88 protein-coding genes and 1 riboswitch are annotated in these 102423 nt (G+C 73.2%); of the genes, 50 read left to right on the top strand and 38 right to left on the bottom strand.

Annotated elements, in window-relative coordinates:
* Positions 1 to 112: 112 nt before the first annotated feature.
* Positions 113 to 676 (bottom strand): methylated-DNA--[protein]-cysteine S-methyltransferase, encoded by a 564-nt coding sequence (locus AB0F11_RS12120; RefSeq protein ID WP_362171187.1) that lies wholly within the window; start codon positions 674 to 676, stop codon positions 113 to 115.
* Positions 677 to 743: 67 nt separating this feature from the next.
* Positions 744 to 1661 (bottom strand): glycerophosphodiester phosphodiesterase family protein, encoded by a 918-nt coding sequence (locus AB0F11_RS12115; RefSeq protein ID WP_362171185.1) that lies wholly within the window; start codon positions 1659 to 1661, stop codon positions 744 to 746.
* Between the two features lie 246 nt (positions 1662 to 1907).
* On the opposite strand from AB0F11_RS12115, the gene uvrB reads away from it, so the two are divergent.
* The 4 genes from uvrB (at position 1908) to AB0F11_RS12095 (ending at position 8000) form a co-directional block, all read left to right on the top strand.
* Complete coding sequence (uvrB, locus tag AB0F11_RS12110) at positions 1908 to 4073, top strand: excinuclease ABC subunit UvrB (protein WP_362171182.1); 2166 nt, start codon at positions 1908 to 1910, stop codon at positions 4071 to 4073.
* Between the two features lie 77 nt (positions 4074 to 4150).
* Positions 4151 to 4729: a TerD family protein gene (locus AB0F11_RS12105; RefSeq protein ID WP_362171179.1), complete on the top strand. Its 579-nt coding sequence runs from the start codon at positions 4151 to 4153 to the stop codon at positions 4727 to 4729.
* Between the two features lie 127 nt (positions 4730 to 4856).
* Positions 4857 to 6797, top strand: a complete 1941-nt coding sequence (locus AB0F11_RS12100) for a TerD family protein (protein ID WP_362171176.1) — start codon at positions 4857 to 4859, stop codon at positions 6795 to 6797.
* 219 nt (positions 6798 to 7016) lie between these two features.
* On the top strand, positions 7017 to 8000 hold the full coding sequence (locus AB0F11_RS12095; protein WP_362171173.1) for a TerC family protein: 984 nt from the start codon (positions 7017 to 7019) through the stop codon (positions 7998 to 8000).
* 22 nt (positions 8001 to 8022) lie between these two features.
* On the opposite strand, the gene AB0F11_RS12090 is transcribed toward AB0F11_RS12095, so the two are convergent.
* The 3 genes from AB0F11_RS12090 to AB0F11_RS12080 form a co-directional block, all read right to left on the bottom strand.
* Entirely contained in the window at positions 8023 to 9342 is a 1320-nt protein-coding gene (locus AB0F11_RS12090) for an MFS transporter (protein ID WP_362171218.1), read from the bottom strand.
* 206 nt (positions 9343 to 9548) lie between these two features.
* Complete coding sequence (locus AB0F11_RS12085) at positions 9549 to 10205, bottom strand: MBL fold metallo-hydrolase (RefSeq protein ID WP_362171170.1); 657 nt, start codon at positions 10203 to 10205, stop codon at positions 9549 to 9551.
* A 9-nt stretch (positions 10206 to 10214) separates the two neighbouring features.
* Positions 10215 to 10910: a maleylpyruvate isomerase family mycothiol-dependent enzyme gene (locus AB0F11_RS12080; protein WP_362171167.1), complete on the bottom strand. Its 696-nt coding sequence runs from the start codon at positions 10908 to 10910 to the stop codon at positions 10215 to 10217.
* A gap of 185 nt (positions 10911 to 11095) precedes the next feature.
* Here AB0F11_RS12080 and uvrA point away from each other — a divergent pair, with 185 nt between their 5' ends.
* A complete protein-coding gene (gene uvrA, locus AB0F11_RS12075) occupies positions 11096 to 14056 on the top strand; it encodes an excinuclease ABC subunit UvrA (protein WP_362171164.1) in 2961 nt (986 codons plus the stop codon).
* A 384-nt stretch (positions 14057 to 14440) separates the two neighbouring features.
* On the opposite strand, the gene AB0F11_RS12070 is transcribed toward uvrA, so the two are convergent.
* Positions 14441 to 15100 (bottom strand): SDR family oxidoreductase, encoded by a 660-nt coding sequence (locus tag AB0F11_RS12070; protein ID WP_362171161.1) that lies wholly within the window; start codon positions 15098 to 15100, stop codon positions 14441 to 14443.
* Between the two features lie 85 nt (positions 15101 to 15185).
* Here AB0F11_RS12070 and AB0F11_RS12065 point away from each other — a divergent pair, with 85 nt between their 5' ends.
* Complete coding sequence (locus AB0F11_RS12065) at positions 15186 to 15791, top strand: TetR/AcrR family transcriptional regulator (protein WP_362171158.1); 606 nt, start codon at positions 15186 to 15188, stop codon at positions 15789 to 15791.
* Here AB0F11_RS12065 and AB0F11_RS12060 read toward each other — a convergent pair.
* Complete coding sequence (locus tag AB0F11_RS12060; RefSeq protein ID WP_362171155.1) at positions 15730 to 16677, bottom strand: carbohydrate kinase; 948 nt, start codon at positions 16675 to 16677, stop codon at positions 15730 to 15732. The two genes, AB0F11_RS12065 and AB0F11_RS12060, sit on opposite strands and share 62 nt — an antisense overlap.
* A gap of 118 nt (positions 16678 to 16795) precedes the next feature.
* On the opposite strand from AB0F11_RS12060, the gene AB0F11_RS12055 reads away from it, so the two are divergent.
* A complete protein-coding gene (locus AB0F11_RS12055) occupies positions 16796 to 17227 on the top strand; it encodes a Rieske (2Fe-2S) protein (protein ID WP_362171152.1) in 432 nt (143 codons plus the stop codon).
* Between the two features lie 258 nt (positions 17228 to 17485).
* Here the strand turns inward: AB0F11_RS12055 and AB0F11_RS12050 are convergent, their stop codons facing one another.
* Complete coding sequence (locus tag AB0F11_RS12050; RefSeq protein ID WP_362171149.1) at positions 17486 to 18427, bottom strand: hypothetical protein; 942 nt, start codon at positions 18425 to 18427, stop codon at positions 17486 to 17488.
* Positions 18428 to 18666: 239 nt separating this feature from the next.
* Here AB0F11_RS12050 and AB0F11_RS12045 point away from each other — a divergent pair, with 239 nt between their 5' ends.
* From AB0F11_RS12045 to pgi, 13 genes are all read left to right on the top strand, one after another.
* Positions 18667 to 19326 carry a papain-like cysteine protease family protein gene (locus AB0F11_RS12045; RefSeq protein ID WP_362171146.1) on the top strand — a complete coding sequence of 220 codons (660 nt, stop codon included), beginning with the start codon at positions 18667 to 18669 and terminating at the stop codon, positions 19324 to 19326.
* A 13-nt stretch (positions 19327 to 19339) separates the two neighbouring features.
* Positions 19340 to 20125, top strand: a complete 786-nt coding sequence (locus AB0F11_RS12040; RefSeq protein ID WP_362171143.1) for a hypothetical protein — start codon at positions 19340 to 19342, stop codon at positions 20123 to 20125.
* A gap of 1057 nt (positions 20126 to 21182) precedes the next feature.
* Positions 21183 to 23216: an excinuclease ABC subunit UvrC gene (gene uvrC / locus AB0F11_RS12035; RefSeq protein WP_362171141.1), complete on the top strand. Its 2034-nt coding sequence runs from the start codon at positions 21183 to 21185 to the stop codon at positions 23214 to 23216.
* Positions 23213 to 24160: an RNase adapter RapZ gene (rapZ, locus tag AB0F11_RS12030; RefSeq protein WP_362171138.1), complete on the top strand. Its 948-nt coding sequence runs from the start codon at positions 23213 to 23215 to the stop codon at positions 24158 to 24160. Before uvrC ends, rapZ begins: the two co-directional genes overlap by 4 nt.
* Positions 24157 to 25227 carry a uridine diphosphate-N-acetylglucosamine-binding protein YvcK gene (gene yvcK, locus AB0F11_RS12025; protein ID WP_362171135.1) on the top strand — a complete coding sequence of 357 codons (1071 nt, stop codon included), beginning with the start codon at positions 24157 to 24159 and terminating at the stop codon, positions 25225 to 25227. The genes rapZ and yvcK overlap by 4 nt, the downstream gene beginning before the upstream one ends.
* Positions 25218 to 26207, top strand: a complete 990-nt coding sequence (whiA, locus tag AB0F11_RS12020; protein ID WP_361902175.1) for a DNA-binding protein WhiA — start codon at positions 25218 to 25220, stop codon at positions 26205 to 26207. The genes yvcK and whiA overlap by 10 nt, the downstream gene beginning before the upstream one ends.
* A 213-nt stretch (positions 26208 to 26420) precedes the next feature.
* On the top strand, positions 26421 to 29381 hold the full coding sequence (locus AB0F11_RS12015; RefSeq protein ID WP_362171132.1) for a M14 family zinc carboxypeptidase: 2961 nt from the start codon (positions 26421 to 26423) through the stop codon (positions 29379 to 29381).
* Positions 29382 to 29581: 200 nt separating this feature from the next.
* Positions 29582 to 30586: a type I glyceraldehyde-3-phosphate dehydrogenase gene (gene gap / locus AB0F11_RS12010; RefSeq protein WP_362171129.1), complete on the top strand. Its 1005-nt coding sequence runs from the start codon at positions 29582 to 29584 to the stop codon at positions 30584 to 30586.
* Positions 30587 to 30710: 124 nt separating this feature from the next.
* Positions 30711 to 31922, top strand: a complete 1212-nt coding sequence (locus tag AB0F11_RS12005; RefSeq protein WP_362171127.1) for a phosphoglycerate kinase — start codon at positions 30711 to 30713, stop codon at positions 31920 to 31922.
* A 6-nt stretch (positions 31923 to 31928) separates the two neighbouring features.
* Positions 31929 to 32705 carry a triose-phosphate isomerase gene (tpiA, locus tag AB0F11_RS12000; protein WP_362171124.1) on the top strand — a complete coding sequence of 259 codons (777 nt, stop codon included), beginning with the start codon at positions 31929 to 31931 and terminating at the stop codon, positions 32703 to 32705.
* A 143-nt stretch (positions 32706 to 32848) separates the two neighbouring features.
* A complete protein-coding gene (secG, locus tag AB0F11_RS11995; protein ID WP_361902189.1) occupies positions 32849 to 33085 on the top strand; it encodes a preprotein translocase subunit SecG in 237 nt (78 codons plus the stop codon).
* Between the two features lie 193 nt (positions 33086 to 33278).
* A complete protein-coding gene (locus tag AB0F11_RS11990; protein WP_007263454.1) occupies positions 33279 to 33614 on the top strand; it encodes an RNA polymerase-binding protein RbpA in 336 nt (111 codons plus the stop codon).
* 164 nt (positions 33615 to 33778) lie between these two features.
* The gene (pgi, locus tag AB0F11_RS11985; RefSeq protein ID WP_362171215.1) at positions 33779 to 35434 is read left to right on the top strand and encodes a glucose-6-phosphate isomerase; all 1656 of its coding nucleotides are present in this window, start codon (positions 33779 to 33781) and stop codon (positions 35432 to 35434) included.
* Between the two features lie 399 nt (positions 35435 to 35833).
* On the opposite strand, the gene pgl is transcribed toward pgi, so the two are convergent.
* The 5 genes from pgl to tkt form a co-directional block, all read right to left on the bottom strand.
* Positions 35834 to 36616 (bottom strand): 6-phosphogluconolactonase, encoded by a 783-nt coding sequence (gene pgl / locus AB0F11_RS11980; protein WP_362171121.1) that lies wholly within the window; start codon positions 36614 to 36616, stop codon positions 35834 to 35836.
* A gap of 135 nt (positions 36617 to 36751) precedes the next feature.
* Entirely contained in the window at positions 36752 to 37807 is a 1056-nt protein-coding gene (gene opcA / locus AB0F11_RS11975) for a glucose-6-phosphate dehydrogenase assembly protein OpcA (protein WP_362171118.1), read from the bottom strand.
* Positions 37804 to 39330: a glucose-6-phosphate dehydrogenase gene (gene zwf / locus AB0F11_RS11970; protein ID WP_361902198.1), complete on the bottom strand. Its 1527-nt coding sequence runs from the start codon at positions 39328 to 39330 to the stop codon at positions 37804 to 37806. Before zwf ends, opcA begins: the two co-directional genes overlap by 4 nt.
* A gap of 7 nt (positions 39331 to 39337) precedes the next feature.
* Positions 39338 to 40456 carry a transaldolase gene (tal, locus tag AB0F11_RS11965; protein WP_362171115.1) on the bottom strand — a complete coding sequence of 373 codons (1119 nt, stop codon included), beginning with the start codon at positions 40454 to 40456 and terminating at the stop codon, positions 39338 to 39340.
* Positions 40457 to 40491: 35 nt separating this feature from the next.
* Entirely contained in the window at positions 40492 to 42594 is a 2103-nt protein-coding gene (gene tkt / locus AB0F11_RS11960) for a transketolase (RefSeq protein ID WP_362171112.1), read from the bottom strand.
* A 249-nt stretch (positions 42595 to 42843) separates the two neighbouring features.
* Here tkt and AB0F11_RS11955 point away from each other — a divergent pair, with 249 nt between their 5' ends.
* The 3 genes from AB0F11_RS11955 (at position 42844) to AB0F11_RS11945 (ending at position 45415) form a co-directional block, all read left to right on the top strand.
* Complete coding sequence (locus AB0F11_RS11955; RefSeq protein ID WP_361902392.1) at positions 42844 to 43791, top strand: heme o synthase; 948 nt, start codon at positions 42844 to 42846, stop codon at positions 43789 to 43791.
* A 24-nt stretch (positions 43792 to 43815) separates the two neighbouring features.
* Positions 43816 to 44163 carry a hypothetical protein gene (locus tag AB0F11_RS11950; protein ID WP_362171109.1) on the top strand — a complete coding sequence of 116 codons (348 nt, stop codon included), beginning with the start codon at positions 43816 to 43818 and terminating at the stop codon, positions 44161 to 44163.
* 130 nt (positions 44164 to 44293) lie between these two features.
* Positions 44294 to 45415 carry an amidohydrolase family protein gene (locus AB0F11_RS11945; protein WP_362171106.1) on the top strand — a complete coding sequence of 374 codons (1122 nt, stop codon included), beginning with the start codon at positions 44294 to 44296 and terminating at the stop codon, positions 45413 to 45415.
* A gap of 58 nt (positions 45416 to 45473) precedes the next feature.
* Here the strand turns inward: AB0F11_RS11945 and AB0F11_RS11940 are convergent, their stop codons facing one another.
* The 4 genes from AB0F11_RS11940 to AB0F11_RS11925 all read right to left on the bottom strand — a co-directional run bounded on the left by AB0F11_RS11940 (position 45474) and on the right by AB0F11_RS11925 (position 49410).
* On the bottom strand, positions 45474 to 46463 hold the full coding sequence (locus tag AB0F11_RS11940; protein WP_362171103.1) for a COX15/CtaA family protein: 990 nt from the start codon (positions 46461 to 46463) through the stop codon (positions 45474 to 45476).
* Between the two features lie 4 nt (positions 46464 to 46467).
* The gene (locus tag AB0F11_RS11935; protein ID WP_362171100.1) at positions 46468 to 47619 is read right to left on the bottom strand and encodes a hypothetical protein; all 1152 of its coding nucleotides are present in this window, start codon (positions 47617 to 47619) and stop codon (positions 46468 to 46470) included.
* 85 nt (positions 47620 to 47704) lie between these two features.
* Positions 47705 to 48487 carry an ABC transporter permease gene (locus AB0F11_RS11930; protein ID WP_362171098.1) on the bottom strand — a complete coding sequence of 261 codons (783 nt, stop codon included), beginning with the start codon at positions 48485 to 48487 and terminating at the stop codon, positions 47705 to 47707.
* Entirely contained in the window at positions 48484 to 49410 is a 927-nt protein-coding gene (locus AB0F11_RS11925) for an ABC transporter ATP-binding protein (protein WP_362171095.1), read from the bottom strand. Before AB0F11_RS11925 ends, AB0F11_RS11930 begins: the two co-directional genes overlap by 4 nt.
* A 233-nt stretch (positions 49411 to 49643) precedes the next feature.
* Here AB0F11_RS11925 and AB0F11_RS11920 point away from each other — a divergent pair, with 233 nt between their 5' ends.
* The 11 genes from AB0F11_RS11920 (at position 49644) to AB0F11_RS11870 (ending at position 58802) form a co-directional block, all read left to right on the top strand.
* The gene (locus AB0F11_RS11920; protein WP_362171092.1) at positions 49644 to 50405 is read left to right on the top strand and encodes an ArsR family transcriptional regulator; all 762 of its coding nucleotides are present in this window, start codon (positions 49644 to 49646) and stop codon (positions 50403 to 50405) included.
* A complete protein-coding gene (sufB, locus tag AB0F11_RS11915; RefSeq protein WP_361902227.1) occupies positions 50402 to 51817 on the top strand; it encodes a Fe-S cluster assembly protein SufB in 1416 nt (471 codons plus the stop codon). The genes AB0F11_RS11920 and sufB overlap by 4 nt, the downstream gene beginning before the upstream one ends.
* Positions 51818 to 51883: 66 nt before the next feature.
* Positions 51884 to 53062 carry a Fe-S cluster assembly protein SufD gene (sufD, locus tag AB0F11_RS11910; RefSeq protein ID WP_362171089.1) on the top strand — a complete coding sequence of 393 codons (1179 nt, stop codon included), beginning with the start codon at positions 51884 to 51886 and terminating at the stop codon, positions 53060 to 53062.
* On the top strand, positions 53062 to 53379 hold the full coding sequence (locus AB0F11_RS11905) for a bifunctional 3-phenylpropionate/cinnamic acid dioxygenase ferredoxin subunit (RefSeq protein ID WP_361902233.1): 318 nt from the start codon (positions 53062 to 53064) through the stop codon (positions 53377 to 53379). The genes sufD and AB0F11_RS11905 overlap by 1 nt, the downstream gene beginning before the upstream one ends.
* 7 nt (positions 53380 to 53386) lie before the next feature.
* Positions 53387 to 54160, top strand: coding sequence for a Fe-S cluster assembly ATPase SufC (gene sufC / locus AB0F11_RS11900; RefSeq protein ID WP_362171086.1), 774 nt, complete (start codon positions 53387 to 53389; stop codon positions 54158 to 54160).
* Positions 54157 to 55413 carry a cysteine desulfurase gene (locus AB0F11_RS11895; RefSeq protein ID WP_362171083.1) on the top strand — a complete coding sequence of 419 codons (1257 nt, stop codon included), beginning with the start codon at positions 54157 to 54159 and terminating at the stop codon, positions 55411 to 55413. The genes sufC and AB0F11_RS11895 overlap by 4 nt, the downstream gene beginning before the upstream one ends.
* Before the next feature lie 10 nt (positions 55414 to 55423).
* Positions 55424 to 55888 (top strand): Fe-S cluster assembly sulfur transfer protein SufU, encoded by a 465-nt coding sequence (gene sufU / locus AB0F11_RS11890; protein WP_361902242.1) that lies wholly within the window; start codon positions 55424 to 55426, stop codon positions 55886 to 55888.
* Positions 55885 to 56229 (top strand): metal-sulfur cluster assembly factor, encoded by a 345-nt coding sequence (locus tag AB0F11_RS11885; RefSeq protein ID WP_007263433.1) that lies wholly within the window; start codon positions 55885 to 55887, stop codon positions 56227 to 56229. Before sufU ends, AB0F11_RS11885 begins: the two co-directional genes overlap by 4 nt.
* Positions 56230 to 56426: 197 nt before the next feature.
* Positions 56427 to 57791, top strand: coding sequence for a hypothetical protein (locus AB0F11_RS11880; protein ID WP_362171080.1), 1365 nt, complete (start codon positions 56427 to 56429; stop codon positions 57789 to 57791).
* A 91-nt stretch (positions 57792 to 57882) separates the two neighbouring features.
* The gene (locus AB0F11_RS11875) at positions 57883 to 58203 is read left to right on the top strand and encodes a multidrug efflux SMR transporter (protein ID WP_361902248.1); all 321 of its coding nucleotides are present in this window, start codon (positions 57883 to 57885) and stop codon (positions 58201 to 58203) included.
* Positions 58203 to 58802 carry a TetR family transcriptional regulator gene (locus tag AB0F11_RS11870; protein WP_362171077.1) on the top strand — a complete coding sequence of 200 codons (600 nt, stop codon included), beginning with the start codon at positions 58203 to 58205 and terminating at the stop codon, positions 58800 to 58802. Before AB0F11_RS11875 ends, AB0F11_RS11870 begins: the two co-directional genes overlap by 1 nt.
* On the opposite strand, the gene AB0F11_RS11865 is transcribed toward AB0F11_RS11870, so the two are convergent.
* Together AB0F11_RS11865 and AB0F11_RS11860 are read right to left on the bottom strand one after the other, a co-directional pair.
* The gene (locus AB0F11_RS11865; RefSeq protein WP_362171074.1) at positions 58799 to 59647 is read right to left on the bottom strand and encodes a hypothetical protein; all 849 of its coding nucleotides are present in this window, start codon (positions 59645 to 59647) and stop codon (positions 58799 to 58801) included. The two genes, AB0F11_RS11870 and AB0F11_RS11865, sit on opposite strands and share 4 nt — an antisense overlap.
* Before the next feature lie 145 nt (positions 59648 to 59792).
* Complete coding sequence (locus tag AB0F11_RS11860) at positions 59793 to 60671, bottom strand: winged helix-turn-helix transcriptional regulator (protein WP_362171071.1); 879 nt, start codon at positions 60669 to 60671, stop codon at positions 59793 to 59795.
* A 106-nt stretch (positions 60672 to 60777) separates the two neighbouring features.
* Here AB0F11_RS11860 and AB0F11_RS11855 point away from each other — a divergent pair, with 106 nt between their 5' ends.
* Positions 60778 to 62007, top strand: a complete 1230-nt coding sequence (locus AB0F11_RS11855) for an MFS transporter (protein WP_362171212.1) — start codon at positions 60778 to 60780, stop codon at positions 62005 to 62007.
* A gap of 9 nt (positions 62008 to 62016) precedes the next feature.
* Entirely contained in the window at positions 62017 to 62997 is a 981-nt protein-coding gene (gene dapD / locus AB0F11_RS11850) for a 2,3,4,5-tetrahydropyridine-2,6-dicarboxylate N-succinyltransferase (RefSeq protein ID WP_361902260.1), read from the top strand.
* Positions 62998 to 63063: 66 nt separating this feature from the next.
* Here the strand turns inward: dapD and AB0F11_RS11845 are convergent, their stop codons facing one another.
* From AB0F11_RS11845 to AB0F11_RS11830, 4 genes are all read right to left on the bottom strand, one after another.
* Positions 63064 to 63348: a hypothetical protein gene (locus AB0F11_RS11845; protein ID WP_362171068.1), complete on the bottom strand. Its 285-nt coding sequence runs from the start codon at positions 63346 to 63348 to the stop codon at positions 63064 to 63066.
* A gap of 387 nt (positions 63349 to 63735) precedes the next feature.
* Entirely contained in the window at positions 63736 to 63990 is a 255-nt protein-coding gene (locus AB0F11_RS11840; protein ID WP_362171066.1) for a hypothetical protein, read from the bottom strand.
* 200 nt (positions 63991 to 64190) lie between these two features.
* Positions 64191 to 64628 carry a GNAT family N-acetyltransferase gene (locus AB0F11_RS11835; RefSeq protein WP_362171063.1) on the bottom strand — a complete coding sequence of 146 codons (438 nt, stop codon included), beginning with the start codon at positions 64626 to 64628 and terminating at the stop codon, positions 64191 to 64193.
* Between the two features lie 91 nt (positions 64629 to 64719).
* Positions 64720 to 66561: an endonuclease/exonuclease/phosphatase family protein gene (locus AB0F11_RS11830; RefSeq protein WP_362171060.1), complete on the bottom strand. Its 1842-nt coding sequence runs from the start codon at positions 66559 to 66561 to the stop codon at positions 64720 to 64722.
* A 332-nt stretch (positions 66562 to 66893) separates the two neighbouring features.
* Between AB0F11_RS11830 and AB0F11_RS11825 the strand changes: the two genes are divergently transcribed.
* Both AB0F11_RS11825 and AB0F11_RS11820 read left to right on the top strand, forming a co-directional pair.
* Entirely contained in the window at positions 66894 to 68435 is a 1542-nt protein-coding gene (locus AB0F11_RS11825; protein ID WP_362171057.1) for a hypothetical protein, read from the top strand.
* A gap of 251 nt (positions 68436 to 68686) precedes the next feature.
* Entirely contained in the window at positions 68687 to 70126 is a 1440-nt protein-coding gene (locus tag AB0F11_RS11820) for an alkaline phosphatase PhoX (RefSeq protein ID WP_362171055.1), read from the top strand.
* Between the two features lie 97 nt (positions 70127 to 70223).
* Here the strand turns inward: AB0F11_RS11820 and AB0F11_RS11815 are convergent, their stop codons facing one another.
* The 4 genes from AB0F11_RS11815 to AB0F11_RS11800 all read right to left on the bottom strand — a co-directional run bounded on the left by AB0F11_RS11815 (position 70224) and on the right by AB0F11_RS11800 (position 73618).
* Complete coding sequence (locus AB0F11_RS11815) at positions 70224 to 70412, bottom strand: hypothetical protein (protein ID WP_362171052.1); 189 nt, start codon at positions 70410 to 70412, stop codon at positions 70224 to 70226.
* 125 nt (positions 70413 to 70537) lie between these two features.
* A complete protein-coding gene (locus AB0F11_RS11810) occupies positions 70538 to 71758 on the bottom strand; it encodes a TerD family protein (RefSeq protein WP_362171049.1) in 1221 nt (406 codons plus the stop codon).
* A 40-nt stretch (positions 71759 to 71798) separates the two neighbouring features.
* On the bottom strand, positions 71799 to 72020 hold the full coding sequence (locus tag AB0F11_RS11805; protein ID WP_362171046.1) for a hypothetical protein: 222 nt from the start codon (positions 72018 to 72020) through the stop codon (positions 71799 to 71801).
* Positions 72021 to 72067: 47 nt separating this feature from the next.
* Complete coding sequence (locus AB0F11_RS11800; RefSeq protein WP_362171043.1) at positions 72068 to 73618, bottom strand: aldehyde dehydrogenase (NADP(+)); 1551 nt, start codon at positions 73616 to 73618, stop codon at positions 72068 to 72070.
* Positions 73619 to 73864: 246 nt separating this feature from the next.
* Here AB0F11_RS11800 and AB0F11_RS11795 point away from each other — a divergent pair, with 246 nt between their 5' ends.
* The 7 genes from AB0F11_RS11795 (at position 73865) to AB0F11_RS11765 (ending at position 80678) form a co-directional block, all read left to right on the top strand.
* Positions 73865 to 74656 (top strand): IclR family transcriptional regulator, encoded by a 792-nt coding sequence (locus AB0F11_RS11795; RefSeq protein WP_362171040.1) that lies wholly within the window; start codon positions 73865 to 73867, stop codon positions 74654 to 74656.
* Between the two features lie 94 nt (positions 74657 to 74750).
* Positions 74751 to 75773, top strand: a complete 1023-nt coding sequence (locus AB0F11_RS11790) for a hypothetical protein (RefSeq protein ID WP_362171037.1) — start codon at positions 74751 to 74753, stop codon at positions 75771 to 75773.
* Positions 75774 to 75828: 55 nt separating this feature from the next.
* Entirely contained in the window at positions 75829 to 77154 is a 1326-nt protein-coding gene (locus AB0F11_RS11785; RefSeq protein WP_362171209.1) for a histidine kinase, read from the top strand.
* Positions 77151 to 77813 (top strand): response regulator transcription factor, encoded by a 663-nt coding sequence (locus AB0F11_RS11780; RefSeq protein WP_362171034.1) that lies wholly within the window; start codon positions 77151 to 77153, stop codon positions 77811 to 77813. The genes AB0F11_RS11785 and AB0F11_RS11780 overlap by 4 nt, the downstream gene beginning before the upstream one ends.
* 62 nt (positions 77814 to 77875) lie before the next feature.
* Complete coding sequence (locus AB0F11_RS11775; RefSeq protein ID WP_362171031.1) at positions 77876 to 79324, top strand: penicillin-binding protein 2; 1449 nt, start codon at positions 77876 to 77878, stop codon at positions 79322 to 79324.
* 64 nt (positions 79325 to 79388) lie between these two features.
* Positions 79389 to 79880, top strand: a complete 492-nt coding sequence (locus AB0F11_RS11770) for a GNAT family N-acetyltransferase (protein WP_362171028.1) — start codon at positions 79389 to 79391, stop codon at positions 79878 to 79880.
* A gap of 90 nt (positions 79881 to 79970) precedes the next feature.
* Complete coding sequence (locus AB0F11_RS11765; RefSeq protein ID WP_362171025.1) at positions 79971 to 80678, top strand: DsbA family oxidoreductase; 708 nt, start codon at positions 79971 to 79973, stop codon at positions 80676 to 80678.
* 122 nt (positions 80679 to 80800) lie between these two features.
* Here AB0F11_RS11765 and AB0F11_RS11760 read toward each other — a convergent pair whose 3' ends face one another.
* The gene (locus tag AB0F11_RS11760) at positions 80801 to 81889 is read right to left on the bottom strand and encodes an aminotransferase class V-fold PLP-dependent enzyme (protein WP_362171022.1); all 1089 of its coding nucleotides are present in this window, start codon (positions 81887 to 81889) and stop codon (positions 80801 to 80803) included.
* A gap of 66 nt (positions 81890 to 81955) precedes the next feature.
* Here AB0F11_RS11760 and AB0F11_RS11755 point away from each other — a divergent pair, with 66 nt between their 5' ends.
* Positions 81956 to 83044 carry an amidohydrolase family protein gene (locus AB0F11_RS11755; protein WP_361902308.1) on the top strand — a complete coding sequence of 363 codons (1089 nt, stop codon included), beginning with the start codon at positions 81956 to 81958 and terminating at the stop codon, positions 83042 to 83044.
* A 344-nt stretch (positions 83045 to 83388) separates the two neighbouring features.
* Positions 83389 to 84321: an SCO1860 family LAETG-anchored protein gene (locus tag AB0F11_RS11750; RefSeq protein WP_362171018.1), complete on the top strand. Its 933-nt coding sequence runs from the start codon at positions 83389 to 83391 to the stop codon at positions 84319 to 84321.
* Positions 84322 to 84347: 26 nt separating this feature from the next.
* Here AB0F11_RS11750 and AB0F11_RS11745 read toward each other — a convergent pair whose 3' ends face one another.
* From AB0F11_RS11745 to cobC, 3 genes are all read right to left on the bottom strand, one after another.
* Complete coding sequence (locus AB0F11_RS11745) at positions 84348 to 85580, bottom strand: CapA family protein (protein ID WP_362171015.1); 1233 nt, start codon at positions 85578 to 85580, stop codon at positions 84348 to 84350.
* 461 nt (positions 85581 to 86041) lie between these two features.
* Entirely contained in the window at positions 86042 to 87679 is a 1638-nt protein-coding gene (locus AB0F11_RS11740) for a protein kinase (protein ID WP_362171206.1), read from the bottom strand.
* Positions 87680 to 87808: 129 nt separating this feature from the next.
* Entirely contained in the window at positions 87809 to 89275 is a 1467-nt protein-coding gene (cobC, locus tag AB0F11_RS11735; RefSeq protein WP_362171012.1) for an Rv2231c family pyridoxal phosphate-dependent protein CobC, read from the bottom strand.
* Positions 89276 to 89361: 86 nt separating this feature from the next.
* Between cobC and AB0F11_RS11730 the strand changes: the two genes are divergently transcribed.
* The gene (locus AB0F11_RS11730; RefSeq protein ID WP_362171009.1) at positions 89362 to 90111 is read left to right on the top strand and encodes a ZIP family metal transporter; all 750 of its coding nucleotides are present in this window, start codon (positions 89362 to 89364) and stop codon (positions 90109 to 90111) included.
* A gap of 77 nt (positions 90112 to 90188) precedes the next feature.
* On the opposite strand, the gene AB0F11_RS11725 is transcribed toward AB0F11_RS11730, so the two are convergent.
* From AB0F11_RS11725 to AB0F11_RS11695, 7 genes are all read right to left on the bottom strand, one after another.
* The gene (locus tag AB0F11_RS11725) at positions 90189 to 91637 is read right to left on the bottom strand and encodes a cobyrinate a,c-diamide synthase (protein WP_362171006.1); all 1449 of its coding nucleotides are present in this window, start codon (positions 91635 to 91637) and stop codon (positions 90189 to 90191) included.
* Entirely contained in the window at positions 91631 to 92230 is a 600-nt protein-coding gene (gene cobO / locus AB0F11_RS11720; protein WP_362171003.1) for a cob(I)yrinic acid a,c-diamide adenosyltransferase, read from the bottom strand. Before cobO ends, AB0F11_RS11725 begins: the two co-directional genes overlap by 7 nt.
* Positions 92230 to 94392 carry a putative cobaltochelatase gene (locus AB0F11_RS11715; RefSeq protein WP_362171000.1) on the bottom strand — a complete coding sequence of 721 codons (2163 nt, stop codon included), beginning with the start codon at positions 94390 to 94392 and terminating at the stop codon, positions 92230 to 92232. The genes cobO and AB0F11_RS11715 overlap by 1 nt, the downstream gene beginning before the upstream one ends.
* Before the next feature lie 430 nt (positions 94393 to 94822).
* Complete coding sequence (locus AB0F11_RS11710) at positions 94823 to 96352, bottom strand: cobyric acid synthase (RefSeq protein WP_362170997.1); 1530 nt, start codon at positions 96350 to 96352, stop codon at positions 94823 to 94825.
* Positions 96353 to 96369: 17 nt separating this feature from the next.
* On the bottom strand, positions 96370 to 97338 hold the full coding sequence (locus tag AB0F11_RS11705) for a cobalamin biosynthesis protein (RefSeq protein WP_362170994.1): 969 nt from the start codon (positions 97336 to 97338) through the stop codon (positions 96370 to 96372).
* 58 nt (positions 97339 to 97396) lie between these two features.
* A riboswitch (cobalamin riboswitch) is annotated at positions 97397 to 97481 on the bottom strand.
* Between the two features lie 220 nt (positions 97482 to 97701).
* Positions 97702 to 97923, bottom strand: coding sequence for a hypothetical protein (locus AB0F11_RS11700; protein ID WP_362170991.1), 222 nt, complete (start codon positions 97921 to 97923; stop codon positions 97702 to 97704).
* A 28-nt stretch (positions 97924 to 97951) separates the two neighbouring features.
* Positions 97952 to 99250 (bottom strand): inorganic phosphate transporter, encoded by a 1299-nt coding sequence (locus AB0F11_RS11695; protein ID WP_362170988.1) that lies wholly within the window; start codon positions 99248 to 99250, stop codon positions 97952 to 97954.
* Positions 99251 to 99638: 388 nt separating this feature from the next.
* Here AB0F11_RS11695 and AB0F11_RS11690 point away from each other — a divergent pair, with 388 nt between their 5' ends.
* Together AB0F11_RS11690 and AB0F11_RS11685 are read left to right on the top strand one after the other, a co-directional pair.
* Positions 99639 to 100772: a hypothetical protein gene (locus tag AB0F11_RS11690; protein ID WP_362170985.1), complete on the top strand. Its 1134-nt coding sequence runs from the start codon at positions 99639 to 99641 to the stop codon at positions 100770 to 100772.
* Between the two features lie 217 nt (positions 100773 to 100989).
* Positions 100990 to 102354, top strand: coding sequence for a hypothetical protein (locus tag AB0F11_RS11685; RefSeq protein WP_362171203.1), 1365 nt, complete (start codon positions 100990 to 100992; stop codon positions 102352 to 102354).
* Positions 102355 to 102423 lie beyond the last annotated feature (69 nt).

The raw sequence follows: 102423 nt of genomic DNA, 5'->3' as shown, positions 1-102423 counted from the left end.
GCCCGGAACGGGGTCCGGGCGCTCCGCGCCCCGCGGCGGAGCCGCACATCCGGCACAGCGGGAAGGGGCGGGGAGGGGACGGGCTCCGCGCAGCGGCGGGACCCGGCACGGGTCAGAACAGGGGGCGGGGCAGGACGCCCTCCAAGGCCAGGAGGGTGCGCTTCGTCTCGACGCCGCCGCCGAAGCCGCCGATGCCCCCGTCGTTCTCCACCACCCGGTGGCACGGCACGACGAGCGGAAGCGGATTCGAGCCCATCGCATGGCCGACGGCCTGGGCGGCCCCCGGCTGCCCGACGCGGGCGGCCAGCTCCCCGTACCCGACGACGGTCCCGTACGGCACGGAGCGGTCGAGCTCCTGCAGGACCCTGCGGTTGAAGCCGGAGCTGAACCGCCAGTCCAGTGGCAGCTCGAAGCGCCGCAGCGTGCCCGCGAAGTAGGCGCCGAGCTGGCGCACGGGCTCGGCGAGCAGCACTTCCCCGCCCGGCGGCGGCCGCCACGCATCGGCGCCGAGCCGCTCGACCAGCCGGCGGGCCATCTCCTCGGCCCGGTCCGGGTCGGCGTGGAACCCGACCCGGACCAGCCCTTCCCCGGTCGCGGCCAGCAGCAGCGGGCCGATGTCGCTGGGGACGACGCTCCACTCCAGGCGCGGCCCGGCCGGCAGATCGGTGGTGTCCATCCCCCCACCGTACGGGCCGCCACCGACAGCCCGGCCGGCTCAGCCCGCCCCGCTCACCCCGACCGGCTCACCACGGCCGGTCCGTGAGCGCCCCGATCCCGAGCACCGCCCGCTGCACCACGTCGGGGGCGTTGGTGATGATGCCGTCCACGCCCATCCCCTGGACCTTCCGGGCGGTCACCGCGTCGTCGACGATCCAGGTGTCCACCTCCATCGCCCTGCCGTGGGCCCCCTGCAGCCCGTGCACGGCCGTCACCCAGTCCGCGGAGATCGTGGTGTGCCAGGGGTTGATGCGGTCGGTGAACCGGGCGTACTCCGGCAGGTCCGCCACCGCCGGGGTGCCCAGGAAGGCCGTCACCAGGTCCGGCCGCAGACCGTGCACGATCCGGACGGAGTCGGTGCTGAAGCTCTGCACGACCAGACGGCGCCGGACGTGGTCCGCGTCGAGCCAGCCCGCCCCGTCCAGCACCTGCAGGGTCTGCTCCTCGATCCCCGGGTAGAGCTCCGGCTTCTTGATCTCCAGCAGCAGCCGCTGCCGGTTGCGCTGCACCCGGTCGAGGTAGTCGCGCAGCGTCGGCACCCGCGCGCCCGCGTAGGAATCGTCGAACCAGCTGCCCGCGTCCAGCGTGGCGATCTCCGCCGCGGTGAAGTCCTTCACCCTCCACGGCTTGCGGTCCGGGAAGCGCTCCTCGACGTCCGTGGTGCGGGCCAGGGTGTCGTCGTGGATCACGACCAGCTCGCCGTCCCTGGTGCGCTGGACGTCGTTCTCGACCCAGTCGAAGCCGAGCCGCCTCGCCAGGTCGATCGAGGCCAGCGTGTTCTCCGGGGCGTACGCCGAGGCTCCCCGGTGGGCGTACACGACGGGGCCCGGCAGCCCCGGCAGGGCGGGGGCGCCGGGGTCGGCAGCGGCCGGGGCCGTCCCGCCGAACGCGGTGAGGGTGACCAGGAAGGCGGCGGCGGCCGCTGCGGCGGGTCGGACGTACATGTGCGTTCTCCTCGGGTCGTGACCCTGGTCCTGCGTCAAGCGGGCGCAGAACGGCAGACGTTGCCGCGATGCACTTCACTGCGGTGTCCGTTACCGCGATCATGGGCTCGAAGATCACCGGGCCGCCACCGAACTACGACAAACGGACCAGAAAGGGGGAAATCCGCGGGTCCCGCCGGACCAGCCCGGACAGCGCCCCGCCCCGCGCGGGACGTGAGTGTCGGTGCGGGGTCGTACGGTGGAGTCATGCGGCCTGTATCCAAGATCGAACGCACGGTGGCGCCCTTCGAGGTCGTCAGCCCCTACCGGCCCAGCGGCGACCAGCCCACGGCCATCACCGAGCTGGAGAAGCGCATCCGTGCAGGTGAGAAGGATGTCGTCCTGCTCGGCGCGACCGGCACCGGCAAGTCGGCGACCACCGCATGGATGATCGAGAAGCTCCAGCGCCCCACCCTGGTGATGGCGCCGAACAAGACGCTCGCCGCCCAGCTGGCGAACGAGTTCCGCGAGCTCCTGCCGAACAACGCGGTCGAGTACTTCGTCTCGTACTACGACTACTATCAGCCCGAGGCGTACGTCCCGCAGTCCGACACGTACATCGAGAAGGACTCCTCGATCAACGAGGAGGTCGAGCGGCTGCGCCACTCCGCGACGAACTCGCTGCTCACCCGGCGCGACGTCGTCGTGGTCGCCTCGGTGTCCTGCATCTACGGCCTCGGCACGCCGCAGGAGTACGTCGACCGCATGGTCCCGCTCAAGGTCGGCGAGGAGATCGACCGGGACCAGCTGCTGCGCCGCTTCGTCGACATCCAGTACACCCGCAACGACGTGGCCTTCACCCGCGGCACCTTCCGGGTGCGCGGCGACACCATCGAGATCTTCCCGGTCTACGAGGAACTGGCCGTCCGCATCGAGATGTTCGGCGACGAGATCGAGGCCCTGTCCACCCTGCACCCGCTGACCGGCGAGGTGATCAGCGAGGACCGCGAGCTGTACGTCTTCCCCGCCAGCCACTACGTCGCCGGCCCCGAGCGCATGGAGAGCGCGATCCGCGGCATCGAGGCCGAGCTCGCCGAGCGCCTCGCCGAGCTGGAGAAGCAGGGCAAGCTGCTGGAGGCCCAGCGGCTGCGCATGCGCACCACCTACGACCTGGAGATGATGCGGCAGATCGGCTCCTGCTCGGGTATCGAGAACTACTCGCTCCACATGGACGGCCGCGAGCGCGGCTCGGCGCCCAACACCCTCATCGACTACTTCCCGGAGGACTTCCTCCTGGTCATCGACGAGTCGCACGTCACCGTCCCGCAGATCGGCGCCATGTACGAGGGCGACGCCTCGCGCAAGCGGACCCTGGTCGACCACGGCTTCCGGCTGCCGTCCGCACTCGACAACCGGCCCTTGAAGTGGGAGGAGTTCCAGGAGCGGATCGGCCAGACGGTCTACCTGTCGGCGACCCCCGGCCCGTACGAGCTCTCCCGCAGCGACGGCTTCGTCGAGCAGATCATCCGCCCCACCGGCCTCGTCGACCCCGAGGTCGTCGTCAAGCCCACCGAGGGCCAGATCGACGACCTGGTGCACGAGATCCGGCAGCGGGTGGAGAAGGACGAGCGGGTCCTCGTCACCACCCTCACCAAGAAGATGGCCGAGGACCTCACCGACTACTTCCTGGAGCTCGGCATCCAGGTCCGCTACCTGCACAGCGACGTCGACACGCTGCGCCGCATCGAGCTGCTGCGCGAGCTGCGCGCCGGCGAGTACGACGTCCTGGTCGGCATCAACCTGCTCCGCGAGGGCCTCGACCTGCCCGAGGTGTCGCTGGTGGCGATCCTCGACGCCGACAAGGAGGGCTTCCTGCGCTCGGGCACCTCGCTGATCCAGACCATCGGCCGCGCCGCGCGCAACGTCTCCGGCCAGGTCCACATGTACGCGGACAAGATGACCCCGGCGATGGAGAAGGCCATCGAGGAGACCAACCGGCGCCGGGAGAAGCAGATCGCGTACAACACGGCCAACGGGATCGACCCGCAGCCGCTCCGCAAGAAGATCAACGACATCGTCGCCACGATCGCCCGGGAGGAGCTGGACACCGAACAGCTGCTCGGCACCGGCTACCGGCAGGCGAAGGACGGCAAGGGCGCCAAGGCGCCCGTGCCCGCGCTCACCGGGGCCAAGGCGGTCGCCGCACAGGCCAAGGCGGGCGGAAAGGCGGCCAAGGGGGCCAAGGGAGCCAAGGCGGCCGTGGTGGCCACGGACCGGCCGGCCGAGGAACTGGCCGCACTCATCGAGCAGATGACCGAGCGGATGCGGGGCGCCGCCGCCGAGCTCCAGTTCGAGGTCGCGGCCCGGATCCGCGACGAGGTGAGCGAGTTGAAGAAGGAGCTGCGTCAGATGAAGGAGGCGGGCCTCGCCTGACCCGGGGGCCGGTCAGTAGGGTTGGCGACAGCCGCAGGTACACGCTGCCTGGGGGTGGCTATGAAAGGGGACAGCGCGTGACGGTCAACTTGTCCAAGGGGCAGGCCATCAGTCTGCAGAAGGGCGACGGGGGGACGCTGACCTCCGTCCGCATGGGCCTCGGCTGGCAGGCGGCCAAGCGCCGCGGGCTGTTCGGCTCGCGGACCCGGGAGATCGACCTGGACGCCTCGGCGGTGCTGTTCGCCGAGAAGCAGCCCGTGGACGTGGTGTTCTTCCGGCACCTGCAGAGCGACGACGGCTCGGTGCGGCACACCGGCGACAACCTGATCGGCGGCGCCGGCCAGGGCGGTGACGACGAGTCGATCCTCGTCGACCTCCAGCGGGTGCCGGTCCACATCGACCAGATCGTCTTCACGGTGAACTCGTTCACCGGCCAGACGTTCCAGGAGGTGCAGAACGCGTTCTGCCGCCTCGTCGACGAGACCAACGGCCAGGAGCTGGCCCGCTACACCCTCGACGGCGGCGGCCAGTACACGGCCCAGATCATGGCCAAGGTCTCCCGCGCGGGCGGCGGCTGGCAGATGACGGCCCTGGGCACCCCGGCCAACGGCCGGACCTTCCAGGACCTGATGCCGTCGATCCTGCCGCACCTGTAGGAGCGGCGCGGGAGAACCGGGCACCCGCAACACCGCGTCAGAACGCGTGGGAACGCGTAGGAACGCGCAAGACCGGAACGAGCAGCACACAGCACGGCACGGCAAGGCCACGGGGGAGGGCTGCACGATGACGGCCGAACTGGTCCGGGGGCAGAACCACCCCCTGTCCCTGAGCAGGGTGGAGATCAGGGTCTCGGCGGGCACGGACGTGCTCGCCCTGGCCTGCGCCTGCGACGACGGGGGCCGGCTGACCGGCCCCGACGCGCTGGCCCACCCCGCCGCCCCGGCCCTGCCCGGGTTCACGGTGCCGGGGGCGGCGGCGGGCGAGCACCGCTTCGCCGTCGACCTGGACGCCGTCGGGCCCGCCGTGCAGCAGGTCCGGGTGGTGCTCGTACTGCCGCCCGGCGGCCCGGCGCGCTTCGGTGCCGTCCCCGCGCCGCGCCTGGCCGTGGCCGACCCGGAGGGCGCCGAGCTCGCCGGGTACACGCTGACCGGCCTGGACGCCGAGACCGCCCTCGTCTGCCTGGAGCTGTACCGGCGCCAGGGCTCCTGGAAGGTCCGCGCCGTCGGCCAGGGGTACGCCGACGGGCTGGCCGCGCTGCTCGCCGACGCGGGTCTCGGCGCCCCGGCCGCGACGGCGCTCGCCTCGGCCGTGGCGGGCACCGCCGCGCGCGAGGGGCACAGCCTTGCCGCGGTCCCGGCCGCGGCCGCACCCGGTGCGGAGCCGGGCCTCCCGGAGCCGGTCCCCGTCCCCGAGCCGGGCCCGGTGCCGGTCTCCGGCGTCCCGTACGCCGGTACGCCCGGCCCCGCGCCCGCGGACACCGCCGGCTGCCCGCCCGCCGTCGACTACGTGCACCCGCGCCGCCGCCGCAGCACCTCCGAGCCGCCCGAGCCGGCCCCGGCGGCCGCCGCCCCGACGGGTCCGGGCGAACCGCCCGTCCCCGTCGCGGGGGACGCCACCGGCTGGTCCATGGACGAGCGGCTCTACAACCAGGTCTGGGGCATGTTCGAGGACCTGGCCCGGACCGTCGCCGCCTACCGCAGCGCGTGCGACTTCGCCGACTCCCGCCTCGACCGCGAGCTCGACGAGGCCCTGTCCGACCCCGGCCACCGCCTGGCCGGATCCGGCGAGGCCGCCCGCGACACCGCCAGGGCCCGCCGCGAGGAGCTCGTCGCCCAGGCCCGGGCCGCGCTCGACCGGGACCTCGCCCAGCTGGCCGCCGAGGCCGAGGTGGTCGAGCCCGCGCTGCCGGCCGCGTACGCCCGCTGGGCGGCCCCGGTCTGGCAGGGCCACCAGGTGCCCGAGGAGGCCCCGATGGCCCTGCGCCTGGGCGACCTGCACCTGCCGGAGCGGCCCGGGCTGCGGATCCCCATGCTGGTGCGGCTCCCGCTGGAGCGCGGCCTGTGGATCGACAACGGCCGCACCGGCTCCGAGGCGGCGATGGCCACGGACACCGACCGGTTGCGCCGGGCCGCCATGGACATGGCCGTCGCCCATGCCGCGCGGATGCTCGCCGTCCACCCGGCCGGCCGGTTCTCCGTCCACGTCATCGACGCGGCCGGGGCCGGGGCCGCCGCCCTGGCGCCGCTCGTCCACGCCGGGGTGCTGGCCGCGCCGCCCGCCGTGGGGGCCGCCGGGGTCGCGGACACCCTGGCGCGGCTGACCCGCCGGGTGGACCTCGTACAGATGGCGGTGCGGGCCGGTGCCCCCGAGGACCTGCCGCCCGACGTGGACACGGCCGAGCAGCTGCTGATCGTCCACGGCTTCCCGCACGGCTTCGACGACCGCGGCGTCACGCAGCTGCGCTACCTGGCCGACGAGGGCCCGGCGGTCGGCGTCCACCTGCTGATGGTCGCCGACCGCGACGAGGCCTCCGCGTACGGTCCGCTCCTCGACCCGCTGTGGCGTTCGCTGATGCGGCTCTCCCCGGTGCCCGACGACCACCTCGCCGACCCCTGGGTCGGCCATGCCTGGACCTTCTCGCCGGACCTGCCGCCGCCGGGCGGCCTGGCGCTGGAGGAGGCGCTGGAGCGGGCCGCCCGAGCCCGCCGCAATGCCCGCCCATGACCGGCTCTTGGCCTTCCCTTTACCTTTTCCGCCTCTGACGGGTACCCTGGTGCCCGCGGAGGGGAGTATTCCTGCTTTCCTGTCACGGCGTGCCCGTCAGTACGGACCACTGCGGTCCCGGGGCGCCGGCCCCCGGCCTCCAGGCCGCGCGGGTGGAAGAGACCTCCGGCAGCGATGACGCTGACCTGTGTGCCGAGCCATCTGCCGGAGGCGTGACCAATGGATGTTTCCCTGAACCTGTGGGTGCTGACCGTTCTCGGTCTGTGCATCCTCATCGGCGCCGACTTCATCATCGGCCGCAAACCGCACGACGTGTCGATCAAGGAAGCGGGCATCTGGACCGTCGTCTGGATCGTCCTCGCCGCGCTGTTCGGGCTCGGCCTGATGTTCTTCGGCCACGGCCAGGCCTCCCAGGAGTTCTTCGCAGGCTTCATCACCGAGAAGTCGCTCAGCGTCGACAACCTCTTCGTCTTCGTCCTGATCATGGCGAAGTTCTCGGTGCCCTCCCACCTCCAGCAGCGCGTACTGCTCGTGGGCGTCCTCATCGCCCTGGTGCTGCGCGCGGTCTTCATCGCCGCCGGCGCCGCGATCATCACCACCTTCTCCTGGGTCTTCTACCTCTTCGGCGCGTTCCTGATCTACACCGCCTGGAAGCTGATCCAGGAGGCCCGCGCGGGTGAGGAGGAAGAGGAGTTCGAGGAGAACCGCCTCCTGAAGTCCGTCGAGAAGAAGTTCGGCGTCGCCGACAAGTACCACGGCACCAAGCTCTTCATCCGGACCAACGGCAAGCGCGTCCTGACCCCGCTGATGGTCGTCATGCTCGCCATCGGCACCACCGACGTGCTGTTCGCCCTGGACTCGATCCCCGCGATCTTCGGGCTCACCCAGGACCCGTACATCGTCTTCACCGCCAACGCCTTCGCCCTGATGGGCCTGCGCCAGCTGTACTTCCTCATCGGCGGCCTGCTCAAGAAGCTGGTCCACCTCAGCTACGGCCTGTCCGTCATCCTCGGCTTCATCGGCGTCAAGCTCGTCCTGCACGCCCTGCACGAGTCGGGCGTCCACGTCCCCCAGATCTCCATCCCCGTCTCCCTGGGCGTCATCTGCGGCGTCCTGGTGATCACCACGATCACCAGCCTGATGGCCTCGAAGAAGCAGGCGGCGGCCGAAGCCGCCGCCCGCCCGGAGAGCATCGGCGCATAACGCGCCCGCCGGCCCCCGAGGGCTACGCGGGGGCGGCCGCCTCGGCCGTCCCCGTCTCGGCGTCCGCACCCGCCTTGTCCGCCCTCCCCCGTACGTCCCCGGGATTGGTCTCCGGCAGCAGCGCGAAGCAGCCCAGACTCACCACCGCCACCCCGGTCAGGTACGCGGCCACCCCCCACGGCGGACCGGAGCCGTCCGCCAGCGCCGTCGCCACGATCGGGGTCAGCGCCCCGCCGAGGACCCCGCCCAGGTTGTAGCCGACGGCCGCGCCGGTGCAGCGGATCCGCGGGGCGTACAGCTCGGGCAGGTACGCGCCGATCACGGACAGCACCGTGCCGATGCACAGCAGCGCGCCCACCGCGCCCACGGCCACCAGCAGCGGATGCGCCGTGCCGAGCAGCCCCACGAAGGGGAACATCCACACCGCGCACAGCGCACAGCCCCCCAGGCACAGCGGGCGCCGGCCGAAGCGGTCGCCGAGGACTGCCGCCACCGGGGTCCACAGGGCCATGATCCCGACCCCGGTCAGCACGCAGGCCAGCATCGTGGTGCGCGCCATGCCGAGGTGCTCGGTCGCGTACGCCAGGGACCAGGTGGTGACCCCGTAGAACACGGCGTACGCGGCGGCCAGCGCCCCGCCGGTCAGCAGGAGCAGCCGCCAGTGCCCGCGCACCACCTCGGCCAGCGGGGCGTCGGCCCGCCGGCCCGTCTCGGTGAGCGCGCGGAACTGCGGTGTCTCCTCGACCGAGCGGCGCAGCCACAGCCCGCCCAGGGCCAGTACGCCCGCCGCCCAGAACGGCAGGCGCCAGCCCCAGGAGGCGAACTGGGCGTCGGTCAGCGTCACCGACAGGGTGAGGGTCATGCCGTTGGCCAGGAGGAAGCCCACCGAGGGGCCGACCTGCGGGAAGCTCGCCCACAGCCCGCGCCGGCCCTCCGGGGCGTGCTCGGCGGTCAGCAGGACCGCGCCGCCCCACTCGCCGCCGAGACCGAGGCCCTGCAGGAAGCGCAGCACGAGCAGCAGGACCGGCGCGGCCAGGCCGATGGAGGCGTACGTGGGCACGAAGCCGACGGCCACCGTGGCCAGGCCCGTGAGCAGCAGCGAGGCCAGCAGCACCGGGCGGCGGCCGTAGCGGTCGCCGATGTGCCCGAAGAGCGCGGAGCCCAGCGGCCGGGCGAGGAAGCCGACCCCGAACGTGCCGAAGGCGGCGAGGGTTCCGGCGAGCGGGGAGAAGGACGGGAAGAACAGCGGGCCGAGGACGAGCGCGGCGGCCGTGCCGTAGACGAAGAAGTCGTAGAACTCGATGGCGGTACCGGCGAGCGCGGCCGACGCCAGCCGCAGCATCGAGGGCCCGGCGGGAGAGGAGGCGGCCGCCGCGGCAGGGGAGGAAGGGGCCGCGGCGGCAGGAGGGGCAGGAGGGGAGGTCGGGGACAGGGACGGGGAGGGATCCTGTTGCATGGTGCAGCAGTTACCCCTCCCCGCGGCCCGGGGCGAGCGTTCGGTCATCTTCGACCGGAACGAGTGCACGGCGCCCCGGAGATGACCGAGACCTACCAGCCGCGCTCGCGCCACTCGGCCAGATGCGGCCGCTCGGCGCCGAGGGTGGTGTCGTTGCCGTGCCCCGGGTAGACCCAGGTCTCGTCGGGCAGCTGCGCGAACAGCTTGCTCTCCACGTCGTCGATGAGGCTGGCGAAGGCCTTCGCGTCGCCCCGGGTGTTGCCGACGCCGCCGGGGAAGAGGCAGTCCCCGGTGAACACGTGCGGGTGCCCGTGCGGGTCGTCGTAGACGAGGGCGATCGAGCCGGGGGTGTGTCCGACCAGGTGGCGGGCGGTCAGCGAGACCCGTCCGACCGTGATCACGTCCCCGTCCGCGACGGGCACGTCCGTCGCGACCGGGATGCCCTCGGCGTCCAGGGCGCCCGCGTAGGTCCGCGCGCCGGTGGCCTCGACCACGGCCTGGAGCGCGCCCCAGTGGTCGCCGTGGCGGTGGGTGGTCACGACGGACGCGATGCCGTCGTCCCCGATCAGGCCCAGCAGCGTCTCCGCCTCGGCGGCCGCGTCGATCAGCAGCTGCTCGCCGGTGGCCCGGCAGCGCAGCAGGTAGGCGTTGTTGTCCATCGGGCCCACGGCGACCTTGGAAATCATCAGGTCCGCGAGTTCATGCACGTCGGCGGGACCGCCGACCTTCACCGCTCCGCTGTACGTCATGTTCCGATCCTAGAGCGGGGGCAGCTCGGGCAGGCCGTCGCCGGCCTCGACGGCGAGGTGGGCGCCCTTGACGCCGCGGCCGGCCAGCCAGCCGAGCAGCTCGTCCTTGGGGCCGCTGAGGGTCACCGGGGTGCCTTCGGTGCCGCCCGTGCGCGCGACCGGCTCGCCGTCGGAGAGCGTGAGGGTGACCGGGGGGACGCCGGGGCGGCCGGACCAGCGGTCGGCGAGGAAGGCGATCTCCCGGTCGGTGAACTCCTCCGGCAGGTCGGAGAGCTCGTAGCCGACGTTCAGGTCGACGTGGTGCAGCTCGATCTCGACGAGGCGGCGGAACGGCACGTTCGAGGCGAGGTCGGTGACGCCGTTGCGCAGCTCGACCGTGCGGGACCAGTCCTGGTCCCGGCCGGTCTCGGCGAGGAAGCCCTCGTGGGTGGCGCGCAGGTCGGCGAGCTGGGCGTCGAGCGGGCGCGGGGCGTCGCGCTCGATGTCCGCGTCGCGGGCCTCGCCGCTCTCGTACATCGGCCGGCCGGCGAGCACGTTGACGAGGGCGTCGGCGTTGCGGGAAAGGTGGGCCAGGACGTGGCCCCGCGACCAGCCGGGAAGCAGTGACTCCTCGGCGAGGGCGGCGTTGTCCAGTTTCGCGACCGCGGTCAGCAGCCGGTCCGTGGCTTCACGTACAGATCGCAGGTCGTGCACATGATCAGTCATGGAGTCGAGCCTAGTGCGCGCGCACCCCGGCCACACGAACGGGTGAAGCAGACGGCGGAGTGCCGTAAATCGAATGCGCGTGCTATACGCTCGGAAGTCCAGCTCCACTCCATTGCAGAGGCGCCCCCCATACCCTGGGACGGGGGCCCGTGCCCCCCGCTCTCTCAAGAAAGGTGCGGACCGGCGTGACCGACCGTCTCATCGTTCGTGGCGCTCGCGAGCACAACCTCAAGAACGTCTCGCTCGACCTGCCCCGCGACTCACTCATCGTCTTCACCGGACTCTCCGGTTCGGGCAAGTCCTCCCTGGCCTTCGACACGATCTTCGCCGAGGGTCAGCGCCGCTACGTCGAGTCGCTCTCGTCGTACGCCCGCCAGTTCCTGGGGCAGATGGACAAGCCCGACGTGGACTTCATCGAGGGCCTCTCCCCGGCCGTCTCGATCGACCAGAAGTCGACCTCGCGCAACCCGCGCTCGACGGTCGGCACCATCACCGAGGTCTACGACTACCTCCGCCTGCTCTTCGCGCGCATCGGCAAGCCCCACTGCCCCGAGTGCCGCCGGCCGATCTCGCGGCAGTCGCCGCAGGCCATCGTCGACAAGGTGCTCGCGCTCCCCGAGGGCAGCCGCTTCCAGGTGCTCTCGCCGCTGGTGCGCGAGCGCAAGGGCGAGTTCGTCGACCTCTTCTCCGACCTCCAGACCAAGGGCTACAGCCGGGCCCGGGTGGACGGGCAGACCATCCAGCTCTCCGAGCCGCCGGTGCTGAAGAAGCAGGAGAAGCACACCATCGAGGTGGTCGTCGACCGCCTCACCGTCAAGGACAGCGCCAAGCGCCGCCTGACCGACTCGGTGGAGACCGCCCTCGGCCTCTCCGGCGGCATGGTCATCCTCGACTTCGTCGACCTCGCCGAGGACGACCCCGAGCGCGAGCGGATGTACTCCGAGCACCTGTACTGCCCGTACGACGACCTCTCCTTCGAGGAGCTGGAGCCGCGCTCCTTCTCCTTCAACTCGCCGTTCGGCGCCTGCCCCGAGTGCACCGGCATCGGTACGCGCATGGAGGTCGACCCGGAGCTGATCGTCCCGGACGAGGAGAAGTCCCTCGACGAGGGCGCGGTCTCGCCGTGGTCGCTCGGCCACACCAAGGACTACTTCCAGCGGCTGATCGGCGCGCTCGCCGAGGAGCTGGGCTTCCGTACGGACATCCCGTGGGCCGGGCTGCCGCAGCGGGCGAGGAAGGCCCTGCTGTACGGGCACCGGACGCAGATCGAGGTCCGCTACCGCAACCGGTACGGGCGCGAGCGGGCCTACACCACGGCCTTCGAGGGCGCCGTGCCGTTCGTCAAGCGCCGGCACGCGGAGTCCGAGAGCGACGCCAGCCGCGAGCGCTTCGAGGGCTACATGCGAGAGGTGCCCTGCCCGACCTGTGAGGGGACCAGGCTCAAGCCGATCGTGCTCGCGGTGACGGTGATGGAGCGGTCCATCGCCGAGGTCGCCGCGATGTCGATCAGCGAGTGCGCCGAGTTCCTCGGGCAGCTGCGGCTCGACGCCCGCGACAAGAAGATCGCCGAGCGGGTGCTCAAGGAGGTCAACGAGCGGCTCCGCTTCCTCGTCGACGTCGGCCTGGACTACCTCTCGCTGAACCGCGCCGCGGGCACCCTGTCCGGCGGCGAGGCCCAGCGCATCCGGCTGGCCACGCAGATCGGCTCCGGCCTGGTCGGCGTGCTGTACGTGCTGGACGAGCCCTCCATCGGCCTGCACCAGCGCGACAACCACCGCCTCATCGAGACGCTCGTGCGGCTGCGCGACATGGGCAACACCCTGATCGTCGTCGAGCACGACGAGGACACCATCAAGGTCGCGGACTGGGTCGTGGACATCGGCCCGGGCGCCGGCGAGCACGGCGGCAAGGTCGTGCACAGCGGCTCGCTGAAGGAGCTGCTGAAGAACGGCCAGTCGATGACCGGGCAGTACCTGTCCGGAAAGAAGTCCATCGCGGTGCCGGAGATGCGCCGTCCCGTCAACGGGGACCGCAAGCTCACGGTCCACGGGGCCAAGGAGAACAACCTCCGCGACATCGACGTCTCCTTCCCGCTGGGCGTGCTGACGGCCGTGACGGGGGTATCCGGCTCGGGCAAGTCGACGCTGGTCAACGACATCCTGTACACGCACCTGGCGCGCGAGCTGAACGGCGCCCGGTCCGTGCCGGGCCGGCACACCCGGGTCGACGGCGACGACCTCGTCGACAAGGTGGTCCACGTCGACCAGTCGCCGATCGGCCGGACCCCCCGGTCCAACCCGGCCACCTACACCGGCGTCTTCGACAACGTCCGCAAGCTCTTCGCGGAGACGATGGAGGCGAAGGTCCGCGGGTACCTGCCCGGCCGCTTCTCCTTCAACGTCAAGGGCGGCCGCTGCGAGAACTGCTCCGGCGACGGCACGATCAAGATCGAGATGAACTTCCTGCCGGACGTCTACGTGCCGTGCGAGGTCTGCCACGGCGACCGGTACAACCGCGAGACGCTGGAGGTCCACTACAAGGGCAAGTCCATCGCGGACGTCCTCAACATGCCGATCGAGGAGGCGCTGGAGTTCTTCGAGGCGGTGCCGACGATCTCCCGGCACCTGAGGACGCTGACCGAGGTCGGCCTGGGCTACGTCCGGCTCGGGCAGTCGGCGCCGACGCTGTCGGGCGGCGAGGCGCAGCGCGTGAAGCTGGCCTCCGAGCTGCAGAAGCGGTCGACGGGCCGGACGGTGTACGTGCTGGACGAGCCGACGACCGGTCTGCACTTCGAGGACATCTCGAAGCTGATCAAGGTCCTGTCGGGGCTGGTGGACAAGGGCAACTCGGTGATCGTCATCGAGCACAACCTCGACGTCATCAAGACCGCGGACTGGGTCATCGACATGGGCCCGGAGGGCGGCTACGGGGGCGGCCTCGTCGTCGCCGAGGGCACGCCCGAGCAGGTCGCGTCGGTGGGCGCGAGCCACACGGGCAAGTTCCTGCGGGACATCCTGGGCGCGGACCGGATCTCGGACGCGGCGGCCCTGGTCCCCGCCCCGGCCCGCAAGGCGACGGCCCGGAAGACCGCCGCCAAGAAGGCGGCCCCGCCGAAGAAGACCACGGCACGGACCCGCAAGGCCTGACGCGCCGGTCCAGCGCCCGCGGCCCCGCCGGCCCGCCCGAGTGGCGGCCCCACCCCCGCGGGAGCCGCCCCCGGGCCGACGGGCCGACGGGCGCCTTCGGCGGGGCCGGCCTCGCTGGGGCTCCGCCCCAGACCCCGCGCCTCGAACGCCGGCGAGGCTGAGAACGCCGCCCCTCGGCTTCGAAGGGGGCGCTGATGTTCCGTTCCGCACCAACGTTCGAAGCCGGGCTCGGAGAATCCAGGCCCCGCCGGCGTTTGAGGCGGGGGGTCTTCCGCCGCCACCTGAGCCGAGGGTCCGGCACATCCAGCCTCGCCGGCGTTTGAGGCGCGGGTCCGGGCGGAGCCCGGTGCCCGGCGGAGCCGGGATCTCTGGGGCGGAGCCGGGTCAGGCGGCCACGCCCACCGCGCGGCGGGCGGTGGCCGGGTCGGTCAGGGACGCCAGCAGGGCGTCCGCGACATCGGCCCGGGAGATCACCCGGCCGCCGGGGACATTCCCCCCGATGACCCGCCGGTAGCCCCCGGTCCGCGGCCGGTTCAGCAGCCGCGGCGGCCGGATCACCGTCCACTGCACCCCGCTCGCCCGAAGCTCCGCCTCCATGACCGCCAGGTCCGCGTACAGATCCCGCAGCGCCCGCCGCAGCAGCGGCAGGAACACCTTCCGGGCCACCACACCGTCACTCGGCACGTCCGGCCCCACCGGCGCCGCACTCACCGCCGCGAGCCGGCTCACCCCCGCCCGCTCCATGGCGGCCAGCACGGCCCGCAGGGCCGGCCCGGTCACCGGGCTCAGCCGCGCCTGCTTGTTGCTCGCGGCGCCCAGCGCAGAGACGACCGCATCCCGGCCGGCCAGCACCGGAACCAGCGCATCCTCGTCCGTCAGGTCGCGCACGACCTCCACCCGGAGCCGCTCGTGGTCCGCCACCCCCAGCCGGGCCGGGTCGCGGACGACCGCCGTGACCTCGTACCCCGCATCGAGCGCCTGCCGCACGACCTCGCGGCCCACCCCACCCGTGGCCCCGAACACCGTCAGCCTCATGGATCCCATCGCCGTCATCGTCGACCTCCGCGTCCATCTCCGGTCTCCGCGTGGGTGAGTACTCACTCACCCCTCTGTCCCTTAGGGTGAGTGAATGCTCACCTCGAAGTCAAGCCGGCCCACCCCCGAGCGGCTCCTCGACGCCGCCGAGAAGCTCATGCGCACCATCGGCCTGGCCAACACCACCACCAAGGCCATCGCCCGCGAGGCCGGCTGCTCGGAGGCCGCGCTCTACAAGTACTACGCCAACAAGGAGGAGTTGTTCGTCCGCGTCCTCATGGAGCGCACCCCCAACGCCGGCCCCCTCATGGCCGAGCTCACCGCCGAGCACCCCCGGCGCCCGGTGCAGGAGGGCCTCACCGCCATCGCCCGGCACGCCGCGCACTTCTACGCCGACGCCATGCCCCTGGCCGCCTCGCTCTTCGCCGAGCCCGCGCTGCTGACCCGCCACCGCGAGGGCGTCCGGCAGATCGGCACCGGCCCGCACGTCGTACGCGACGCCCTCGCCCGCCATCTGCGCCGCGAGCTCGACGCCGGCCGGCTGCGCCCCGACGCCGACCCCGAGGCCGCCGCCGCCCTGCTGCTCGGCGCCTGCTTCCAGCGGGCGTTCTTCCTGCACTTCTCCGGCGAGGACGTGGTCACTCCGGTCGAGGAGTTCGCCCCCGCCGTGGCTCGGACCCTGTGGGCCGCCATCGGCTGAGCTCGGCCGCGTACGGGGGCTCCGCGCCGGTCCGGGTGCAGGTCAGCGCCGCCGCGCGGGCGGCGAAGGCCAGCACCCCCGGCCAGTCGACCTCCCCGTCCGGCGCCCGGTCCGGGCCCGCGAGGCGGTGCAGCAGCGCCGCGTTGACGGTGTCGCCCGCCCCGATCGTGTCCGCCACGGCCACCGCCGGCGCGGGCACCGCGTACTCGGCGTACCCGGCGCCCTCCCGAGTCCGTACCGTCAGCCCCGCCGCGCCCCGGGTGAGGACCACCGCCGACGGCCCCGCCGCCAGCCAGTCGTCCACCCGGCCGCCGAGCCAGCCGGCGTCCTCCTCGGACAGCTTCAGCACCGACACCGAGGGCAGCCAGCCCAGGAAGCGGGCCCGGTACGCCGCCGCATCGGCGATCAGCGCCGGGCGGATGTTGGGGTCCAGCAGGGTCAGCAGCCCACGCGCGGACTCCCGGCGCAGCAGGGCCTCGTACGCGCTGGCGCCCGGCTCCAGCGCCAGCGAGCAGGTGCCCAGCGCCAGCGCCCGGGCGCGGGGCGGCAGCGCCTCGGGCAGGGCGAACAGCCGGTCCGCCGTGCCCTCCACGTAGAAGCCGTACGCCGCCGAGCCGTCCGGGCCCAGCGAGGCCACGGCCAGCGTGGTCGGCTCCGGGCCCCGCTGCACCAGGGACACGTCCACCCCGGCCGCCCGCAGCCCGGCCAGCAGGCTCTCGCCGAAGCCGTCCGCCGAGACGCGGGAGCAGAAGGCCACCTCGGCGCCGAGGCGGCCCAGCGCCAGCGCGGTGTTGTACGGTCCTCCGCCCGGCCGCGGCAGCAGCGCACCCGGCGGCTGCGCCACGGGCACCAGGTCGATCAGGGCTTCTCCGCCGACGACGATCACGCGGGGGAAGGTATCCCATCGGGCCCCGGTATCGTCGGGCGGGCCCGGCGCCCGCCGGGCCCGCGCACCCCGCCGTGCGCCATCACGCGTCCCGCACCGTCACGCCAGGAGAAGCCGCATGTCCGCGTCGCAGTCCGCCGCCCGCCGTACCGTGCTCAAGGGTGCCGCCGCGATCGTCGGAGCCGCCGGGGCGGGGGCGGCGCTCACCGCCTGCTCCGCCGAGACCGCCGGCGGCGTCGGCGGTCCCGCGGTGCCGGCCGAGCCGGTGGAGCTGGGGGCGGCGGCCGAGGTCCCGGTCGGCGGGGCGAAGCTGTACCGGGAGAAGAAGCTGGTCGTCAGCTGCCCGGCGGAGGGCCAGTACAAGGCGTTCAGCGCGCAGTGCACGCACGCCGGCTGCGTCCTGGACAAGATCGTCGAGGGTGAGGGCAACTGCCCCTGCCACGGCAGCCGCTTCGACGTGACGACCGGCAAGGTGCTGCGCGGGCCGGCCGCCGAGCCGCTGCCGGCGGTGCCGGTCAAGGCCGAGGGCGGCAAGCTGATCGCCGGCTGAGCCGGCTGCCCCTTGGCTCCGCCGGGCCAGGGCTCCGTCCGATCCGCCCGCGCGCCTCAATCGCCGGCGGGGCCGGGTTGGCTGGACCCCCGGCTTGGGTGGTCGCGGGCTTCGGCCTTTTGAGGCGTCCGGGGGGTTGGCTCGGTCTGCCGCTTGCGGAGCGGGTGTGGGGGCATTTCAGCCTCGCCGGCGATTGAGGCGCGGGGGGTGGGGCAGCGCCCCAGGAACCGGCTTCGCCGGATACGTAGCGGCCCGGGGCTATGCCCAGTCCCAGGCGATGCCGAGGATGCCGCGTCGGACCCCCGGTTCCACCAGGTGCACCGCCCGGTGCCGCCCGCTCGGGGTCAGGTCCGCCAGGCCGCTGCGCGGCGCCCCCGGGCCGGACCTGCTGAAGCGCCGGCAGCGCACCGGCAACGCCGCCTCGTCGAACCGGACCTGCAGGACGTACTGGCCGCCGGTGTAGCTGAACCCGCGGACGTACTCGGTGCAGCGCGCGCCGGTGCCGTCCTCGAAGCCGTAGCCGAAGACGTACGTCTCCCCGGCCCGCAACCGCGTGTCGAACAGCAGCTCCGCCACCAGCACCTCGGCCTCCCGGTGCCACCGGACGCGGCCCGTGCGGCAGTTCTCCACCGCCCGGACGCGGACCCGGGCCGGGTCGCAGCCCGGATCGCCGTGGTGGACGGCCAGGTAGCGGTCCACCCCGTCGCGGTGGGCCCGTACGACGTGCTGCGACTCGCGCCCCAGCAGTTCCCCGCCCGCCCCGATCCGGACCCGCTCGTGGTGGCCCACCGTGTGCAGGCCGCCGTCGGCGGGCAGCTCCATGCCGGCCAGCAGCCCTTCCACGGCCGCGCCGACGCTGATCAGGGCCCGGTAGGAGCGGGCCGGCGGGCGCCCCGCCCCGTCCCCGGCGGCCCCGGGCGGCGCGGCCAGCAGCCGCAGCAGGGTGCCCTGGGGCAGCTCCAGGATCTGCTCCAGGGCGCGCACCGCCCGCAGCGACTCGGGGCGGCGCGGCCGGCGGGCGCCCTGCTGCCAGTAGCTGAGGCTCGTCACGCCGATCCGGATGCCGCGGGCGGCGAGCCGGTGCTGCACGCGGTGCAGGGGCAGGCCGCTGGCGGCGAGCGCGGCGCGCAGCGCCAGGTGGAAGGGGCCGGATTGCAGCACGCCGGGGAGCTCTTGCGCGCTGTTGCCGGTTGGCGGCATGGCGGCTCCCTCCTGTGAACATTCACGCGCGGTGGGGCGGGGGAGTTCGCGGGTGGCACCCGGGGTCCGGGTGGGTCCAGGTGAAGGGACGGCGGCCGTTCACACCGAGATCCCGCCATTCACACTGCGATGTCACCGCGTATTGAAGCGTGTTGACCTGCTCGCGACAACACCCTGATGCTCCTCCACAGCGTCCGGACGCGCTCCTCCGATCCCCACATCCCCACGGGAGGAACGCGATGCGCAACCGAAACCGGCGGCTTCCGCTGGCCGCCGTCGTGATCGCCGTGCTCTTCGCTCTGCCCACCGGCACCGCAACCGCCGCGGATGCCGGTACCCCTGCCCCTGCCCCTGCCGCAGCTGCACCTGCCCCTGCCCCTGCTCCTGGCACCGCTGTCACCGCCGACAGCGCTGCTCTGGCGTACAAGCGGCTGGACATCACCATGCAGGCCCAGCAGAAGACCAACTGGTGCTGGGCCGCCAGTGGCAACACCATCGCCACCTGGTTCGGCCGCACCTACACCCAGAACCAGTTCTGCAACGCCGCCTTCAACCGGCCGCAGGGCTACGACTGCCCCAACAACCAGGCCACGCTCGGCAACGTCCAGACCGCCCTGGACTGGGCCGGCATCAACTCCGGCTCGTACGTGAACGGCTGGCTGCGGTACTCCACCGTCCAGACCGAGATCAACGCCGACCGGCCGATCGAGACGCGGATCCAGTGGTCCAACGGCGGGGGCCACATGCACGTCATCTACGGCTACGACACCTCCGGCAGCTGGGTGTACTGGGGCGACCCCTGGCCCTCCAGCGACCGCTACAACTGGGCCTCGCACGCCTGGTACGTGGACAACAGCACCTTCTCCTGGACCCACTCGCTCTACCGGATCGGGGCGTGACGCCGTGACCGCCATGACGAAGCGTTGCGCTGCCGCCGCCGGTGCGGTGTTCCTCGCGGCGACCGCCGCCGTGCTCGTGCCGGCCCCGTCGGCCGGGGCGGCGCCCGTGCCGCAGCCGGCGGCCGCGACCGCCGAGGTGAGGGCCGCCGCGGCGCGGGCGGCCGGCGCGCCCGAGACCCTGGCCACCGTCTCCCGGTTCTTCGCCCGTGAGGGCAAGGTCAGCGCGGCCGGCGCGCAGCCGCGGATCGAGGGCGAGGCCGTCCCCGTCAACCACCTCTCGCCCGACTTCGTCGCGGGCAAGCCGGGGGCGGACGTGGCGCGGCTGGAGTTCCTCGCCAGCAAGGCCGTCTCCTCCGACGGGCAGGTGGCCGCGCTGTGGACCGCCCGGACCGAGGCGGGCTGGCAGGTGGTGAACATCGCCACCGGCGACGACGAGTTCCGCTACGCCCAGCTCGGTGCGGCGAAGCTGCCGGGGGGTGTGGTGTTCCGGGAACCGCAGATCGACGCGTGGTACGTCGCCGGGGGCGGCCGGGTGCTGCCGCTGGACGAGGACGCGGTGCGGGCGGTGGGTGAGCGGGGGACCAGTCTGGGCGGGTACCGGGTGCGGGTGGTTGCCGCGTACGGGGACAAGCTGGCGGGGTCGGCGTATGCGGAGGCGGGGCGGGCCGGCGGGTACGCCGACGCGCCGCGGGTCGCGGGCGCCGCCTTCCCGGCCGGCGCCGGCGCCGCCGGTGTGGCCGCGCTGGCCCTGGCCGCCGCCTTCTCGGTGCGCCGCAGCCGCCGGCGCCGCCCGGCCTGACCCCGCGCCGGCCTCCCAGGCCCCCCTGGGAGGCCGGCCCCACCGCCTGCGCGCCACGCCTGACCCCTCGCGCAGTTCCCCGCCCCTGAGCGGTGCCGCTGTGCTCCGCCCGCCTGCGGGCCGTGGCTGGCTGCTCGCGCAGTTCCCCGCGCCCCTGGGGGGCCACCGTGCTTCGCCGTCTGCGGGCCGCGGCTGGTTACCCGCGCAGTTCCCCGCGCCCCTTGAGGGGGGCCGCTGTGCTCCGCCCGCCTGCGGGCCGTGGCTGGCTGCTCGCGCAGTTCACCCCGCGCCCCCGAGGGGCCCACCTCCAGTCCGTCGCCCGCGGGTCGTGGGTGGCTGCTCGCGCAGTTCCCCGCGCCCCTGGGGGGCCACCGTGCTTCGCCGTCTGCGGGCCGCGGCTGGCTACCCGCGCAGTTCCCCGCGCCCCTTGAGGGGGGCCGCTGTGCTCCGCCCGCCTGCGGACCGTGGCTGGCTGCTCGCGCAGTTCACCCCGCGCCCCTGGGGGGCCCACCTCCAGTCCGTCGCCCGCGGGTCGTGGGTGGCTGCTCGCGCAGTTCCCCGCGCCCCTGGGGGGCACCGTGCTTCGCTGTCTGCGGGCCGGGGCTGGTTATCCGCGCAGTTCCCCGCGGCCCTGGGGGTGCTCGCGCGCCTTGAGGGGGCGCAAGGGTGACATTGCTGCAGGCAGCGGACCGCAGTGGCGCCCCAGGGGCGCGAGGAACTGCGCGACCAGCCCACGTGGCCCGCACGCAAGGGACCGGAGGAGCACCCCCCAGGGGCGCGGGGAACTGCGCGATCGGCCACGCACGGTCTGCGGGCGGCGGACTGGAGGTGGGCCCCTCGGGGGCGCGGGGAACTGCGCGATCAGCCACCCGCGGGCCGCGGGCGCGGCGGACCGGAGGAGCCCCCCTCATGAGCGGGGGCGGTCCCCGCGGGCCGCGGGCAGGCGGAGGGCGGCGGCTCAGGCACCTCGGGGGGCTCCCCCGGGGCTCAGGGCCGCAGGCGGGTGGGCGCGGGCCGCGGGGGTTCGTTGTCGGTCGGCGACAGTAGGGTGGGCGGCATGGCCGACCCTTCCAGCTACCGCCCCCAGCCGGGGCAGATCCCCGACTCCCCGGGGGTCTACCGCTTCCGCGACGAGCACCGCCGGGTGATCTACGTCGGGAAGGCCAAGAGCCTGCGCCAGCGCCTGGCCAACTACTTCCAGGACATAGCCGGCCTGCACCCCCGGACCGCCACCATGGTGACCACCGCGGCCTCCGTCGAGTGGACGGTGGTGTCCACCGAGGTCGAGGCGCTGCAGCTGGAGTACTCCTGGATCAAGGAGTACGACCCCCGGTTCAACGTGAAGTACCGGGACGACAAGAGCTATCCGTCCCTGGCCGTGACGCTGAACGAGCAGTACCCCCGCGTCCAGGTCATGCGCGGGCCCAAGAAGAAGGGCGTGCGGTACTTCGGGCCGTACGCCCACGCCTGGGCCATCCGGGAGACCGTGGACCTGATGCTGCGCGTGTTCCCGGTGCGGACCTGCTCCGCCGGGGTGTTCAAGCGGTCCGCGCAGATCGGCCGCCCCTGCCTGCTCGGCTACATCGGCAAGTGCTCCGCACCCTGCGTCGGCCGCGTCACCCCCGAGGAGCACCGCGAACTCGCCGAGGACTTCTGCGACTTCATGGCCGGCCGGACGGGCGCGTACCTCTCCCGCCTGGAGCGGCAGATGCACGACGCCGCCGAGGAGATGGAGTACGAGAAGGCCGCCCGGCTGCGCGACGACATAGGGGCCCTGCGCCGGGCCATGGAGAAGAACGCGGTCGTGCTGGCCGACGCCACGGACGCGGACCTGATCGCCGTCGCCGAGGACGAGCTGGAAGCCGCGGTGCAGATCTTCCACGTCCGCGGCGGCCGGGTCCGCGGCCAGCGCGGCTGGGTCACCGACAAGGTGGAGGCCGTCGACACGGCCGGGCTCGTCGAGCACGCCCTCCAGCAGCTGTACGGGGAGGAGACCGGCGAGTCCGTGCCCAAGGAGGTGCTGGTCCCGGTGGTGCCGGAGGACGCGGCCGCCCTCGGCCAGTGGCTCGCCGGGCGGCGCGGCTCCCAGGTGAGCCTGCGCGTACCGCAGCGCGGGGACAAGAAGGCGCTGATGGAGACCGTCCACCGCAACGCCCAGCAGTCCCTCGCCCTGCACAAGACCAAGCGGGCCGCCGACCTCACCACCCGCTCCCGGGCCCTGGAGGAGATCGCCGAGGCCCTGGACCTCGACAGCGCGCCGCTGCGCATCGAGTGCTTCGACATCTCCCACCTCCAAGGCGAGGACGTCGTGGCCTCGATGGTCGTCTTCGAGGACGGGCTCGCCCGCAAGAGTGAGTACCGGCGCTTCCAGATCAAGTCCTTCCAGGGCCAGGACGACGTCCGCTCCATGCACGAGGTGGTCTCCCGGCGCTTCCGCCGCTATCTGCAGGAGAAGCTGAAGACGGGGGAGTGGGAGCCCCAGGCCGCCGACCGGGATGCCTCCGGTGAGGTTCCCGCCGACGTGGCCGCCGACGACGGGCGGCCCAAGCGGTTCGCGTACCCGCCGCAGCTCGTCGTGGTCGACGGCGGGCAGCCGCAGGTGGCGGCCGCGCAGCGGGCCCTGCAGGAGCTCGGCATCGACGACGTGGCCGTGTGCGGCCTGGCCAAGCGGCTGGAGGAGGTCTGGCTGCCCGGTGAGGACGACCCGGTCGTGCTGCCCCGCACCAGCGAGGGCCTCTACCTGCTCCAGCGGGTCCGGGACGAGGCCCACCGGTTCGCCATCCAGTACCAGCGCAACAAGCGCGGCAAGCGGCTCAAGGCCGGCCCGCTGGACGAGGTGCCCGGGCTCGGCGAGAGCCGCAAGCAGGCCCTGGTCAAACACTTCGGTTCGGTGAAGAAGCTGAGACAGGCGACAATCGACCAGATCTGCGAGGTCCCGGGCATAGGACGCAAGACGGCCGAGACCGTGGCCGCGGCCCTCGCCCAGGCGGCCCCCGCCGCTCCTGCCGTCAACACGGCGACAGGGGAGATCATTGAGGATGAGACCCCCGCACCCGCGGGGACGTCGTCCGAACGGGGGACCGCGCCATGACCGAGCACGAGACCGAGTACGACCGAGACGGAGCACAGGTGAGTACGGGCACGACACTGGAGCCCGGCGAGAGCGCCGAGGCCGCCATCCCCGAGCTGGTGATCATCTCCGGTATGTCCGGGGCCGGCCGCAGCACGGCGGCCAAGTGTCTGGAGGACCTCGGCTGGTTCGTCGTCGACAACCTCCCGCCCGCGCTGATCCCCACCATGGTGGAGCTCGGCGCCCGCTCGCAGGGCAACGTGGCCCGCATCGCCGTCGTCGTCGACGTCCGCGGCCGCCAGTTCTTCGACGCCCTGCGCGAGTCCCTCGCCGACTTGGAGCTGCGCGGCGTCACGCGGCGCATCGTGTTCCTGGAGTCCTCCGACGACGCGCTGGTCCGCCGCTTCGAATCGGTGCGCCGCCCGCACCCCCTCCAGGGCGACGGCCGCATCGTCGACGGCATTGCCGCCGAGCGGGACCTGCTGCGCGAGCTGCGCGGCGACGCCGACCTGGTCATCGACACCTCCAGCCTGAACGTGCACGAGCTGCGCGCCAAGATGGACGCCCAGTTCGCGGGCGACGAGGAGCCCGAGCTGCGGGCCACCGTCATGTCCTTCGGCTACAAGTACGGCCTGCCCGTCGACGCCGACCTCGTCGTCGACTGCCGCTTCATCCCGAACCCGCACTGGGTCCCGGAGCTGCGCCCCTTCACCGGCCTGAACCCGGAGGTGTCGGGGTACGTCTTCAGCCAGCCCGGTGCCAAGGAGTTCCTGGACCGCTACACGGAGCTGCTCCAGCTCATCGCCACCGGCTACCGCCGCGAGGGCAAGCGGTACGTGACCATCGCCGTCGGCTGCACCGGCGGCAAGCACCGCAGCGTCGCCATGTCCGAGAAGCTCGCCGCCCGCCTCGCCTCCGAAGGGGTCGAGACCGTCGTGGTCCACCGGGACATGGGGCGCGAGTGACCGGACGTACCCTGCGGCTGCGCCGCCTGCGCCGCCTCACCTCGGGGCGGGCCGCGGACGGCGCGGAACGCACCGGGCGGCGCCGCGGAGCCGCCCCCCAGGCGGCCGCGCCCAAGGTCGTCGCGCTCGGCGGCGGCATGGGGCTGTCGGCCTCCCTGGCGGCCCTGCGCCGGATCACCGGCGAGCTCACCGCCGTGGTCACCGTCGCCGACGACGGCGGCTCCAGCGGCCGGCTGCGCGAGGAGCTCGGCGTGCTCCCGCCCGGCGACCTGCGCAAGGCGCTGGCCGCGCTGTGCGGCGACGACGACTGGGGCCAGACCTGGGCCCGCGTCATCCAGCACCGCTTCCAGTCGGCGGGCGCCCTGCACGAGCACGCGGTGGGCAACCTGCTGATCGTGGCCCTGTGGGAGCAGCTCGGCGACCCGGTCCAGGCCCTGGACCTGGTCGGCAGGCTCCTCGGCGCGCAGGGCCGGGTGCTGCCGATGTCGGCGGTGCCGCTGGAGCTGCAGGCGCTGGTGCGCGGCCACGACCCGGCGCGCCCGGCGGAGGTGGACACCGTCCGGGGGCAGGCCACCGTGGCCACCACCCCCGGCGAGGTGCTGTCCGTGCACGTCGTGCCGGGCGATCCGCCGGCGGTGCCGGAGGCGGTCGCCGCGGTCCTGGACGCCGACTGGGTGGTGCTCGGTCCCGGGTCCTGGTTCTCCTCGGTGATCCCACACCTGCTGGTGCCGGAACTGCTCGACGCGCTGATGGAGACCAAGGCCCGGCGGGTCCTGTCGTTGAACCTGGCCCCGCAGCCCGGTGAAACAGAGGGCTTCTCTCCGCAGCGTCATTTGGAGGTTTTGGCCCGACACGCCCCTAAACTCGCCCTGGACGTGGTGCTGGCCGACCAGGCCGCCGTGCCCGACCGCGAGTCCCTCGCCGATGCCGCCCAGCGCTTCGGCGCCGCGGTCGAGCTGGCGCCGGTGGCCAGGGAAGACGGCTCCCCCAAGCACGACCCGGAGCTGCTCGCCGCCGCGTACGACCGTATTTTTCGGATGCATGGAAGGATCGGCCCATGGCGATGACGCCAGCGGTGAAGGATGAGATCTCCCGGCTCCCCGTCACCCGGACCTGCTGCAGGAAGGCGGAGGTCTCGGCGATCCTTCGGTTCGCGGGCGGTCTGCACCTGGTGAGCGGCCGGATCGTCATCGAGGCGGAGCTGGACACCGGGATCGCGGCGCGGCGCCTGCGCAAGGACATCCTGGAGATTTTCGGACACTCCTCGGACCTGGTGGTCATGGCGCCCGGCGGGCTGCGCCGCGGCAGCCGCTACGTCGTCCGGGTCGTGGCCGGAGGCGACCAGCTGGCGCGCCAGACGGGCCTCGTGGACGGCCGCGGCCGCCCCATCCGGGGTCTTCCCCCGCAGGTGGTCTCCGGGGCCACCTGTGACGCCGAGGCGGCCTGGCGCGGCGCCTTCCTGGCCCACGGCTCGCTCACCGAGCCGGGCCGGTCCTCCTCCCTGGAGGTCACCTGCCCCGGCCCGGAGGCCGCCCTGGCCCTGGTGGGCGCCGCCCGTCGGCTCTCCATCGCCGCCAAGGCGCGCGAGGTGCGCGGCGTGGACCGTGTCGTGGTCCGCGACGGCGATGCGATCGGCGCCCTGCTGACCCGGCTCGGCGCCCACGAGTCGGTGCTGGCGTGGGAGGAGCGGCGGATGCGGCGCGAGGTGCGCGCCACCGCCAACCGCCTGGCCAACTTCGACGACGCGAACCTGCGCCGCTCGGCCCGGGCAGCCGTGGCCGCGGGGGCCCGGGTCCAGCGCGCCCTGGAGATCCTGGGCGAGGAGGTGCCCGAGCACCTGGCCGCCGCGGGCCGGCTGCGCATGGAGCACAAGCAGGCCTCCCTGGAGGAGCTGGGCGCCCTGGCCGACCCGCCGCTGACCAAGGACGCGGTCGCCGGCCGGATCCGGCGCCTGCTGGCGATGGCCGACAAGCGGGCCCAGGACCTCGGGATCCCGGGCACGGAGTCGAACCTCAGCGAGGAGATGGCTGACAACATGGCCGGATGACGGCCGGGTGAGGGCCGGCACCGGCCGGCCGGCGCCACCGTACGCCGCACAGGGGGGCCCGCACGGCGCAGCACCGCACTGCGTGCGGGCCCCCTTCCCGTTGCCGGCGCCGTCGGCGACCGGTTCCCGGTACCGCCCCATTGACATGGGCACGCGGCGATCGTGAGCCTGTCGTGCGAACGCTTTCGTGGCAGTCGACGCCCAGGGGGGCACATGAGGCACCGCGCGAGACTGATCCTCGCCGCCACTGCACTGCTCATCGGAACCACTGCCGCCGCCCTTCCGGCGACGGCCCAGGCCCGCCCCGCGGAAGGCGCCGCATCCGGCGCCGACACCGACGAGGTACGGGTCTACGACGCGGAGATCACCAGGGAACAGGTCCCGCTCGTCCTCGCCGCCGGCCAGGACGCCCACGAACTGACCGAGCGCGCCCCGCAGAACGGCACCGCCAAGGTCGAGCTGATCCTCACCGGCGCCCAGGCGGACGGGCTCGCCGCCCGCGGCGTGAAACTCGCCGAGCGGCAGGTCCGCCAGGGGGCCCGGGCCCAGGCGCCCGGTGACGGGGTGTTCCGCCCGTACAGCGGCAAGGGGGGCCTGCAGGAGGAGATCCTCAAGACCGCCCAGGACCACCCGGGGCTGGCCAAGGTCGTCTCCATCGGCAAGACGGTCCAGGGCAAGGACATCCTCGCGCTGAAGGTCACCAAGAACGCCCGCACCACCCGCGACGGCGGGAAGCCGGCCGTGCTGTACATGTCCAACCAGCACGCCCGTGAGTGGATCACCCCGGAGATGACCCGGCGGCTGATGCACCACACCCTGGACAACTACGGCAAGGACCCGCGGATCACCGGCCTGGTGGACTCCACCGAGCTGTGGTTCCTGCTCTCCGCCAACCCCGACGGCTACGACTACACGCACGCCGCGGACGGCAACCGGCTGTGGCGCAAGAACCTGCGCGACAACAACGGCGACGGCAAGATCACCTCCGGCGACGGCGTCGACCTCAACCGCAACTTCGCCTACAAGTGGGGCTACGACGACGAGGGTTCCTCGCCGAACCAGTCGAGCGAGACCTACCGCGGCCCCGCGGCCTCCTCCGAGCCCGAGACCGTCGCCCTCGACCGCTTCGAGAAGCGCATCGGCTTCCGGTACGCCGTCAACTACCACTCCGCGGCGGAGCTGCTGCTCTACGGCGTGGGCTGGCAGGTGGCCACCCCCACCCCGGACGACGTCGCCTACAAGGCGCTCGCCGGCACCCCGGAGAACCCGGCCGTCCCCGGCTACCACCCGCAGGTCTCCTCCGAGCTGTACACCACGAACGGCGAGGCGGACGGCCACGCGTCCAACGTCAACGGCATCATGATGTTCACGCCGGAGATGACGACCTGCCAGACGGCCTCCGCCAGCGACCCGAACGACCGGTGGAAGCCCGAGGACTGCCGCTCCGGCTTCAACTTCCCGGACGACGAGAAGCTGATCCAGGCCGAGTTCGCCAAGAACGTGCCCTTCGCGCTCGCCGTCGGCGAGAGCGCCGCGCACCCGGACCGGCCGGCCTCCCCGGTGGGCCTGAAGGCCGCCGACTTCACCGTCGACCCCTTCACCACCTCGTACGCGGCCAAGGGCGAGGACCAGACGGTCTCCGTCACGGCCCGCAAGGCGCTGAAGGACAAGCAGCTCAAGTTCCGCATCAACGGCGGCCGCACCCACGACGACGGCCTGAAGCCCTGGAAGGGCGGCTCCGTCTACGGCGGCGACGACAACAACTGGTTCGACGAGTACCGCGCGAAGGTGGACGGCGCCCGCCCCGGCGACCGCGTCGAGGTCTGGTTCACCGGCCGCGACGGCGCCGGCAAGGAGGTCTCCAGCGAGCACTTCACGTACACGGTCGCCCAGCGGCCCCGCGCCGACGTCCTCGTGATCGCCGAGGAGGGCGCACAGGCCAAGCACGCGCAGGAGTACGTCGACGCCCTGCGCGCCAACGGCAAGTCCGCCGCCGTCTGGGACGTCGCCGTCCAGGGCGCCCCGCACCACCTCGGCGTGCTCTCCCACTTCCGTACCGCCGTCCACTCCACCGGAGCCGTCACCCCCGGCGGCCCGACCCAGCTCGCCCTGCGCGACTTCCTCAACGAGGGCGGCAAGCTGATCGAGGCCGGTGAGCTCGCCGGAGGCAACGCCCAGGTCGGGCCCGCCGTGACCGACGACTTCAGCCAGTACTGGCTCGGCGCCTACGCCCGCACCACCGCCCGCGGCGCCACCGGCTTCACCGGCACCGGCGCCCTGGCGGGGTCCGGCGGCGCCCTGCGCGGTGCGGAGGGCAACCCGCTCGACGCCCCCGGGTCCTTCGCACTGACCTCCGAGGCCCTTCCCCCGGCGCAGTTCCCCCAGTTCAAGAGCGCGCAGGGCGGTTCGTACGCCGGGGTCGTCAACCCGTACGCCCCCTACGCCGGCGCCGGCATGGCCGCGGCCCTGCACGCGGACGACGACTACAAGCGCCTGACCCGCACCCTCGACCTGAGCAAGGTCACCGCGGCCGACCGGCCCCAGCTGAAGATGGCCCTCAACTGGAACACCGAGCAGGGCTACGACCACGCCGTCCTGGAGGCCCGCACCGCCGGCGCCGACGACTGGACCACCCTCCCCGAGGCGGGCGGCCTGAGCAGCACGGCCGTCCCGGCGGAGTGCGAGGCAGGGTTCTTCGTCAACGGCCACCCGTTCCTGCGCCACTACCTGACGGTCGGCAGCGGCAGCTGCTCCGCGCAGGGCACCAGCGGCACGTGGAACAGCTTCACCGGCTCCTCCGAGGGCTGGAAGCAGGTCTCCTTCGACCTGAGCGCGTACGCGGGCCGCACCGTCGAGGTCTCCCTGGCGTACGTCACGGACGGCGGCGCGGGCGGCCGCGGCGTCTTCGCGGACGAGGCGCGCCTGTCGGTCGGCGGAGCGGACCAGGCAGTCGAGGGTTTCGAGACCTCGCTGGGGGCCTGGACCGCGCAGCCCGCGCCGGCCGGGAGCCCCGAGACCCCGGGCGACTGGGCCCGCTCCGGAGAGCTGTTCAAGTCCTACGCGTCGGTCACCACGCGTAACACGGTCCTGCTCGGCTTCGGCCTGGAACACCTGGCGACCGCGAAGGACCGCACCCTACTCGTCGGTAAGGCGCTGCGCGCGCTGAACCGCTGATCAGAGGCCCCGCAGCCGCTCACCCGGAGTGACGGGGACCCGAGTCCCGCACCGGCCCCGCCGGTGCGGGACCCGGGGTGTGTCCGGTCCGGACGATGTCACTCACGAGCTCACGGAGAGGTAGGGTCGTAAGCGGTCGGGGACATCCCATTTACAGCTCGCCGGCGCACAGACCGGCGCACCAACGAGGAGATCGGTTCGTGACGATCCGCGTAGGAATCAACGGTTTTGGCCGTATTGGCCGCAACTACTTCCGAGCTCTCCTGGAGCAGGGGGCGGACATCGAGGTCGTCGGTGTCAACGACCTGACGGACAACGCCACCCTGGTGCACCTGCTGAAGTACGACAGCATCCTCGGCCGCCTCAAGCAGGAGGTCACGCACACCGAGGACACCATCACGGTCGGCGGCAACACCTTCAAGACCTTCGCCGAGCGCGACCCCGCCAACCTCCCCTGGGGTGAGCTGGGCGCCGACATCGTCATCGAGTCGACCGGCATCTTCACGAAGAAGGCCGACGCCGCCAAGCACATCGCGGCCGGCGCGAAGAAGGTCCTCATCTCGGCCCCGGCCAAGGACGAGGACATCACCATCGTGATGGGCGTCAACCAGGACAAGTACGACGCGGCCAACCACCACGTCATCTCCAACGCCTCCTGCACCACCAACTGCGTGGCGCCGATGGCCAAGGTCCTCGACGAGAACTTCGGCATCGTCAAGGGCATGATGACCACGGTCCACGCGTACACGAACGACCAGCGCATCCTGGACTTCCCGCACTCGGACCTGCGCCGCGCCCGCGCCGCCGCCGAGAACATCATCCCGACCTCGACCGGTGCCGCCAAGGCCACCGCCCTGGTCCTCCCGCAGCTCAAGGGCAAGCTGGACGGCATCGCCATGCGCGTCCCGGTCCCGACCGGCTCGGTCACCGACCTGGTCCTGGAGCTCGACCGCGAGGTCACCAAGGACGAGATCAACGCCGCCTTCCAGAAGGCCTCCGAGGGCCAGCTCAAGGGCATCCTCGACTACACCGAGGACGCGATCGTCTCCTCCGACATCGTGAACTGGCCGGCCTCCTGCACCTTCGACTCCTCGCTGACGATGGTCCAGGGCAAGCAGGTCAAGGTCGTCGGCTGGTACGACAACGAGTGGGGCTACTCCAACCGCCTCGTCGACCTCACGGTCTTCGTCGGCGGCCGGCTCTGATCAGCAGGGCAGACACCACGATGTGAAGCACAGGGTCCGGGCAGCGCAACGACGCGCCGCACGGACCCTGTAGCTTTCCTGTCGTTCTTCGCCCCGACATGGGCGCCAAAGGAGTCAGAAACACATGAAGACGATCGACGAACTTCTCGCCGAGGGCGTCGCCGGCAAGCGGGTCTTCGTCCGCGCCGACCTCAACGTGCCGCTCGCCGACGGCAAGATCACCGACGACGGCCGCATCCGCGCCGTCCAGCCGACCATCGCGAAGCTCGCCGAGGCCGGCGCCCGCGTGGTCGTCGCCTCGCACCTGGGCCGCCCCAAGGGCGAGCCCGACCCGGCCTTCTCCCTCGCCCCCGCCGCCGCGCGGCTCGGCGAACTGCTGGGCACCGAGGTCGCGTTCGCGACGGACACCGTCGGCTCCTCCGCCAAGGAGACCGTCGCCGCCCTCGCCGACGGCCGGGTCGCCGTCCTGGAGAACCTCCGCTTCAACGCCGGCGAGACCTCCAAGGACGACGCCGAGCGCGGCGCCTTCGCCGACCGGCTCGCCGAGCTCGCCGACCTCTACGTCGGCGACGGCTTCGGCGCCGTCCACCGCAAGCACGCCTCGGTCTTCGACCTGCCCGCGCGCCTCCCGCACGTGGCCGGCTACCTGATCGCCACCGAGGTCGGCGTCCTGAAGCAGCTGACCGCCGAGGTCAAGCGGCCCTACGTCGTCGTCCTCGGCGGCGCCAAGGTCTCCGACAAGCTCGCCGTCATCGACGAGCTCCTCGGCAAGGCCGACCGCCTCCTGATCGGCGGCGGCATGGCCTACACCTTCCTCTACGCCAAGGGCTACGAGGTCGGCATCTCCCTGCTCCAGAAGGACCAGGTGGAGAAGGTCAAGGAGTACATGGCCCGCGCCGAGGCCAGCGGTGTCGAGCTGGTGCTCCCGGTCGACATCCTCGCCTCCGCGGACTTCCCCGACCTCAAGGGCAAGACCCCGGCCGAGTACACCATCGTCGACGCGGACAAGATCCCCGCCGACAAGGAGGGCCTCGACATCGGCCCGAAGACCCGTGAGCTGTACGCGTCGAAGATCGCGGACGCGGAGACCGTCTTCTGGAACGGCCCGGTCGGCGTCTTCGAGCACCCCGACTACGCCGACGGCACCCGCGCCATCGCGCAGGCCCTCGTCGACTCGGACGCGTTCACCGTCGTCGGCGGCGGCGACAGCGCCGCCGCGGTCCGCATCCTGGGCTTCGACGAGAACGCCTTCGGCCACATTTCCACCGGTGGTGGCGCCAGCCTCGAATACCTCGAGGGCAAGACGCTCCCCGGCCTCGCCGCCCTGGAGGGCTGAACCCGCATGACCACCCGTACCCCGCTCATGGCGGGCAACTGGAAGATGAACCTCAACCACCTCGAGGCCATCGCGCACGTCCAGAAGCTCGCCTTCGCGCTCAACGACAAGGACTACGACGCGGTCGAGGTCGCGGTCCTGCCGCCCTTCACCGACCTGCGTTCCGTGCAGACCCTGGTCGACGGCGACAAGCTGAAGATCAAGTACGGCGCCCAGGACCTCTCGGCGCAGGACTCCGGTGCGTACACCGGTGAGATCTCCGGCGCGATGCTGTCCAAGCTGAAGTGCACGTACGTGGCCGTCGGCCACAGCGAGCGCCGCCAGTACCACGGCGAGTCCGACGAGCTCTGCAACGCCAAGGTCAAGGCCGCCTACCGGCACGGGATCACCCCGATCCTCTGCGTCGGCGAGGGCCTGGACGTCCGCAAGGCCGGCGAGCAGGTCCCCCACACCCTCGCCCAGGTCGACGGCGGCCTGAAGGACGTCCCGGCCGAGCAGGTCGAGTCCATCGTGATCGCGTACGAGCCCGTGTGGGCGATCGGCACCGGCGAGGTCGCCACCCCCGAGGACGCCCAGGAGGTCTGCGGGGCGATCCGCGGCCGCCTCGCCGAGCTGTACTCCCAGGAGCTGGCCGACAAGGTCCGCATCCAGTACGGCGGCTCGGTCAAGGCCGGCAACATCGCGGCGATCATGGCCCAGCCCGACGTCGACGGCGCCCTGATCGGCGGCGCCGCCCTCGACGCGGACGAGTTCGTCAAGATCGTCCGGTTCCGCGACCAGTAGACCGCACGCTCGCGGCAGCGAGTATGCGGCGGAGCGGATCCGTCGTACCCTTGCGGGGGCCAGAGGCTGAACCATCAGCCGCTGGCCCCCGCGCCATCCAGCACAGCCGGAAAGCCAGAGAAGCCAGAAAGTAGGAATCAGCCGTGGTTATCGGGTTCTCGATCGCCCTGATTGTCTTCAGCGCCCTGCTGATGCTGCTCGTGCTGATGCACAAGGGCAAGGGCGGCGGCCTTTCGGACATGTTCGGCGGCGGCATGCAGTCGTCGGTCGGCGGCTCCTCGGTCGCGGAGCGGAACCTGGACCGCATCACCGTCGTGGTCGGTCTGCTGTGGTTCGCGTCCATCGTCGTGCTCGGCCTGCTGACCAAGTCCGGCAGCTGACCGTCCCCGCACACGGTTCTCGCCATTCGGGCCGTCCGGCCGGCCCGGCCCTGCCTATCATGAGGAACGGCGTCACAGCGTGGAGTGAGTAACTCCGTTTGCTGGACGTACGTTGGGCCTTACGTAGACTGGGGCGCCCGCGAACGGAAATCCACTCACGCTTCGCGGCACCATCACGCAGGGAGTTACGACCGTGGCAAGTGGCAACGCGATCCGTGGTAGCCGGGTCGGAGCGGGGCCGATGGGCGAGGCCGAGCGCGGCGAGTCCGCGCCCCGCCTGCGCATCTCCTTCTGGTGCTCGAACGGGCACGAGACGCAGCCGAGCTTCGCCAGCGACGCGCAGGTCCCGGACACCTGGGACTGCCCGCGCTGCGGGTTCCCGGCCGGCCAGGACCGGGACAACCCCCCGGCGCCGCCCCGCACCGAGCCGTACAAGACGCACCTGGCGTACGTGCGCGAGCGGCGCACCGACGCCGACGGCGAGGCGATCCTCGCCGAGGCGCTCGCCAAGCTCCGCGGCGAGATCTGACGCGGCGGAAGTGACCGACCGTGTGACCGTGTGACCAAGGGCCCGGCCCGCAGGAGTCTTCTCCCGCGGGCCGGGCCCCTTTGCGTACGGTGTGGCCCGTCCCATCCCTTAAGTTGGTGATCGGCGGGGCACGACAGGACGGAAGAAACGGGTTGATGTCCGAGATGAACGCAGACGGCCGTGTGAGGCTCAACCGGACCCCCGAGTGGCTTGCCCTCGGCAAGCACCGGGAGGAGCTGGGACAGACGCACCTGCGGGAGCTGTTCGAGACGGATCCGCAGCGGGCCACGCGGTACACGCTGGAGGTCGGGGACCTCCACATCGACTACTCCAAGCACCTCGTGACGGACGAGACGCTGACGCTGCTGCGCGAGCTGGCGGACGCGACGGGCGTCGCCGCGCTGCGCGAGGCGATGTTCCGCGGCGAGAAGATCAACACCACGGAGGACCGGGCGGTCCTGCACACCGCCCTGCGGGCGGCGCGCGACGCCGTCGTCGAGGTCGACGGGGAGAACGTCGTCCCCGCCGTGCACGCGGTCCTCGACAAGATGGCCGACTTCAGCGAGCGGATCCGTTCGGGGGAGTGGACCGGCTTCACCGGCGAGCGCATCACCAACGTCGTCAACATCGGCATCGGCGGCTCCGACCTCGGCCCGGCCATGGCCTACGACGCGCTGCGCGCCTTCACCGACCGCGGCCTGACGGTGCGGTTCGTCTCCAACGTGGACGGCGCCGACCTGCACGAGGCGGTCCGCGACCTCGACCCGGCGCGGACGCTGTTCATCGTCGCCTCCAAGACCTTCACCACCATCGAGACCATCACCAACGCCGAGTCGGCGCGCGCATGGCTCCTCGCGGGCCTCGGAGGCGAGCAGGCCGCCGTCGCACGGCACTTCGTCGCCCTGTCGACGAACGCGGAGAAGGTGGCCGGCTTCGGCATCGACCCGGCCAACATGTTCGGGTTCTGGGACTGGGTCGGCGGCCGCTACTCCTTCGACTCGGCCATCGGGCTGTCCCTGATGATCGCGATCGGACCGGACGCCTTCCGCGAACTCCTGCGCGGCTTCCGGCTGATGGACGAGCACTTCCGCACCGCGCCGGCGGAGCGGAACGCGCCGCTGCTGATGGGGCTGCTGGGCATCTGGTACGGCGCCTTCCACGACGCCCAGTCGCATGCCGTCCTGCCCTACAGCCACTACCTGTCCCGCTTCACCGCGTACCTGCAGCAGCTGGACATGGAGTCCAACGGCAAGTCCGTGGACCGCGACGGGCGGCCCGTGGACTGGCAGACCGGGCCGGTGGTGTGGGGCACGCCCGGCACCAACGGGCAGCACGCGTATTACCAGTTGATCCACCAGGGCACCAAGGTGATCCCGGCGGACTTCATCGGCTTCGCCCGGCCGGTCGACGAGCTCGCGCCGCGGCTGGCCGCGCAGCACGACCTGCTGATGGCGAACTTCTTCGCGCAGACGCAGGCGCTGGCCTTCGGCAAGACGGCGGAGGAGGTCCGGGCCGAGGGTGTGGCGGAGGAGCTGGTCCCCCACAAGACCTTCCGCGGCAACCACCCGACGACGACGGTCCTGGCGGCGGAGCTCACGCCGTCGGTCCTCGGGCAGCTGATCGCCCTGTACGAGCACAAGGTGTTCGTCCAGGGCGCGGTGTGGAACATCGACTCCTTCGACCAGTGGGGGGTCGAGCTCGGGAAGGTGCTCGCCAAGCGGATCGAGCCGGCGCTGGTGTCGGGGGCCGAGGTGGGAGGCCTCGACGCCTCCACCGCGGCCCTGGTCTCCACGTACCGCAGCCTGCGGGGGCGCAGCTAGCCCCTGGGCTCCGCCGCTGCGCGGGGCCCTGTCCCCTCCCCGCCCCTTCCCGCTGTGTCCGATGGCGGCTTCGCCGCGGGCGGGTCCTGCGGCCCCGGGCCCCGCCCGCCTCAATCGCCGGCGGGGCTCAAAGATCGGGGCTCCGCCCCGGACCCGGCGCCTCAAACGCCGGCGGGGCTGGATAGTGCCGCGCAGCGGCACAATCCAGCCCGCGCGGCGTTTGAGCGCACCGGGCGCGGAGCGCGCGGAACGGGGTCCGGGGCGTAGCCCGCCACGGGGCGTAGCCCGCCACGGGGCGGAGCCGCACATCCGGCACAGCGGGAAGGGGCGGGGTGGGGAACGGCCCCGCGCAGCGGGAAGGGCCCGCTCTCGTAGGAGGCGGGCCCTTCAGCGTGCCGGTCAGGCGGAAGCCGGGGGGTACAGGGCCGGCGGGAGCTTGGCGGCTGCGGCGCGGTCCAGGAGCCACAGGGTCCGGGAGCGGCCGTACGCCGCAGCGGCAGGGGCCTGGACCTCGCCGGCGCCGCCCAGGGCGATCGCCACCGCGCCGGCCTTGTCCTCGCCCGCCGCCAGGAGCCAGACCTCCCGCGCCGCCCGGATCGCCGGCAGGGTGAGGGAGATACGGGTGGGCGGCGGCTTCGGGGCCCCGTGGACGCCGACGACCGTCCGCTCGGTCTCCCGCGCCGCCGGGTGCTCCGGGAACAGCGAGGCCACGTGCGTGTCCGGCCCGACGCCCAGCATCAGCACGTCGAACCGCGGCACCGGCCCGTGGTCCTCCGGCCCGGCCGCCCGGCGCAGCTCCGCCGCGTACGCCTCGGCCGCCGCGTCCGCGTCGGCCCCGTACGGCCCGTCCGAGGCCGGCATCACGTGCACCCGCGCCGGGTCCACCGGGACGGAGTCCAGCAGCGCCTCCCGCGCCTGGACGTGGTTGCGCTCGGGGTCGTCGGCCGGGACGTACCGCTCGTCGCCCCACCACAGGTCCAGCCGGGCCCAGTCGATCGCGTCACGGGCCGGCGCGGCGGCCAGCGCGGCAAGCAGCCCGTTGCCGTTGCGGCCGCCGGTGAGGACGACCGAGGCGCTGCCCCGTGCGGCCTGCGCGTCCACGATCTTCGTGATGAGCCGGGCCGCCGCGGACTGGGCCATCAGCTCCTTGTCCCGGTGGACGACGACCTGAGGAGTCGTCATACCCATGTTCTTGCCGCCTTCTTGGTCGGGAAATGGCTCGGCCGCCGGCCGGCCCGCACCCCGCAGGGGGAGGGAGCCGGCCGACGGCCTTGGTGCTTCACGGCGTCACCGTGTCACTGTCACCGTGTCAATGCGTCACTGCTTGCCCGGGGACGGGGCCGCCTTCTTGCCCGCCGCCTTCGCCGCCGGCTTGGCCTCCTGCTGAGGCGCCGGCTCCTCGGCCGGATCCGGCTTCGCCACCGGCTTCGCCGCCGGCTCCGCCTTCACCTGCTCCAGCTTCGCCACGCCGAACTTCAGCGCCTCCGCGTAGGTGTTGTCCGGGTCCAGCCGGCGCAGCTCCTCCGCCAGCAGCTCGGCCGTGTCGCGGCGCTTGAGCGCCACCGCACGGTCGGGCTGGCCCGGCATGGACAGCGTGGCCAGCAGGCCGTCCGCCCGGTCCAGGACGATCTCGCCGTCCTTGGTCTCCAGGCGGACCGCGGTCAGGCCGGGGCCCGAGGACAGGGTGCGCCTGACGGGAACGGCGAGCCGGTCCGCCAGCCACATGGCCAGCAGCTCGCAGCTCGGGTTCTCGTCCTCGCCCTCGACGATCGCCGAGGTCACCTTGACGGCCTGCTGGTCCAGGGCCGCCGCGAGCATGGAGCGCCACGGCGTGATCCGGGTCCAGGACAGGTCGGTGTCGCCGGGCGCGTACGTCGCCGCCCGCTCGCCGAGCGCCCCGGTGGGCTCCTCGCAGGAGTAGGTGTCGGTGATCCGGCGCTGCCCGAGCGCACCCAGCGGGTCGCCCGCCAGGTCCGCGGGGGCGCCTTCCGGCCACCAGACGACCACGGGTGCGTCCGGCAGGAGCAGCGGGAGAACCACCGACTGGGCGTGGTTGACCAGTTCACCGTGGAGGCGGAGGACGACCGTCTCGCCGCTGCCGGCGTCCGCCCCGACGCGGACTTCCGCGTCGAGACGGGCGTCGCGGCGGCTGCGCGGCGAGCGGCTGACCCGCTTGATGACGACGATGATCCGCGAAGGGTGTTCGTGGGATGCGTCGTTCGCCGACTTGAGCGCGTCGTACGCGTTCTCCTCGTCGGTCACGATCACCAGCGTGAGCACCATGCCGATGGCCGGCGTGCCGATGTCCCGGCGCGCCTGCACCAGCGCAGAGTTGATCTTGCTGGAGGTGGTCTCCGTGAGGTCGATCTTCATGGCCGGCGCCAGCTCCGTCCGTCTCGTGCGAGCATCTCGTCCGCCTCGACCGGCCCCCAGGTGCCCGCCGGGTACTGCGCGGGCTTGCCGTGCTTGTCCCAGTACTCCTCGATGGGGTCGAGGATGTTCCAGGAGAGCTCGACCTCCTGGTGCCGCGGGAAGAGGTTCGCGTCGCCCAGCAGGACGTCGAGGATCAGCCGCTCGTACGCCTCCGGGCTCGACTCCGTGAAGGACTCGCCGTACGCGAAGTCCATCGTCACGTCCCGGACCTCCATGGAGGTGCCGGGGACCTTGGAGCCGAAGCGGACCGTCACGCCCTCGTCCGGCTGAACCCGGATAACCAGGGCGTTCTGCCCCAGCTCCTCGGTCGCGCCCGACTCGAACGGCAGGTACGGGGCCCGCTTGAAGACGACCGCGATCTCGGTCACCCGGCGGCCCAGGCGCTTGCCCGTGCGCAGGTAGAACGGGACGCCCGCCCAGCGGCGGTTGTTGATCTCCAGGCGGATGGCCGCGTAGGTGTCGGTCTTCGACTTGGGGTCGATGCCGTCCTCTTCGAGGTAGCCGACGACCTTCTCGCCGCCCTGCCAGGCCGCCGCGTACTGGCCGCGCACGGTGTGCTTGCCCAGGTCCTCGGGGATCTGGACGGCGCTGAGCACCTTCAGCTTCTCCGCCACCAGAGCCTTGGGGTGGAAGGAGCCGGGCTCCTCCATCGCCGTCAGCGCGAGCAGCTGCAGCAGGTGGTTCTGGATGACGTCGCGGGCCGCGCCGATCCCGTCGTAGTAGCCGGCCCGGCCGCCGATGCCGATGTCCTCGGCCATGGTGATCTGCACGTGGTCGACGTACGACCGGTTCCAGATCGGCTCGAACATCGTGTTCGCGAAGCGGAGCGCCAGGATGTTCTGGACGGTCTCCTTGCCCAGGTAGTGGTCGATGCGGAAGACCTCGTCCCGGGGGAACACCTCGTGGACGACCTGGTTCAGCTCCTGCGCGCTCTTCAGGTCGTGCCCGAAGGGCTTCTCGATGACGGCACGCCGCCAGGAGCCGGGCTTCTGCGCCAGACCGTGGTCCTTGAGCTGCTGGACCACCTTGGGGAAGAACTTCGGCGGGACCGACAGGTAGAAGGCGAAGTTGCCGCCCGTTCCCTGCTGCTTGTCGAGCTCCTCGATCGTCGCCTTCAGCGTCTCGAACGCCTGGTCGTCGTCGAAGTCGCCCTGCACGAACCGGCAGCCCTGTACCAGCTGCTGCCAGACCTCCTCGCGGAACGGGGTGCGCGAGTGCTCCTTGACGGCCTCGTACACCTCCTGGGCGAAGTCCTCGTGCTCCCACTCCCGGCGGGCGAAGCCGATCAGCGAGAAGCCCGGCGGAAGCAGGCCGCGGTTGGCCAGGTCGTACACCGCGGGCATCAGCTTCTTGCGCGACAGGTCACCCGTAACGCCGAAAATGACCAGGCCGGACGGCCCCGCGATGCGCGGGAGCCGCCGGTCCTGTGCGTCACGAAGCGGGTTCGCTCCGTTAACAAGCAAGGCGCACTCAGCCTTCCGTGGGGGAGAGGCGCTCAAGCTCCGCCTCGGTCGACTTCAGCAGGTCGTTCCAGGACGCCTCGAACTTCTCGACGCCCTCGTCCTCGAGCAGCTGAACCACATCGTCGTACGAGATGCCCAGCTTCGCGACCGCATCGAGCTCGGCGCGCGCCTGCTCGTAGGTGCCGCGCACGGTGTCGCCCGTGACCTCGCCGTGGTCGGCGGTGGCCTCCAGGGTGGCCTCCGGCATGGTGTTCACCGTGTTCGGGGCGACCAGGTCGACCACGTACAGGGTGTCCTTGTACGCCGGGTCCTTGACGCCGGTCGAGGCCCACAGCGGACGCTGCTTGTTGGCGCCGAGGCGCTCCAGGGCGGCCCAGCGGTCGGAGGAGAAGACCTCCTCGTACGCCTCGTAGGCCAGTCGGGCGTTGGCGAGGGCCGCCTTGCCCTTCAGGGCCTTGGCCTCGGCGGTGCCGAGGGCGTCGAGGCGCTTGTCGATCTCGGTGTCCACGCGGGACACGAAGAAGGAGGCGACCGAGTGGATCTCGGACAGGTCCAGACCCGCGGCCCTGGCCTTCTCCAGACCCGTCAGGTACGCGTCCATCACCGCGCGGTAGCGCTCCAGCGAGAAGATCAGCGTGACGTTGACGCTGATGCCCTTGCCGATGACCTCGGCGATCGCCGGCAGGCCGGCCTTGGTCGCCGGGATCTTGATCAGCGTGTTCGGGCGGTCCACCAGCCAGGCGAGCTGCTTGGCCTCGGCGATCGTCGCCACCGTGTCGTGGGCCAGGCGCGGGTCGACCTCGATCGACACGCGGCCGTCCTGGCCGTCGGTGCGGTCGAAGACCGGGCGCAGGATGTCGGCGGCGTCGCGGACGTCGGCCGTCGTGATCATGCGGATGGCCTCGTCGACGGTGACCTTGCGGGCGGCGAGGTCGGCGAGCTGCTGCTCATAGCCGTCACCGCTGCTGATCGCCTTCTGGAAGATCGACGGGTTGGTGGTGACACCGACCACGTGGGACTGGTCGATGAGCTCGGCCAGGTTGCCCGACGTGATGCGCTTGCGGGACAGGTCGTCCAGCCAGATCGCCACGCCCTCGTCGGAGAGGCGCTTGAGTGCGTCTGTCATGGGAATTGCATCTCCTACTTGGTTGCGTACCGGCGTCAGCGCGCGGCGGCTTCGAGGGATTCCTTGGCGGCGGCGGTCACGGCCTCGGCGGTGAAGCCGAACTCGCGGAAGAGGACCTTCGCATCGGCCGACGCGCCGAAGTGCTCCAGCGAGACGATCCGGCCCGCGTCGCCGACGTAGCGGTGCCAGGTCAGGCCGATGCCGGCCTCGACCGCGACGCGCGCCTTCACCGACGGCGGCAGGACACTGTCCTTGTACGCCTGGTCCTGCTCCTCGAACCACTCGACGGACGGCATCGAGACGACCCGGGCCGGGATGCCCTCGGCCTGCAGCGCCTCGCGCGCGGCGACGGCGAGCTGGACCTCGGAGCCGGTGCCGATGAGCACGACCTGCGCGTCAGCGGTCTCGCCCTGGGGGCCCGTCGCCTCGAACAGCACGTAGCCGCCCTTGGCCGCGTCCTCGTTGCGCTCGTACGTCGGCACGCCCTGGCGGGTCAGCGCCAGACCGTGCGGGGCGCCCTTGCCGAAGACCTTGGTGTGGCGGCGCAGGATCTCGCGCCAGGCGATGGCGGTCTCGTTGGCGTCGGCCGGGCGGACCACGTTCAGGCCCGGGATGGCGCGCAGCGAGGCCAGGTGCTCGACCGGCTGGTGCGTCGGGCCGTCCTCGCCGAGGCCGATGGAGTCGTGCGTCCACACGTACGTCACCGGCAGGTGCATCAGGGCCGACAGGCGCACGGCGTTGCGCATGTAGTCGGAGAACACCAGGAAGGTGCCGCCGTAGATACGGGTGTGGCCGTGCAGGGCGATGCCGTTCATGGCCGCGGCCATGGAGTGCTCGCGGATGCCGTAGTGCACGGTGCGGCCGTACGGGTCGGCCTCCGGCAGCGGGTTGCCCTTCGGCAGGAACGAGGAGTTCTTGTCGATGGTGGTGTTGTTGGAGCCGGCCAGGTCGGCCGAGCCGCCCCACAGCTCCGGGATGACCGCGCCGAGCGCCTGGAGCACCTTGCCGGAGGCCGCGCGGGTGGCGACGCCCGTGCCGGGCTCGAAGACGGGGAGCTTGTCCTCCCAGCCCTCGGGCAGCTCGTTGGCCTGGATGCGGTCGAAGGCGGCGGCGCGCTCGGCGTTGGCGGTGCGCCAGGCGGAGAAGTCCTTCTCCCAGGCGGCCTTGGCCTCGCGGCCGCGGTCGAGGGCCTTGCGGGTGTGGGCGATGACCTCGTCCGAGACCTCGAAGGTCTGCTCCGGGTCGAAGCCGAGGACGCGCTTGGTGGCCGCGACCTCGTCGTCGCCGAGGGCCGAGCCGTGGGAGGCCTCGGTGCCCTGTGCGTGCGGGGCCGGCCAGGCGATGATCGAGCGCATCGCGATGAAGGAGGGGCGCTCGGTCTCGGCCTTGGCGGCGGCCAGGGCCTCGTACAGGGCCTTGGGGTCGATGTCGCCGTTGGCCTGCTGGGCGATGCGCTGGACGTGCCAGCCGTACGCCTCGTAGCGCTTGAGGGTGTCCTCGGAGACGGCCGTCTCGGTGTCGCCCTCGATGGAGATGTGGTTGTCGTCCCACAGCAGCACCAGGTTGCCGAGCTTCTGGTGTCCGGCGAGGGAGGAGGCCTCGGCAGAGATGCCCTCCTGCAGGCAGCCGTCACCGGCGATGGCGTAGACCATGTGGTCGAACGGGGAGGTGCCCGGGGCGGCCTCCGGGTCGAACAGGCCGCGCTCGTAGCGGGCGGCCATGGCCATGCCCACCGCGTTGGCGACGCCCTGGCCGAGCGGGCCGGTGGTGGTCTCGACGCCGGCCGTGTGGCCGTACTCCGGGTGGCCGGGGGTCTTCGAGCCCCAGGTGCGGAACGCCTTGAGGTCGTCCAGCTCCAGACCGAAGCCGCCGAGGTAGAGCTGGGTGTAGAGGGTCAGGGAGGAGTGACCCGCGGAAAGCACGAAACGGTCACGGCCGACCCATTCCGGGTCCGCCGGGTCGTGCCGCATCACCTTCTGGAAGAGGGTGTACGCGGCGGGGGCGAGGCTCATTGCCGTGCCGGGGTGGCCGTTACCGACCTTCTGGACCGCGTCGGCGGCCAGGATGCGGGCGGTGTCGACGGCCCGCTGGTCCAGTTCGGTCCATTCGAGCTCTGTGGTCGTCGGCTTGGTGCTCACCGTGGGTCAGGGCTCCTCTCCACATGTCTGTTCCCGGTGACGAACGGTGCACCGGCGCGATTCCGAGCCTACCCCCGCTGCGGCGTGCAGCTATTCGAGTGCCCGCAGTCCGTCACAACGTCGCGGACTCCGATCGGACCAACACGAGGCGACCCCCGCGCAGGGCGACGCAAGCGCAACGTCTAAAGTGGCGTGGTACGCGCAAGCTCCGGACCACCCGTCCGGAGCTTGCTGGATTCTCTGTCAGGGGTGTGCGTGACGGCCGTCGAATCCCGTCCAGCGGGGGTGCTCGGGACGAGCCCCGGCCACCGTCCGTTCGGGGCCCGTGCGAAGGCTTTCGTGGCTTTGACCAAGCCGCGGATCATCGAACTTCTGCTGATCACCACAGTGCCGGTCATGTTCCTGGCCGAGCAGGGCGTGCCCTCGCTGTGGCTGGTTCTCGCGACCTGCTTCGGCGGTTATTTGTCCGCCGGCGGGGCCAATGCCCTGAACATGTACATCGACAGGGACATCGACGCGCTGATGGACCGCACGTCGCAGCGCCCGCTGGTGACCGGCATGGTGAGCCCGCGCGAGTGCCTCGTCTTCGGCATCACCCTCGGCGTCGTGTCCACCGTGTGGTTCGGACTGCTCGTCAACTGGCTGTCCGCCGCGCTCGCGCTCGGTGCGCTCCTCTTCTACGTCGTCATCTACACGATGCTGTTGAAGCGGCGCACTGCCCAGAACATCGTCTGGGGCGGCATCGCCGGCTGCATGCCGGTGCTCATCGGCTGGTCCTCGGTGCGCAACGAGGTCTCCTGGGCCGCCGTCATCCTCTTCCTCGTCATCTTCTTCTGGACGCCGCCGCACTACTGGCCGCTGTCGATGAAGGTGAAGGAGGACTACGCGCGCGTCGGCGTGCCGATGCTGCCGGTCGTCGCGGGCAACAGGGCCGTGGCGCGGCAGATCGTCCTCTACAGCTGGGTCATGGTCGCCGTCTCGCTGCTGCTCACCCCGCTGGGGTACACCGGCTGGTTCTACACGGCGGTCGCGCTGGCGGCGGGCGGCTGGTGGCTGTGGGAGGCGCACGCGCTGCACGCCCGGGCCAAGGCCGGGGTCACGGGCGCGAAGCTCAAGGAGATGCGCCTGTTCCACTGGTCGATCACGTACGTGTCGCTGCTCTTCGTGGCGGTGGCCGTGGATCCCTTCCTCCGCTGATTACTCGCCGGTAGCATGCTTTCCATGGCAGACACCACCGCCGCGGACGCCGCGGACAAGAAGCAGGAGCGGGCGGCCGCCAAGCTGGCCAAGCAGATCGGCGCCTTCGCGCGGCAGCACGGCGGCGCCGAGGGCCAGCTCGCCCACATCGGCCAGGCCGGCACCCGGATCGTGCTCGTGGGCACGGACGGCGGCTGGGGCGACCTGGTGGCCTCCACGTACGAGGTGGCCCGGCTGGCCGCGGAGAAGGCCGGCCTGACCCTCCACGAGGAGTTCGACGGCGAGTTCGCCGCCCGCGTGAAGACCGGCCCGTACGAGTGGACCCGGATGGCGGGCATCCAGCTCGGCGGGGCGGACAACCCGGCGGCCTGACGCCCGGCGCCGCGGCCTGACGCCCGTCCCGGTGGCCGCTCGGTCACCAGCGCGAGCAACACCTCGCACCCCGCTCACCCGTTAGGACGTGTGGAAGCCCCTTCCTCACGTCCGCAAACGGGATGCCCGGATGATCGAAACGCCGCCCCTGGTGGACCAGTACTGCCACGGAGTGCTCCGCCACGAGCTGGGCCTGGGCACCTTCGAGGCCGAACTGGCCCCCGCGGCCGGACCGCCCGCCGCCGGGACGACCTTCTTCGACACCCAGGCCGGCTTCGCCGTGCGCCGCTGGTGCGCGCCGCTCCTCGGCCTGGAGCCGCACTGCGCCCCGGCCCGCTACCTGGCCCGGCGGCGCGAGCTCGGCCCGCTCGAAGCCGGGCGCAGGCTGCTGCGCGGCGCGGGCATCGCCGCCCACCTGGTCGACACGGGCGTGCCCGGGGACCTGACCGGGCCCAAGGAGCTGGCCCTCACCGGGGACGCCGAGGCCTTTGAACTCGTCCGGCCGGAGCTGCTCGCCGAGCAGGTCGCCGACACCTCGGGCACCGTGCCCGCCTTCCTCGCCAACCTCGCCGAGGCACTCCACCACGCCGCCGCCGACGCCGTGGCCTTCACCTGCGGCCCCGACGCGGGATATCCGGCCGCCCTCGCCGGCGCCCCGGACCCGCCCGACCCGGGCGAGGTGGCGGCGGCCGCCGGGCGGTGGCTGGCCGCGCGCTCCAAGGGCGGGGCCGTGCGCGACCCCGTCCTGCTGCGGCACCTGCTGTGGAGCGCGGTGGCCACCGGGCTGCCGCTCCAGCTGCACACGGGCGCGGTGGAGCCGGGGGAGCGGCCGGAGCGGGCCGATCCGGCGCAGCTCGCGGACTTCGTACGGGCCACCGCGGGGCGGGGCAGCCGGATCGTGCTGCTCGGCGGGTACCCGTACCACCGGCGCACCGCCCAGCTCGCGGCCGCCTTCCCGCACGTCCACGCCGACCTCGGCGCCGTCCTCGGGCGCAGCGGGGCCCGGGCCGCCGGCGTGCTCGCCGAACTGCTGGAGCTCGCCCCCTTCGGGAAGCTGCTGTTCTCCAGCGGCGGGCGGCGGCTGCCCGAACTGCACGCGGTGGGAGCCCTGGTGTTCCGGGAGGCGCTGAGCCGGGTGCTCGGCGGCTGGGTCGGCGAGGGTGCCTGGTCCTGGCGGGACGCCGAACGGGTCGCCGCCCTGGTCGCGGCGGACAACGCCCGGCGCGTCTACCGCCTGGACGAACGCGGCTGAGCCCGGCCGGACCCCCACGGCCCGGCCGGGCTCGGCGGAAGCGGCCGGGCCGCGCGGCTCAGAGGGCGGTGAGCTGCGGGTCGCTCTGCGCGGGGATGCCGGCCCGGTCCACGGGCCGCTCGCGCAGGCTCAGCGCCACGCGCAGCACGCAGATCCACACCAGGCAGGAGCCGAGCATGTGGACGCCGACCAGGACCTCGGGCAGGTCGGTGAAGTACTGCACGTACCCGATGCCCCCCTGCGCGGCCAGCACGACCAGCAGGTCGCGGGCGCGGGCCCGGGTGTCGTCCGGGGCGTCCACCACGCGCAGCACCAGCCACATCGCGACGGCGAGCGCACACACCAGCCACGCCGAGATCGCGTGGACGTGCGCCGTCGTCGCCCAGTCGAGCGGCATGCGCTTGATCTCGCTGCGGTCGCCGGCGTGCGGGCCGGAGCCGGTGACCACCGTGCCCGCGGCGATCAGCACCACCGTGGTCGCGAGCAGCGCCCACGACAGCTTGCGCACCGGCCCGGGCACCCGCGGCCGGGGCGCGGTGTCGCCCTCACCGGTGCGGTGCCAGGTGACGACGGTCACCGTGATGAGCGAGGTGGCGAGGAGGAAGTGCCCGGCCACGCTGTACGGGTTGAGGCCCGTCATGACGGTGATGCCGCCGAGGACCGCGTTGCCCATGACGATGGCGAACTGCACCCAGCCGAGCCGGGTGAGCGAGTGGCGCCACGGCTTGGCCGAGCGGGCCGCGATGATGCCCCAGCCGACGGCCGAGCAGAGCACGTACGTCAGCATGCGGTTGGTGAACTCGATGGCGCCGTGCAGACCCTGAGCAGGTGTCGCGACCAGGCTGTCGTCGGTGCACTTGGGCCAGGTGTCGCAGCCGAGACCGGATCCGGTCAGCCGCACCGCGCCGCCGGTGACGACGATGGCCACGCTCATGACGAGCGCGGCGAACGCGGCCCGCCGGACGGTCCGGGGTGACGGAGTCCAGCGGCTGGCGATGTAAGCGAGAGGGGTCAACACGGCCCTTATCGTACGCGGCGCCTTGTGCAAACTTTCACGAGGGGGTGCCGCCGGCGGCCGGGCTGCCGGGGGCGTCGGCGCCGGCGACGTGGCGGAAACGGGCCCCGGCGGGATCGCCCTCCTCGTGCCACCACAGCAGGACCCGCCAATAGCCGCCGTCCCCGGGGTGGTCGGCGGACTCCCGGAAACCGCGCACCAATTCGGCGCCTATGTCGCCTGCTGTCCTGTTTCGCACCTCCGTGCTGCTGCGCCACGGGCCGTCCAGCGCACTCCACAGCCCGTCGGGGCCGCGCACCTCGAAGCGCCAGGCGGCCCGCCACGGGGTGACCTCCAGCATCGTCCCCACCTGGTCGGCGCCGAGCCCGAGCCCGGCGGCGATCCCGGCCTCGGGCACCCCCTGGATCCGGGCGGCCACCACCGCCCGGGGCAGCAGCCGCTCGGGCAGCAGGCCGCGGGCGCGCAGGTTCACCAGGGATTCGAAGGACAGGAAGCGCAGCCGCAGTTCCAGCTGCCGGCCGATGTGGTCCAGGGCCTCCTCCGCCTCCTCGGCCTCCTGGGCGCCGGGCGCGGAGAGCAGCAGCCGGCGGAAGCCGCCCTCCGCGTCCACCGCCCAGGCCACCGCCTCCTCGGTCAGGCCCAGCTCCGCCAGGCGGTCGCCGAGGAACACCTCGGCCTGGGCGAGGCCGCGCCGGTTGACCGGGTCGTGCTGGTCCAGGCCGTGCCAGACGTCGACCGCGGCCCGGGTCAGGTCCCGGGCGCGCTCGCCGGCCGCCCGCTCGATCGCGGTGGGGCCGCTCTCCGCGGCCGCGCCGAGCGGATGCCGGGGCAGCCGGCCCGCGTCGCTGAGCGGCCAGGCCAGCCACACCCCCTGGTTGATCAGCCCCCGCGCGTACCAGCGGGCGTACTCCGGATCGTGTCCGGCGGCCTGCTGCCCGTACCGCAGGCCCTCCTCGACCGCCGCCAGCGCCCCGGCCCGGTCGCCGCCGGCGAACCGGCGCGCCGCCAGGTCCCCCAGGCGCAGCCCGAGCCGCGCCGCGCAGGCCGGATCCGTCCGCGCCGGCCCGCGCAGCGCGCCGATCAGCTCCGCCAGCAGCCCTTCGGCCTCGGCGTACTCCGCGTGCTGCGCCCCCGACCGGATCCGCGCCCAGCGCTCGTCCAGCCGCAGCGCGGCCTCCCGTTCCCCCATGGTCCGCCCCCCGGCGTTCTGGTGGGCGCCGCCCCGGTGCGGCGGCGCCCGTCCTCCTGCCGGACCAACGTACGGGGGAGGGGAATCACTCCCACCGGAACAGCTTCGCCGCGGCACCCAGGCCCAGCACGGCCCACGCGCCCAGCACGGCCGCGTCGCCCCACGGCAGTGCGGCCCCGTGCCGCAGCACCTCCCGCAGCCCGTCGGACAGCGCCGAGATCGGCAGTAGGCCCAGCACATCCCGGACCGCGCCGGGGAACTTCTCCAGCGGAACGATCACCCCGCCGCCGACCAGCAGCAGCAGGAAGACCAGGTTCGCCGCGGCCAGTGTGACCTCGGCCTTGAGGGTGCCCGCCATCAGCAGCCCGAGCCCGGAGAACGCGGCCGTGCCCAGCAGGAGCAGCAGCGCCACCGACAGCGGGTTGCCCTGCGGGGACCAGCCCAGGCCCAGCGCGATCACCGTCAGCAGCGCGATCTGCAGCACCTCGGTGACCAGCACGGACAGGGTCTTGGCGGCCATCAGGGCCCAACGCGGCAGTGGGGAGGCCCCGAGCCGCTTGAGCACCCCGTAGCGCCGGTCGAAGCCGGTGGCGATGGCCTGGCCGGTGAAGGCGGTGGACATCACGGCGAGCGCCAGCACGCCGGGCGCGAGGAAGTCGACGGACTTCTCGCCGGCGGCGGCGTCCAGCGGCACCGAGACGATGTCGACGGAGGAGAACAGCACCAGCAGCAGCGCCGGGATGATCACGGTCAGCAGCAGCTGCTCCCCGTTGCGCAGCAGCATCCGGGTCTCGAGGGCCGTCTGGGCGGCGATCATGCGGGACACGGGCGCGGCCGCCGGGCGGGGGGTGAACGTACCGGCGCTCATGCGCGCAGCTCCTTACCGGTGAGCTCGAGGAAGACGTCTTCGAGGGTGTGCCGCTCCACGGAGAGGCTGCTCGGCATCACGCCGTGCTGGGCGCACCAGGAGGTGACGGTGGCCAGCATCTGCGGGTCGACGTCGCCGGTGACGCGGTAGCTGCCCGGGAGGAGCTCGGCGGCCTCGGTGCCGTCGGGCAGGGCCTTCAGCAGCGAGGCGAGGTCCAGGGAGGGGCGGCCGGTGAAGCGCAGGGTGTTCTCGGCGCCGCCGCGGCACAGCTGCTCGGGGCTGCCGTGGGCGATGACCCGGCCCGCGTCGACGATGGCCACCTCGTCGGCGAGCTGCTCGGCCTCGTCCATGTGATGCGTGGTGAGGACGACGCCGACCCCGTCGGCGCGCAGCTCCCGTACGAGGTCCCAGGTCGCGCGGCGGGCCTGCGGGTCCAGGCCGGCGGTGGGCTCGTCCAGGAAGACCAGCTCGGGGCGGCCGACCACGGCCATGGCCAGCGACAGGCGCTGCTGCTGGCCGCCGGACAGCCGGCGGTAGGGGGTGCGGCCACAGCCGCCGAGCCCGAGCCGCTCCACCAGGGAGCCCACGTCGAGCGGGTCGGCGTACAGCGCGGCCATGTGGCGCAGCATCTCGACGGCGCGGGCGCCGGAGTAGACGCCGCCGGACTGGAGCATCACGCCTATGCGGGGCCGCAGGGCCGCGGCCTGGGCGGCCGGGTCGAGGCCGAGGACGCGGACGGTGCCGGCGTCGGGGCGCAGGTAGCCCTCGCAGGTCTCCACGGTGGTGGTCTTGCCCGCGCCGTTGGGGCCGAGTACGGCGGTGACCGAGGCCTTGCGGACGGTGAGGTCCAGCCCGTCCACCGCGGTCTTCGGGCCGAACCGCTTCACCAGTCCGCGGATCTCCACGGCGGGGTCGTTGCTCATGCGGGTGAGTCTACGGAGCACCGCGGGGGCTGCGGGGGCCCGGGTCGGGGGCTCGGGAGGGCGCACGCGGGCGGAATCGGGGCGCATGCATCGCCGCTGGTCGGGCCGGGGAAGGGCCCCCCAGGGAGCTCACTCTGCGTAGACAGGTTAGGTAACCCTTAGTGATGGAGGACACCGGGGGTGGCGTCCGTCACGGCTTGTCGGGGCCGGAGTAATTACGCAACAATGGCGTTGTGAAATACGGCGAACGGCTGATCGAGGCCCCTCAGGGGGAGCTCGCTACCGGGGAGCGGTCAACCCGCAACCGGGTCGCGCGGTCCATCCTGGACCACGGGCCCTCCACCGTCGCCGACCTCGCCGCGCGGCTCGGCCTCACCCAGGCCGCCGTCCGACGCCACCTCGACACCCTCGTCGCGGACGACGTCGTCGAAGCCCGTGAACAGCGGGTCTACGGCACGCGCACCCGGGGCCGGCCCGCCAAGGTCTTCGCGCTCACCGACTGCGGTCGCGACGCCTTCGACCAGTCCTACGACTCCCTCGCCGCGGACGCCCTGCGCTGGATCGCGCAGTCCGCCGGCGGCGGCGAGCAGGGCGAGGCGGCCGTGGCCGCCTTCGCCAGGGCTCGGATGGAGGCCCAGGCCCAGAGCTACCGGGAGTCGGTCGACGCGGCAGCGCCCGCGGACCGCACCGAGGCCCTGGCCAAGGCGTTGACCGCGGACGGGTACGCTGCTACGGCGAAGAGCGCTCCCGGTCCGCACAGCGGTGAACAGCTCTGCCAGCACCACTGCCCGGTGGCCCACGTAGCCGAGCAGTTCCCGCAGCTCTGCGAGGCGGAGACCGAGGTCTTCTCCCGTCTGCTCGGGACCCACGTGCAGCGCCTTGCCACCATCGCCCACGGCGACGGGGTGTGCACCACCTTCATCCCGCGTGGCGCGGGCACAGCACAGTCCAACACATCAGCATCTGCAAGCACGGCCGGGAGGAACCCCGCATGACCACGGAGACTGCTCACCCTGAGCTCGAGGGTCTGGGCAACTACGAGTACGGCTGGGCCGACTCCGACGAGGCCGGCGCGGCTGCGAAGCGAGGCCTGTCCGAGGACGTGGTCCGGGACATCTCGGCCAAGAAGAACGAGCCCGAGTGGATGCTGAAGCTCCGCCTCAAGGGCCTGAAGCTCTTCGACAAGAAGCCCATGCCGACCTGGGGCTCCGACCTCTCGGGCATCGACTTCGACAACATCAAGTACTTCGTGCGGTCCACCGAGAAGCAGGCCGAGTCCTGGGAGGACCTGCCGGAGGACATCAAGAACACGTACGACAAGCTCGGCATCCCGGAGGCGGAGAAGCAGCGCCTCGTCGCCGGTGTCGCGGCCCAGTACGAGTCCGAGGTCGTCTACCACCAGATCCGCGAGGACCTGGAGGCGCAGGGCGTGATCTTCCTCGACACGGACACCGCGCTCAAGGAGCACCCGGAGCTCTTCCAGGAGTACTTCGGCACGGTCATCCCGGTCGGCGACAACAAGTTCGCGTCGCTGAACACCGCCGTGTGGTCGGGCGGCTCCTTCATCTACGTCCCCAAGGGTGTCCACGTGGACATCCCGCTGCAGGCCTACTTCCGCATCAACACGGAGAACATGGGCCAGTTCGAGCGGACGCTGATCATCGTCGACGAGGACGCCTACGTCCACTACGTCGAGGGCTGCACCGCCCCGATCTACTCCTCGGACTCGCTGCACAGCGCCGTGGTCGAGATCATCGTCAAGAAGGGCGGCCGCTGCCGCTACACGACGATCCAGAACTGGTCGAACAACGTCTACAACCTGGTCACCAAGCGCGCCGTGGCCTACGAGGGCGCGACCATGGAGTGGATCGACGGCAACATCGGTTCCAAGGTCACCATGAAGTACCCGGCCGTCTACCTGATGGGCGAGCACGCCAAGGGCGAGACCCTGTCCATCGCCTTCGCGGGCGAGGGCCAGCACCAGGACGCCGGCTCCAAGATGGTCCACATGGCGCCGAACACCTCCTCGAACATCGTCTCCAAGTCGGTGGCGCGGGGCGGCGGCCGCACTTCCTACCGCGGCCTGGTCGAGATCGGCGAGGGTGCCGCGGGCTCGAAGAGCAACGTGCTCTGCGACGCGCTGCTGGTGGACACCATCTCCCGCTCGGACACCTACCCCTACGTCGACGTCCGCGAGGACGACGTCACCATGGGCCACGAGGCGACCGTCTCCAAGGTCTCCGACGACCAGCTCTTCTACCTGATGCAGCGCGGCATGACCGAGTTCGAGGCCATGGCCATGATCGTGCGCGGCTTCGTCGAGCCCATCGCCAAGGAGCTGCCGATGGAGTACGCGCTGGAGCTCAACCGGCTGATCGAGCTGCAGATGGAGGGCTCGGTCGGCTAGTCCCGGCCGCCCCGCCCCCGTCCCGCAGCACATTCTTTGACGAAGGAAGAGAGCAGAACGACAGCCATGGCTGAGGCTCAGAACATTCCGGTCGGCTCCACCACGGCCGGCTCGATCGCGGTGGCCGCAGAGTCCACCGTCGCCACCCGGATGAGCGCGCCGCCGTCCTTCGACGTGGCGGACTTCCCCATCCCGCACGGCCGCGAGGAGGAGTGGCGCTTCACGCCGCTCGCCCGCCTGCGCGGTCTGCACGACGGCTCCGCGGTCGCCAACGGCACCATGAAGGCCCAGATCGACGCGCCCGAGGGCGTCACCGTCGAGTCGGTCGAGCGCGGCGACGAGCGCATCGGCAAGGCCGGCACCCCGGTCGACCGGATCGCCGCCCAGGCCTTCTCCTCCTTCGCCAAGGCCACGGTCGTCACCGTGCCCAAGGAGACCGTGCTCGCCGAGCCGATCCGCGTCGCCCTGCACGGAGAGGGCGGCACGACCTTCGGCCACACCGTCTTCGACGTCAAGCCGTTCGCCGAGGCGATCATCGTGATCGACCACACCGGTGACGGCGTGCGCGCCGCCAACGTCGACATCCTCGTCGGCGACGGTGCCAAGGTGACCTTCGTGTCCGTCCAGGACTGGGACGACACCGCCGTGCACACCTCGCAGCACAACGCGCTGCTGGGCCGCGACGCCAGCTTCAAGTCGGTCGTCGTCACCTTCGGCGGTGACGTCGTCCGCATCCACCCCCGCGTGCGCTACGCGGGCACCGGCGGCGAGGCCGAGCTGCTCGGCCTGTACTTCACCGACGCCGGCCAGCACCAGGAGCACCGCCTCCTGGTCACGCACGACGCCCCGCACTGCAAGTCCCACGTGGTCTACAAGGGCGCGCTCCAGGGCCAGGACGCCCACGCGGTCTGGATCGGCGACGTGCTGATCGAGAAGAGCGCCGAGGGCACCGACACCTACGAGATGAACCGCAACCTCGTCCTCACGGACGGCGCGCGGGTCGACTCGGTGCCGAACCTGGAGATCGAGACCGGCGAGATCGTCGGCGCCGGCCACGCCTCCGCGACCGGCCGCTTCGACGACGAGCAGCTGTTCTACCTCCAGGCCCGCGGCATCCCGGCCGACGACGCCCGCCGTCTGGTGGTGCGCGGCTTCTTCGCCGAGCTCGTCCAGCAGATCGGTGTCGACGACATCGAGGAGCGCCTGATCGGCAAGATCGAGGCAGAGCTCGAGGCGTCCGTCTGATGACCTACATCAAGGCCTGTGCGCTGAGCGAGCTGGAGGAGAACACCCCGAAGCGGGTGGAACTCGACGGCACGCCCGTGTCCATTGTCTCGACCGACGAGGGGGTGTTCGCGATCAACGACATCTGCTCGCACGCGAACGTCTCGCTCTCGGAGGGCGAGGTCGAGGACTGCATGATCGAGTGCTGGCTGCACGGCTCGGCGTTCGACCTGCGCACCGGCAAGCCCTCGGGGCTGCCGGCGACCCGCCCCGTTCCCGTATACCCCGTAAAGATCGAAGGGGACGACGTGCTCGTCTCCCTCACCCAGGAGTCCTGAGGCACCCATGGCAACGCTTGAAATCCACGACCTGCACGTCTCCGTCGAGACTGGTGACTCGGCGAATGGCACCCGCGAGATCCTCAAGGGCGTCGACCTGACCGTCAAGCAGGGCGAGACGCACGCCATCATGGGCCCCAACGGCTCCGGCAAGTCCACCCTGGCGTACTCGCTCGCCGGCCACCCGAAGTACACCATCACCGGTGGCTCGGTGACCCTCGACGGCGAGGACGTCCTGGAGATGTCCGTCGACGAGCGCGCCCGCGCCGGCGTCTTCCTCGCCATGCAGTACCCGGTCGAGGTCCCCGGCGTCTCGGTCTCCAACTTCCTGCGCACCTCCGCCACCGCCATCCGCGGCGAGGCCCCCAAGCTGCGCACCTGGGTGAAGGAGGTCAAGGAGGCCATGGAGCGTCTCCAGATGGACCCGGCCTTCGCCGAGCGCAACGTCAACGAGGGCTTCTCCGGCGGTGAGAAGAAGCGCCACGAGATCCTGCAGCTGGAGCTCCTGAAGCCGAGGATCGCGATCCTCGACGAGACCGACTCCGGCCTCGACGTCGACGCCCTGCGCATCGTCTCCGAGGGCGTCAACCGCGTCCGTGAGACCGGTGAGGTCGGCACCCTGCTGATCACCCACTACACGCGCATCCTGCGCTACATCAAGCCCGACTTCGTGCACGTCTTCGCGAACGGCCGCATCGCCGAGTCCGGCGGCGCCGAGCTGGCCGACCAGCTCGAGAACGAGGGCTACGACAAGTACGTGAAGGGTGGCGCTACCGCGTGACGCAGCTGCCTGGCCTCCTCGACATCGAGGCGATCCGCAAGGACTTCCCCCTGCTGGATCGTGTGGTCCACGACGGGAAGAAGATCGTTTACCTGGACAACGCGGCGACCTCGCAGAAGCCGCGCCAGGTGCTCGACGCGCTGAACGCCTACTACGAACGGCACAACGCCAACGTCCACCGCGGCGTGCACGTGCTCGCCGAGGAGGCCACGGCACTGTACGAGGGCGCCCGCGACAAGGTGGCCGCCTTCATCAACGCGCCGAGCCGCGACGAGGTGATCTTCACCAAGAACGCCTCCGAGTCGCTCAACCTGGTCGCGAACATGCTCGGCTGGGCCGACGAGCCCTACCGGGTCGACCGCGAGACCGAGATCGCCATCACCGAGATGGAGCACCACTCCAACATCGTCCCGTGGCAGCTGCTCTCGCAGCGCACCGGCGCGAAGCTGAAGTGGTTCGGCCTCACCGACGACGGCCGCCTCGACCTGTCCAACATCGAAGAGGTCATCACGGAGAAGACGAAGATCGTCTCCTTCACGCTGGTCTCCAACATCCTGGGCACGGTCAACCCGGTCGAGGCGATCGTCCGGCGCGCGCAGGAGGTCGGCGCGCTGGTGCTGATCGACGCCTCGCAGGCCGCTCCCCACATGCCCCTGGACGTCCAGGCCCTCGGCGCCGACTTCGTGGCCTTCACCGGCCACAAGATGTGCGGCCCGACCGGCATCGGCGTCCTGTGGGGCCGCCAGGAGCTCCTGGAGGACCTGCCCCCGTTCCTCGGCGGCGGCGAGATGATCGAGACCGTCTCGATGCACTCCTCCACGTACGCCCCGGCGCCCCACAAGTTCGAGGCGGGCACGCCCCCGATCGCCCAGGCCGTCGGCCTCGGCGCGGCCGTGGACTACCTGACCTCGATCGGCATGGACAAGATCGCTGCGCACGAGCACGCGATCACCGAGTACGCCGTCAAGCGCCTGCAGGAGGTCCCCGACCTGCGGATCATCGGCCCCACCACGGCCGAGGACCGCGGCGCCGCGATCTCCTTCACCCTCGGCGACATCCACCCGCACGACGTGGGCCAGGTCCTGGACGAGCAGGGCATCGCGGTCCGCGTGGGACACCACTGCGCGCGCCCGGTCTGCCTGCGGTACGGAATTCCGGCGACCACGCGAGCGTCTTTCTATCTGTACTCCTCTCCGGCCGACGTCGACGCGCTGATCGACGGACTGGAGCACGTACGGAACTTCTTCGGATGACGAGGACGCTGTGAAGCTGGATTCGATGTACCAGGAACTGATCCTGGACCACTACAAGCACCCGCACGGGCGCGGCCTGCGCGACGGTGACGCCGAGGTGCACCACGTCAACCCGACGTGCGGCGACGAGATCACGCTGCGCGTGAAGTACGACGGCGAGACGCTCACCGACGTCTCGTACGAGGGCCAGGGCTGCTCCATCAGCCAGGCCAGCGCGTCCGTGCTGAACGAGCTGCTCGTCGGCAAGCAGCTGGGTGAGGCGCAGAAGATCCAGGGCGTGTTCCTGGAGATGATGCAGTCGAAGGGCAAGATCGAGCCCGACGAGGCGATGGAGGAGGTGCTGGAGGACGCGGTCGCGTTCGTCGGCGTCTCCAAGTACCCGGCGCGCGTGAAGTGCGCCCTGCTCAGCTGGATGGCGTGGAAGGACGCGACCGCCCAGGTGATGGGTGACGGCGCGGAGAGGAAGACGGCATGACCGAGAACGCGACGCCCGAGGCGTCGATCAAGCCCGCCACCGAGGAAGAGGTCCGTGAGGCGCTCTACGACGTGGTCGACCCCGAGCTGGGCATCGACGTCGTCAACCTGGGTCTGATCTACGGCATCCACATCGACGACGCGAACATCGCCACCCTCGACATGACCCTGACCTCGGCGGCCTGCCCGCTGACGGACGTCATCGAGGACCAGGCGAAGTCGGCGACGGAGGGCATCGTCAACGAGCTCCGCATCAACTGGGTCTGGATGCCCCCGTGGGGCCCGGACAAGATCACGGACGATGGCCGTGAGCAGCTGCGCGCGCTCGGCTTCAACGTCTGAGCCGTTCCGCTCCAGGGAGGGTCCCCGGCACTGTGCCGGGGGCCCTCCCTGCGTTTTCGCTTCCTGCCTGTTCGTCCGGCGGACGGGCGGCGTGCACCGGGCGTTGACCGGGGGCGCCGACCCTTCTCGACGGCCGTCCGGTCCGTGCGGCGGCCCGCATCCGGTTCCGCAACCGGTTCAGTTCGTGGAGGTCACCGATGAAGAAGCAGTTGTCGCTCGCAGGGATCGCCGGGCTGCTGCTCGCCGCGGCCCACGCTCCGGCCCAGGCGGTCACGTACGGCACGCCCACCGTCGTCCTGTCCGCCGGCTACCTCTCCGGTGCCGTCGGCGCGGTCGGTGACCCGCAGGTCGACGTGACGGTCGCTCAGAGCGGCGCCGACGCCTCGGCCCTCACCGTCGCGGTGACCGCCTCCAGTCGGACCGCGGTCGCCGCGCCGGGCGACGTGACCGTCACGGGGACCGGGGCGGTGCGGCACCTGGCCGTCGCCGCGCGGGGCCGCGGCTACACCGACCTCACCGTCAAGGTGACCGGGCTGGGCGGCAAGACCGCGACCAGGACCCTGTCCTACGCGGCCTCGGGCGCCGTGCAGAACCCTGCCGACACGCGGTACTTCACCGGTGCCTCGGACACCTCGGCCGCCGTGGACGTGGGCGGCGGGTACGCCGTCGTCGCCGACGACGAGAACAACGTGCTGCGCCTGTACGACCGTTACCGCTCGGGTGCGCCGGTGCGGACGTGGGACTTCAGCAGCCAACTGGGCGTCACCAAGGAGGTCGACATCGAGGGCGCGACCCGGATCGGCGACACCATCTACTGGACGGGCTCGCTCGGCAACAACAAGGACGGCGAGTACAAGGCGCCCCGGAACACGGTGTTCACCACCACCGTGAGCGGCTCCGGCCCGGGCACGAAGCTGGCGTACGGGCGCTCGTACAAGAAGCTCCGCGACGACCTGGTGGCCTGGGACGTCGCGAACGGCAACCGATACGGCTTCGCGGCGGGGACGGCGGCCGGGGAGGCGCCGAAGCAGATCGACGGGTTCAACGCGGAGGGGCTGGAGTTCGCGCCCGGCTCCACGACCACCGCGTACCTGGGCTTCCGGGCCCCGCTGGCTCCCGCCGTGCCCGGCGGGAAGGCGCTGCTGGTGCCCGTGACCAACTTCGACCAGGTGCTCGCGGCCGGGGCGAAGGCGGTCTTCGGGGCGGGGATCGAGCTCGACCTCGGCGGGCTGTCCGTCCGCGACATCCGCAAGAACGCCGCCGGCCAGTACCTGATCCTGGCCGGCTCCTGGGCGGCCGACGACAACACCGACCCGTACGCGCTCTACCAGTGGGACGGCGTCCCGGGTCACGCCCCGGTCAAGCGGCTCGACCTGCCGACGGCGGACCCGGGCGGCTGGGAGGCCATCGCGGAGGTCCCGGACCTGTCGGTCGCGGGGGCGCGGGTGCAGCTGGTGACCGACAGCGGGTCCGCGGACCTGTACGGGGACGGGGTCGAGGCGAAGGACCTGGCCCACCCGGAGTGGAAGAAGTCGCGGACGGTCTGGTTCACGCTGAACTGACCGGCGCCGAACGGATCGGATCCGGTGGCCGGCACGGGGCGGGCCCGGGCCTTGTGTACGGGCGTACGCAACGATGTGTACGCTGGTACACATGCCGTACGTACTGCTCGCCGCCGCCATTGCCGCCGAGGTCGCCGGGACCACCGCCATGAAGTTCAGCGACGGCTTCACGAAGCTGTGGCCGTCGCTGGGCACGGTCGTGGGCTACCTCGTGGCGTTCACGCTGCTCGCGCAGACGCTGAAGTCGATGTCGGTAGGCACGGCCTACGCGATATGGGCCGGCGTCGGCACGGCCGCCATCGCCGCCATCGGCATGGTGTTCATGGGCGAGACGGCCACCGCCGCCAAGCTCGCCGGGATCGCCCTGATCATCGCCGGGGTCGTCCTGGTGAACCTGAGCGGGGCCCACTGATGGCCGCCGGCACGGGGCGCAGGTACGACCCGGACCGGCGCCAGCGGATCATCGACGCGGCGATCCGGGTGGTGGGCGCCAAGGGCATCGCGGGCCTGAGCCACCGCAGCGCGGCGGCCGAGGCGGACGTCCCGCTGGGCTCGACCACCTACCACTTCGCCACGCTGGACGACCTGCTGGTGGCGGCCCTGTCGCAGGTCAACGCCGCCTTCGAGGAGACCGTCGCCGCCTCGCCCGCGCTGGCCGACCCCGGGGCGGACCTGGCCGGGGCACTGGCCCGGCTGCTCGGGGAGTTCCTCGGGGCGGACCGGGGGCGGGCGGAGCTGGAGTACGAGCTCTACCTGGCGGCCCTGCGGCGGCCCGCGCTGCGGCCGGTGGCGGCGCAGTGGTGCGAGTCCGTCGCCGCGGCCCTGTCGGTGCGGACGGACCCGGTGACCGCCCGCGCCCTGGTGGCCGCCATGGACGGCATCGGCCTCCAGGTGCTCCTGACCGGCGCCGCCTACGACGAGGCGTACGCCCGCGAGGTGCTGGGCCGGTTGCTCGCCGGAGCGGGCGGGCCGGGGGCGTCCGGCGGATCAGGGCCGAGCACCGCCCGCTAGGGCACGCGCGGGATCGCCTGGAAGTCGAACGAGGCTCCGTTGTCGGCGGTGTTCGTGTCGCTGGAGCCGGTGATCGACGCATGGATGGTGCCGTTGCCGGTGCTCGTCACCGCGATGAGGAGCGGGATCTGGCCCTTCTCCCCGGCCTTGACGGTGCCGCCCGTGCAGCGGAAGCCGGAGGTTCCGGCGGCCGCGCAGGTGAAACCGCTGAACGTGCCGTTCTCCGGAGGCCGTCGCAGCTTCATCGGCCCCGTCGCCCAGGCCTCGAGCACGACGCCCTTCGCGTCGGCGCCCTTGTTGGTGTACCCCACCCAGTAGTTCCGGTTGGTGCCCGACGGCGGGTTGGCCTCGCCGGTGATCGGGCCGACCGACAGGTCCGTCGGTGCGCTCTGCGGCTTGGAGGCGTCGACGGGGCCCGCGCACACCTTGTTGGACTCGGGGGTGTCGGGATCCTCCAGCTTGTACGCGTTGAGCGGGTTGTCCTCGTAGTGGACGGTCGCCCTGATCGTCGCGCAGTACGCCACACCCGGCTTGATGCCGGTGGCCGACCGTTTGGCCACCCGGCCCGTCCCGGGTATGCCGCCGGGTGCCCGGCGCACGATCTTGGTGTACCCCGGATTGTCCTTCTCGGTGAGGGTCATCGTGTACGCGGTGTCGGGTTCGGAGTTGTCCCGGAAGGTGAGGTAGGCCGTCGGTGCGTCCAGCTGCAGGGTCAGCAGGGTCGGCGCTTTCACGATGGGGTCGGCGGCGGCGGCCGGTGTGGCCGTCGTGGCTGCCAGGCCGCACGCCATGCCGACGCCGAGGGAGAGGTGCAGGACCCGGCGTGTTCGTCTCGCGGATGTCATCGGACTTCCCGTTCCGTCGCGGTACTGGGACCCGCCCCCACCGGTGGCGCCCCTGGCACGGGCGCGCCTGCCCCCGCCTCCGCCCTCCCGTCCGGCACCGTCCATTCTCCGCTCGACCGGCGCCCGCGGCACTCCGGAGGGGGCGTCAGCGCGCGGTGCGCAGCGCCTGCAGCGCCACGGTGACGCTCGCCTCGATGTCGCGGATCGGGTAGATCACCTCGCGCACCGTGCGGTCCCGGTCCAGGACCAGCGTCAGCCGCTTGATCCGGCTGACCCCGCCCGCCCGGAACGTCGGCAGCCGCAGCGCGGCCGTCAGGGCCAGGTCCGCGTCCGACAGCAGCGGGAACCGCAGCCGCTCCGCCTCCGCGAACTCCCGCTGCTCGTCCGGCCGCTGGGTCGACACGCCGTGGACCGTGGCGCCCGCGGCCGTGAACTCCGCGAGCTGGTCGCGGTACGTGCACGACTCCAGCGTGCAGCCCTTGGCGCCCGGGATCCCGGCCCAGCCGGGCGGGTAGGACTCGGCCCGGGCGTACGCGCCGGGGAAGCAGTACAGGACCGTGAACGGGGTGTCGCCCGCCACCGGGTCGCTGAGCTCGCCGAAACGGTCCGGCAGCAGCAGCTCCGGCACCCGCGTGCCGCGCAGCGCGTGCACCCGTTCCGCCTCCCGCGAGGCCTCCTGCGTCGTCGCCGTCATCTCTCCCTCTCCCAGGACCCAGGCGTCTCCCCAGTCCTGGAGGGCCACCAGGACCGGCAGCAGCCCCCGCCCGCGCGGGGTCAGCCGGTACTCGTGCCGCACCGGGCGCTCCTGGTACGGCTCGCGCGACAGCACCCCGGCGTCGACCAGCAGCTTCAGCCGCTCGGCAAGCACCTTCCGGGACATGCCCAGCTCCCGCTGGAACTCCTCGAAGCGGTGCAGGCCGCGCGCGGCGTCGCGGACGATCAGCAGCGTCCACCAGTCGCCCACCACGTCGAGGGCCTGGGCGATCGCGCAGTCGGCGTCGCCGAGGTGTGTGCGCTGGGCCATGGGAACTCCTTCGTCCGTTGACCCAAGGCTGTCATGCTGACATAGTCCGTTCCCAAAAGGAACTCACTCATTTCTCAACGGTGCGGCGGGGGAGTGGTCGGACGTGGTGCAGGCCTTCAAGGACGTGCCGAGAGCGGTGTGGCTGCTGGCGGCGGGGGTGTTCGTCAACGCCGTCGTCAGCTTCACCTTCGTCTTCGTCTTCCTCTACCTGACCGGGCCGCGCGGCCTGGGCACCGCCCAGGCGGGCCTGGTGACCGGCATCGGCGGCATCGGGCTGGTCGCCGGGAACTTCACCGGCGGCTGGTACGGCGACCGCTTCGGCCACCGCCGTGTCCTCCTCGCCGCCTCCACCCTCGCCGGCCTCACCCTCATGTCCTTCCCGCTGCTGCCCGGCGCCCTGCTGTACGCGGCCCTGCCGCTGGCCCAGTACGCCTCCGGGGTGGTCCGGGCCGCCAACTCCGCCCTCGTCGCCGTGACCGTCCCCGAGGGGGGCCGCCGCCAGGCCTTCGCCGTCGTGCGCTGCGTCTCCAACGGCGGCTTCACCCTCGGCCCGCCCCTGGGCGCGCTGATCGCGACCGGGCTCTCGTACGACTGGCTCTTCGTCGGCGACGGCCTCGGCACCCTCTTCTTCGCGCTGTGGACCGCCCGGGTCGTCCCCGCCCGCGGCCGCGCGCGCAGCGCCTCCGCGGCCCCGGACGGGGGTCGGGGCCGCGGACTGCTCGGGGAGCTGCGGCAGCGGCCCGCCGTCCTGGTGCTCCTCGGCGCGATCCTGGTCACCGACGTCGTCTACCGCCAGCAGTACGGCGTCTTCCCCGTCTTCCTCGCCGACCACGGCCTCGACACCACCGACTTCGGCTTCGTGATCGCCCTCAACGGCGCGGTCATCCTGCTGCTGGAGCTGCCCGCCGCCGCGCTGCTGCGCGACCGGCCGCCGCTGCCCGTCATCGGCGCCGGGCTGGTGCTGGTCGCTGCCGGGTACGCGGCGCTGCTGCCCGGGGCGGGGGTGGCCACCGGCGTCGCGATGATGGTGCTGCTCAGCCTCGGGGAGATCCTGTACAAGACCACCGCCACCGCGTACGTCGCCGACCAGGCCCCCGAGCACGCCATCGGGCGGTTCCAGAGCCTGTACGCCGGGGTCTCGGTCAGCGGCGTCGTCCTCGGCCCGGCGCTGGGCGGGGCGGTGTACGCGGCCGCGCCCGGCCTGCTGTGGCCGCTGTGCGCGGCGCTGGCCGCGGGGGCGGGCGCGGCGGTGCTGTACGCGGCCCGGCGGCCCGGGCGGCAGGGGGCGCGCCCGGCACATGAGACCGGTTCGCACCCGCAAGCCGTCGCCGGTTAGGTTTCAGGCATGACTGCTACGCGTACCACCGGCGCCGTCGCCGCCGGACTTGCCACCCTCGCCGCCGACGGCACCGTCCTCGACACCTGGTTCCCCGCCCCCGAGCTCGTCGCCGAGCCCGGCCCGGCCGGCACCGAGCGCCTCACCGCCGAACAGGCCGTGGAGCTGCTGGGCGCCGCCGCGTCCAAGGCGATCCGCAAGGACGGGATCCGCGGCGTCGAGGTCGTGGCCGTCCGCACCGTGATCGCCTCCCTGGAGGACAAGCCGCTGGACGCGCACGACGCGTACCTGCGCCTGCACCTGCTCAGCCACCGCCTGGTCAAGCCGCACGGCCAGAACCTGGACGGCGTCTTCGGCCTCCTCGCGAACGTCGCCTGGACCTCCCTGGGCCCGGTCGCCGTGGACCAGGTCGAGACCGTTCGCCTGAACGCGCGTGCCGAGGGCCTGTACCTGCAGGTCACCTCGATCGACAAGTTCCCGCGGATGACGGACTACGTCGCCCCCAAGGGCGTGCGCGTCGCCGACGCGGACCGCGTCCGCCTGGGCGCGCACCTCGCCGAGGGCACCACCGTCATGCACGAGGGCTTCGTCAACTTCAACGCCGGCACTCTCGGCACCTCCATGGTCGAGGGCCGCATCTCCGCGGGCGTCGTGATCGGCGACGGCTCCGACATCGGCGGCGGCGCCTCCACGATGGGCACCCTCTCCGGCGGCGGCAAGCAGATCATCTCGGTCGGCGAGCGCTGCCTGATCGGCGCGGAGGCGGGCATCGGCATCGCGCTCGGCGACGAGTGCGTCGTCGAGGCCGGCCTCTACCTCACCGCGGGCACCCGCGTCACCCTGCCGGACGGCCAGATCGTCAAGGCCCTGGAGCTCTCGGGCGCCAGCAACATCCTCTTCCGCCGCAACTCGGTCACCGGCACCGTCGAGGCGCGCCCGAACAACGCGGTCTGGGGCGGCCTGAACGAAATCCTGCACTCCCACAACTGACCTCGCGGTCGTCGGCTGCGGCCGCTCCCTGCCTCGCGGCACGGAGCGGCCGGGCTCCGGCCCGGGTCACGGCAGGTCGCTGTACGGCAGGTCCCTGACCTCGGCCTCGAAGGTCAGCCTCACGGGGATGCGGTACGGGACCCAGGCGTCCTCGCCCTGCCGACCGGTGCCCAGCCGGACGTCTCCACGGGCACAGACCGCCTTCCACTCGACGACCAGCTCGACGGCCGTCCGGGGTGCCACCTCCACGCTGACGGATTCCCGGACCGTGAGGCTGGTGCGGCCGCTCAGCGCGTACCGCTGCCCGATCTCCCGCTCCAGCTGCCCCATGACGGAGCCGAGCCCAAGCACCGAGACGGTGGCGCCGCCCCCGCGCTCGGTGACGCTGCTCGATTCGATCCGGACGCTCCGCTCGACGGAGTTCGAGATCTCGAACTGCTTCGTCGCGCAGGAGGTACGGCTCCTGTGGGTGAACGGGTGCCGCTCGACGTCGATGACCTGTTCTTCCGAGCCCGCGGTCTCCTCGATCCCCAGGATCCTCGCGCCGCTCAGGTCGATACCCCCGGCGCGGCGCCCACGCCGGCGGCGCGCCAGCGCCTCGCCGACCGCAGTGCGGGCAGAGCCCGGTGGCCGCGTAGGTCTTCATGTCCGCAGAGGCCCCCGCGGCTTCACGGGGTATGGCCGGCCGGTCGGCGGGTGCTCCCTCCCCGAGCGGGGGAGCGGCCGTCGGGGGCCGGGTCAGTGGAGGGGGAGGGTGCGGATGAGGCCTGCGAAGGCTTCCTCTTCCGCTTCGGTCAGTTCGACCGTCTCCATGGGGTGGCCGGCTGCGGTGCGCTGGGCGGGGATGGCCGCGAGGCCCTCGTGCGCCCCGGGCTCCGGGTGAGGGAACCGGGTGTCCCACAGCATGTGGCCGAGACCGATGACCCAGACGAGGGCCGCCACCAGCAGAACGGCGAGGCCGACTTCCTGGGCGAGGGAGATGGAGGGGAACACGCGTCCTCCAAGGGGACGGCGGGACATGATCGAGCGTGTGGGGACACTCAACACCACAACCCGGGCCGAATGGGTAATGATGTGTCGAGCGTCACGCCAGGGGCGAAAGTCCCCATTTGCCCGCCGGGGTCGGCCTCGGGGGCTTGCTCCGGGCGTTCTTCGGGCGTCTCCGGAGGTCTCCGGGCGTCTTGGGGCCCTCGTCAGCCGTCCAGGCCGAGCTTGAAGCCCTCATGGCTGCGGGCGAAGCCGAGGCGCTCGTAGAAGCGGTGCGCCCCGCTCCGCCGCTTGTTGCTGGTCAGCTGGACCAGCCCGCACCCGCGCCCGCGGGCCCGCTCCACCGCCAGCCGCATCAGCTCCGCGCCGAGCCCGCCGCCGCGCCGGTCCTCGCGGATCCGGACCGCCTCCACCAGTGCCCGCTCCCGGCCGCCCTGGCCCAGCCCCGGTATGTACGTCAGCTGGAGGCAGCCCACCACGGCGTCCGCGTCGGCGAGGACCAGCATCTCGTTGCGCGGGTCCGCCGCGATGGCGGCGAAGGCCTGCTCGTGGGCCTCGGTGACCTCGGCCCGCTCCTCGCCCGCATCGGCGAGCAGGGCGAGTACGACGGGCAGGTCCTGGCGGGTGGCTTCGCGGAACTCCATGGCCAGGAGTGTGGCAGGGGGCCCGGCCGGGACGGCGACCGGACCCCCTGCGGACTGGGGAGGGCGGGAGCTGGGCTACCGCGCCCCGGTGTTACGGACGGAAGCGCAGGACCTGCGGGTCGTGGTCGCTGTTCTGCGCCGAGAACTCCGCGTTGATGTGCACGCTGTCGTACGCGTAGGACTTGATCGCCGGGCTGACCAGGATCTGGTCGAGGACCTGCGCGTTGCCCTGGTAGACGTAGGAGTAACGTTCCGCCTTCGGCAGCGACTTGATGGCCGAGTACAGCACGCCGCCGTCCTCCAGCGCCTTCGCCGTCCCGGAGAACTCGAAGTCGTTGATGTCGCCGACCGCGAGGACCTTGGCGTTCTTGTCGACCGCCAGCAGCTCCTTGACGAAGCCGTTCACGGCCTGCGCCTGCTGCAGCCGCTTGGCCTCCGAGGACCGCACCGGCGGCTGGTGGTGCGAGGCCAGGCCCTCGTCGCCGCCCTTCGAGCTGAAGTGGTTGGCGATCACGAAGACCGTGCGGCCGCGGAAGACGAACTCGCCGGCCAGCGGCTTGCGGCTGTCCTTCCACGCCGCGTTCGCCGGGTCGATGCGGCCGGGGGAGTGGGTGAGGGCCGCGTGGCCCTTCTCCGTCGTCACACCGGTCGCCGTCGCGGAGTCGCCGGCGGCGCGGTCGGTGAAGGAGACGCGCTCGGGGTTGAACAGGAACACCTGGCGGATGTTGCCGCCGGGCTCCCCGCCGTCCTTGTTGTTCTCCGGGTTGACGGTCCGCCACTGGTAGGCCGGGCCGCCCGCCGCCGCGATCGCCGTCGTGAACTTCGTCAGGGTCTGCTCCGCGGAGACGGTGCCGTCGTTCTTGGCGCCGTTGTCGTCCTGGATCTCCTCCAGGGCCAGGATGTCGGGCGAGGCCAGGTTCTCCACGACCGCCTTCGCGAGCGCGTCGAACTTCTCCTGCGGGTCGCTCGGGTCGAGGTTCTCCACGTTGTACGTGGCCACCGCAAGCTCGCCCGGCGCCTGCGCCTTGGTCTTCTCGGGGGCGAGCGTGCCCTTCGCGACCGTGCCCAGGGTGCGGGCCACCAGCGTGTAGCCGCCGAACTGGTTGAAGTCCATCGGGCCTTCGGTGCGGCCGGTCAGCTTGTCGCCGACGTCGGCCACGGGGAAGGGCTGCTGCGCGAGCGGCGCGAGCTGCTGGATCTGGAGCCGGCCGGTGTTCTGGGACTCGTACGAGCCGTAGATCGTGCCGCCGCGCTTGGCGGTGTTCTCCCAGCCCTTGACGGTCACCCACATCTCCGCGTACGGGTCGGTGGCGCCGACGACGCGGGAGGTGCCGATGGCGATGTTCATGCCCTCGAGGGACTCGTAGTAGTCCAGGGCGTAGCGGGAGGGCTCCAGGGCCAGGCCGTTGATGCTGCCACCGGCGGCCGGGTCGCCCGCGGGGGCGTACTCGGCGGGCACCGAGTACTCGTTGACGGCGACGGCCTCGGGCAGGGCATTGCCGGAGGAGACCACGGTCACGGCGGGCTTGGTGATCTGGGTGACCGACTGGTTGCCGGAGGCCGCGCCACCGGGGACGTACTCGCCGACCGTGCCGGAGACCTTGACCGCGTCGCCGACGGCGACGGTCGGGGCCGAGCCGGTGAAGACGAAGATGCCCTCGCTGGTGGCCGCGTTGTCGTCGGCGTCGGGGTCCTGCATCCAGAAGCCGCGCGAGCCGTACGTGCGCACGCCCGTCACGATGCCCTCGACGTCGGCGACCTGCTTGCCGTTCAGGGGGGATATACGGGTGGTGCCCTGGATGTCGTGGATGCGTACCGCGTCGGCGGACGCGGCGCCTTCGGCGGCATCGGCGGTGCCCGTGAGCAGGCCGGTGGCCAGCGCGCCGGCGACGAGGGCGGCAACGGCGGCGGAACGGGGATGCGAGGAGCGCATGGTCAAGGAACTCCGGTGTGTGGAGAGGAAAAGCGGCAGGAGGTGAAGCGTGAAACGTGAAGCGTGGTGGAGCGTGGATGCGGCCGGAAATCTGCGGTGGTCGACGGCCGTGCCGTGGCGTCCGCAGGCGTCCGGGAGGTTCCCCCGAGGTTCTACGCGCGTCAATTTCCTGCGTGACCAGCGAAGTTGTCAAGACCTCCAGGGCGTACGGGGGGCAACTGTGAGATGAACCAAAGGCATCCCCGCCGGAGACGCCCGAAATGCGTCTACTCTGGTGCGCCGGATGGCCGCCGAAGGCCATGCGATCCGCCCGCCGCGAGGAGACCGCCCCGATGTCCGCACAGCCGCACCCCACGCTGCCGCCGGTACGGCTGCCCTCCGAAGCGGAACTCGCCCGCGAGGCCCTCGGCGCGCCCCTGTTCGCCCGCGCCGTCCGCCTCGCCCGCTGGGCCGGACCCGACACCCGCGTCGGCGTCGGCGGCGAACTCGCCGCCGACGGGCTGGCCGAGGCCGCGGCGGCCCTCGGCCTCGACCCGGCCGACGAGGACGCCCCGGTGCTCGCGAGCCAGGCGTGGCGCGTGGCGCTGGACACCGGTCTCGTCGAGGTGACGGAACCGGAGGAAAACGGGGAGGAAGACGACGGCGAGGAGGAGTACGGCACCGCCGCACCCGGCGAGGACCTGGCCCTGGTGGCCGGCGGCGCGCCCGCCGACGTCCTCGACCTGTGGCTGGCCGCCCTGGACACGGTGCTCGCCGACGTGGCCGTGCCCGACCTGGACGACCTCGTCGACGCCCTGGAGGAGGGCGGCACGATCGACTTCGACCGCCTCGACTGGAACCCGCAGCGCGAGGCCGACTTCCTCGACGGGGTCCTCGCCAACCTCTACCTGCTGACCGCCGCCGAGCGCGGGGCCGGCCAGGGCCCGGTGCCGCTGCCCGTGCTCGCCGCCTCCATGGTCGTGCCCGAGGGCATGGGCGCCCCCACCGACGCCGTCCTGGAGCAGGTCTCGGACGCGATGATGCGCCTCGACGACCAGTTCCGGCAGCTGGAGCCGATCGGGCTGGTCGAGTTCCGGCCCGTCGACGAGGCGCTGATGGCGGACGCGGACGACGAGGAGCTCGCCGCCGGCTCCGTGGCCGGCGAGCTCGACGACGAGGACGTCGCCCGGTACGGGATGGTCCGCCTGACCCCCCTCGGCCTGTACGGGGTCCGCGCCCGCATGCGGGAGGCCGGCATCGCGGCCCCTGCCGTCGGGGAGCTGGCCGACAAGGGCGCGGACGCGCTCCTCGACGCGGTCTGCGACTACCCGGAGCGCGCCGCCCAGGCGGAGATCGGGCAGTGGCTCGACGGCCGCGGCCTGCCCGAGGCGGTGGCCGAGCTGCTCGCCGCGGCCCGGGGCGCCGACGCGGCCGCCCCGCTGCGCCGGCTGCGCTGCCAGCAGGCCCTCGCCCTGGCCGGGCCGGAGGCCGAGCCGGCGGTGCGGGCGGTGCTGGACGACCCGGAGCTCGGCGGGCTCGCGCGGGTGTGGCTGGCCGAGCGAGGGGCGGCCGACGTACCGGCGCCGGACGCGGAGCTCGTGTACTGGCTGACCGTGGACACCATCGCGGCGCAGCTGGCCGCGGACGGGCCGTTCGGCCCGGGGGCCGCGGGTGCGGGGGGCACTTCGGGCGCCTCGCAGGGTGAGGCGGCGGAACTGCCGCTGCTGATGGAGTCCCTGACCTCCCACCACACCGGCTTCTTCGACCGGGCCTGGCGGGTCGAGCACCCGGCGACGGCCGAGGTCCTGGAGGCCATGGGCCGGCTGCACCCGGACCGCAAGGCCGCCAAGGAGGCCCGCAAGGCGGCCTTCAAGGCCCGGTCGCGCCGGCGCTGACGGGCGCCGGCGGCGCGGGACGCCGGGCAGGGTGTGCGTCCGAGCCCGGCAGGGCGTGGTGCTGCCGACACGGGGCCGTGCGCCGAAGAGGGGCGGAACGAGACGTTCCTGAGGCCGTGTCGGCCATTGCGGCCCTCGGCAAGGGGTCGGTCGGCGGCCACGGGTAGTTCAGCCGCGGTTCACGTGCGGGCGGGAGCGTGTGCGCCGACCGCACGACAGGCGCGCACCACCTCCCCACCCCTGGAGACCCGATGCCCCTCAGCCGCAGAGACTTCACCGCCCGCACCGTCCTCGCCGGCGCGGGAGTCGCGCTCACCGGAACGGTCGGCGCCCTCGCCACCGCGCCGGGAGCCCTCGCCGCCGACGACTCCGCCCTGCGCGACGAGCAGGGCCGGCCCTGCGAGCCCGGCTACGGCCCGCTCGTTCCCGACCCGGCCGGACTCCTGGCCCTGCCCGCCGGCTTCACCTACCGCGTCCTGACCCACAGCGGCGTCACCACCCTCGAATCCGGCGAGTCCACCCCCTCCAACCACGACGGCACGGCCGCCTTCGAGGGCCACCGCGGGGTGACCCTCCTCGTCAACAACCACGAGCTGAAGGGCAAGCGCGCCAACTGGGCGCACCCCGTCCCGCTCACCGAGGGCCTGGTCTACGACCCGGGCGCGGCCGGCGGCTGCACGGTCGTCGAGGTCCGCCGCGGCGGCGAGGTCGCCGAGTGGGTGGGCGTGGCCGGTACCTCGACCAACTGCGCCGGCGGCGCCACCCCCTGGGGCACCTGGCTGACCTGCGAGGAGACCGAGGACCTTGCGGGCAAGAACGGCATGACCAAGGACCACGGGTACGTCTTCGAGGTCGACCCGCACGACCGCCGCGCCAACCGCGACCCGCAGCCGGTCAAGGCCTTCGGGCGCTACGCGCACGAGGCCGTGGTGATCGACCCGCGCCAGGGCCACGCCTATCTGACCGAGGACGCCTCCGGCCCCAACGGGCTGCTCTACCGCTGGACCCCGCCCAGCGGCTTCCGCCACGGGCGCGGCCGGCTCCGTACGCTGGCGGCCGACGCCGGGGTGCTCGCGGCCGCCCAGTGCTTCGACAGCGCCGGACGGTTCGTCGACGACCTGTCACGGGCGACGAAGACGGGCACCGTCTACGGCGTCGACTGGACGGCCGTGCCGGACCGCGACGCGCGGACGGTGTCGGTGCGCAAGCAGTTCGCGGACGGCGCCGTGACGCGCGCCCGGAAGCTGGAGGGCATGTGGTGGGCCGACGGGGGCGCGTACTTCGTCTCCTCCTACGCCCGTGAGGAGAGCCCGGGCGCGGCGCACGACGGGCAGGTGTGGTTCTACGACCCGAAGCGGCGCACGATCACGCTGAAGGTGCTGCTCGGGGTGAACGCGAACCCGGCGCAGGACGGCGCCCTCGACGGCCCCGACAACATCACGGTCTCCCCGTACGGCGGTCTGATCATCGCGGAGGACGGCAGCGGCCTGCAGCACCTGTTCGGCGCGACCGAATCGGGCCGCACCTACCCGCTGGCGCGCAACGAGCTGAACATCGGCACGGAGCAGCAGCCGGAGTACTCCGAGTTCACCGGGGTCTGCTTCTCTCCGGACGGGCGCACCCTCTTCGCCAACATTCAGGAGCCGGGCATCATGCTGGCCATCACCGGGCCCTGGCGCCGCGCGCACTGAGCACGCCCCACCCGGGGCTGCGGCCACACTGCGTGACGCCTGGTGTGGCACCGGGGCGCAACGCCGGGCCGAGTACCGACGGCTGCGCCGCCGCCCGTCACTGGGCGGCGGCGAACTCGGCGAGCATTTCGGCGCGGCTGGCGTTGGCCCATTCCTCGAGCAGGAACTCGTACGCCTCGGAGGGCCATTCGTCATCCACCCTGGACTCGACGAGGTGCCGTATCGCCTCGTTCGCCTCTGCGGCGGACGGGCGGGCGGGACCCGCGGGCCGGAGTGTGCTGTACATGCTTCCAAGGCTACGGGCGGGCACTGACAGTCACCTCCGCTTTTGGGGTGTAATCCATCACCTCGGCCGGTCCGGGCCGCCGGCCCCGACCGGCCCGTGGTGGCTCCACGTGGCCGCTCACCTGCTCAGAGTGCCGTCGAGCCGGGCTGGACCATCCCGCGCACTGTGCGCGACTTCACAAACTCCCCGATGGCCGTCATCTCCCATTCCCCCGAGGACTGGCGGAGCAGCTTCGCCATCATCACGCCCGTCTGCGGCTCGGCGCTCGTGAGGTCGAAGCGCACCAGCTCCTCGCCGCTCGCGGCGTCGATCAGGCGGCAGTAGGCCTTGGCCACCTCGGTGAACTTCTGGCCGGAGAACGAGTTCACGGTGAAGACCAGGCCGGTCGCCTCCGCGGGCAGCCGGCCGAGGTCGACGACGATCACCTCGTCGTCCCCCGCGCCCTCGCCCGTGAGGTTGTCCCCCGAGTGCTTGATGGCCCCGTCGAGGATGGACAGCCTGCCGAAGTAGCAGCTGTCGATGTGGTTGCGCTGCGGTCCGTACGCGATGACCGAGGCGTCGAGGTCGATGTCCCGGCCGCCGTACGCGGGCTCCCAGCCCAGGCCCATCTTCACCTGGGAGAGCAGCGGGCGGCCGTTCTTGACCAGGGACACGGTCTGGTTCTTCTGGAGGCTGACCCGCCCCTTGTCGAGGTTGATCTTCCCGGTGCCGGCGGGAGCCGCGGCCGGCGGCTGGGCGGCCGGCGGGGCTGCGGGCGGCTGCGGGGCGGCCGGCGGGAGGGTGGCGGCCTGCGGTTGGGTGGCGGCCTGCGGTTGGGTGGTGGCGGCCGCCGCCGGGGCCGGCCCCTCGTCCACGGTGACCCCGAAATCGGTGGCGATGCCGGCGAGCCCGTTGGCGTACCCCTGGCCGACGGCGCGCACCTTCCACACGCCGCCGCGCTGGTAGACCTCCACCACCAGCAGCGCCGTCTCGGTGCCCAGCTGCGGCGGGGTGAAGGTGGCGATCACCGCGCCGGTGTCCGCATGGCGCACGGTGGCGGTCGGCTCGATGCCCTGGAACGTCTGCCCGGCCGCATCCGGACTGGCGGTGACCACGATGCGCTCGATGCCGGCCGGCAGGGCCCCGGTGTCGACGGTGATGGAGTCGGGCGCCGTCCCGCCTCCGGAGCGGTGGCTGACACCGGGTCCGGACGGCTGGTTGTAGAAGATGAAGTCGGCGTCGGAACGCACCTTGCCGTCCGCCGCGAGGAGGAGCCCCGACACGTCGAGCCGCACCGGGGCAGCCACGTCCACCGTCACCCGGACGGCGTTGAGCGGCAGGTTGGAACCAGGGGTCATAGCGGTCATGCCGGGAGAACGACCGGCGGGGCCGTGCCGTTCCCCGACGTCAGCCCCGGTTGCGCGGGTGGTTGCGGGCGACCCGCTCGTTGCCGAACTTGTACGCCCCCGTCCAGCGGGCCATCACCAGCTGGGCGTCCCCGGACTCGACCTCGGCCAGGAACTTCTCGGCGCGGGCGCCGCGCAGGGTGCCGGCCGTCCGGCCGCGGTGGGTGATGACGACGCAGCCGTCGCCCCGTTGCTCGTACGTGAATCCGTGCGGTCTCGACATGGGCCGCAGCCTGCCCCGCACGGGGCGGGGCGGGCAACGGGATTTGCTCAGCCTGCCGGCTGCACCGCGGCGTCCGGTGCTCCGGTGACGCGGCGCGGCAGCCCCAGCGGGTTGGCCTCGCGCAGCTCCGGCGGAAGCAGCGGATCCGGCACCGACTGGTAGGCCACCGGCCGCAGCCAGCGCTCGATCGCGGTCGCCCCGACCGACGTGGAGTGCGAGGTCGCCGCCGGGTAGGGGCCGCCGTGGTGCTGGGCCGGTGCCACCGCGACCCCGGTCGGCCAGCCGTTGACCACGATCCGCCCGGCCAGCGCCGTGACCCGGGCGATCAGCTCCGCCGCGGGGCCCGGAGCCCCGGCGGCCTCGTCCGCGGACAGCTGGAGGGTGGCGCTCAGGTTCCCGGCGAGCAGGTCCAGCACGGCACCGGCCTCCCCCTGGTCCGCGTACCGTACGACCACGGTCACCGGGCCGAAGCACTCCTCCAGCAGCAGCCCGTATGCGCCGCCCGCGAGGAGCCGCTCGGCCGGCACGCTCAGATACCCCGCCCCGACGGTGTGCTCCCCGCCGGCGCCGGGGGCGACGGGAGCGTCGACGCCGGGCAGCGCGGCCCGCTCGGCGACCCCGGCGAGGAAGTTCTCCCGCATCCGGTGGTCGAGCAGGACGCCCGGGCCGGTCTCGCCGAGCGCCTTGGCGAGGGCCTCGGCGATCCGGTCCCCGGCCGCTCCCTCGGGGACCAGGACCAGGCCCGGCTTGACGCAGAACTGGCCGACGCCGAGGGTGACGGAGGCGGCGAGCCCGGCACCGATCTCCTCGGCGCGCTCGGCGGCGGCAGCGGGGGTGACGACGACGGGGTTGAGGGAGCCGAGTTCGCCGTGGAAGGGGATGGGTACGGGCCGGGCGGCGGCCGCGTCGAACAGGGCGCGCCCGCCGCGGAGGGAACCGGTGAACCCGGCCGAGGCGACGAGGGGGTGGCGGATCAGCTCCAGACCCGCGTCGAACCCGTGGACCACGCTCACCACGTCGGCCGGCAGGCCTGCCGCCGCGGCCGCCTGGCGCAGCAGCGCGCCGCACAGCTCGGAGGTCGCCGGGTGGTCGGGGTGCGCCTTGACGACCACGGGGCAGCCGGCGGCCAGCGCACTCGCGGTGTCGCCGCCCGGGACGGAGAAGGCGAGCGGGAAGTTGGAGGCGGCGTAGACGGCCACCACGCCCAGGGGCACCTTGTAGCGGCGCAGTTCGGGGCGCGGCGGCGTGAGCGAGGGGTCCGCCCGGTCGATCCGGATGTCGAGGTAGCCGCCGTCCTCGACGGCGTCGGCGAAGGCCCGCAGCTGGCCGGTGGTGCGGGCGAGCTCGCCGGTGAGCCGGGCCGGCCCGAGGGCGGTCTCGGCGTCGGCGGTCTCGACCACGCGGGCGACGGCCCCGTCCAGCAGGTCCGCGGCCGCGCGCAGGAAGGCGGTGCGGGCGGTGCGGTCTGCGAGCGCGGCCCGGGTGGCGTGCGCGGCGCGCACCGCCTCGTCCACCTCGCGGGGTCCGGCCTCCACCGTGACCTGCGCGCGCTGCTTCCCGGTGCGGGGGTCCACACTCCAGACTGGGGTTGCTGCCATGCCGCACTGCCTCCTGGATCCACGCCGACCCGCGCGAGTCGTTCAGAGTCGTTCAGTATTCTGAACGCCGTTCTGGTGGATGAATGATCTCCATCCGTTGCGGACTCTATTTCCGCGCCTTTCGCGTGACAAGAGACAAGAGGGGCAAGAAGACGAATGAACAGAGGTGAGTCGGGCCGGTCCGCTGCCGGACCGGAAGCGGTGGATGCGGGGGAGACGGCGACAGCGGCGGCAGCGGTGCGTGCCGTGGAAGCGGGGGATGCGGCGGAAGCGCCGGGCGGGGCGGCTCCGGCGGCCGTCAAGTCCGCCGTCCGCACGGTCGTCCTCCTGGAGCACTTCGCCGCGCGGCCGGGCCTGCACAGCCTGGCCGACATCCAGCACGACCTGGGGCTGCCCAAGTCCAGCCTCTACATGCTGCTCCGCACGCTGGTGAACCTGGGGTGGGTGGAGACCGACGCGACGGGGACGCGGTACGGCATCGGCGTACGGGCCCTGCTGGTGGGCAGTTCGTACATCGACGGGGACGAGGTGGTCGCCGCGGCCCGGCCCACCCTGGACCGCCTCTCCGAGGACACGACCGAGACCATCCACCTGGCCCGGATGGACGGCACGAGCGTGGTCTACCTGGCCACCCGCCAGTCCCAGCACTACCTGCGGCCGTTCACCCGCGTCGGGCGCCGCCTGCCCGTCCACTCGACCGCCCTGGGCAAGGCGCTGCTGGCCACGCACTCCGACGCCGAGGTACGGGCGCTGCTGCCGCAGCGGCTGGAGGCGGTCACCGAGCACACCGTCACCGACCGGGAGCAGCTCATCGATGAGCTCGCGCTGGTACGGGAGCAGGGCTACGCGGTGGACCGGGAGGAGAACACCCTCGGGCTGCGCTGCTTCGGCGTGGCCGTGCCGTACCGGACGCCGGCGCGGGACGCGGTGAGCTGCTCGGTGCCGGTGGCCCGGTTGACGGCGGAGCACGAACACGCCATCAAGGAGGCGCTGTTCGCGGCGCGGGACCGGCTCTCGGTGGTGACCCGGCGCATGTGAGGCGGTGGAAGGAGGGGCTCCTCCCCCGGGCGGGGGAGGCGGTTCCCCTTCGTGGGGGAGGTGCCGGGGCCGGTGGGGGCGGGATCGTGGAGCCATGACCACACGAGCAGCGGTGCAGCAGACGAACAGCGCGGTGAAGGCCCCGGCCCACGGCCCGGTGAACGGCCCGGCGTCCGACCTCGGCCCGGGCCGGGTGCAGCGGATCCTGCGGGCGGTGGCCGTCATCGCCACGGTGCCGTACCTGGTCCTCAAGGCCGCCTGGCTGTCGGGGAGTCACATCGGGATACCCGAGGGCAGCGTGCTGCTGAAGGGCGGGCTGTTCCTCACGGTGGCCAATGCCGTCACCGTGGCGATGGACGCCGCGGTGATCGTGCTCGCCCTGCTGCTCACCAGACCCTGGGGCAGACGGGTGCCCGGCCGGCTGCTGCTTGTGCCGGCCTTCACGGCCACCGGACTGCTCACCCCGATCATGACCGCGTTCCCCGGTCAGATGCTGGTCAGGGCGCTGGGCATGGGGGCGAGCGAGGCGGTCGAGGCGGCCCGGGAGCCCTTCCTCGACCCGTGGGTGTTCACGGTGGTCTACGGCGGCTTCACGATTCAAGGACTCGCCCTGGCCGGGCTGTTCGTGCCCTACGCGCGGCGGCGCTGGGGCCGGGTCTGGCAGGGCGTGCTGGGCACGCGGCTCCCGTTGCCCACGGGGGTGGTGGCGGGAGCCGCGGCCGCGCTCGGCACTGCGGTGGGTGCGATACACCTGTACTGGGCCTTCGGCGGCAGTGCCGGGCTGGGCGCCGAGAGGGCGGCGCTGTACTCCGCGGAGACAGGTGTGGTCTCGGGCGTCCACGCGGTGTGCGCCCTGCTCGCAGGCCTGGGGGCGCTGCTGCTGGCCCGGGGCGGGGCGCGCCGGGCATGGTGGCCGCTGGCCCTGGCGTGGATCGGCGCGGCGGAGATGCTGGCCTGGGGGCTGTTTCTGGTGGTGGCCGCGCTGGGACCGGACCTCGGGTCGGGCGACGGGACCCCGGTCGTGATCTTCCTGACCTACGCTGGCCAGGTGGTCACCGGATGCCTCATTGCCGTGGTTTTGGCCCGGTTCGCCGCCGCACGGCGCGCGGCGGTCTGACGGGGGAGTCGGACCGGCGGGAGCGGGCGCATTTGGAAAGGGGGATGGGGTGCGGATCGGAACAGAGCCGGAGCGAAAACCGGGAACGGGGCCGGCGCTGGGGTGGCTCTTCGGGGCGCGGGCTCGGCTGCGCTGGGTGCACCTGATCCTCGGCGGGGCCCTGCTGATGCCGTACTTCCTGCTCACGCAGGTGGCGGTCGGCGTCCTCGCCGGGGGGGTCAACGCCCTGGCCTCGACCCCGCTGACCTTCATCGCCTACGGGGTGTCGGTGCCGCTCGCGGCGCTGACCGCGGTGTTCGGGCCGGTCCGGCCGCTGTCGGTGGCCGCCGTGCGGGCGATGTGCGGGGTGCCGGGGGAACTGCTGGCCGAGGGGCCGGCCCGGTCCTGGGCGGCGCGGGGCAGGGCCGCCGCCTGGTGGGCCCTGCACCTCGGGCTCGGCGCGGCGGTCAGCGGGATGAGCCTCGCGGTGCCGCCCATGGCGGTGGTGCTGATCGCGCTGCCGTTCTTCGGCTCCTTGCGGAGGGTCCGGGAAGGGCCGGTCTGGTTGAGCGCCCTGGCGTCGCCTTACACCGCGCCCTTCCTCGGGATCGGGATGCTGGCCGGGCTCGTCCTGTGCGCCGCCGGCGCGGGGGTGCTGCTCGCCCGGGCGGCGCCCCGGCTGCTCGGGCCGACGGCGGCGGACCGGCTGGCCGCGGCCGAGGAGCGGGCCGCGGACCTCGCCGTGCGCAACCGGCTGGCCCGGGAGCTGCACGACGCGGTCGGGCACGCGCTGAGCGCCGTCACCCTCCAGGCGGTCGCGGCCCGGCGGGTCCTCGACAGCGACCCCGCGTTCGTACGGGAGGCGCTGGCCGCGATCGAGGACACCACCCGGCGGACCGTGGGGGAGCTGGACGCCGTACTGGGCCTGCTGCGGGACGGGGACCCGGGCCGGCCGGACGCGGCGCCGGCCCCGACCCTCGCCGCCGACCTCGACGGGCTGCTGGCCCGCACCCGGGCCTCCGGCACCACCGTCACCGCCCACCAGGAGCCCGGGCCCGCAGGGGACTGGGCGCAGATACCCGCGATCGCCTCCCGCGAGGCGTACCGGATCGTCCAGGAGGGCCTGAGCAATGCCCTGCGCCACGGCGCGGGGACCGTAGAGCTGCGGATCGCCGTGCAGGAGACGACCGACGGCACGGGCAGCGCACACCGCGAACTGGAGATCACCATGACCAATCCGCCCGGAACCGGCGACGGGCCGGCGGCCCGCAGCACCGGGGGCCGCGGGCTGCACGGCGCCGCCGAGCGGGCCGCCCTGCTCGGCGGCCGCGTCGAGGCCGGTCCGCACCGGGGGCTGTGGCGGCTGCGGGCCGTCCTCCCGCTCGGGGCGGGTGCCCGATGAGCCGGCCGCCGCTGCGCATCGTCCTCGCCGACGACGAGCGGATGGTGCGCACCGCGCTGCGGGTCATCCTCGACGCCGAACCCGGGCTGGAGGTGGTCGGCGAGGCCGCCACCGGCGCCGAGGCCGTGTCCGTGGTCCGCTCGCTGGCGCCCGACGTGGTGCTCATGGACGTCCGGATGCCGGAGATCGACGGCATCCGGGCCACCGAGCAGATCCTCGCCACCATGGCGGAGCCGCCCAAGATCGTGGTCGTCACCACCTTCGAGAACGACGCCTACGTCTACGACGCGCTGCGCGCCGGAGCCGCCGGGTTCCTGCTGAAGCGGGCCGACCCCGACGAACTGATCGGCGCGGTGCGGCTGGTCGCCCGCGGCGACTGCCTGCTCTTCCCGGCGGCCGTGCGCTCCCTGGCCGACTCGCACGCGGCCGCCGCCGGCCCGGCGGCGCCCTGGGTGGCCCGGCTCACCGACCGGGAGGCCGACGTACTGCGCCTGATGGCCACCGGGCTGTCGAACCACGAGATGAGCGAGCGCCTCGGCGTCGGCCCCCAGACCGTCAAGACGCACGTCGCCGCGGTCCTGGCCAAAACCGGCTCCCGCGACCGCACGCAGGCCGTCATCGCCGCGTACGAAGGGGGGTTCATCATGAGGAAAAGCTGAGAACCCGGCCACAATCGGGGCAGAGGGGAACGCCCGGGCCCCTTCGATCGTCTCTTCGGAAGATGAACAAGACGATCAGGCGTGCGTCGGTCTTCTGCCTGCTCCTGGTGCTCGCCCTGCTGCTGCGGGTCACATGGGTGCAGGCGTATCAAGGCAAGGCCCTCGCAGACAACGAGAACAACCGGCGGAACCTCATCGGGCAGTACGAGAACCCGCTGGGCAACATCATCGTGGGCGGGGAGGCGATCACCGGCTCGGTCAAGACCGGCGGCAAGGACTTCGGGTACAAGCGGACCTATACCAACGGTGAGCTCTACGCGCCCGTCACCGGCTTCAGCTCGCAGGCGTTCGGCACGAGCATGCTGGAGGGTGTCTACAAGAAGATCCTCAACGGCTCCGACGACCGCCTGAAGACCGTGATGGACATGATCACGAACAAGCGGGCCTCGCCGGGCAACGTCCTGACCACCATCGACAAGGACGTCCAGAAGGCCGCGTACGACGCGCTGCAGGGCAAGCAGGGCTCCGCCGTCGCGATCAACCCCGCGACCGGCGAGATCCTCGCCATCGTGAACAACCCGTCCTTCGACCCGGGCCGTATCTCCGGTGCCAACGACGGCGAGGCCTGGAAGGAGCTGTCCGCCGACAACGGCAAGGCCATGGAGAACGTGGCGCTGCGCAAGCCGCAGGCGCCCGGCTCCACCTTCAAGCTGGTCACCATGGCGGCGGCCATCGAGAACGGGCTGGTCACCAACATCGACGCGCCGACCGGCACCCCGGACCCGTACACGATCCCGGGCACCAAGACCCTGCTGCCCAGCGAGGCCGGCTCGGCCGCCTGCAACAACGTCTCGGTGCGCACGGCGCTGCGGCTGTCCTGCAACAACGTCTTCGCCGAACTCGCCTCCAAGCTGGGCCAGGACAAGATGCGCGCGACGGCCGAGAAGCTTGGCTTCAACGCGAACGTCGAGACCCCGGTGACCACGCGGCTGCCGAGCAAGTACCCGTCGAAGAAGATGTCGGTCGACCAGGTCGCGCAGACCGGTATCGGCCAGTTCGACGTGCAGGCGACCCCGCTCCAGATCGCCATGGTCACGGCCGCGATCGAGAACGACGGCAAGCTCGTCGCCCCGCACTCGGTCTCCGAGGTCACCGACTCCGGCGGCACCGTCCTGGAGAGCTTCAAGAACCCCAAGGTCCAGCAGGTCCTGAGCCCCAAGACCGCCTCGATGCTGCGGGACGCCATGAAGACCGTCGCCACCGAGGGCGGCGGCAAGCCCGCGCAGGTGTCGGGCGCCGAGGTCGGCGGCAAGACCGGCACGGCCCAGCGCGGCGTGAAGAACAGCCTTCCGCCGCTGGCCTGGTTCACCTCGTACGGGAAGATGAACAACAAGCAGATCGCGGTCGCCGTGATGATCGAGAACTCGGACACCGACCGGTCCGAGATCGGCGGCGGCCGGCTGGCCGCCCCCATCGCGCAGAAGATGATGGAGGCGTGGCTGAAGAAGTAGCCATGCCCACCGCGCCCTGGACGCGCCGGGAACCGAACGAGGTTCCCGGCGCGTTTCCCTTCCCATGATCAGGACCGCGAGACCCGCAGACCTCGATGACATCGCCGCCCTCCACACCCGGGCGCGCGCCACCTACTACCGGGGCCGCATCCCCGAACAGGCCTATGCCGGCGCGGCCGAACTCGCGCGGACCCGGGAGGGCTGGTCGCGCGCCGTGGCCCGCGCCGCCGCCGAAGGCGGGGTGCTGTGCGCGGAGGAGGACGGCGAGCTCACCGGGGTCGCCGCGTTTCGCACCGCCGACGGCGTGACCACGCTCACCCAGCTCCACGTCGACCCGGCCCACTGGCGCCGCGGCACCGGCGCCGCCCTGCACGCCGCCTGCCTGGCCGCCTGGCGGCGGGCCGGCGTCGACCGGGTCCGCCTGGAGGTCTACGAGCACAACCTGCGCGCCCAGGCCTTCTACGCCCGCCACGGTTGGCTCCCGGACCCCTCCGCGCCCCGCTCCGGCTCCCACCTCACGCTCTGGCTCAGGATCCCGCCTGCGTCCGGGGAATGAGACGCTCCGATAGGTGGTTGAACGTGAAACCGCCGCGGCCCTGCGTCGCGGCGGCGTCGTCGTCCACCGAACCCGGAGAGAAGAAGGAACATGCGCGTCGAGATCTGGAGCGACATCGCCTGCCCCTGGTGCTACATCGGCAAGGCCCGCTTCGCCAAGGGGCTGGCCGCGTTCGCGCACCGCGACGAGGTGGAGGTCGTCTTCCGCTCCTTCGAGCTCGACCCGAACAGCGCCAAGGGCGTCACCGCCCCGGTCCTGGAGATGCTCGCCAAGAAGTACGGCCGCACGCTCGACGAGGCGCGCGGCATGGAGGAGCACGTCGCGGCCGCGGCCCGCTCCGAGGGCCTGGACTACCGCACCGACGGCCGCGACCACGGCAACACCTTCGACATCCACCGGCTGCTGCACCTGGCCGCCGCCCGCGGCCGCCAGGAGGAGCTGCTCGACCTCGCGTTCCGCGCCAACTTCGCCGAGGAGCGGTCCGTCTTCGACCCCGAGGTGCTGCTCGCGCTCGCCGTCGAGGCCGGACTCGACGAGGCCGAGGCCCGCGCCGTCCTCGCCGACGACTCGGCGTACGCCGCGCAGGTACGGGCCGACGAGCGCGAGGCGGCCGAACTTGGCGCCAACGCCGTGCCGTTCTTCGTCCTCGACCGCCGCTACGGCATCTCCGGCGGCCAGCCGGCCGAGGTGTTCACCCGTGCCCTGGAACAGGCCTGGGCCGGCCGCGAGATCGAGGAACCGCAGCCCACGGCCGAGGCCTGCGACCCGGACGGCGCCTGCGCGGTCCCGCAGGCGTAGCGGGCCGGCGGGCCCGGGCGGCGGGCCCGTCCCGGTGCACCCGGGCCCGGCCCACCGGAGGGCGCAGCCGCGGCCGGGCGGGAGCCGCTGGGCCAGCCCGTCCTGCGCGGCCGGTTCGGCCCTCAGGCCTGCTGCACGGACGACTGCCAGGCCGATTCCGCGGCGGCGACGGCCTCGGCCGGCTCCGCCGACAGGGCTGCAGCCAGCGCCGTAAGGGCGGAGCGGACCGCGGCCTGCGAGGCGTCCGGGCCGTAGTGGTTGACCCGGACCATCTCCCCGGCCAGCGCGCCGCCGCCCGCCGCGAGCGGGGCCGACGGGTCGGCGGCCAGGGCCTTGGCCACCACCAACGAGGCGTCCGGCACGCGCAGCGTCGTGGCCACCGGCGCCGCCTCGGCGGGCCGCCCCACGTACGGGGCCAGGCCCAGCGCCACCGCGCCCGCCCGGGTCGCCGCCGCGGCGGCCGCGTGCCGGGCCGTCACCGCGTCCAGGCCCTCGGCCGCGATCCGGTCCAGGCACGCCTCGAGCGCGAGCATCTCCAGCTGCGCCGGGGCGTGCAGCAGCGACCGGCGCCCGCCGTCGATCCAGCGCTCCTTCCAGTCCAGCAGCGACAGGTACGAGCGGCGCGGCGCGGCCGGGTTCTTGGCGAACCGCTCCCACGCCCGCTCCGAGACCGACACCGCCGAGACCCCGGCCGGGCCGCCCATCGCCTTCTGCGCGCCGATCACGCACAGGTCGACGCCCCACGCGTCCGGGAGCAGCGGCTCCGCGGCCACCGACGCCACCGCGTCCAGCATGAACAGCGCCCCGTGGGCCCGTACCACCTCGCCGATCTCCGCGACCGGGTTCGTGTTGCCGGTCGCCGCCTCCGCGTGCACCAGCGACACGAAGTCGATCTCCGGGTGCTCCTCCAGTGCCCGGGCGACCGCCTCCGCGCCGACCGCGGTGTCGAAGGGCACCGCCAGGTCCACCACGCTCGCCCCGCAGTCGCGCAGCCAGTTGCCGAACGTGGTCCCGTACGGGCCGGTGACGACGTTCAGCGCGGTCGAGCCCGGCCGGGCCCCCGAGCGGATGCACCCCTCCAGCGGCAGCAGCGCCTCGCCCTGGGTGATCACCACGTCCTGCCGGGTACGCAGCAGGTCCGCGACCCCCTGCTCGATCGTCGCGAAGCGCTCCGCGGTGAGCGGCGGAAGGTCCAGCAGGGGGTGGGTCACGGGGGAGCTCTCTCTTCGTCCGGGGCTACCCGGAGAGCCTATCGAGCGCGCACGTACAGTGCGGGCATGACCGATGACGTGCTGCATGTGAAGGGACGTGTACTCGTCGGACCCGACGACGTGCGCGACGAGCTCTGGGTGGTCGGCGGCCGGATCTCCTACGAGCGCCCGACCGGCGCCCGCGAGACCACGACCGTGTCCGGTTGGGTCCTGCCCGGCCTGGTCGACGCCCACTGCCACGTGGGGCTGGACGCCCACGGCCCGGTCGACGCCGCGACCGCGGAGCGGCAGGCCCTCACCGACCGCGACGCCGGCACCCTGCTCATCCGCGACGCCGGGTCCCCCTCCGACACCCGCTGGATCGACGACCGCGAGGACCTCCCGAAGATCATCCGCGCGGGCCGGCACATCGCCCGCACCCGCCGCTACATCCGCAACTACGCCCACGAGATCGAGCCGGCCGACCTCGTCGCGTACGTCGGGCGGGAGGCGCAGCGCGGCGACGGCTGGGTGAAGCTGGTGGGGGACTGGATCGACCGCGACGCCGGCGACCTGACGGCCTGCTGGCCGCGCGCCGAGGTCGAGGCGGCCATCGCCGAGGCGCACCGGCTGGGCGCCCGCGTGACCGCGCACTGCTTCGCCGAGGACTCGCTGCGCGACCTGGTGGAGGCGGGCATCGACTGCATCGAGCACGCCACCGGGCTGACCGAGGACACCATCCCGCTGTTCGCGGAGCGCGGGGTCGCGATCGTCCCGACGCTGGTGAACATCGCGACGTTCCCGAAGCTCGCGGCGGGCGGCGAGACCAAGTTCCCGCGCTGGTCCGCGCACATGCGCCGGCTGCACGAGCGCCGCTACGACACCGTCCGGGCCGCCTGGGACGCGGGCATCGGCGTCTACGTCGGCACGGACGCGGGCGGCTCGCTGCCGCACGGCCTGGTCGCCGACGAGGTCGCGGAGCTGGTGCGGGCCGGGATCCCGCCGCTGGACGCCCTGTCGGCGACGACGTGGGCGGCGCGCGCGTGGCTGGGAAGGCCCGGTCTGACCGAGGGCGCCCCCGCGGACCTCGTCGTGTACGGCACCGACCCGCGGGCCGACGTACGGGCGCTGGCGCAGCCGCTGCGGGTGGTCGTGAACGGCACGGTCAGGGCGTGAGTGCACGTTGGCGGGCTGACGGGCTGACGGGCTGACGGGCTGACGGGTTGACGGGTTGACAGATCGGATTGACGCGGCGTGACGTGAAGGCGCCGACGGGCGTTGTGCATGCCCGATCGGCGCCTCCCATCCGCCCACTCCTGTGGCGAAAAAGAACTCCCGTGCCTCATGAGGCGTCAAGATTCGAACGTGTACATGGAAACCACCCGTTGGGATGAACTCACCTCAGGTGGCTGTCCGTTCACTCTCCGTGCGTAAAAAATTCCCCGGGTAACACGCCGTCGGCGCGCGATGTCCCCCATTGGCTGCGCGGCGGCTCCCAACTCCCCGGGGGTTCCACCACCTTGAACCGCAACACCTTCCGCATGCCCGCTGCCGCCCTGCTCGCCACGGGAGCGGTCGCGCTGCTCACCGCCCCGGCCGCCCACGCCACGGGCGCCGCCGGCACCGCTGCCGCGGGGGGCGAGGGCCGGTCCGGCGCCGTCGTCCTGCGCGCCGGACTGGACGTGGGCCTGCTCAACAAGGCCGTCCACATCCCGCTGAAGACCACCCTCAACGAGGTCAGCGCCCCGGCGACGGCCGAGAAGACCGCGCTGACGGTGGCCCTGGACGGGGTCGAGGGCGGGCAGCCGGTGAGCGTGCTGCGCGCCGACGTGGCCACCTCCAAGGCCACCGCCGACCGCAGCCGTGCCACGGCCGAGGCCAACCTCGCCCACGCCCGGGTGCACGTGCCGGGCCTGCCCGCGCTCTCCCTCGTCGAGGTGGAGAAGGTCACCTCCAAGGCCGTGTGCGAGGCGGGCAAGAAGCCGGTCGCCACCTCCGACGTGCTGGGCACGGTCACCGTCCTCGGCAAGAAGGTCACCCTCTCCGCGGGCGGCCCCACCACGGTCGACATCCCGAAGGTGGGCCGGGTCAGCCTGGAACTCTCCGGTACCCAGACCACCTCCACCACGGCCGCGGCGGCCGCGCTCCGGCTGAAGGTCTCCGTGAACCCGCTGGACCTGAACGTGGCGCAGGTCGAGGGCGAGGTCGTCCTCGCCGAGGCGCACTGCGAGTCCCCGGCCGGGCCGCCCGCCTCCCCGAACCCCGCCGCCGGGTCCGACATCAAGCCGCAGACGGGCGCCTCCGGGACCGGGGCCGTCCTCGCCCACGACGGCCCCGGCCTCGCCGAGACCGGCAGCGGTTCGCTCACCCCGTACGTCGCGGGCGGCGCCCTGGTCCTGCTCGGCCTCGGCGGGGGCGCACTCGTCGTGACCCGGCGCGGCCGGGCCTCGTAGCGGCCGGGGTCCTCACGGGGCCGGGCTCAGCGCGTGGCGTGCACCAGTCCCTGCTTGTCCGCGCCGCGCGACAGCACGGCCTCGGTGACCTGCTTGTCGACGGCGGCGTACTCGGTCCGCTTGGCGGAGCCGAGTCCGCCGTCCCCGGCCGCACAGGAGGTGCACACCACGCGGAACGGAGCGCCCCGGTCCGAGAACGAGGTCAGGTACTCGGCCTTGGACACCTCCCAGCGGCCCGGGTGCGCCGATGACGGGGTGAAGGTGAACCGCGGGATGGACGACATGTTGCCGCGCAGCTTCTCGGTCTCGTAGAAGCTCGCGATCTGGTCGCCCATGCCGAAGACCACCCACGTGCCGTTGATCTTCTCGTAGGGCTGCGGCACATGGTTGTGCGTACCGATGATGAGGTCGATGTCGGGCAGGCCGTCCGGGCCGCGGGAGGCGGTCAGCGCCTGCGCGAGGTCGCGCTGCTGCTGGTCGGGGGCCGTCTGCCACTCGGTGCCCCAGTGGACGCTCAGCACCACCACGTGCGCGCCGGCCGCGCGCGCCGCGCGGGCGTCGGCGATGATCCGGTTCTGGTCGATCAGGTTGACGGACCACGGCTTGCCGGACGGGAGCGGGATGCCGTTCGTGCCGTACGTGTAGTCCAGCTGGGCGACCTTCGCGCCGCCTGCGGACAGCACGGCCGGCGCCTTGGCCTCGTCGGCGCTGCGGGCCGAGCCGACGTGCTTCAGGCCGACCCGGTCGAGGTGGTCCAGGGTGCGGACGAGCCCGTCGTAGCCGTCGTCCAGGGTGTGGTTCGAGCCGGTCGAGCAGCTGTCGTAGCCGGCGTCCTTCAGGGCGTCGGCCAGCTGGTGCGGGGCCTTGAAGGCCGGGTACCCGGTGTAGGGGCCGCCGGGCCGGCCGTACGGTATCTCGTGGTGGCATATCGCCAGGTCGGCGGCGGCCACCAGGGGCTTGACGCCCGCGAGTATCTTCCGGAAGTCGTGGCTCTGGTCCGCGGAGCCGGAGCCCTTCGCGTCGTCCGCGGCCTGCTGGATGATCGACGGGTACGGGATGGTGTCGCCCGTCGCCAGGAGCGTGAACGGGCGGGCGCCCGCCGGGGCGGTGGGGCTCTCCTTGCCGGGCTTCTGCTTGGCGGCGAGCCGTTGGTCGGTGGTGGCGGTCGGGTGGGCGGTGGGGAGGGCGGCGTAGAGTGCGCCGCCGCCCGCCACCGCCAGGGCCGCTGCTGCCGCGGCTATCTTGGCGGTCTTCTTCATGGTGGTCCCCCCTGGGTGTGGTGCCGATGGGGGGATCATGGCGGAAGGGGGCGCGCGATGCCATTGGAGGCGGAGCCTCCGCTCGGCCTCACCGCAGGTCAGCGCCCTGCGGCCGCCCCCGCCGAGGCCCGGGCCCGGCCGGCCGGCCGCTGCCGCTGCCGCTGCCGCTGCCGCTGCGCGGAGTCGTTTCCCCACCCCGCCCCTTCCCGCTGTGCCGGATGTGCGGCTCCGCCGCGTGGCGGGCTCTGCCCGGACCCGGTTCCGTGCGCTTCGCGCCCGGTGCGCTCAAACGCCGCGCGGGCTGGATTTGCCGCGCAGCGGCAAAATTCAGCCCCTCCGGTGTTTGAGGCGCTGGGGGTCCCCCCAGCGGTAGCTGGGGGAGGGTCCGGGGGCGGAGCCCCCGGTTTCGGGAAGGGGCGGGGAGGGGACAGGCACCGCGCAGCGGGCCCCGCCCGCCCGGGCTAGCAGGCGGGGGATGAGCCCTTCTGGCCCGTGAGGTCGCGGTTGTACAGCCACCCGGTGGTGTTCGTGCCGTCCACCCGGACGTATGTCCACTGGTTGCCGTACTGGTTGACGACATAACAGTGGTACCAGAGCTTCGTGCCGTTCTTGACCAGCGCACCGGCGGCACACTGCTGGTACGGCGCCGCCAGCAGGTGGTGGTCGCCGGAGATGTAGCCGTACGTGCCCGGCTTCGGGTCCTTGTGCGTCCAGCCGGCGCAGCCCGTCGGTACGGGGCCCGGCGTGGCGGCGGCCGGGGAGGCCGAGGACGCCTTCGGGGAGGGCGATGCCGTGCCCGGCGTCTTCGAGGTGCTGGCGGACGGCTTGGCCCGGGACCCGGAGGGGGAAGGGCTCGGGCCGGAGGTCTGCGGTTCGGGGGCGGCCGTGGGCGCGGTCACCGACGCCTGGGGCTTGTCCCCGCCGCCCCCGCGGGTCACGGCGTACGCGGCCCCTCCCGCGGCGAGTACGGCGACCACCGCCACGGCGATCGCGACCCGGCCGCGGCGCCGCGACGGGGCGGCGGCAGGCGGTTGCTCCGACGGCCCGCCCTGCGGGGGGAATCCGGGGTAGGGAGCCGGAGCCGGAGCCGGAACGTGGGGCGGCGGGCCGAAGCCGGGCGGCGGCCCGGCGACGGGCCCGGCGGGAGTCACGGCGCCAGGCACCCCGGCGGCGACCGGCGCCGTAGGGGTGGGCGTGACGGCGACCGGAGCCGACGGCACAGGCGGCGTGACGGCGGCGCCGGAGGCCACCCGTTCCAGCATCGCGCGCGCCTGCTCGGCGGTGGGCCGCCGCTCCGGCTCCTTCGCCATCAGCGCGGCCAGCACCGGCCCGAGCGCCCCCGCCCGCCGGGGCGCGGGCAGCGGTTCGGCGATGATGGCGGACAGCGTCGACCACACGGAGGTCCGGCGGAACGGCGAGACGCCCTCCACCGCCGCGTACAGGGTCATCCCCAGGGACCAGATGTCCGAGGCGGGCCCGGGCTCCAGGCCCTGGGCGCGCTCCGGCGGCAGGTAGTCGAGCGAGCCGACGATCTGGCCGCTGCGGGTCAGCTTCGCCAGCTCCTCCTCCTCGTCGCCGGAGGCCTGCATGCTGGCGATGCCGAAGTCGGTGAGCACGACCCGGCCCCCGCGCTCCAGCAGCACGTTCCCCGGCTTCACGTCCCGGTGCAGGACACCGGCCCGGTGCGCGGCGTCGAGCGCGTCCATCAGCTTGGCGCCGAGGGCGGCGGCCTCGGACGGGTCCAGCGCGCCCCGCTCGGCCACGACGCGGTCGAGCGAGGGTCCGTCGACGAGCTCCATCACGATGACCGGCAGGCCCTGCTCCTCGGTCACGTCGTGCACGGTGACCACGCCGGCGTGCCGGATGCGCGCGGCGGCCTGTGCCTCGCGCTGCATCCGGGTCCGCAGGTCGGCCCGTTCGGCGGCGCCGGCGTCGGTGTAGGCGCGCAGCAGTTTGACGGCGACCTCCCGGTTCAGCACCTCGTCGACCGCCCGGGCGACCACGCCCATGCCGCCGCGGCCGACCACCTCGGTGACCCGGTAGCGCCCCCCGAGTGCCCTGCCGACCAGGTCTCCGTCGTTCGCCTGCTCCGATGGCACCGGCACCGCCCGCTCCGTTCCTTCACGGCCGTTCGTCGACGGCCTGCCGCTGCCCAAGGGTAAGGGCATGGTCACGACAGGCTTTCACCCGCCCCTGACGGTTCCTCAGCGTCCCCTCCCGCCGCGGTACTAGCGCGCGGTGAGGGCCAGGGCGTGGTCCAGGGCCTGGAGGAGGCGGCCCGTGGTGGTGCGGTCACGGACGGCCAGGCGGAGCCAGGAGTCGTCCAGGCCGGGGAAGGTGTCCCCGCGGCGGACCGCGAACCCGAGGTTCCGCAGGTGGGTTCGGATCGCCGCTGCGTTGTCGATGCGGATCAGGACGAAGGGGGCCTCGGCCGGGCCCGTCACCGAGATCTCCTCGAACTCGGCCAGGCCCGCGAGGAGGTGTTCGCGGTCCACCGCGATCTGCCGCGCCGCGGCCTCCGCCTCCGCCAGCGCCGCGGGCGCGACGCACGCCTCCGCCGCCACCAACGCCGGCGTGGACACCGGCCACAGCGGCTGCGCCGCCTCCAGCTTCGCGATGACCTCCGGTTCTGCGAGCACGTAGCCGATCCGCAGCCCTGCCAGCCCCCACGTCTTCGTCAGGCTCCGCAGCACCACCAGCCCCGGGATGTCGGTCCGCCCGGCCAGCGCCTCCCGTTCGCCCGGGACGGCGTCCATGAAGGCCTCGTCCACGACCAGGATCCGGCCCGGGCGGGCGAGCGCGGCCAGCGTCGCCGCCGGGTGCAGGACGGACGTCGGGTTGGTGGGGTTGCCGACCACCACCAGGTCCGCCTCCTCCGGCACGGCCGCCGGGTCCAGCCGGAACCCGTCCGCCGCCCGCAGCACCACCCGCTCCACCCGGTGCCCCGCGTCCCGCAGCGCGGCCTCCGGCTCGGTGAACTGCGGGTGCACCACCGCCGGCCGCTGCGCGCCCAGGGCCCGCGCGATCAGCACGAACGCCTCCGCCGCCCCGGCCGTCAACAGCACCCGCTCGGCCGGCAGCCCGTGCCGATCCGCCACCGCCGCGCGAGCCGCGCGCCCGTCGGGGTATGCCGAGAGCACGTCGAGCGAAGCCGCGATGCGCTGCTTGAGCCAGTCCGGGGGCGTGTGCGCCCGTACGTTGACCGCGAGGTCGACCAGTGTCCCGCCGTCGCCCCGCACCTCCGCGTCGCCGTGGTGGCGCAGGTCGTGCGGCTGCGCCGTCGCCACCGCGCAGGTGGCCGCGACCGACCGCCGCTTCGGTACGAGGAGTTCGCCGCCGGTGGCGAGCGCCGCGGCCTCCGCGACCGAGGAGGTGCCGGCGGCCTGCCGGGCCGCCTCGGAGGGGTGCGGCACCTCGATGCCGGCCAGCCGGTCGGCGGGGTAGCTGAGCAGGGGCACGCCGAAACGTTCCGCCGCGCCGGCGATCCCCGCCTCGCAGGCCTTCGACTCCACCGTGGCCAGCGCCTTCACCGCGCCCGCGGCCAGTCCGGCCCCGCGCAGCGTCTCCTCGACCAGGGCGCAGACCTCCGCCACGGACACCCCGGCCCGTCCGCCCACCCCGACCACCAGCCGGGTCGCGTAGGCATCCGTGGGCGTCGCGCAGGGCTGCGTCGCGTGGTCGTCCGCCGGGTTCATGGCCCCTCCGTAGTCGTCAATCGTGCGTGCGCCGCCGCCCGCGCGCACACGTGCATGCGCGGCCGACAGTCGGTATTCAGGGGCACATGGCCGTGATCGTGGCGCTGGGCGCGTTCCTGATGACCCTGGCGGGCGGGTGGACGGCGCAGCGCGTCACAGACCGCCGCCACCTGGTGCTGGGCCTGGCCGGCGGCCTGATGCTCGGCGTGGTGGGCCTCGACCTGCTGCCGGAGTCGCTGCGGGCGGCGGGCCGCCCGGTGTTCGGGGTGCCGCTCGCCCTGCTGCTGTTCGTGGCCGGGTTCCTCGTCGCGCACGTCGCCGAGCGCCTGCTCGCCGTACGCCAGGCCGCGCACGGCGCCGAGAACGGCGGCGGGAACGGGGCCGTGAACGGCGGCCGCGTCCCCCGGATCGGGCTGGCCGCGGCCGCGGCGATGGTCGGCCACAGCGTCGCCGACGGCGTCGCGCTGGGCGCGGCGTTCCAGGTGGGCGGCGGGATGGGGCTGACCGTGGCGCTGGCCGTGGTCACGCACGACTTCGCCGACGGGTTCAACACGTACACGCTCACCCGCCTGTACGGCAACGCCCGCCGGCGGGCGCTGTGGATGCTGTTCGCGGACGCCGTCGCCCCGGTGGTGGGCGCGGCCTCCACGACGCTGTTCACCCTTCCGGAGGAACCGCTCGGGGCGTACCTCGGGTTCTTCGGCGGGGTCCTGCTGTACCTGGCGGCCGCCGAGATCCTGCCCGAGGCGCACCACCGGCACCCCGCCCTGTCCACGCTGATGTGCACGGTGGGCGGGGTGGCCGGGATCTGGCTCGTGGTGGGCCTCGCGGACTGAGGGCGCCGGAGCCCGGGCTGCCGGAGCCCAGGCCGGCGGAGCCCAGGCATCCGGTACGGGCGTCAGCGGAGTCGGCGTCACCGGTGCGCCGCCGCCGCTGCCGCGAAGCGCCGGGCCACGGAGGGTTCCGCCGCCCAGTGCGTGTGCAGGTAGCTGGCGTGCACACCCTGCCGGACGAAGCCCTCGACGCGCCGCTCGGGGTGCGTGAACCCCCAGGCGGGGGTGGCGCCGGCGCCCGGCTCGACCACCGTCCGGTGGAACTCGTGCCCGCGCAGCCGGGTTCCGGCCGCGGCGAGGGAGCTGTCCGACACCGCGACGGCCTCGCGGTAGCCGAGGGTCAGGCGCTGCGACATCCGGGCGTCCGCGTCCAGCACCCCGCACATGGGCTTGCCGTCGAGCGAGCGCGCGAGGTACAGCAGCCCGGCGCATTCGGCGGCCACCGGCCCGCCCGCCGCGGCGAAGTCCGCGACGGCCTTGCGCAGCGGCTCGTTGGCGGACAGCTCCGGGGCGTACACCTCGGGGAAGCCGCCGCCGATGACCAGGCCGGCCGTGCCCTCGGGCAGGGCCTCGTCCCGCAGCGGGTCGAAGGGGACGACGTCGGCTCCGGCGGCGGTGAGCAGCTCCGCGTGCTCGGCGTACGAGAACGTGAACGCGGCCCCGCCTGCGACGGCCACGACGGGCCGGCCGGCGGCCGACGCGGCGGCAGCGGCGGCGGCCGGCCCGGCATCCCGGCCCGGAAGTACCGCATCCGCCCACTCCCGCGCATCCGCCAGCGCCTGCTCCGCCGACCAGACCGCACAGTCCAGCGGCGGCGCCGACCGGGCCAGCGCCAGCAGCGCCTCCAGGTCACAGCCGGCCCGGACCTGCTCGGCCAGCGCCGCGACGGAGGCCACCGCGTCCGCCCGCCGCTCCGCCACCGGGACCAGGCCCAGGTGCCGCGACGGCGCCTCCACCTGCGGGACGCGGCGCAGGACGCCGAGGACCGGCATCCCGGCCTCCTCCAGCGCCTCCCGCAGCATCGCCTCGTGCCGGTCCGAGCCGACCTTGTTCAGGATCACGCCGCCGAGGCGCACCTGCGGGTCGAACGACGCGAAGCCGTGCACCAGCGCCGCCACCGACCGGGACTGCGAGGAGGCGTCCACGACGAGCACCACCGGCGCCCGCAGCAGTTTCGCGACCTGCGCGGTCGACGCCAGCTCACCGCGGCCCGCGGCCCCGTCGTACAGGCCCATCACGCCCTCGACGACGGCGAGGTCGCAACCGGCCGCCCCGTGCGCGAACAGCGGCCCGACCAGCTCCGGCCCGCACATGAACGCGTCCAGGTTCCGTCCGGGCCGACCCGTCGCCAGCGCGTGGTAGCCGGGGTCGATGTAGTCGGGCCCGGCCTTGTGCGGGGACACGGCCAGGCCGCGCCCCGCGAAGGCCGCCATCAGGCCCGTCGCGACGGTGGTCTTGCCGCTGCCGGAGGAGGGCGCGGCGATCACCAGGCGCGGCACGGCGAGCGGGTGCGGCGTGGACTTCACCACTCGATGCCCTTCTGGCCCTTCTGGCCGGCGTCCATGGGGTGCTTGACCTTCGTCATCTCGGTGACGAGGTCCGCGAACTCCACCAGCTTCTCCGGCGCGTTGCGGCCCGTGATCACCACGTGCTGGGTGCCGGGGCGGTTGCGGAGCACCTCGATGACCTCGTCGACGTCGATCCAGCCCCAGTGCATCGGGTACGCGAACTCGTCCAGCACGTACAGCCGGTGCGTCTCGGCGGCCAGGTCGCGCTTGACCTGCTCCCAGCCCTCCTTGGCGGCCTGCTCGTTGTCGAGCTGCGCGTCGCGCTGGACCCAGGACCAGCCCTCGCCCATCTTGTGCCAGACGACCGGGCCGCCCTCGCCGGAGGCGCCCAGCACCTTCAGGGCGTTCTCCTCGCCGACCTTCCACTTCGCCGACTTGACGAACTGGAACACCCCGATCGGCCAGCCCTGGTTCCAGGCGCGCAGCGCCAGGCCGAACGCGGCCGTCGACTTGCCCTTGCCCGGCCCCGTGTGGACGAAGACGAGCGGGCGGTTGCGGCGCTGGCGGGTGGTGAGTCCGTCGTCGGGAACGACGGTCGGCTTTCCCTGCGGCATTACGCGGCCCTCCTGGGGGTGTGCGGTGAGGGTGACGCCGGGGACGCCACCGAGGTACGTACGTTCTTCACGAGCCCGGCGAGCGCATCCGCCCGGAGCCCGTCGAGCGTGACCGCCGGGCCGCCGAGGTCGGCGGCCAGCCGCCCGGCCAGGCCGAGGCGGACCGGGCCGGACTCGCAGTCCACGACCACCGAGGCGACGCCTCCGGCCGCCAGCAGCCGGGCGCTGCGCGCCGCGAGCTCGCGGGCGTCGCCGCCGGGGCTGCCGGAGGCGGAGCCGGAGCCGGAGCCCGAGCCGGAGCCGAGGCCGCCGGCCGAGGTGGCGCGGCCGTCGGTGACGACCACGAGCAGCGGCCGGCGGCTCGGGTCCCGCAGCCGCTCGATCCGCAGCACCTCGTGGGCCTTGAGCAGACCCGCGGCGAGCGGGGTGCGGCCGCCGGTCGGCAGCCGCTCCAGCCGGGCCGCGGCCGCGTCCACCGAGGAGGTGGGCGGCAGCGCGAGTTCGGCGCCGGAGCCGCGGAAGGTGATCAGGCCGACCTTGTCGCGGCGCTGGTAGGCGTCCAGCAGCAGCGACAGGACCGCCCCCTTGACCGCACCCATGCGCTGGCGCGCGGCCATCGAGCCGGAGGCGTCGACCACGAAGAGGACGAGGTTGCCCTCGCGGCCCTCCCGGGTGGCCTGGCGCAGGTCGTCCTTGCGGACCACCAGGCCGCGGCCGGTGCGGCCGCGCGCCTTCTGGTGCGGGGCGGCCGCCTGCACGGTCGCCGCCAGGTGCAGCTTCGTCAGCTGGCCGCGGGGGCGCTGGGCGCCGGTGGTGCGGCCGTGCGCGGTGCGGGCGCGGGAGCGGCGGCCCGCCGCGCCCTCGCCGAGTCCCGGCACGCTGAGCATCTTCGTCCGGAACGGCTCCGCGGCCCGTACGGGGGCCTGCTCGGGCGCGCCGGCGCCCTGGCCGGCGGGCTGCGGGGCCTCGGCGGGCTGGGGCTCCTCCGGCTGGAGTTCCCCGGGTTCGGGAGCCTCTGGTGCCCGGTCCTCCTCGGGGCTGGCGCCCTGCGGGGGAACCCCGCCGCCGTCCCCGTCGGGCCCGTCGTCGCCGGGGCCGCCGTCGTCCGGACCCTCCGGCTCCGGGCCCGGGTCGGGCTCCGGCTCGTCGTCGGGGAAGCCGTCGAGGATCTCGTCGAGCTTGTCCTCGTCGAGGCCCGGCGCATCGAAGGGGTTGCGCCGGCGCCGGTGGGGGAGCGCCAGCAGCGCGGCCTGGCGCACGTCCTCCTTGCGCACGGAGGTCCGCCCGGCCCAGGCGGCCAGCGCGGTCGCGGTGCGGGCCATCACGATGTCGGCGCGCATGCCGTCCACCTCGAAGCCGGCGCAGGTCGCCGCGATCTGCAGCAGGGCGGTGTCGCCCAGGCGGACCTGCGGCAGCAGGGCCCGGGCGGCCACGACGCGGGCCCGGACCTCGGCCTCGTCGCCGGCCCAGCGGCTCGCGAAGCCGGCCGGGTCGTCCTCGTACGCGAGGCGGCGGCGCACCACCTCGACGCGCTGCTCCGGCTCGCGGGAGGCCGCGACCTCCACGGTCAGCCCGAACCGGTCGAGCAGCTGCGGGCGCAGCTCGCCCTCCTCGGGGTTCATGGTGCCGACGAGCAGGAAGCGGGCGGCGTGCCGCACCGAGACGCCCTCGCGCTCCACGTACGAGGCGCCCATCGCGGCCGCGTCCAGCAGGAGGTCGATGAGGTGGTCGTGGAGGAGGTTGACCTCGTCGACGTAGAGGATGCCGCGGTGCGCGTCGGCGAGCAGGCCCGGCTCGAAGGCCTTCACGCCGTCCGCCAGGGCCCGCTCGATGTCGAGTGCGCCGACGAGGCGGTCCTCCGAGGCGCCGACGGGCAGTTCGACCATGCGGGCGGGGCGCGCGGTCCCGGGGCCCGGCTCGTGCGGGCCGTCCGGGCAGGCCGGATCCGGGGCGGCGGGCGCACAGCTGAACCGGCAGCCGGGGACGACGTCGACCTGCGGGAGCAGGGCGGAGAGTGCGCGCACGGCGGTGGACTTGGCGGTCCCCTTCTCGCCGCGTACGAGCACGCCGCCGACCGCCGGGCTCACGGCGTTGAGAAGCAGGGCCAGGCGCAGGTCGTCCTGACCGACCACGGCTGTGAAAGGGAAGGGGGCGCTGCTCATGTACCGATCGCTCCTTCGAGTGGCTTGTGTCGACGCGCCCGCCGACGCGCTCCCATGGTGCGGGAGTTGGAGAGTGCTCCCCGCTCGCGCGGGGGTGGTCCCGGGTGGGGCGGCGTGCCCGTGCGTTGCCCGCCTCCGTGCTCCCCGCGCATGCGGGGGTCGGCGTACGCGGGGGCGCGGGTGCCGCTGCGCGGAGCTTCTCCCCGCCCCGCCCTTCCCCCGTTCCCCGGGGCTCCGCCCCGGGGAACGCGCCTCAAACGCCGGCGGGGCTGGTTGTGCCGGGCGTGCGCCGTTTGCGTGCCCGGGCGCGGAGCGTGCGAATCGGGAACCTTCAGCCCGCGCGGCGTTTGAGCGCAGTGGCGGGGGCCGGGGGCGCAGGTCCCGGTTTCGGGAAGGGGCGGGGTGGGGCCGGCTGCCCGCAGGGCGGCCCTCACGGGGCACCCGGGGGCAGGAACGGCAGCCCGGTGGGGGCGCCCTTTTCGATCAGGCGGAGCAGCGCCGCGGTGTCCGCATGCTCCTCGATCAGGTCGCCCAGGACGTCCAGCTGCTCCTCCCGCAGGGCGGAGAACGAGGTGTCGGGCGACGGGACGAACCGCCGCCCCGCGCCCCGCGCCACCTCCCGCAGGAACGCGCGGCGGAACCCGTCCGACTCCAGGGAGCCGTGCCAGTGCGTGCCCCAGACGGAGCCGACCCGGCAGCCGTCCAGGAAGGGGTCGCCGCCCAGGACCTCCGCCACGCCGTGGTGGATCTCGTACCCGGCGACCGGCTCGCCGAGCGCGGATCCGGTCGGCCGGGCCAGCGTCTTCAACCGGTCGAAGCGGATCCGCACCGGCAGCAGGCCGAGCCCGTCCACCACGCCCGCCTTCGACTCGACCTCGTCCTCGATCCGCTCGCCCAGCGCCTGGAACCCGCCGCAGATCCCCAGGACCGGTCGCCCCTCCGCGGCCCGCCGGGCCAGCGCGTCCGCCAGGCCCCGCTCGCGCAGCCACTCCAGGGCCTTCACCGTGCCGCGGGTCCCCGGCACCACCGCCAGGTCGGCGTCCGCCAGCTCCTCGGGCCGGTCCACGAACCGCACGATCACGCCCGGCTCCGCCGCCAGCGCATCCACATCGGTGAAGTTCGACATCAGCGGCACCGCGCACACCGCGACCCGCAGCACGTCCTCGCCGAGCGGCGGCGCCACCACCGACTCGCGCACCGCGCCCCGCAGGGAGACCCGCAGGCCGTCCTCCTCGTCGATGCCCAGCCCGTGCCGGTAGGGCAGCACCCCGTACGTGGCCCGGCCGGTCAGCGACCGCAGCATCTCCATGCCCGGCTCCAGCAGGGAGACGTCCCCGCGGAACTTGTTCACCAGGTAGCCGGCGATCAGCGACTGGTCCTCGGGCGACAGCAGCGCCGTCGTCCCGAAGAACGAGGCGAAGACGCCGCCGCGGTCGATGTCGCCGACCACGACCACCGGGAACCGCGCGGCCCGCGCGATGCCCATGTTCACGATGTCGGTCCGGCGCAGGTTGATCTCGGCCGGACTGCCCGCCCCCTCGCAGATCACGGCGTCATACGTGCCCCGCAGCTGCTCCAGACAGTCCGTGACGACGCCGAGCAGCTGCTCCTGCCGTCCGCCGTGGTAGCCGCGGGCGCTCATCTCGCCCACCGGCTTGCCCAGCAGCACCACCTGGCTGCTGCGGTCACTGCCGGGCTTGAGCAGGACCGGGTTCATCAGCGCGGTCGGCTCCACGCCGGCGGCCTGGGCCTGCATGGCCTGTGCCCGCCCGATCTCGGCGCCCTCGCGCGTCACGAACGAGTTGAGGGACATGTTCTGCGCCTTGAACGGCGCCACCTTCACGCCCTGGCGGGCCAGCCACCGGCAGATGCCGGCCGTGACCACGCTCTTGCCGGCGTCCGAGGTCGTGCCCGCGACGAGGAGTCCCCCCGCGAGTCCGCCCGTCTGCCTCCCGCGCATACCGCTACCGCCCCCGCTCACGCCCGCCCCTTCCGCGACGCCGCCGACCACCGCGACACCGCACACCGCAGTGCCACGCACGCTCCCAGGGCCAGCCACGTCACCCGCTGCGACAGCTGCACGGCCCGTTCGATGTCCGCGACCTCCACCGGCCGCCCCGCCGCGCCGTTGAGCACGGCGCGGTGCTCGACGCGCCCGCCGTACGAGAGGGTGCCGCCCAGCCGCACGCCGAGCGCCCCGGCGAAGGAGGCCTCCACCGGCCCGGCGTTGGGGCTCGGGTGGGCGGCGGCGTCGGCGCGCCAGGCCCGTACGGCCCCGCGCCGGTCGGGCCCGGCCACCACGGCGGCCAGGGCGGTCAGCCGGGCGCCCGGCCAGCCCGCGAGGTCGTCGAGGCGGGCGGAGGCCCAGCCGTAGCGCAGGTGGCGGGGGGACTTGTGGCCGACCATCGCGTCGAGGGTGTTGATCGCGCGGAAGGCCAGCAGCCCGGGGACGCCGCCGGCGGCGCCCCACACGAGGGCGCCCACCACCGCGTCGGAGGTGTTCTCGGCCACGGACTCCACGACGGCCCGGGCCATCTGCTGCCCGTCCAGGGCCTGCGGGTCGCGCCCGCACAGGTGCGGCAGCCGCTCGCGAGCCACCTCTTCGTCCCCGGCGGCAAGTGCCCCCCCGATGGCGCGGGCCTCGCGGCCCAGGGAGGTGCCGCCGACGACGGCCCAGGTGGCTGCGGCGGTCAGAGCGATACGGGCGGCAGCGTTCCGGGAGCGCACGGCGCGGGCGCCCAGCGCGCCGACGGCGGCCGCGCCCCCGGCGCAGACGAGGGTGTGCAGGACGCCGCGGGCGCGGTCGTCGCGCCACAGGGCGCGTTCGACGGCGGCGGCGGCCCGTCCGAAGGCGGCCACGGGGTGTCCACGGCGCGGATCACCGAGGATCCGGTCGCCGATCAGGCCCACCGTGGCGCCGTACGCGAAGACGCGATCGGCACGCATGGTTGCAGGTATGTCCTCACTCAGGGTCCGCGCCCTGGTTCGACGTGTCCGGCGGCGAGAGTTCCTGGCTCCCGGGCCGCACGCGCCGCGTGCGCCCCGGTGACAGTGGCGGGACCGCGCCGGAATCGCACCGGACTTCCTCTCCATGCCGCCGTATTGGCTCGGGCAGTCCACCACGCACCGCGAACGCCCGTCAACTCGCCGTTGACCTGCGTCGCGGCGGCCCGCGAGCCGGCCGTGGCAGGCCGTGGGCAAGGAGGCTGTGCGCATGGCTGCGGTCATGGCAGAGCTCCCCCCGGAAGGATCCGGGGGGAGCTCTGGCGTGCTGTCGTCAGGTCCCCGCGAGCAGCGGGGGCGTGCCGGTCAGCTGACGATCAGGTAGATCCCGTACGCCACGGCTGCCGCGACGACCGCGAAGCAGGCGTACGCGCCGCTGCGGGCCAGGGCGGCGGTGCCGCCCTGCTCGGTGGCGGCCTCGTGCTTCGACAGGCCCACCAGGCCCAGGGTGAACAGGGCCACGAGGGCGACGGTGGCGGAGAGGCTGACCCCGAAGACGGAGCCGAGGGCTGCCCAGTCGATCTTCATGCTGCGGATTCCTCTGTCGTTCGCGGGATCAGACCGCGGCGGCCGGGGCCGCAGGGGTCGTCGGGGCGGCCGCCGGGATGGTGGCCTTGAGGTCCTCGTCCGTCACGGCGGCGGTCGTACCGGCGGCAGCGGCGGCGGCCGCACCCGCGGTCGGCGGGACGGTGACGGCGGCCATGGCCGTGGTGACGACACCCGGCTCCTCGGCGGCCGCGGAGGCGGCGGCCGGCTGCGCGTCGTTGACGTTGTGGTGGTCGACGACCTGGCGGCGCGAGACCAGCCAGATGGCCACGCAGGAGCCGACGAGGAAGACCGTGACGGCGGCGATGCCGACGTTGCCGGTGCGCATGATCAGCTCGGCGCCAGCGGAGACCAGGGCGGCGGCCGGCAGGGTCAGGCCCCACGCCACGAACATGCGGGTGGCGGTGGACCAGCGGACCACACCGCCCTTGCGGCCCAGGCCCGCACCCATCACCGCGCCGGAGCAGGCGTGGGTGGTGGAGAGGGAGAAGCCGAGGTTGGAGGAGGCCAGGATGACGCTCGCGGCCGAGGTCTGGGCGGCGAAGCCCTGCTGCGGCTGGAGGTCGGTCAGGCCGCTGCCCATGGTGCGGATGATGCGCCAGCCGCCCAGGTAGGTGCCGAGCGCGATGGCCGTGCCGGCGGAGACGATGACCCAGACCGGCGGGTTCGCGCCGGACTCCAGGGCGCCGCCGGCGACGAGCGCCAGCGTGATGATGCCCATGGTCTTCTGCGCGTCGTTGGTGCCGTGCGCCAGGGAGACCAGGCCCGCCGAGGCGATCTGACCGGCGCGGTAGCCCTTCGCGGAGGTCTTCTCGCCGATCCGGCCGCCGAGCTTGTACGTGACGCGCGCGGCCAGCATCGAGGCCACGCCGGCCACGATCGGCGCGGCGACGGCGGGGATGAGCACCTTGGTGACGACGACGCTGCCGTTGACGGCCCCGATGCCGGCGGAGGCGACCGCGGCACCGATCAGACCGCCCATCAGGGCGTGGGAGGAGCTGGAGGGGAGTCCGACCAGCCAGGTGACCAGGTTCCAGAGGATCGCGCCGACGAGCGCGGCGAAGATCACCTCGGGCTGGATGCCCGTCTCGTTGACGAGGCCCTTGGAGATCGTCTTGGCGACCTCCACGGACATGAACGCGCCGACGAGGTTGAGCACGGCGGACATGGCCACCGCCGTCTTGGGCTTGAGGGCGCCGGTCGAGATGGTGGTCGCCATCGCGTTGGCTGTGTCGTGGAAACCGTTCGTGAAGTCGAACACGAGAGCGGTGATGATCACGATCCCGAGGAGAAGCGTTATGTGCTCCATTTACCCAGGCTTCTGTTTGGCGTCAGTGGCTCGCCGACCGTAGGCAACCTGGGTGAACGGAAGATGAACTGACACGGGCGGAGCGATGTACGAGTACGGCTCCACGGCGGGACCTTCCTCCCGATTTTGCCGGTGATGCAGGGATTAATGCACGTCAGGGCCGGGTGAACGCGCTGGTTCGGGTCGCAGCGGCGCCCGGCCGGACCCCTCGGCGGCGGCGGGAAAGTGATCCACATCACCCTTTTTCGATCATGCTCGGGAGCCCCTCCGGCGGACCGCTTCCCGCCGTCCCGGCGCGGATTCCGCTTGCCCCCTCCCCGACCGTGCCGCCGGCCGTGCCGCCCGCCCCCGAATGGCCCCACGGCGCTCGTACCCCGACACTGGAGCGGTGCGCACCGCCACAGCGACGGCCGCGGCCGTCGCGACCACCCTCGTCGGTGCCGGCGCGGCAGCCGTCGCCGCGGGCCGGTACGCCGCGGACGCCGCCCTGCGGCCCGAGCCGGGGCGCCCGCTGCCCGGCACGCCGCGGCTCAGCGTCCACTCCACCGCCCCCGGCCGGATCGCGCTGACCCGCTCCCTGGCCTCCCTGCGCCCCGGCACGTACGGACTCGCCGCGCCGGGGGTGCACGCCGTCGTCGGGCCCGTCCTCGACGGCGCCGCCCACGACCCCGACACCGTCGTGCGCCGCCTCCTCGCCGTCACCCACGGCAGCCTCGAGCCCGGCACCCGGGTCGTCCTGACCCCCCAGGTCCACCTCGGCGACCCGGGCTCCGCCCTCGGGCTCGACCACGCCGACGTGGACATCCCCGGGGAGCTCGGCGAGCTGCCCGCCTGGTTCCTGCCCGGCGCCCGCGACACCTGGGTGATCGCCGTGCACGGGCTCGGCGCCGGCCGCGAGCACGCGATGGTGGTCATGCCCCTCCTCCACCGCCTGAAGCTGCCCGTCCTCGCCCTCGCCTACCGCGGCGACCTCGGCGCCCCCGCCTCGCCGGACGGCCTCGGCCACCTCGGCGAGTCCGAGTGGCGCGACGTGGACGCCGCCATCCGCTACGCCCTGCGCTACGGCGCCCGCCGCGTCGTCCTGCACGGCTGGTCCACCGGCGCCGCCATGGCCCTGCACGCCGCCGAGCGCTCCGCCCTCGCCGGCCGGATCGGCGGGCTGGTGCTCGACTCGCCGGTCCTCGACTGGCACACCACCCTGCGCGCGCTCGCCGCCGCCCGCCGCACCCCGTCCGCGCTGCTGCCGCTCGCCGTGCGCGCCGCCGAGGGGCGCGCCGGGCTGCGGGCCGCCGACCGGGCGGCACCGGGTGCGGACCCCGGCGCCCTGCGCGTCCCCGTGCTGGTCTTCCACGGCCCCGACGACGCGATCGCGCCCTGGGAGCCCTCGCGCCGGTTCGCCGCCGCCCGGCCCGACCTCGTCACGCTGAAGACCGTCCGCGACGCCCCGCACGGGGCGATGTGGAACGCCGACCCGGAGGGGTACGAGGAAGCGCTGCGCCGCTTCCTCACCCCCCTGATGTGAACTGGTGTGAACTCCGTGTGCACACTGGGGCAGGGGGCGAGCTATGCCCCGATATCTCCCTTCGTCGGCCGCTGATAATGGCCGATTCCGTTTGGGCTTTCGGCCGGTGACGGGCGAGACTTCTTCCGTGACGTCCCGAAAGCCTGATGAGCAGTTGGCTCGCGACTCCAGACTCCGACTCGTCTCCCCTCGCTCCGTCGCCACGGCCCGCAAGGCCGTGACCGACCGGCGCACCCGACCGGCCTCCCGGCCCCCGGCGGGCACCCCCGCCACAGCCGAACTGGCCGCCCGGGCCCGGGCCTCGCTCGTCGATGCCGTACGCCTCGCCCGGTGGGCCGAGCTCAACCTCGGGGCGGGCGACGGGGGGCGCCCCGCACCGGCCGGCGCCCTGCCCGCCGCGGACGTCGAACGGGCCGCCGGAGAACTGGGCCTGACGCACGGGCAGATCCGGGTCGGCTGGGACCGCGCCCGCCTCGCCGGCCTCGTCGAGGTGCACGGCGGCCACGCCCGGCCCGGCTGGCGGCTGCGCGCCTGGGACCGCGACGACAGCGCCGTGCTGCGCGGCTGGGTCGCCCTGTTCGACGCCTGGTCGCTGGTCCACCCGGCCCCCGCCGACATCGCCCCCGCGGTCGTCGCCGAGGTGGTCGAGGCGATGCCCCAACTGCTGTCCCTCCTCCAGCTCTCCGCCGGCCCGGTGACCGTGCCGGACCTGCTGGACCTGCTCGGCCAGCGCGTCACCGAACTGCGCGACGAACGGTGCGAGGTCCCCTACGACGCCCCGGCGCCGGGGACTGTCGCCGCCGCGGCCCCCGCTGACGCCCCGGCAGCCGCAGCCGCCCCGCCGCACCGGCCCGCCCCCGTTCCGCTCGCCCGGCTGCTGCGCTGGGCGCTCGGCGGGCTCGCCGCCGTCGACGCCGTCACCCTCGGGCCCGCGCAGGCCTCGCTCACCCCGCTCGGCAGCTGGGCCGTCTGGGTCAAGCTGGAGCAGATCTGCGTGGCCGCGCAGAGCCCCGCCGGGAACATCGAGCAGTCCGCCGCCGCCATGCTGCACGGCTGCGCCCGGCTCACGCCCGGGCCGGCCCGCGCCGAGTACCAGGCCTGGCTCGCCGCCCGCCCCGTCGGCCACGCCGTCAGCGAGCTCCTGAACGCCGCCCGCGGCGAGGACGCCCTGCTGCGCGGCCTGGCCTTCGAGGCCCTGCGCGTGGTCGGCGCCCCGGCCGAGCCGGAGGTCCGCGCCGCCGTCCGCGAGCCCGCCCTGCGGCCGTACGCCCTGCTCTGGCTCGCCGAGCACGACGGGGTCGACCCGGACGAGGCCCAGGACGTGCTCACCGCCGAGGAGTCCACCTGGCTCTGGGTGGACACCGCCGCCGCCATCGCCGACCACGGCGAGGCCGAGCTGCTGGCCCGCCACCTCGACTCGGCCGTGCGGACCACCGTCCCGCGGCTGCTGGACGAGGTCCGCGCGGTCGGCCACCCGCGCACCGTGCAGGTCCTGGTCGCGCTGGCCGCCGCCCACCCCGACCCGGCCCTCGCCAAGGCCGTCCGCCGGGCCGCCTTCCAGGTCCACACCGGCGGGGCCTGAGCCCTGGCCGGGCGGTTTCCCGGACCACCCGCCGTGGGTGGCGGAGCCGACGGGTGGACTGCAGGCCGT

The sequence above is a fragment of the Streptomyces sp. NPDC032472 genome, assembly GCF_040636955.1.
Lineage (GTDB): Bacteria > Actinomycetota > Actinomycetes > Streptomycetales > Streptomycetaceae > Streptomyces.
This window is presented reverse-complemented; position numbering and strand designations above follow the sequence as displayed.

Excerpts from the sequence above, each read along its gene's own strand:
- AB0F11_RS12120 (WP_362171187.1), bottom strand. The coding sequence starts at position 676 with ATGGACACCACCGATCTGCCGGCCGGGCCGCGCCTGGAGTGGAGCGTC.
- AB0F11_RS12115 (WP_362171185.1), bottom strand. The coding sequence starts at position 1,661 with ATGTACGTCCGACCCGCCGCAGCGGCCGCCGCCGCCTTCCTGGTCACC.
- uvrB (WP_362171182.1), top strand. The coding sequence starts at position 1,908 with ATGCGGCCTGTATCCAAGATCGAACGCACGGTGGCGCCCTTCGAGGTC.
- AB0F11_RS12100 (WP_362171176.1), top strand. The coding sequence starts at position 4,857 with ATGACGGCCGAACTGGTCCGGGGGCAGAACCACCCCCTGTCCCTGAGC.
- AB0F11_RS12095 (WP_362171173.1), top strand. The coding sequence starts at position 7,017 with ATGGATGTTTCCCTGAACCTGTGGGTGCTGACCGTTCTCGGTCTGTGC.
- AB0F11_RS12090 (WP_362171218.1), bottom strand. The coding sequence starts at position 9,342 with ATGCTGCGGCTGGCGTCGGCCGCGCTCGCCGGTACCGCCATCGAGTTC.
- AB0F11_RS12085 (WP_362171170.1), bottom strand. The coding sequence starts at position 10,205 with ATGACGTACAGCGGAGCGGTGAAGGTCGGCGGTCCCGCCGACGTGCAT.
- AB0F11_RS12080 (WP_362171167.1), bottom strand. The coding sequence starts at position 10,910 with ATGACTGATCATGTGCACGACCTGCGATCTGTACGTGAAGCCACGGAC.
- AB0F11_RS12070 (WP_362171161.1), bottom strand. The coding sequence starts at position 15,100 with ATGGGATCCATGAGGCTGACGGTGTTCGGGGCCACGGGTGGGGTGGGC.
- AB0F11_RS12065 (WP_362171158.1), top strand. The coding sequence starts at position 15,186 with ATGCTCACCTCGAAGTCAAGCCGGCCCACCCCCGAGCGGCTCCTCGAC.
- AB0F11_RS12055 (WP_362171152.1), top strand. The coding sequence starts at position 16,796 with ATGTCCGCGTCGCAGTCCGCCGCCCGCCGTACCGTGCTCAAGGGTGCC.
- AB0F11_RS12050 (WP_362171149.1), bottom strand. The coding sequence starts at position 18,427 with ATGCCGCCAACCGGCAACAGCGCGCAAGAGCTCCCCGGCGTGCTGCAA.
- AB0F11_RS12045 (WP_362171146.1), top strand. The coding sequence starts at position 18,667 with ATGCGCAACCGAAACCGGCGGCTTCCGCTGGCCGCCGTCGTGATCGCC.
- AB0F11_RS12040 (WP_362171143.1), top strand. The coding sequence starts at position 19,340 with ATGACGAAGCGTTGCGCTGCCGCCGCCGGTGCGGTGTTCCTCGCGGCG.
- uvrC (WP_362171141.1), top strand. The coding sequence starts at position 21,183 with ATGGCCGACCCTTCCAGCTACCGCCCCCAGCCGGGGCAGATCCCCGAC.
- rapZ (WP_362171138.1), top strand. The coding sequence starts at position 23,213 with ATGACCGAGCACGAGACCGAGTACGACCGAGACGGAGCACAGGTGAGT.
- whiA (WP_361902175.1), top strand. The coding sequence starts at position 25,218 with ATGGCGATGACGCCAGCGGTGAAGGATGAGATCTCCCGGCTCCCCGTC.
- AB0F11_RS12015 (WP_362171132.1), top strand. The coding sequence starts at position 26,421 with ATGAGGCACCGCGCGAGACTGATCCTCGCCGCCACTGCACTGCTCATC.
- AB0F11_RS12005 (WP_362171127.1), top strand. The coding sequence starts at position 30,711 with ATGAAGACGATCGACGAACTTCTCGCCGAGGGCGTCGCCGGCAAGCGG.
- tpiA (WP_362171124.1), top strand. The coding sequence starts at position 31,929 with ATGACCACCCGTACCCCGCTCATGGCGGGCAACTGGAAGATGAACCTC.
- pgi (WP_362171215.1), top strand. The coding sequence starts at position 33,779 with ATGAACGCAGACGGCCGTGTGAGGCTCAACCGGACCCCCGAGTGGCTT.
- pgl (WP_362171121.1), bottom strand. The coding sequence starts at position 36,616 with ATGACGACTCCTCAGGTCGTCGTCCACCGGGACAAGGAGCTGATGGCC.
- opcA (WP_362171118.1), bottom strand. The coding sequence starts at position 37,807 with ATGAAGATCGACCTCACGGAGACCACCTCCAGCAAGATCAACTCTGCG.
- tal (WP_362171115.1), bottom strand. The coding sequence starts at position 40,456 with ATGACAGACGCACTCAAGCGCCTCTCCGACGAGGGCGTGGCGATCTGG.
- AB0F11_RS11950 (WP_362171109.1), top strand. The coding sequence starts at position 43,816 with ATGGCAGACACCACCGCCGCGGACGCCGCGGACAAGAAGCAGGAGCGG.
- AB0F11_RS11945 (WP_362171106.1), top strand. The coding sequence starts at position 44,294 with ATGATCGAAACGCCGCCCCTGGTGGACCAGTACTGCCACGGAGTGCTC.
- AB0F11_RS11935 (WP_362171100.1), bottom strand. The coding sequence starts at position 47,619 with ATGGGGGAACGGGAGGCCGCGCTGCGGCTGGACGAGCGCTGGGCGCGG.
- AB0F11_RS11930 (WP_362171098.1), bottom strand. The coding sequence starts at position 48,487 with ATGAGCGCCGGTACGTTCACCCCCCGCCCGGCGGCCGCGCCCGTGTCC.
- AB0F11_RS11925 (WP_362171095.1), bottom strand. The coding sequence starts at position 49,410 with ATGAGCAACGACCCCGCCGTGGAGATCCGCGGACTGGTGAAGCGGTTC.
- sufB (WP_361902227.1), top strand. The coding sequence starts at position 50,402 with ATGACCACGGAGACTGCTCACCCTGAGCTCGAGGGTCTGGGCAACTAC.
- sufD (WP_362171089.1), top strand. The coding sequence starts at position 51,884 with ATGGCTGAGGCTCAGAACATTCCGGTCGGCTCCACCACGGCCGGCTCG.
- AB0F11_RS11905 (WP_361902233.1), top strand. The coding sequence starts at position 53,062 with ATGACCTACATCAAGGCCTGTGCGCTGAGCGAGCTGGAGGAGAACACC.
- sufC (WP_362171086.1), top strand. The coding sequence starts at position 53,387 with ATGGCAACGCTTGAAATCCACGACCTGCACGTCTCCGTCGAGACTGGT.
- AB0F11_RS11885 (WP_007263433.1), top strand. The coding sequence starts at position 55,885 with ATGACCGAGAACGCGACGCCCGAGGCGTCGATCAAGCCCGCCACCGAG.
- AB0F11_RS11880 (WP_362171080.1), top strand. The coding sequence starts at position 56,427 with ATGAAGAAGCAGTTGTCGCTCGCAGGGATCGCCGGGCTGCTGCTCGCC.
- AB0F11_RS11875 (WP_361902248.1), top strand. The coding sequence starts at position 57,883 with ATGCCGTACGTACTGCTCGCCGCCGCCATTGCCGCCGAGGTCGCCGGG.
- AB0F11_RS11870 (WP_362171077.1), top strand. The coding sequence starts at position 58,203 with ATGGCCGCCGGCACGGGGCGCAGGTACGACCCGGACCGGCGCCAGCGG.
- AB0F11_RS11865 (WP_362171074.1), bottom strand. The coding sequence starts at position 59,647 with ATGACATCCGCGAGACGAACACGCCGGGTCCTGCACCTCTCCCTCGGC.
- AB0F11_RS11860 (WP_362171071.1), bottom strand. The coding sequence starts at position 60,671 with ATGGCCCAGCGCACACACCTCGGCGACGCCGACTGCGCGATCGCCCAG.
- dapD (WP_361902260.1), top strand. The coding sequence starts at position 62,017 with ATGACTGCTACGCGTACCACCGGCGCCGTCGCCGCCGGACTTGCCACC.
- AB0F11_RS11835 (WP_362171063.1), bottom strand. The coding sequence starts at position 64,628 with ATGGAGTTCCGCGAAGCCACCCGCCAGGACCTGCCCGTCGTACTCGCC.
- AB0F11_RS11830 (WP_362171060.1), bottom strand. The coding sequence starts at position 66,561 with ATGCGCTCCTCGCATCCCCGTTCCGCCGCCGTTGCCGCCCTCGTCGCC.
- AB0F11_RS11825 (WP_362171057.1), top strand. The coding sequence starts at position 66,894 with ATGTCCGCACAGCCGCACCCCACGCTGCCGCCGGTACGGCTGCCCTCC.
- AB0F11_RS11820 (WP_362171055.1), top strand. The coding sequence starts at position 68,687 with ATGCCCCTCAGCCGCAGAGACTTCACCGCCCGCACCGTCCTCGCCGGC.
- AB0F11_RS11815 (WP_362171052.1), bottom strand. The coding sequence starts at position 70,412 with ATGTACAGCACACTCCGGCCCGCGGGTCCCGCCCGCCCGTCCGCCGCA.
- AB0F11_RS11810 (WP_362171049.1), bottom strand. The coding sequence starts at position 71,758 with ATGACCGCTATGACCCCTGGTTCCAACCTGCCGCTCAACGCCGTCCGG.
- AB0F11_RS11805 (WP_362171046.1), bottom strand. The coding sequence starts at position 72,020 with ATGTCGAGACCGCACGGATTCACGTACGAGCAACGGGGCGACGGCTGC.
- AB0F11_RS11800 (WP_362171043.1), bottom strand. The coding sequence starts at position 73,618 with ATGGCAGCAACCCCAGTCTGGAGTGTGGACCCCCGCACCGGGAAGCAG.
- AB0F11_RS11790 (WP_362171037.1), top strand. The coding sequence starts at position 74,751 with ATGACCACACGAGCAGCGGTGCAGCAGACGAACAGCGCGGTGAAGGCC.
- AB0F11_RS11780 (WP_362171034.1), top strand. The coding sequence starts at position 77,151 with ATGAGCCGGCCGCCGCTGCGCATCGTCCTCGCCGACGACGAGCGGATG.
- AB0F11_RS11775 (WP_362171031.1), top strand. The coding sequence starts at position 77,876 with ATGAACAAGACGATCAGGCGTGCGTCGGTCTTCTGCCTGCTCCTGGTG.
- AB0F11_RS11770 (WP_362171028.1), top strand. The coding sequence starts at position 79,389 with ATGATCAGGACCGCGAGACCCGCAGACCTCGATGACATCGCCGCCCTC.
- AB0F11_RS11765 (WP_362171025.1), top strand. The coding sequence starts at position 79,971 with ATGCGCGTCGAGATCTGGAGCGACATCGCCTGCCCCTGGTGCTACATC.
- AB0F11_RS11755 (WP_361902308.1), top strand. The coding sequence starts at position 81,956 with ATGACCGATGACGTGCTGCATGTGAAGGGACGTGTACTCGTCGGACCC.
- AB0F11_RS11745 (WP_362171015.1), bottom strand. The coding sequence starts at position 85,580 with ATGAAGAAGACCGCCAAGATAGCCGCGGCAGCAGCGGCCCTGGCGGTG.
- cobC (WP_362171012.1), bottom strand. The coding sequence starts at position 89,275 with ATGAACCCGGCGGACGACCACGCGACGCAGCCCTGCGCGACGCCCACG.
- AB0F11_RS11730 (WP_362171009.1), top strand. The coding sequence starts at position 89,362 with ATGGCCGTGATCGTGGCGCTGGGCGCGTTCCTGATGACCCTGGCGGGC.
- cobO (WP_362171003.1), bottom strand. The coding sequence starts at position 92,230 with ATGCCGCAGGGAAAGCCGACCGTCGTTCCCGACGACGGACTCACCACC.
- AB0F11_RS11715 (WP_362171000.1), bottom strand. The coding sequence starts at position 94,392 with ATGAGCAGCGCCCCCTTCCCTTTCACAGCCGTGGTCGGTCAGGACGAC.
- AB0F11_RS11710 (WP_362170997.1), bottom strand. The coding sequence starts at position 96,352 with ATGCGCGGGAGGCAGACGGGCGGACTCGCGGGGGGACTCCTCGTCGCG.
- AB0F11_RS11705 (WP_362170994.1), bottom strand. The coding sequence starts at position 97,338 with ATGCGTGCCGATCGCGTCTTCGCGTACGGCGCCACGGTGGGCCTGATC.
- AB0F11_RS11700 (WP_362170991.1), bottom strand. The coding sequence starts at position 97,923 with ATGAAGATCGACTGGGCAGCCCTCGGCTCCGTCTTCGGGGTCAGCCTC.
- AB0F11_RS11695 (WP_362170988.1), bottom strand. The coding sequence starts at position 99,250 with ATGGAGCACATAACGCTTCTCCTCGGGATCGTGATCATCACCGCTCTC.